This window comes from Nocardia yamanashiensis NBRC 100130, assembly GCF_001613325.1.
In the GTDB taxonomy this organism is placed as follows: Bacteria; Actinomycetota; Actinomycetes; order Mycobacteriales; family Mycobacteriaceae; genus Nocardia; species Nocardia yamanashiensis.
In genome coordinates, this window is the sequence record NZ_BDCD01000007.1 from 57,672 (window position 1) to 171,487 (window position 113,816).

110 protein-coding genes and 1 pseudogene (2 of these 111 cut by a window edge) are annotated in these 113,816 nt (G+C 68.4%); 59 read left to right on the forward strand and 52 right to left on the reverse strand.

Annotated elements, in window-relative coordinates:
- Positions 1–1,594, forward strand: partial view of an SbcC/MukB-like Walker B domain-containing protein gene (locus tag NY1_RS06915; protein ID WP_067709613.1) — the 3' portion only. The gene continues 2,756 nt to the left of window position 1, outside the view; only the last 1,594 of its 4,350 coding nucleotides appear in the window; its start codon lies beyond the left edge, outside the window; the stop codon is at positions 1,592–1,594.
- A 173-nt stretch (positions 1,595–1,767) separates the two neighbouring features.
- Complete coding sequence (locus NY1_RS06920; protein ID WP_067709615.1) at positions 1,768–2,967, forward strand: hypothetical protein; 1,200 nt, start codon at positions 1,768–1,770, stop codon at positions 2,965–2,967.
- A 212-nt stretch (positions 2,968–3,179) separates the two neighbouring features.
- Here the strand turns inward: NY1_RS06920 and NY1_RS06925 are convergent, their stop codons facing one another.
- From NY1_RS06925 to NY1_RS06950, 6 genes are all read right to left on the reverse strand, one after another.
- Entirely contained in the window at positions 3,180–6,188 is a 3,009-nt protein-coding gene (locus NY1_RS06925; protein WP_157762088.1) for a tetratricopeptide repeat protein, read from the reverse strand.
- Positions 6,189–6,241: 53 nt separating this feature from the next.
- Positions 6,242–6,460 (reverse strand): hypothetical protein, encoded by a 219-nt coding sequence (locus tag NY1_RS42665; protein ID WP_157762089.1) that lies wholly within the window; start codon positions 6,458–6,460, stop codon positions 6,242–6,244.
- 283 nt (positions 6,461–6,743) lie between these two features.
- Positions 6,744–8,123: a metallophosphoesterase gene (locus NY1_RS06935; protein WP_067709620.1), complete on the reverse strand. Its 1,380-nt coding sequence runs from the start codon at positions 8,121–8,123 to the stop codon at positions 6,744–6,746.
- A 222-nt stretch (positions 8,124–8,345) separates the two neighbouring features.
- Positions 8,346–8,726 carry a group I truncated hemoglobin gene (locus tag NY1_RS06940; RefSeq protein ID WP_067709621.1) on the reverse strand — a complete coding sequence of 127 codons (381 nt, stop codon included), beginning with the start codon at positions 8,724–8,726 and terminating at the stop codon, positions 8,346–8,348.
- 207 nt (positions 8,727–8,933) lie between these two features.
- On the reverse strand, positions 8,934–9,446 hold the full coding sequence (locus NY1_RS06945) for a M15 family metallopeptidase (protein ID WP_157762090.1): 513 nt from the start codon (positions 9,444–9,446) through the stop codon (positions 8,934–8,936).
- A 17-nt stretch (positions 9,447–9,463) separates the two neighbouring features.
- Positions 9,464–11,140 (reverse strand): fumarate hydratase, encoded by a 1,677-nt coding sequence (locus tag NY1_RS06950; RefSeq protein ID WP_169815313.1) that lies wholly within the window; start codon positions 11,138–11,140, stop codon positions 9,464–9,466.
- A 328-nt stretch (positions 11,141–11,468) separates the two neighbouring features.
- Here NY1_RS06950 and NY1_RS42670 point away from each other — a divergent pair, with 328 nt between their 5' ends.
- The 8 genes and pseudogenes from NY1_RS42670 to NY1_RS06985 all read left to right on the forward strand — a co-directional run bounded on the left by NY1_RS42670 (position 11,469) and on the right by NY1_RS06985 (position 17,633).
- The gene (locus NY1_RS42670; RefSeq protein ID WP_157762091.1) at positions 11,469–11,606 is read left to right on the forward strand and encodes a hypothetical protein; all 138 of its coding nucleotides are present in this window, start codon (positions 11,469–11,471) and stop codon (positions 11,604–11,606) included.
- Between the two features lie 118 nt (positions 11,607–11,724).
- Positions 11,725–12,207, forward strand: a complete 483-nt coding sequence (locus tag NY1_RS06955) for a MarR family winged helix-turn-helix transcriptional regulator (RefSeq protein ID WP_084534725.1) — start codon at positions 11,725–11,727, stop codon at positions 12,205–12,207.
- 157 nt (positions 12,208–12,364) lie between these two features.
- Entirely contained in the window at positions 12,365–13,258 is an 894-nt protein-coding gene (locus tag NY1_RS06960; RefSeq protein WP_067709627.1) for an STAS domain-containing protein, read from the forward strand.
- Between the two features lie 13 nt (positions 13,259–13,271).
- Positions 13,272–13,628: pseudogene (locus NY1_RS06965) on the forward strand (STAS domain-containing protein); the annotation flags it as partial.
- A gap of 88 nt (positions 13,629–13,716) precedes the next feature.
- Positions 13,717–14,130 (forward strand): ATP-binding protein, encoded by a 414-nt coding sequence (locus NY1_RS06970; protein ID WP_084534765.1) that lies wholly within the window; start codon positions 13,717–13,719, stop codon positions 14,128–14,130.
- Positions 14,123–14,761 (forward strand): SpoIIE family protein phosphatase, encoded by a 639-nt coding sequence (locus NY1_RS06975; protein WP_067709629.1) that lies wholly within the window; start codon positions 14,123–14,125, stop codon positions 14,759–14,761. The genes NY1_RS06970 and NY1_RS06975 overlap by 8 nt, the downstream gene beginning before the upstream one ends.
- Complete coding sequence (locus NY1_RS06980; RefSeq protein ID WP_067709630.1) at positions 14,758–17,091, forward strand: SpoIIE family protein phosphatase; 2,334 nt, start codon at positions 14,758–14,760, stop codon at positions 17,089–17,091. Before NY1_RS06975 ends, NY1_RS06980 begins: the two co-directional genes overlap by 4 nt.
- Positions 17,092–17,285: 194 nt before the next feature.
- Positions 17,286–17,633, forward strand: coding sequence for an STAS domain-containing protein (locus tag NY1_RS06985; RefSeq protein ID WP_067710110.1), 348 nt, complete (start codon positions 17,286–17,288; stop codon positions 17,631–17,633).
- 123 nt (positions 17,634–17,756) lie between these two features.
- Here the strand turns inward: NY1_RS06985 and NY1_RS06990 are convergent, their stop codons facing one another.
- Entirely contained in the window at positions 17,757–18,794 is a 1,038-nt protein-coding gene (locus NY1_RS06990) for an LLM class F420-dependent oxidoreductase (protein ID WP_067709632.1), read from the reverse strand.
- 181 nt (positions 18,795–18,975) lie between these two features.
- On the opposite strand from NY1_RS06990, the gene NY1_RS06995 reads away from it, so the two are divergent.
- Positions 18,976–19,626: a cyclodeaminase/cyclohydrolase family protein gene (locus NY1_RS06995; RefSeq protein ID WP_067709634.1), complete on the forward strand. Its 651-nt coding sequence runs from the start codon at positions 18,976–18,978 to the stop codon at positions 19,624–19,626.
- A gap of 215 nt (positions 19,627–19,841) precedes the next feature.
- Entirely contained in the window at positions 19,842–20,591 is a 750-nt protein-coding gene (locus NY1_RS07000) for a L,D-transpeptidase (protein ID WP_067709636.1), read from the forward strand.
- Between the two features lie 58 nt (positions 20,592–20,649).
- On the opposite strand, the gene NY1_RS07005 is transcribed toward NY1_RS07000, so the two are convergent.
- The gene (locus NY1_RS07005) at positions 20,650–21,537 is read right to left on the reverse strand and encodes a bifunctional 5,10-methylenetetrahydrofolate dehydrogenase/5,10-methenyltetrahydrofolate cyclohydrolase (protein ID WP_067709637.1); all 888 of its coding nucleotides are present in this window, start codon (positions 21,535–21,537) and stop codon (positions 20,650–20,652) included.
- Between the two features lie 241 nt (positions 21,538–21,778).
- Between NY1_RS07005 and NY1_RS07010 the strand changes: the two genes are divergently transcribed.
- The 3 genes from NY1_RS07010 (at position 21,779) to NY1_RS07020 (ending at position 24,348) form a co-directional block, all read left to right on the forward strand.
- Positions 21,779–22,606, forward strand: a complete 828-nt coding sequence (locus tag NY1_RS07010) for a YdcF family protein (RefSeq protein ID WP_233434236.1) — start codon at positions 21,779–21,781, stop codon at positions 22,604–22,606.
- 174 nt (positions 22,607–22,780) lie between these two features.
- Positions 22,781–23,638, forward strand: coding sequence for a putative protein N(5)-glutamine methyltransferase (locus tag NY1_RS07015; RefSeq protein ID WP_233434237.1), 858 nt, complete (start codon positions 22,781–22,783; stop codon positions 23,636–23,638).
- Complete coding sequence (locus NY1_RS07020; protein WP_067709639.1) at positions 23,635–24,348, forward strand: HAD family hydrolase; 714 nt, start codon at positions 23,635–23,637, stop codon at positions 24,346–24,348. The genes NY1_RS07015 and NY1_RS07020 overlap by 4 nt, the downstream gene beginning before the upstream one ends.
- Before the next feature lie 166 nt (positions 24,349–24,514).
- Here the strand turns inward: NY1_RS07020 and NY1_RS07025 are convergent, their stop codons facing one another.
- Positions 24,515–25,342 carry an SDR family NAD(P)-dependent oxidoreductase gene (locus NY1_RS07025; protein ID WP_067709640.1) on the reverse strand — a complete coding sequence of 276 codons (828 nt, stop codon included), beginning with the start codon at positions 25,340–25,342 and terminating at the stop codon, positions 24,515–24,517.
- A gap of 33 nt (positions 25,343–25,375) precedes the next feature.
- Positions 25,376–26,947: a succinic semialdehyde dehydrogenase gene (locus NY1_RS07030; protein ID WP_067709642.1), complete on the reverse strand. Its 1,572-nt coding sequence runs from the start codon at positions 26,945–26,947 to the stop codon at positions 25,376–25,378.
- A gap of 148 nt (positions 26,948–27,095) precedes the next feature.
- Between NY1_RS07030 and NY1_RS07035 the strand changes: the two genes are divergently transcribed.
- Positions 27,096–27,788: a TetR/AcrR family transcriptional regulator gene (locus NY1_RS07035; RefSeq protein WP_067709644.1), complete on the forward strand. Its 693-nt coding sequence runs from the start codon at positions 27,096–27,098 to the stop codon at positions 27,786–27,788.
- Here NY1_RS07035 and NY1_RS07040 read toward each other — a convergent pair.
- A complete protein-coding gene (locus NY1_RS07040; protein WP_067709645.1) occupies positions 27,763–28,917 on the reverse strand; it encodes a Cmx/CmrA family chloramphenicol efflux MFS transporter in 1,155 nt (384 codons plus the stop codon). The two genes, NY1_RS07035 and NY1_RS07040, sit on opposite strands and share 26 nt — an antisense overlap.
- 321 nt (positions 28,918–29,238) lie before the next feature.
- Here NY1_RS07040 and NY1_RS07045 point away from each other — a divergent pair, with 321 nt between their 5' ends.
- The 3 genes from NY1_RS07045 (at position 29,239) to NY1_RS07055 (ending at position 31,442) form a co-directional block, all read left to right on the forward strand.
- Positions 29,239–29,925, forward strand: a complete 687-nt coding sequence (locus NY1_RS07045; RefSeq protein WP_067709647.1) for a tRNA-dependent cyclodipeptide synthase — start codon at positions 29,239–29,241, stop codon at positions 29,923–29,925.
- Positions 29,926–30,004: 79 nt separating this feature from the next.
- Entirely contained in the window at positions 30,005–30,838 is an 834-nt protein-coding gene (locus NY1_RS07050; protein WP_067709649.1) for an alpha/beta fold hydrolase, read from the forward strand.
- 4 nt (positions 30,839–30,842) lie between these two features.
- A complete protein-coding gene (locus NY1_RS07055) occupies positions 30,843–31,442 on the forward strand; it encodes a hypothetical protein (protein ID WP_067709651.1) in 600 nt (199 codons plus the stop codon).
- A 9-nt stretch (positions 31,443–31,451) separates the two neighbouring features.
- Here NY1_RS07055 and hutG read toward each other — a convergent pair whose 3' ends face one another.
- The 4 genes from hutG to hutU form a co-directional block, all read right to left on the reverse strand.
- A complete protein-coding gene (gene hutG / locus NY1_RS07060) occupies positions 31,452–32,444 on the reverse strand; it encodes a formimidoylglutamase (RefSeq protein WP_067709653.1) in 993 nt (330 codons plus the stop codon).
- Between the two features lie 107 nt (positions 32,445–32,551).
- On the reverse strand, positions 32,552–33,739 hold the full coding sequence (gene hutI / locus NY1_RS07065) for an imidazolonepropionase (protein WP_067709654.1): 1,188 nt from the start codon (positions 33,737–33,739) through the stop codon (positions 32,552–32,554).
- Between the two features lie 12 nt (positions 33,740–33,751).
- Positions 33,752–35,182: a purine-cytosine permease family protein gene (locus tag NY1_RS07070; protein ID WP_067709656.1), complete on the reverse strand. Its 1,431-nt coding sequence runs from the start codon at positions 35,180–35,182 to the stop codon at positions 33,752–33,754.
- A gap of 37 nt (positions 35,183–35,219) precedes the next feature.
- The gene (hutU, locus tag NY1_RS07075; RefSeq protein WP_067709658.1) at positions 35,220–36,896 is read right to left on the reverse strand and encodes a urocanate hydratase; all 1,677 of its coding nucleotides are present in this window, start codon (positions 36,894–36,896) and stop codon (positions 35,220–35,222) included.
- Positions 36,897–37,091: 195 nt separating this feature from the next.
- Here hutU and hutC point away from each other — a divergent pair, with 195 nt between their 5' ends.
- Positions 37,092–37,847: a histidine utilization transcriptional repressor HutC gene (hutC, locus tag NY1_RS07080; protein WP_067709659.1), complete on the forward strand. Its 756-nt coding sequence runs from the start codon at positions 37,092–37,094 to the stop codon at positions 37,845–37,847.
- Here the strand turns inward: hutC and NY1_RS07085 are convergent.
- Positions 37,812–39,065 carry an MFS transporter gene (locus NY1_RS07085; RefSeq protein ID WP_233434238.1) on the reverse strand — a complete coding sequence of 418 codons (1,254 nt, stop codon included), beginning with the start codon at positions 39,063–39,065 and terminating at the stop codon, positions 37,812–37,814. The two genes, hutC and NY1_RS07085, sit on opposite strands and share 36 nt — an antisense overlap.
- 76 nt (positions 39,066–39,141) lie before the next feature.
- Positions 39,142–40,443 (reverse strand): hypothetical protein, encoded by a 1,302-nt coding sequence (locus tag NY1_RS07090; protein ID WP_067709663.1) that lies wholly within the window; start codon positions 40,441–40,443, stop codon positions 39,142–39,144.
- 224 nt (positions 40,444–40,667) lie between these two features.
- Here NY1_RS07090 and NY1_RS07095 point away from each other — a divergent pair, with 224 nt between their 5' ends.
- The gene (locus tag NY1_RS07095) at positions 40,668–41,399 is read left to right on the forward strand and encodes an NAD(P)H-binding protein (protein ID WP_067709665.1); all 732 of its coding nucleotides are present in this window, start codon (positions 40,668–40,670) and stop codon (positions 41,397–41,399) included.
- A 22-nt stretch (positions 41,400–41,421) separates the two neighbouring features.
- Here the strand turns inward: NY1_RS07095 and NY1_RS07100 are convergent, their stop codons facing one another.
- From NY1_RS07100 to recC, 5 genes are all read right to left on the reverse strand, one after another.
- Positions 41,422–42,876 carry a flavin-containing monooxygenase gene (locus NY1_RS07100; RefSeq protein WP_067709667.1) on the reverse strand — a complete coding sequence of 485 codons (1,455 nt, stop codon included), beginning with the start codon at positions 42,874–42,876 and terminating at the stop codon, positions 41,422–41,424.
- Between the two features lie 45 nt (positions 42,877–42,921).
- Complete coding sequence (locus NY1_RS07105; protein ID WP_067709669.1) at positions 42,922–43,770, reverse strand: alpha/beta fold hydrolase; 849 nt, start codon at positions 43,768–43,770, stop codon at positions 42,922–42,924.
- Between the two features lie 98 nt (positions 43,771–43,868).
- Positions 43,869–45,830, reverse strand: a complete 1,962-nt coding sequence (recD, locus tag NY1_RS07110; protein WP_067709671.1) for an exodeoxyribonuclease V subunit alpha — start codon at positions 45,828–45,830, stop codon at positions 43,869–43,871.
- The gene (locus tag NY1_RS07115; RefSeq protein WP_084534728.1) at positions 45,827–49,543 is read right to left on the reverse strand and encodes a UvrD-helicase domain-containing protein; all 3,717 of its coding nucleotides are present in this window, start codon (positions 49,541–49,543) and stop codon (positions 45,827–45,829) included. The genes recD and NY1_RS07115 overlap by 4 nt, the downstream gene beginning before the upstream one ends.
- Positions 49,544–49,565: 22 nt before the next feature.
- The gene (gene recC, locus NY1_RS07120; protein WP_067709673.1) at positions 49,566–52,919 is read right to left on the reverse strand and encodes an exodeoxyribonuclease V subunit gamma; all 3,354 of its coding nucleotides are present in this window, start codon (positions 52,917–52,919) and stop codon (positions 49,566–49,568) included.
- Positions 52,920–53,099: 180 nt separating this feature from the next.
- Between recC and NY1_RS07125 the strand changes: the two genes are divergently transcribed.
- The 5 genes from NY1_RS07125 (at position 53,100) to NY1_RS07145 (ending at position 57,972) form a co-directional block, all read left to right on the forward strand.
- Positions 53,100–53,306 carry a hypothetical protein gene (locus NY1_RS07125; protein ID WP_067710118.1) on the forward strand — a complete coding sequence of 69 codons (207 nt, stop codon included), beginning with the start codon at positions 53,100–53,102 and terminating at the stop codon, positions 53,304–53,306.
- A gap of 100 nt (positions 53,307–53,406) precedes the next feature.
- Positions 53,407–54,285, forward strand: a complete 879-nt coding sequence (locus tag NY1_RS07130) for a serine hydrolase (protein WP_439955999.1) — start codon at positions 53,407–53,409, stop codon at positions 54,283–54,285.
- A gap of 197 nt (positions 54,286–54,482) precedes the next feature.
- The gene (locus NY1_RS07135; RefSeq protein ID WP_067709676.1) at positions 54,483–55,931 is read left to right on the forward strand and encodes an NAD(P)/FAD-dependent oxidoreductase; all 1,449 of its coding nucleotides are present in this window, start codon (positions 54,483–54,485) and stop codon (positions 55,929–55,931) included.
- A 97-nt stretch (positions 55,932–56,028) separates the two neighbouring features.
- The gene (locus NY1_RS07140; RefSeq protein WP_067709678.1) at positions 56,029–57,009 is read left to right on the forward strand and encodes a hypothetical protein; all 981 of its coding nucleotides are present in this window, start codon (positions 56,029–56,031) and stop codon (positions 57,007–57,009) included.
- A 186-nt stretch (positions 57,010–57,195) separates the two neighbouring features.
- Entirely contained in the window at positions 57,196–57,972 is a 777-nt protein-coding gene (locus NY1_RS07145; RefSeq protein WP_067709680.1) for a hypothetical protein, read from the forward strand.
- Positions 57,973–58,082: 110 nt separating this feature from the next.
- Here the strand turns inward: NY1_RS07145 and NY1_RS07150 are convergent, their stop codons facing one another.
- Together NY1_RS07150 and ureG are read right to left on the reverse strand one after the other, a co-directional pair.
- Positions 58,083–58,733, reverse strand: coding sequence for an urease accessory protein UreD (locus NY1_RS07150; protein WP_067709682.1), 651 nt, complete (start codon positions 58,731–58,733; stop codon positions 58,083–58,085).
- Between the two features lie 41 nt (positions 58,734–58,774).
- Entirely contained in the window at positions 58,775–59,482 is a 708-nt protein-coding gene (gene ureG / locus NY1_RS07155) for an urease accessory protein UreG (protein ID WP_067709684.1), read from the reverse strand.
- 262 nt (positions 59,483–59,744) lie between these two features.
- On the opposite strand from ureG, the gene NY1_RS07160 reads away from it, so the two are divergent.
- Positions 59,745–60,251 carry a hypothetical protein gene (locus NY1_RS07160; protein WP_067709686.1) on the forward strand — a complete coding sequence of 169 codons (507 nt, stop codon included), beginning with the start codon at positions 59,745–59,747 and terminating at the stop codon, positions 60,249–60,251.
- Between the two features lie 6 nt (positions 60,252–60,257).
- On the opposite strand, the gene NY1_RS07165 is transcribed toward NY1_RS07160, so the two are convergent.
- Entirely contained in the window at positions 60,258–61,070 is an 813-nt protein-coding gene (locus NY1_RS07165) for a PCRF domain-containing protein (RefSeq protein ID WP_067709688.1), read from the reverse strand.
- Between the two features lie 39 nt (positions 61,071–61,109).
- Positions 61,110–61,268: a hypothetical protein gene (locus NY1_RS07170; RefSeq protein ID WP_157762092.1), complete on the reverse strand. Its 159-nt coding sequence runs from the start codon at positions 61,266–61,268 to the stop codon at positions 61,110–61,112.
- 68 nt (positions 61,269–61,336) lie between these two features.
- Between NY1_RS07170 and NY1_RS07175 the strand changes: the two genes are divergently transcribed.
- Positions 61,337–61,822 carry a GNAT family N-acetyltransferase gene (locus NY1_RS07175; protein ID WP_067709691.1) on the forward strand — a complete coding sequence of 162 codons (486 nt, stop codon included), beginning with the start codon at positions 61,337–61,339 and terminating at the stop codon, positions 61,820–61,822.
- A 16-nt stretch (positions 61,823–61,838) separates the two neighbouring features.
- Here NY1_RS07175 and NY1_RS07180 read toward each other — a convergent pair whose 3' ends face one another.
- Together NY1_RS07180 and NY1_RS07185 are read right to left on the reverse strand one after the other, a co-directional pair.
- A complete protein-coding gene (locus tag NY1_RS07180) occupies positions 61,839–62,471 on the reverse strand; it encodes an urease accessory protein UreF (RefSeq protein ID WP_067709693.1) in 633 nt (210 codons plus the stop codon).
- A gap of 76 nt (positions 62,472–62,547) precedes the next feature.
- On the reverse strand, positions 62,548–63,435 hold the full coding sequence (locus NY1_RS07185) for an SDR family NAD(P)-dependent oxidoreductase (RefSeq protein WP_233434239.1): 888 nt from the start codon (positions 63,433–63,435) through the stop codon (positions 62,548–62,550).
- Between the two features lie 116 nt (positions 63,436–63,551).
- On the opposite strand from NY1_RS07185, the gene NY1_RS07190 reads away from it, so the two are divergent.
- A complete protein-coding gene (locus NY1_RS07190) occupies positions 63,552–64,376 on the forward strand; it encodes a hypothetical protein (RefSeq protein ID WP_067709695.1) in 825 nt (274 codons plus the stop codon).
- Between the two features lie 3 nt (positions 64,377–64,379).
- Here NY1_RS07190 and NY1_RS07195 read toward each other — a convergent pair whose 3' ends face one another.
- Positions 64,380–65,876 carry an MFS transporter gene (locus NY1_RS07195; protein ID WP_067709697.1) on the reverse strand — a complete coding sequence of 499 codons (1,497 nt, stop codon included), beginning with the start codon at positions 65,874–65,876 and terminating at the stop codon, positions 64,380–64,382.
- A 123-nt stretch (positions 65,877–65,999) separates the two neighbouring features.
- On the opposite strand from NY1_RS07195, the gene NY1_RS07200 reads away from it, so the two are divergent.
- Positions 66,000–66,671 carry a TetR/AcrR family transcriptional regulator gene (locus NY1_RS07200; protein WP_067709699.1) on the forward strand — a complete coding sequence of 224 codons (672 nt, stop codon included), beginning with the start codon at positions 66,000–66,002 and terminating at the stop codon, positions 66,669–66,671.
- Here NY1_RS07200 and NY1_RS07205 read toward each other — a convergent pair.
- The 7 genes from NY1_RS07205 to NY1_RS07235 all read right to left on the reverse strand — a co-directional run bounded on the left by NY1_RS07205 (position 66,668) and on the right by NY1_RS07235 (position 71,126).
- The gene (locus tag NY1_RS07205) at positions 66,668–67,078 is read right to left on the reverse strand and encodes a YchJ family protein (protein WP_157762093.1); all 411 of its coding nucleotides are present in this window, start codon (positions 67,076–67,078) and stop codon (positions 66,668–66,670) included. The genes NY1_RS07200 and NY1_RS07205 overlap by 4 nt on opposite strands.
- 18 nt (positions 67,079–67,096) lie before the next feature.
- Positions 67,097–67,357 (reverse strand): hypothetical protein, encoded by a 261-nt coding sequence (locus tag NY1_RS07210; protein ID WP_157762094.1) that lies wholly within the window; start codon positions 67,355–67,357, stop codon positions 67,097–67,099.
- Positions 67,358–67,478: 121 nt separating this feature from the next.
- The gene (locus NY1_RS07215) at positions 67,479–68,147 is read right to left on the reverse strand and encodes an O-methyltransferase (protein WP_067710122.1); all 669 of its coding nucleotides are present in this window, start codon (positions 68,145–68,147) and stop codon (positions 67,479–67,481) included.
- A gap of 69 nt (positions 68,148–68,216) precedes the next feature.
- On the reverse strand, positions 68,217–69,938 hold the full coding sequence (locus tag NY1_RS07220; RefSeq protein WP_067709704.1) for an urease subunit alpha: 1,722 nt from the start codon (positions 69,936–69,938) through the stop codon (positions 68,217–68,219).
- Positions 69,935–70,243: an urease subunit beta gene (locus NY1_RS07225; protein ID WP_233434240.1), complete on the reverse strand. Its 309-nt coding sequence runs from the start codon at positions 70,241–70,243 to the stop codon at positions 69,935–69,937. The genes NY1_RS07220 and NY1_RS07225 overlap by 4 nt, the downstream gene beginning before the upstream one ends.
- 40 nt (positions 70,244–70,283) lie before the next feature.
- On the reverse strand, positions 70,284–70,586 hold the full coding sequence (locus tag NY1_RS07230) for an urease subunit gamma (protein WP_067709705.1): 303 nt from the start codon (positions 70,584–70,586) through the stop codon (positions 70,284–70,286).
- A 93-nt stretch (positions 70,587–70,679) separates the two neighbouring features.
- Positions 70,680–71,126, reverse strand: coding sequence for a PaaI family thioesterase (locus NY1_RS07235; RefSeq protein ID WP_067709707.1), 447 nt, complete (start codon positions 71,124–71,126; stop codon positions 70,680–70,682).
- A gap of 316 nt (positions 71,127–71,442) precedes the next feature.
- Between NY1_RS07235 and NY1_RS07240 the strand changes: the two genes are divergently transcribed.
- Positions 71,443–72,405 carry a potassium channel family protein gene (locus NY1_RS07240; RefSeq protein WP_067710126.1) on the forward strand — a complete coding sequence of 321 codons (963 nt, stop codon included), beginning with the start codon at positions 71,443–71,445 and terminating at the stop codon, positions 72,403–72,405.
- Here NY1_RS07240 and NY1_RS07245 read toward each other — a convergent pair.
- Complete coding sequence (locus tag NY1_RS07245) at positions 72,374–72,745, reverse strand: hypothetical protein (protein ID WP_067709709.1); 372 nt, start codon at positions 72,743–72,745, stop codon at positions 72,374–72,376. The genes NY1_RS07240 and NY1_RS07245 overlap by 32 nt on opposite strands.
- A 253-nt stretch (positions 72,746–72,998) precedes the next feature.
- Positions 72,999–73,328, reverse strand: a complete 330-nt coding sequence (locus NY1_RS07250) for an ArsR/SmtB family transcription factor (protein WP_067709711.1) — start codon at positions 73,326–73,328, stop codon at positions 72,999–73,001.
- Positions 73,329–73,576: 248 nt separating this feature from the next.
- Here NY1_RS07250 and NY1_RS07255 point away from each other — a divergent pair, with 248 nt between their 5' ends.
- Positions 73,577–74,788 carry a cytochrome P450 gene (locus tag NY1_RS07255; protein WP_067709713.1) on the forward strand — a complete coding sequence of 404 codons (1,212 nt, stop codon included), beginning with the start codon at positions 73,577–73,579 and terminating at the stop codon, positions 74,786–74,788.
- 61 nt (positions 74,789–74,849) lie between these two features.
- Here the strand turns inward: NY1_RS07255 and NY1_RS07260 are convergent, their stop codons facing one another.
- Complete coding sequence (locus tag NY1_RS07260) at positions 74,850–75,554, reverse strand: hypothetical protein (RefSeq protein WP_067709714.1); 705 nt, start codon at positions 75,552–75,554, stop codon at positions 74,850–74,852.
- Between the two features lie 203 nt (positions 75,555–75,757).
- Between NY1_RS07260 and NY1_RS07265 the strand changes: the two genes are divergently transcribed.
- From NY1_RS07265 to NY1_RS41795, 6 genes are all read left to right on the forward strand, one after another.
- A complete protein-coding gene (locus NY1_RS07265; RefSeq protein ID WP_067709716.1) occupies positions 75,758–76,795 on the forward strand; it encodes a FecCD family ABC transporter permease in 1,038 nt (345 codons plus the stop codon).
- A gap of 191 nt (positions 76,796–76,986) precedes the next feature.
- Entirely contained in the window at positions 76,987–78,087 is a 1,101-nt protein-coding gene (locus NY1_RS07270) for a FecCD family ABC transporter permease (RefSeq protein ID WP_067710128.1), read from the forward strand.
- Positions 78,084–78,908, forward strand: coding sequence for an ABC transporter ATP-binding protein (locus NY1_RS07275; RefSeq protein ID WP_067709718.1), 825 nt, complete (start codon positions 78,084–78,086; stop codon positions 78,906–78,908). The genes NY1_RS07270 and NY1_RS07275 overlap by 4 nt, the downstream gene beginning before the upstream one ends.
- Before the next feature lie 168 nt (positions 78,909–79,076).
- A complete protein-coding gene (locus tag NY1_RS07280; protein ID WP_067709720.1) occupies positions 79,077–79,484 on the forward strand; it encodes a BlaI/MecI/CopY family transcriptional regulator in 408 nt (135 codons plus the stop codon).
- Positions 79,485–79,520: 36 nt separating this feature from the next.
- A complete protein-coding gene (locus tag NY1_RS07285) occupies positions 79,521–80,462 on the forward strand; it encodes a M56 family metallopeptidase (protein ID WP_067709722.1) in 942 nt (313 codons plus the stop codon).
- A 49-nt stretch (positions 80,463–80,511) separates the two neighbouring features.
- A complete protein-coding gene (locus tag NY1_RS41795; RefSeq protein ID WP_084534730.1) occupies positions 80,512–82,278 on the forward strand; it encodes a DEAD/DEAH box helicase in 1,767 nt (588 codons plus the stop codon).
- A gap of 354 nt (positions 82,279–82,632) precedes the next feature.
- Here the strand turns inward: NY1_RS41795 and NY1_RS07295 are convergent, their stop codons facing one another.
- Positions 82,633–83,073 (reverse strand): nuclear transport factor 2 family protein, encoded by a 441-nt coding sequence (locus NY1_RS07295; protein WP_067710129.1) that lies wholly within the window; start codon positions 83,071–83,073, stop codon positions 82,633–82,635.
- A gap of 207 nt (positions 83,074–83,280) precedes the next feature.
- On the opposite strand from NY1_RS07295, the gene NY1_RS07300 reads away from it, so the two are divergent.
- From NY1_RS07300 to NY1_RS07325, 6 genes are all read left to right on the forward strand, one after another.
- On the forward strand, positions 83,281–84,717 hold the full coding sequence (locus NY1_RS07300) for a GuaB1 family IMP dehydrogenase-related protein (RefSeq protein ID WP_067709724.1): 1,437 nt from the start codon (positions 83,281–83,283) through the stop codon (positions 84,715–84,717).
- Between the two features lie 386 nt (positions 84,718–85,103).
- The gene (locus tag NY1_RS07305; RefSeq protein WP_067710131.1) at positions 85,104–86,480 is read left to right on the forward strand and encodes a hemolysin family protein; all 1,377 of its coding nucleotides are present in this window, start codon (positions 85,104–85,106) and stop codon (positions 86,478–86,480) included.
- Positions 86,473–87,537 carry a hemolysin family protein gene (locus NY1_RS07310; protein ID WP_067709725.1) on the forward strand — a complete coding sequence of 355 codons (1,065 nt, stop codon included), beginning with the start codon at positions 86,473–86,475 and terminating at the stop codon, positions 87,535–87,537. The genes NY1_RS07305 and NY1_RS07310 overlap by 8 nt, the downstream gene beginning before the upstream one ends.
- The gene (locus NY1_RS07315; protein WP_439956001.1) at positions 87,537–88,403 is read left to right on the forward strand and encodes a 3-methyladenine DNA glycosylase; all 867 of its coding nucleotides are present in this window, start codon (positions 87,537–87,539) and stop codon (positions 88,401–88,403) included. Before NY1_RS07310 ends, NY1_RS07315 begins: the two co-directional genes overlap by 1 nt.
- Positions 88,404–88,441: 38 nt before the next feature.
- Positions 88,442–89,233, forward strand: coding sequence for a DUF6585 family protein (locus NY1_RS07320; protein ID WP_067709727.1), 792 nt, complete (start codon positions 88,442–88,444; stop codon positions 89,231–89,233).
- Between the two features lie 92 nt (positions 89,234–89,325).
- Entirely contained in the window at positions 89,326–89,811 is a 486-nt protein-coding gene (locus tag NY1_RS07325) for a DUF8176 domain-containing protein (protein ID WP_067709729.1), read from the forward strand.
- A gap of 11 nt (positions 89,812–89,822) precedes the next feature.
- On the opposite strand, the gene NY1_RS07330 is transcribed toward NY1_RS07325, so the two are convergent.
- Positions 89,823–90,467, reverse strand: coding sequence for a dihydrofolate reductase family protein (locus NY1_RS07330; protein ID WP_067709730.1), 645 nt, complete (start codon positions 90,465–90,467; stop codon positions 89,823–89,825).
- 169 nt (positions 90,468–90,636) lie between these two features.
- On the opposite strand from NY1_RS07330, the gene NY1_RS07335 reads away from it, so the two are divergent.
- The 5 genes from NY1_RS07335 to NY1_RS07355 all read left to right on the forward strand — a co-directional run bounded on the left by NY1_RS07335 (position 90,637) and on the right by NY1_RS07355 (position 95,343).
- On the forward strand, positions 90,637–91,494 hold the full coding sequence (locus tag NY1_RS07335; protein ID WP_084534731.1) for an SDR family NAD(P)-dependent oxidoreductase: 858 nt from the start codon (positions 90,637–90,639) through the stop codon (positions 91,492–91,494).
- Positions 91,495–91,580: 86 nt separating this feature from the next.
- Complete coding sequence (locus NY1_RS07340; protein ID WP_157762095.1) at positions 91,581–92,153, forward strand: hypothetical protein; 573 nt, start codon at positions 91,581–91,583, stop codon at positions 92,151–92,153.
- Between the two features lie 210 nt (positions 92,154–92,363).
- Entirely contained in the window at positions 92,364–93,902 is a 1,539-nt protein-coding gene (locus tag NY1_RS07345; RefSeq protein WP_174567165.1) for an LVIVD repeat-containing protein, read from the forward strand.
- Positions 93,899–94,549, forward strand: a complete 651-nt coding sequence (locus NY1_RS07350; protein WP_067709737.1) for a DUF305 domain-containing protein — start codon at positions 93,899–93,901, stop codon at positions 94,547–94,549. Before NY1_RS07345 ends, NY1_RS07350 begins: the two co-directional genes overlap by 4 nt.
- An 83-nt stretch (positions 94,550–94,632) precedes the next feature.
- Positions 94,633–95,343 carry a PaaI family thioesterase gene (locus NY1_RS07355; protein ID WP_067709739.1) on the forward strand — a complete coding sequence of 237 codons (711 nt, stop codon included), beginning with the start codon at positions 94,633–94,635 and terminating at the stop codon, positions 95,341–95,343.
- Between the two features lie 49 nt (positions 95,344–95,392).
- Here the strand turns inward: NY1_RS07355 and NY1_RS07360 are convergent, their stop codons facing one another.
- The gene (locus tag NY1_RS07360; RefSeq protein ID WP_067709740.1) at positions 95,393–95,992 is read right to left on the reverse strand and encodes a TetR/AcrR family transcriptional regulator; all 600 of its coding nucleotides are present in this window, start codon (positions 95,990–95,992) and stop codon (positions 95,393–95,395) included.
- Between the two features lie 65 nt (positions 95,993–96,057).
- On the opposite strand from NY1_RS07360, the gene NY1_RS07365 reads away from it, so the two are divergent.
- Positions 96,058–96,951: an oxidoreductase gene (locus NY1_RS07365; protein WP_067709742.1), complete on the forward strand. Its 894-nt coding sequence runs from the start codon at positions 96,058–96,060 to the stop codon at positions 96,949–96,951.
- 16 nt (positions 96,952–96,967) lie between these two features.
- On the opposite strand, the gene NY1_RS07370 is transcribed toward NY1_RS07365, so the two are convergent.
- From NY1_RS07370 to NY1_RS07385, 4 genes are all read right to left on the reverse strand, one after another.
- Complete coding sequence (locus tag NY1_RS07370) at positions 96,968–97,516, reverse strand: DM13 domain-containing protein (RefSeq protein ID WP_067709744.1); 549 nt, start codon at positions 97,514–97,516, stop codon at positions 96,968–96,970.
- A gap of 63 nt (positions 97,517–97,579) precedes the next feature.
- The gene (locus NY1_RS07375) at positions 97,580–98,869 is read right to left on the reverse strand and encodes an acyl-CoA dehydrogenase family protein (RefSeq protein ID WP_067709746.1); all 1,290 of its coding nucleotides are present in this window, start codon (positions 98,867–98,869) and stop codon (positions 97,580–97,582) included.
- Between the two features lie 10 nt (positions 98,870–98,879).
- Positions 98,880–99,509, reverse strand: coding sequence for a TetR/AcrR family transcriptional regulator (locus NY1_RS07380; RefSeq protein WP_067709747.1), 630 nt, complete (start codon positions 99,507–99,509; stop codon positions 98,880–98,882).
- Complete coding sequence (locus NY1_RS07385) at positions 99,506–100,243, reverse strand: SDR family NAD(P)-dependent oxidoreductase (RefSeq protein ID WP_067710135.1); 738 nt, start codon at positions 100,241–100,243, stop codon at positions 99,506–99,508. Before NY1_RS07385 ends, NY1_RS07380 begins: the two co-directional genes overlap by 4 nt.
- A 204-nt stretch (positions 100,244–100,447) precedes the next feature.
- On the opposite strand from NY1_RS07385, the gene NY1_RS07390 reads away from it, so the two are divergent.
- The 3 genes from NY1_RS07390 (at position 100,448) to NY1_RS07400 (ending at position 104,158) form a co-directional block, all read left to right on the forward strand.
- The gene (locus NY1_RS07390; RefSeq protein ID WP_067709749.1) at positions 100,448–102,628 is read left to right on the forward strand and encodes a malate synthase G; all 2,181 of its coding nucleotides are present in this window, start codon (positions 100,448–100,450) and stop codon (positions 102,626–102,628) included.
- Positions 102,629–102,713: 85 nt separating this feature from the next.
- Entirely contained in the window at positions 102,714–103,313 is a 600-nt protein-coding gene (locus tag NY1_RS07395) for a hypothetical protein (protein WP_157762097.1), read from the forward strand.
- A 248-nt stretch (positions 103,314–103,561) separates the two neighbouring features.
- Positions 103,562–104,158, forward strand: a complete 597-nt coding sequence (locus NY1_RS07400; protein WP_157762098.1) for a hypothetical protein — start codon at positions 103,562–103,564, stop codon at positions 104,156–104,158.
- 17 nt (positions 104,159–104,175) lie between these two features.
- On the opposite strand, the gene NY1_RS07405 is transcribed toward NY1_RS07400, so the two are convergent.
- Genes NY1_RS07405 through NY1_RS07415 form a run of 3 tightly spaced genes read right to left on the reverse strand, consistent with a single transcriptional unit; the run spans position 104,176 to position 105,781 of the window.
- The gene (locus NY1_RS07405; protein WP_067709754.1) at positions 104,176–105,138 is read right to left on the reverse strand and encodes an NAD(P)-dependent alcohol dehydrogenase; all 963 of its coding nucleotides are present in this window, start codon (positions 105,136–105,138) and stop codon (positions 104,176–104,178) included.
- Complete coding sequence (locus tag NY1_RS07410; protein WP_067709756.1) at positions 105,135–105,362, reverse strand: helix-turn-helix transcriptional regulator; 228 nt, start codon at positions 105,360–105,362, stop codon at positions 105,135–105,137. The genes NY1_RS07405 and NY1_RS07410 overlap by 4 nt, the downstream gene beginning before the upstream one ends.
- Entirely contained in the window at positions 105,356–105,781 is a 426-nt protein-coding gene (locus NY1_RS07415; protein WP_067709758.1) for a hypothetical protein, read from the reverse strand. The genes NY1_RS07410 and NY1_RS07415 overlap by 7 nt, the downstream gene beginning before the upstream one ends.
- Before the next feature lie 149 nt (positions 105,782–105,930).
- On the opposite strand from NY1_RS07415, the gene NY1_RS07420 reads away from it, so the two are divergent.
- Entirely contained in the window at positions 105,931–107,178 is a 1,248-nt protein-coding gene (locus tag NY1_RS07420; protein ID WP_084534732.1) for a cytochrome P450, read from the forward strand.
- On the opposite strand, the gene NY1_RS07425 is transcribed toward NY1_RS07420, so the two are convergent.
- A complete protein-coding gene (locus NY1_RS07425) occupies positions 107,153–107,839 on the reverse strand; it encodes a DUF8020 domain-containing protein (protein ID WP_067709759.1) in 687 nt (228 codons plus the stop codon). The genes NY1_RS07420 and NY1_RS07425 overlap by 26 nt on opposite strands.
- A 228-nt stretch (positions 107,840–108,067) precedes the next feature.
- On the opposite strand from NY1_RS07425, the gene NY1_RS07430 reads away from it, so the two are divergent.
- The 5 genes from NY1_RS07430 to NY1_RS07450 all read left to right on the forward strand — a co-directional run bounded on the left by NY1_RS07430 (position 108,068) and on the right by NY1_RS07450 (position 111,443).
- On the forward strand, positions 108,068–108,256 hold the full coding sequence (locus NY1_RS07430; protein WP_157762099.1) for a hypothetical protein: 189 nt from the start codon (positions 108,068–108,070) through the stop codon (positions 108,254–108,256).
- Positions 108,257–108,311: 55 nt separating this feature from the next.
- The gene (locus NY1_RS07435) at positions 108,312–108,857 is read left to right on the forward strand and encodes an HNH endonuclease (RefSeq protein WP_067710139.1); all 546 of its coding nucleotides are present in this window, start codon (positions 108,312–108,314) and stop codon (positions 108,855–108,857) included.
- A 66-nt stretch (positions 108,858–108,923) separates the two neighbouring features.
- A complete protein-coding gene (locus NY1_RS07440; protein ID WP_067709763.1) occupies positions 108,924–109,190 on the forward strand; it encodes a WhiB family transcriptional regulator in 267 nt (88 codons plus the stop codon).
- Positions 109,191–109,294: 104 nt separating this feature from the next.
- Positions 109,295–110,968, forward strand: coding sequence for a VWA domain-containing protein (locus tag NY1_RS07445; RefSeq protein WP_067709764.1), 1,674 nt, complete (start codon positions 109,295–109,297; stop codon positions 110,966–110,968).
- A 67-nt stretch (positions 110,969–111,035) separates the two neighbouring features.
- Entirely contained in the window at positions 111,036–111,443 is a 408-nt protein-coding gene (locus tag NY1_RS07450; protein ID WP_067709766.1) for a DUF7144 family membrane protein, read from the forward strand.
- 71 nt (positions 111,444–111,514) lie between these two features.
- On the opposite strand, the gene NY1_RS07455 is transcribed toward NY1_RS07450, so the two are convergent.
- Together NY1_RS07455 and gcvP are read right to left on the reverse strand one after the other, a co-directional pair.
- Positions 111,515–112,720 carry an IS30 family transposase gene (locus NY1_RS07455; RefSeq protein ID WP_439956002.1) on the reverse strand — a complete coding sequence of 402 codons (1,206 nt, stop codon included), beginning with the start codon at positions 112,718–112,720 and terminating at the stop codon, positions 111,515–111,517.
- A gap of 435 nt (positions 112,721–113,155) precedes the next feature.
- A protein-coding gene (gcvP, locus tag NY1_RS07460) for an aminomethyl-transferring glycine dehydrogenase (RefSeq protein ID WP_067709770.1) crosses the window boundary here: on the reverse strand, positions 113,156–113,816 show its final stretch. The gene runs 2,180 nt beyond the window's last position; the window shows 661 of its 2,841 coding nt (coding positions 2,181–2,841); the start codon falls outside the window, past its right edge; it ends in the stop codon at positions 113,156–113,158.

The following is a 113,816-nucleotide window of genomic DNA, read 5'->3' on the forward strand; positions in this document are numbered from 1 at the left end:
TCGGCTCGAGGAGGCCAAGGATCTCGCCGAGGCGTTCGCGGAGGAGGCCGAAGCGGCGCGCTCGGGTTACGAAGAGCAGCAACGGAAGCTGGAGACGCTGCGGGAGGCGCTCGGAGCCGGGGCCGCCGATATCGATCGGGAACTGGAGCTGGCGCGGGAGAAGATCGACGCGGCGCGAGCGGAGCAGAAGGCGGCGCGCAAGGCGGCGCACGAGGCCATCGAGGGGGTCGGTGCCGCCGAGGGCGCGCATCGGGCCGCACACGCGGCGCTGGGGACCGCTTTGACCGAATTGCTGGCGGACGTACGGCATCTCGCGCCGTACGCGCGCCCGGATCTGCTGAGCCTGCTCGGCGCGCCCGCGGACAGCCGGTGGCCGAGCAGCGACGCCGCGTGGTCGACGCCGGAGCAGTTGCTGTACCGGATCGAGAACAGTGATCCGGAGCAGGAGCCGAAGGTGCTCCCCGACGAGGTGGCGGCGCTGTTCGAGAACCTGGCTACCGCAACGGCTTCGGTGCGGGCCGGGGACGCGGCGCGCAAATCGACGCGCAGTGCCGTCACCACCGCTTTGCAGGAATTCGACGCGGCGCTCACCGCGGCCCGCCAGGATTACCGCCTGAATTGGGATGCGGCGGACGGGCTCACCGTGGTGCAGGTGCACGACGATCACGGTTTGTCGTCTTTGGCGGATTTCGCCGAACGCATCAATGCCGCGCGCCGCGATCAGGAACTGCTGCTCACCGACGCCGAACGCCGCATCCTGGAAGACGCCCTGCTCACCGGGCTCGCCCAGCAGATTCACGAACGCACTTCCGACGCACGCGATCTCATCTCCCGAATGGGCGCGGAGATGAAACAGCGGCGCATGTCCTCGGGCAATACGATCGGCGTGCACTGGGTGCTGGCCGACAATCTCCCCGAGGCCGCGCGCGCGGTGTGCAAGCTCCTCGACCGCGACTCCGCCGACCTCACCCCGGACGATTTGTCGGCTATTCGCGCACATTTCGCCGCCGAGATCCGTTCGGCCCGCGCGGCGCATCCGGAACGCTCGTATCCGGAGATTCTGGCTACCACCCTGGATTACCGTACGTGGCGGGTGTTCTCGTTCACCATTGTCACCGCGGACGGCTCCGAGGACCGGCTCACCGTCGCCCGGCACTCCACGCTGTCCGGCGGCGAACAGTCGGTGTCGCTGCACCTGCCGCTCTTCGCCGCCGCGCACGTGATGCTGGATTCGGCCGATCCGCAGGCCCCGCGCCTGCTCGCGCTCGACGAGGCGTTCGCCGGCGTCGATGACAACGGACGAAGCGAACTTCTCGGTCTCTCCGTGCAATTCGACCTGGATCTGTTCATGACCGGCTACGACCTGTGGATCACCTACCCGCACGTACCGGCCTGCGCGCACTACGATCTGGCGCACTCGGCGGCCGAGAACACCGTCAGCGCAACGCTGCTGGTGTGGGATTCCGACGATTTGCTGGCCGAGCACGACGGGTCCGATTTGACGGCTGCTCTGGGTTCGCCGAACCGTCGCCGCCTGCCGCACGGCCTGGAGGGTGCAATGCCCCTGGACACCGAGCTGGTACCCACGTCGTAAACGGGTCGCGCGACGGCACATTCAGCGTGTCGGAGCGCGGCGCGCCGTAAGGATTGGACCATTGGCAAATCAACAGTTTCGCCAATGGCGGTTCATCGACTAAAAATATCTCCCGTGCCACTCCCTACCGGAATCACCTGTCAGCCATCGACGCTCCGCGTGCAGGAGGCCCGATGACGATCGAACAGCCGCGCGAGGACGAGGTCACCCAGCTGGCTCGACGGGTAGAGAAAGCCCGTGGGCGGCTGGCCTACCAATACGATCCCGCTCTCACCGACGCGCTGTCGGAGAACGAGCTCGTCGCGGAGCGCGAGCTAGCCGAGCGCATACGCGAGCAGGAACGTGCTCAACGCTGGAAGCAGGCCGAGGCGGCGGCCGGTGCTGCCGACCGGGCTCGGCAGACCACCGAAGAAATCGAGAAGGCCGACATTCGCGATTTGCTGCTCGCCCGCAAGGCGATCGCCGCCCAGCGGCGTGAATCCAGCCCGCACGCCAAACTGGCGTCGCTGTACAAACACCGGGCCTGGAGCCAGCGCGCGCTCGCCGGTGTGGTCGCGGCCGGCATGCTCTGGTCCGCGGTCAACGTGCAGCACAATATCGCTCCCGGCGGTCCGAGCGATCCCCTCTACTGGTTCAGCTATCTGCTCGAAGGCATGATCTCGGTCTGCCTCGTGATCATCATGATCGGCACCAACAAGGTCGCCGAATGGGGTGTGATCGACAGCCGCCGCCAGGTCGTGGTCGCCGAGATGGCGCTGCTGAGCCTGACCGTCATCCTCAACACGTATCCGTATCTGCGCGACGGCAGCTGGTACGACGTGGCCGTGCACGCCATCGCCCCGGTGATGATCGGCGTCGCGCTGCTCATCCACAATGCCGCGGCCTCGCGCTACGGTCTCGCCATCGTGCGCGCGACCGACCAGATCCGGGACTTACCGGATCCGGGTGAGCAGATCCGGCGCTCGGTGAACACCATGGTGTCCTGGCCCAGCCGCCCCACGCCGCCCCAGGCACCAGTCCCTACGCCGGCCCTGACGGCGGGCACCGGTGACTCCGAAAAGGCCGTCAAGGACGAACCCGCGGTAGTGGACGCCGACGAACCCATCGTCAAGACCACCCCCAAGGAAACCGTCAAACCCGCCGAAAAAGACACTCGCACTTCGGCGACCGGCAAGTCTCGCCCGTCCGCGGACGACGAGAAGTCACCCCTGGCGGATCTGACCGATCCGGGCCCGCCGCTGAATGTCTACGACACCGGCCAGTTCCGGATCGCGGAAACCCTCGAACAGGAACTCGCCGAACTGCAGGCGGCCCGCCGCCGCGCCCGCGCCGCCTCGCGCTCGCGCAACGGTTCCGGCATCCTCGACGACTGATTCCGACGAATCCGGCAGGGCGGCAGTAGCACCCGCGCCGCGGTCTCGGTGCCCCGACAGCACCGAGGCCGCGGCGATCCCCTCCGCCACCGCGGCCTCGTGATCGAAACGTTAGGCCCGGCGCCGGTCTCCCGGTCCGTCAGACGGCGCCGCGACGGGCATCGGTCGTGGTCACGGGCTCGAGCGGGTTTTCCGGACCGGAACCGGAACCCTCATTCCGGGGATTCGGAACGCGGATCGGCAAGCGAGTCGAGAAGGGTCGCGGCCGAATCGGTTTCGGCCATCTCCAGGCGGCGATAGCGCTCGACCGCGCCGCGCAGCGCCGTCACGGCGCCGGCGCGATCCCCCGACGCCGCCCGGCAGCGTCCGATGCCGTCCAGCGCGGCGGCTTCCCAGAGCACGTTGCCGATCACCCGCGCCAGCTCCAGGGCTTCCTCGTGCAGCGCCAGACCAGCTTCCGGATCGCCCGCCAGGCGCCGCACGGCCCCCAGACGATTCAAGGTCTCGGTGACGCCGGAAAAGTGCCTGAGTTCGCGATAGGAGGCGAGTGCGGCCCGCAGCAGTTCCTCGGCGGCCGCCGCGTCCGCCGGCTGCCGCACCCAGCCCAGGTTCGCGAGCGAATCGGCCACGCCCACCCGGTTTCCGGTGATCCGGTAGGTCTCGAGGGCCTCGGTGATCGCGGCGACGGCGCACTCCGCTTCGCCGGCGCGCGCCCGGACCCGGCCCACGATATTGAGGGCCGACGCCACCCCATCCGAATTGTCCAGTTCCCGGTAGATGGCCTGCGCGCGTTCGGCTTCCGCGAGCGCGCCCTCGTGCCGCCCGCGCACGTACTCGCAGTAGGCGAGATGGGCGGAGGTGAACGCCTCCCCGGACCGATTCCCGGCCGCGCGGAACAGGGTCCGGGCTTCCCGCAGCAGTTCGATCCCCGCGAGGTAGTCGCCGTCCAGGTGCTGTGCCCAGGCCAGGGCGCTCACATTGACCGCCGCCGCGCCCGGCTGCCCGAGCGCGCGATTGAGCCGCGCGGCCTCCCGCAGCATGTCGTGGGCGGACCCGCGATCCCCGGTCAGCAGCCGAATCCAGGACAAACCGTTGAGCACCACGGCGATTCCCTCCTGGTCGCCGATCTCCCGCTGCAATGCCAGCGCTTGCTCCAGCGCCTCGGCCGCGCCCGCGTAGTCGCCCTGCAGATGCCGCGCCCAGCCGAGATCGCTCAGCGCCCGGCCTTCCCGATGGCGGTCGCCCAGCGCCCGGTACCGCGCCAGGACGTCGGTGAGCAGCCGCTCCCCCGTGGCGAATTCGCCGTCCAGCAGCCACAGCGCCGCGCGCAGCTGTTCGGCCGCCGCGGTGAGTTCGGGTTCGGCCGTGTGGACGGCGAGCGCGTCCCCGAGCAGTTCGGCGACCACGCCGTAGTCGTCGGCCAGATACGCCACGGCCCCCAGGTCCTTCAGGGCGAACGCCTCGGATCCGCGCGGGTCGATGCTGTCGGCGGCGACCGCCATCCGGCGCTGCACCGCCATCGCGTGCGACCGCCAGTTGCCGTGCAGATACAGTTCGGCGACAAGCGCTTTCGCCATCGCCATCGCCTGGGACAGCGGCCCGGCCACCGCGGCGTGGCGCAGGCAGGCGAGCATGTTCGCCCGCTCCACGCGCAGCCACGAGGACGCCGAGCGGAAGCTGGCGAAGTGCGGCTGCGCGGGGGCCGCGTCCGGCGTCCGCGCCGGCGGGCGCGCGGCTGCCGAGCGCGTCCGGGCGCCCGGGCCGGTGTCGGGATGGCTCGCGGTCCCGGTGTGCCGGGTTTGTGTGGCCGCGTGCGCGGTGTGCAGGTAGTAGGCGAGGACCCGGGCGCCCGCGCCGGCTCGCTCGGCCGGATCCTCGAGCAGGCCCTGCGCGTATTCGCGCAGCAGATCGTGCAGCCGGTAGCGGCCGGGTGCGGTCTCGTCGATCAGATGCTCGACGTACAGCTCCTCCAAGGCTTTCCGCGCCTCGTCCACCGTGGTGTCGTCCAGCGCCGCGACGGCGTACCGGTCGAAATCCGGCCCGGGGTGCGCGCCCAGCCGCCGGAACAGGCGGCGGCGGTCGGCGCTCAGCAGTCCGTAGGAGGTGGTGAAGGCGGCGCGCACGGCCCGCGGACCGGCTTCGAGTTCGGCCAGCCGGTCGTGTGCGCGCCGGAATTCGGCGGCCAGGTCCGCGACGCTCCAGCGCGGGCGATGGGCCAGCCGTCCGGCCAGCAGCACGATCGCCAGCGGCAGATAACCGCACAGGTGCACGATCTCGGCTGCGCCGGAAGTGTTCTCGGAGGTCGCGGGCCGATCGGCCAAGCGGCAGAACAGCTCCACGGCGGCATCGCGCTCGAGGGGGTCCAGGGTGATCGGGGCGGCGCCGTCGAGGGCGAGCAGCCGGCGGCGGCTGGTGATCAGCGTCAGGCAGCCCTCGGCCGCGGGCAGCAGTTCCTCGATCTGTGCGTGATCGCGAGCGTCGTCCAGAACCAGCAGGATCCGCTTGCCGTTGACCCGGTCGCGCCATAGATCACGGCGCGCGGCAAGCGTTTCCGGCAGATTGCGCGGATCCACGCCCACATCGGTGAGCAGCGTGCCGAGCACGTCCGCCGGGTCGGCCGGATCCCGCCCCGGCGTGTGTGCGTTCAGCTCCACGAAATACCGCCCGTCCGGGAACCGGCTCGCCAGCAGATGCGCGGCCCGCGTCACCAGCGCCGTCTTCCCGACCCCCGCCATCCCGTCCACGGTGTGAATGTTCACCACCCGCCGCGCCCCGGCCGCGTCCACGATCCGCCGCAGTTCCGCCTCGCGCCCGACGATGGTCCCCACATCCCGGCGCAGCGCATTGACCACGACCGGCATCCGCCGCAGCGTCGGTTCCCGCTGCGCCGCACTCCACACCCGCTCCCATTCGACCAGGTCCACCAGCTCCGCCCCCGCGCCGTCGGCCCGCATCCGAGTCAGCTCGAACAACGTCAACAGCACCGGAACCAGCGTGTCGAAGCGCGAGGGCACATTCCGCCCACTGCGCCAATCGCTCACCCGCTGAACGGTTCCCGACCCCCGCTCCCCCAGCGGCCGCGCCGCCCGCATCCGTTCCTCCGCGGCCCGCGCCACCCGCTGCAACGTCGGATTCCCCGCCGCCTGGAACAATTCGGTCAACCGTGCCGCGAACACCAACCGAGCCGGCGCCCCCGACTCGGCCTCTACCTCGAACCTCACCCCAAGATCTTCTCCCGAGCGCGCAACCCCGCCCACCCGACCCCGCTGCGACCTCAGTGACCGCCGGGGTGCGCCGTCTCCGCGGGGACGACGACGGCCGGGCGGGGCTGGTCCGGGCTGCCGAAGTGCTGGGCGTAGCCGAGCCAGCCGGTGCCGACGAAGACGGCGAGGAGGACGGCGGTGGGGAGTTCGAGGAGCATCCAGGCGATCGAGTAGGACGGGTCCTGGGGGGCGGGGCGGGCGATGCGAACGGGCGGGCGTTGGTGGCCCATATTGCTGAACCTCGATCGTTGCTGCCTGCCTTGCCTGCCCACCCATGCCTCCATAGCTAGAAATGTGCCACGATCAAGGATGCCGAACTGGCAACACGCGCACAGCGGCGAATGGGCGGACATCGAGATGTCCGGTGCCATCCGGATTTTCGTGTGGTGCGATGTGCGTGGCGGCCGGAGCGTCCGGCGGTGCGGCTGCGGCCGGACCGGGTACAAAGTATGCACAAAGTGCGTGGTTACGGGGGCACAATCATCGGACATTCCGGCGGACACGCCCGAATTGTCAGCAACCGGTCAGGCCGGAGAAGTCGCGCGGTACAACGTGATTGCGGTCGGTGCAGCTGCCGAGGGCGTGGTCGGGGTGCAGGCCGAGGTATTGGTTGCGGGTGCGGGTGCTCCAGCGGCGGGCGGCGGCGGAGCGGGTCTTGTAGAAGTTGATCATGTAGCCCCCCTCGTAGACGCGCAGCAGGGTGTAGCCGCCGGGGTATTCCTTGACCGCGGCGACCTCGAGGAATTCCACGTTCACCTGGGAATCGGCGCGGGTCACCCGGTTTCGATGGGTGTGGCCGCTGTGGTGCAGGAACACGCCGGGCGATGCGCGGTAGATCTCGTGCAGCGCGGCGGCATTGGGGCGGTCCAGTACGAATCCGGGTCCGCCCGGATTGCTCACGGCCGCATGCCTGGTCACCGGGTGATGTCCGAAAACCAGTGTCGGGCGGTCCGGGTCGGCGGCCAGCAGCTCGCGTAGCCGGTCCAGTTGCGCGGCGTCCAGGGTTCCGCCCGAACCCCGCAGGCGGGTGGTGTCCAGGCCGATGAGTCGCATTCCGCCGACGAAGTATTCGACCAGCTGCCGATGCGGGTGGAACACCGCGCCGAAGTGATCGGCCTCGCCCTTGGGCGGCATATCGTGATTTCCCCGGCAGACGAAGTAGTCCCGGCCGTGCACGCCCCAAGTATCGAGATGCGCTCGCACCGCACAGGTCTGCTCCCGCGTCCCGGAATCGGTCAAATCACCTGCCACCACAAGGTGATCCGCGTCCCGGTCCGCTCCGCGTAGCTCGTCCAGCACGGCCTGGAACATGAACTCCGGATAGTGGGCGGTGGCATGCCGCAAGCCCTCCACCAGCCCGGAAACCAGCAGCCCACTGCTGTCTTCACCGAAGTGCAGGTCGTTGGCCAGCGCGAAAGTGCGCAGCAAGCGTCCCGGCGGCGGCGTCAAGGTGCGGAAAACACCGGTGGATTCCGGGGTTCCGGCGCGCCGGGTGACCAGGGTGCGCGCCGACCGTGCCCGGTTCCCGTCCGAGTACGCCTCGAACCGGTACTCCCGCCCCGGCTCCAGCCCATCGATCTCGACCCAGTGGAACGGTGTGCGCTGCGCATCGAAATGCCTGACGCGCAGCACCCCGTCGACCGGCCCCACCCGCACCTCGGTATCGGCCCCTATCGGCCGTAATCGCCCCGCCCGATTTCGCGTCCGGGTGGTCCACGTCAAAATCACCGACCGGTCGGTAATCGTCACGACCTCCAGATCGGACGCCACCACCGCATCCCGCCGTACCCGCCCCGACTCCCCCATCAGCACCGGTCCGGGCACCCGCACCGCCACCGCCGCGGCCCCCGACGCCGCATTGGCCAGCCACATCGTTCGAAGAATCGGGTCCATGGTGGCTCTCCCTCCGCCGTCCGGCCGCCACCGGAACGCTACGGACCCCAGTTGAACGCCCGCCCGCACCGACATGACCGGTCAGCTTCCGGCACCGGACATTTCACCCCGGGTGCGACGGCGACCGATGAACGCGGAGCGGGTTTCCGAGTGCCCCCGGCGCATCCGGAAACCCGCTCGCGAACGCTGGACGATCCCCTCGCACCGCCCAGAGTCGTGCGCTCACACCGCGACGCGGTGCAGCGGTTCGCGCGACACGATGTTCCCCGACAGCGCCGCCACCACGGTCAGGACGCGGGCGCGCATATCGGGGCGGACGCCGGCGGCGTCCAGAGCATCGCCGAGATGTGTTGCGGTGCGCTCGAAATGGTCGCGGGTGATGCCGCGCGTGTGGTGCACGCGGTGCAGCGGCAAACCCGTGTAGGCGATCGGGCCGCCCAGGACGGCGGCGAAGAACTCGACTTGCAGACGCTTCATCCGCGAGATGTCGGTGCGGATGAAGTAGGCCGCCAGGTCGGGCTCGGCCAGCACCCGGCGGTAGAAATCGTCGACCACGGCCGTGAGTGCGGGGTGGCCGCCGATCTGGTCGTAGATACTCGTCATCGTCTCCCTCTCGTGCGGGGTACCGGGTGAGACGATCGAAAGGGTGTGTGTCTCAGCCCGATACGGTGACCACGCTAGGGAGCGCGGAGTTCCGGAGGCAGGAGGATTCCGGGTCCGGACGGCATAACACCAGGTCAGCGGGTCGTGCCGGTTTTCCGGACCGGAAGCGGAGCACGCGGGGCGGCATCCGGACCGGACGCCGGAAGGTCAGCGCGCGCTGGCGTCGGGCAGGCGCGCGGGGCAGGGCACGCCGGGGACGGTGGCCAACTCGAAATGCCACCATTCGTTGTCGAACGTGCGGCACAGCCCCCAGCGGCTGCCGTTGTCCTCGAGCCATTGCGCGCCTTCGCGCGGGCCGACGTCGATGGCCTGACCGGAGACGTGGGTGGACTCCTCCGGCGGCAGCACCCAGCGGCGGGCGGCCTCGGGACTGCCGTAGGTGCGAATCCCGTCCTCCCACAACCACTGTTGCTGACCAGGCGTCCGGTATCCGGAGGTGATGGAGAGCGTGACGCCCTGCGCCGCGGCCTCGGCGGCGGCGCGGTCGTAGGCGGTGGCCAGCAGCGGATCCAGGCCCTCGGTATCGCCGGAAACGGCGGTGGCCGAGGGCAATTCGCCCGCCCGGGCGGCCGGTACGGCCTGCGCCGCGGGCAGTACACCGCCGACCAGACCCGCTCCGGCCAGTACGGCTCCCGCAACTACCCGGCGGTGCACCCGCATTCGTCGCCTCCTACGGCTCAGACTCGTTCCTTGGACCGGGTGCGCACGCGCAACGCGATCGGCTTCTGGGTTTCGGCGAAGAAGTCGTTGCCCTTGTCGTCGACGACGATGAACGCCGGGAAGTCCTCGACCTCGATCTTCCACACCGCTTCCATGCCGAGCTCAGGGTATTCCAGAACCTCGACGGATTTGATGCAGTCCAGCGCCAGTCGCGCGGCGGGGCCGCCGATGGAACCGAGATAGAAGCCGCCGTGCTCCTGGCACGCCTTGGTGACCTGGGCGGACCGATTGCCCTTGGCCAGCATGACGTAGGAGCCGCCCGCGGCCTGGAACTCGTTCACGTAGGAGTCCATGCGGCCGGCGGTGGTCGGGCCGAAGGAACCGGAGGCGTAACCGTCGGGGGTCTTGGCCGGACCCGCGTAGTAGACGGCCATATCGCGCATGTACTCGGGCATGGGCTCGCCCGCGTCGAGGCGTTCCTTGATCTTGGCGTGCGCGATGTCGCGGGCCACCACCAGCGGGCCGCTCAGCGAAAGCCGGGTCTTCACCGGGTATTTCGACAGTTCGGCGCGGATCTCGGACATGGGGCGGTTCAGGTCGATACGGACCACGTCGCCGCCGAGGATCTCGTCGGTCTGCTCCGGCAGGTACTGGGCGGGCTCGCGCTCGAGCTGCTCCAGGAACACGCCCTCGGCGGTGATCTTGGCGCGCGCCTGGCGATCCGCCGAGCAGGACACCGCGATGGCCACCGGCAGCGAGGCGCCGTGCCGCGGCAGGCGGATCACGCGCACGTCGTGGCAGAAGTACTTGCCGCCGAACTGCGCGCCGATGCCGAACTCCTGGGTCAGCTTGAAGACCTGCTCCTCGAGCTCCAGATCGCGGAACCCGTGGGCGGCCATCGACCCCTCGGTGGGCATATTGTCCAGGTAGTGCGCGGAGGCGTACTTGGCCGTCTTCAAAGCGAATTCGGCGCTGGTGCCGCCGATGACCACGGCCAGGTGGTACGGCGGGCAGGCCGCGGTGCCGAGCGAGCGGATCTTCTCGTCCAGGAACTCCAGCAGCCGATCCGGGTTCAGGATCGCCTTGGTCTCCTGGTAGAGGAAGGACTTGTTGGCCGAGCCGCCGCCCTTGGCCATGAACAGGAACTTGTACGCCGGATGGGTGGGATCGCCCGCGTCCGAATACAACTCGACCTGCGCGGGCAGATTGCTCCCGGTGTTCTTCTCGTCCCACATGGTGATGGGCGCCAGCTGCGAGTACCGCAGGTTCAGCTTGGTGTAGGCGTCGAACACGCCGCGCGAAATCCACTCCGCGTCATCGGCTCCGGTGAGCACGCCCTCGGACTTCTTACCCATCACGATGGCGGTGCCGGTGTCCTGGCACATGGGCAGGATCCCGCCCGCGCTGATGTTCACGTTCTTCAGCAGATCCAGCGCCACGAACCGGTCGTTGCCGCTGGACTCCGGATCGTCGATGATCTTCCGCAGCTGCGACAGATGCGCCGGCCGCAGGTAATGGCTGATGTCGTGCATCGCCTCCGCGGTCAGCATCCGCAGCACCTCGGGCTCGACCTGCAGGAAGCTCCGCCCACCCGCCTCGAACGTGCTCACACCCTCGGTGGTGAGCAACCGATACGGGGTGTCGTCGACACCGATCGGCAACAGATCCGAGTACAGGAAATCAGGCGCGCTCACGCGAATCGCACTCCTCGAGCAGGGCTGGGGGCTGTCAGCCAACGGTTCAAGCAGAGTGACTCTATCCACCGCCCCCACCCACCCCGCCCTCACCCCCGCACCGCGTGCCCCCGGTCACACCCGCCCTCCCCCACCCCGCCACCACCGCCCGTCCCAACCCCGTATGCAATTGCATTTGCACACACAAGGTTTGCTGAGAACCACTCCGAGGTAGCCGGAAAGCGTGTCAAACTCGGCGTGTGGCAGTAGTTCACAGCCCGGCAAATCACCCAGCAACCCCCAGCCCAGGCCTGCACTACGACTCGGACGGCGCATCGACGGAGAATCGTTGCGGCACAGGAAGATCGAGCATCCGATCGCTTTGCCCGCGGAATTGCCGCGGTCGCGAGAGCAGACCTCCGCCGCCCTGGCGGCGCGGGCGGCGGCGCCGCGGGAGACGGGTGATCGGCTCAGTGCGCTGCGCTGATTCGCTGGTTGCGAACAGGTACAGGTTGCACCTTCAACCGGGGCGGTGTTACCTGTCAGGATGCGTTTGTCTGCGGCGGGGAGGCTTTAGCATGGCATCAGAGACCGGGAGTGGAATCGTGACCGAGACCCGTTGGCTCGATGATGTCGAGATGCGCGCGTGGCTGGGGTATGTGTTCACGCGGGATCTGATCGCGGCGGCGGTGGGGCGGGACTCGTTGCGGGAGTCCAATCTGACTTATGTGGAGTACACGGTGCTGGCGCGGCTGGCGGATGCGCCGGATCATCGGCGGAGCTTCGCGGAATTGGCGGGGGTGCTGGAGTGGTCGCAGAGCCGGCTTTCGCATCAGATCACCCGGATGGAGAAACGCGGACTGGTTGCCAGGGAGTCGATTCCCGATGACGCGCGGCGGACCGCGGCGGTGCTGACGGCCAAGGGGGCGCAGGTGCTGGACGGGGCGGCGCCGTCACATGTGGACAGTGTGCGGCGTCACATGGTGGACGTGCTCGACCGAGGTCAGCTGGCCGCGCTGGCCGATATCTACGACACGCTGCTGGCCCATCATCGAAGACCGGCGACCGGGAACGATCATTCTTCCTAGCGAGATACTCGCTGTTTGGTTTGGCACACACCGGGTACTGGGTAAGACTAGGCTCGGCACCGGCTTCCGACGGCGGTCGGCACCGAGCGCACGGCCGGCAACCCGGCCACCGTTGTGAGCATCCGACCTGGCCTTAGCGAAAGGGGCAGGAATTTCCATGTCCGACGTGTCCATCGGCCTCTCGCCGGATTCACTGCCGGCGAGTTCCGTCGAGAATCTGCTTCCGCAGCTGGTCGAGCACCTGCGGCAGAACCGCACCGAACTGCGTGAAGAGTGGGCGCGTCGCATTACCGATGCCCAGCTGTTGACCGCCATGACCCCGGAGGAAATCTTCTCCGAGGCCACCTCGGTCTACGACAACTACGTCGAGGTACTCGAGACCGGTAGCGTCGAAGCGCTGCAGGCCTACGCGCGCGACCTGTCCGAGCGCATCATTCCGCGAGGCGTCGAGACGGACGAAGTCGTCGGCATCGTGCTGCTGCTGCGAGATGTGCTGGCGCGCAGCTTGTTCGAGAAGTACCAATCTGACTTCGAATTGCTCAAGCGCGTGCTGGACGCCTACGAGCCCGCCGCCAACCGCATCGCCAACACCGTGGCCGTGTCCTTCGTGCAGGAACGCGAACGCGTCATCCGCCAGCAGCAGGAAGCCATTCGCGAACTCTCCACCCCCGTGCTCCAGGTTCGCGAACAGCTGCTCATCCTCCCCATCATCGGCGTGCTGGACTCGCAACGCGCCCGCCAGCTCACCGAACAGCTGCTACGCGCCATCCGCGCCAATCGCGCCAAGGTCGTCGTCATCGACATCACCGGTGTGCCCGCCATCGACTCCACGGTGGCCAACCACCTGGTGCAGACCGTGGACGCCTCCGGCCTGATGGGCGCCAACGTCATCATCACCGGCCTGTCCTCGGAGATCGCCCTCACCCTGGTCACCATCGGTCTCGACCTGTCCAAGATGAACGCGGTCGGCGACCTGCAGGGTGGTATCGAAGAAGCGGAGCGGCTGCTCGGTTACGAGGTTTCTCGTGTGACCGATCGCGACGGACGGTAACCGGGGCTCCCCCATGCCGGTACCCATTCTGAAGCAGGGCACCTATCTCATCGCGTCGGTGCAGAGCGCACTCACCGACGCCGATACCGAACGCTTGCAGGACGACTTGATGAAGTACGTCAGCAAGTATCGAGCACAGGGCATCATCGTCGATGTCACCGCAATCGACGTAATGGACTCCTTCGCGGCCAGATCGCTGCGTACCATCGCCCACATGACCAAGCTGCGCGGCGCGGAAACGGTCATCGTCGGACTGCAGCCCGAAGTCGCTTTCGCCATGGTGCAATTGGGCTTGACCTTCGAGGGCATGCACACCGCGCTCGACCTCGAGGAAGGGCTCGCCTGGCTGAACACCAAGGTGGCCAGCCGAACTCAGCCGGTGAGCGCGCGGGCGCAACAGCAGGCCAACCGCTCGCAGCAGCAGATGAGCAACCGCTCGCAACAAGACGGTCGTGATCGTGGCCGCTGAAAACGTGGTGATCGCGGTAAAGGTGTCCAATGACATCGTCACCGCTCGGCAAGCGGGACTGGAGCTGGCAAGCAGGCTCGGGTTCTCGCTCTCCGATCGCACCATGATCGCCACCGCTATCTCGGAGGTGGCGCGCAACATCACCAGTTACGCCGGTACCGGGGAGATCCGGCTCACCGTGCAGGACCGCGAAGGCCGCCGGTCCATGGTGGTCCAGGCCTCAGATCAGGGCCCGGGCATTCTCGATATCGACCGCGCCATGGAGGACGGCTATTCCACCGGACGCGGTCTGGGCCTGGGTCTTCCGGGCGCGCGCCGCCTGATGGACGGCATGCTCATCACCTCCGATCCGGGCCACGGCACCCTCGTCGAAATGTGGAAGTGGGTGCCCAGCGGTGCGTGAGGACGGGTTCATCGGCGCGATCGAATGGGCTGTCGCGGGACGCGCACTACCCGGGCAGCGGGTGTCCGGGGACCGATCCGTAGTACTCGATGCCGGCGGCGGCTCGGTGCTTTTCGCGGTGCTGGACGGGCTCGGGCACGGGGCGGCCGCCGCCGACGCCTCCGATCGCGCCGCGCAGGTTCTCGCGGAGAACCGCGCCGAACCCCTGGACGTGCTGATGCTGCTGTGCCATCGCGCCATGTCCGACACCCGCGGCGCGGCGGTCTCCCTCGCGGTGTTCGACACCAGCGACAAGGTGACCTGGCTGGGCGTCGGCAATGTCGAATCCCGCATCGTGGCAGCGGCTCCCGGCAAACCCGCCGTGCGCGCCACCGCCCTGCTGACCGGCGGCATCGTCGGCTATCTGCTGCCGCCGAACCTGCAACCGCAGACGGTGGCGGTGCGGCCGGGCGATCTGCTGCTCATGTCCACCGACGGGATCACCACCGATTACGCGGACGGAATCGATTTGGGGAAGCCGACTTCCGAACTGACCGCCGGGATTCTGGCGCGCCACGCCAAGGACACCGATGACGCGCTGGTGCTGGCCGCGCGGCATCGCGGACACACCGGGCCGAAGAGCCGCACATGAGTACGGTGCTGGCGGCGTTCCGCGAGGCGTACACGAGTGCGCTGCGTTTGCACCTGCGGGCGCCGAATCAGAACACCCTGGCCGAGGGGTATGAACTCGGGCGGCGGGCGCTGGTCGAGGGGGTGAGCATTCTCGACCTGACCGAGCATCACTTCCGGATTCTGGAGCAGGAGGGGCTGCTGCCCGGACCGGACACGACCGACCGGTCGGAAGCCGCACTGGAGTTCCTGCTGCAGACCATGGCCGCACTCGACGTCGCCACCCGCGGCTTCCTCGACGGCACCCGGCGCTACGAGCAGGAGCGTTCGCGCGCAGACGATCTCGCCGGGCGCGATGCCTTCCGCACGGCGCTGGTCGAGTCGTTGCAGGACGGGTTCTTCGTGGTGGACGCGCAGGGCACGCTGATCGAGGTGAACTCGGCGTTCGGCGCGCTCACCGGGTACGGGCCCGACGACGTGCCGTACCCGCTCCCCCATCCCTGGACCATTCCCGAATCGCCGCGCTATCCCGATCTCGGCACCGATGCCGCGCGGTTCGTCATGCCCATCCGCCATCGCGACGGCCGGCAGCTGTGGCTGGCGGTCAGCACCAGTTCGCTGGTGAAACCCGAGAACGGCGAACGGATCTTCGTCGGCACGCTGCGGGACGTCACCGCCGAGCACGACGCCCAGGCGCGCGACCAAGCGGTCTCCCGCCTCGCCACCGCGGTGGGCGCGGCCACCAGCGTGGTCGAGGTGCTCACGGTCGGGCTGGAGGAATTGCGCCGCGCGGTCGGGGCGGAATCGGCCGTGGTGTCGGTGTGGCCCAACCGGCACACCGGGCCGGAACTGTATGTGTCCGAGGATGTTCCGCCGGTCGCCGAGTACGGGCCGCGCAATGCGGCATGGGCGGGCGGCACCCGGGAGGGCGAACCCGGGCACGCCAACGGCACCCGGCCGAGTGTGGACCCACCCGACGGCCGGGAATCGCGGCAGGTCCTCGACGCGCGAGCGCGCGCCCTGCTGGACCGCGCCCGATTGCGCCCGGGCCGCACCCTGTTCGCGATTCCGGAGGGCTCGTCCAGCTCGGAGGGCATCGTCGCGCCCCTGGGCGAAATGGCGGATTCGGCGCTGTGGCTGCGGTTCCCGGCGCCGAGGGTGATCACGCCCGGCGATTGGGCGCTGTTCTCGTTGCTGATCGGGCACCTGAGCCTGGCCGTGCAGCGCGCCCGGAACTTCGATCAGGCCCGCTCCACCTCGCTCACCCTGCAACGCGCCATGCTCGGCCCCATCGAACTGCCGCCGCGCTTCTCGGTGCATTACGAACCGGCCTTGCCACCCTTGGAGATCGGCGGCGACTGGTACGACGTGGTGCGGCTCGAGGACGGCACCATCGGCGTCGTGGTCGGCGATTGCGTCGGCCGTGGCCTGTCGGCCGCCGTCGTCATGGGTCAATTGCGTACCGCCGCACGGGCGCTGCTGCTGCGCGGCGCGGGCCCGGCCCAGTTGCTCGCCGAACTCGACAAGGTGGCGGGCCGTATCCCGGGCGCCATGTGCACCACGGTGTGCGCGGCCATCCTGGACCCGGTGCGCGGACTGGTGCGCTATTCCAGCGCCGGTCACATGCCGCCCGTGCTGGCCGAACCCGGTACGCGCGGAAGGCTTCTGGAGGGCGGGCGCGCCGTCCCGCTCGCCACTTTCGATCCGGCGCGGCGGCCGGAGGCGACCACCGCCATGGCCCCCGGCTCCACGCTGGTGCTGTTCACCGACGGCCTGGTCGAGCAGCGCGGGATCGATATCGACGACCGCTTCACCGAGCTGGCGCACGAATTGACCGATGCCGCCGGGCTGTTGCCGCGCGAAGTCGCCGATGCCGTGCTCTCGCGCCTGCGCCCCACCGGCGGCTACGACGACGACGTGGCCATGGTGGTGTACCGGCAGCCGCCCGCACCGCTGCATCTGGATCTGCCCGCCGCCGCACACGAATTGTCCGGTATCCGTAGGGCGCTCAAGTCCTGGCTGGCCGCGGCGGCCATTCCCGCCGATGTCGCCACCGATCTGATCGCGGCCGCCAACGAAGCGGTCAGCAACAGCATCGAACACGCCTACCGGGACGGCGAACCCGGCCGGGTGGAGCTGATCGCCGAATCGGGTATCGACACCGTCACCCTGGTGGTCACCGACACCGGCAATTGGCGTCCGCTACCCGCCGATCCGGGACACCGGGGGCGCGGGATCGCCATGATGCGCGCGCTCACCGACCAATTGGATATCGATCACACCGGACCGGGCACGCGGGTCCGCATGCTCTTGAAACTCCCGGCGGTCGCTTTCTCCGCCGGGCGCGTCTGACGACACGAAGGCACAAAGGAGACATCGCCGACGTGTCCGTTACGGAAACTACGCGGTAACCGGGCTTTTCGCGCAACCGCCCAGTTTCTCGTCGACCGTAAAGTGGTAGAGGATGCAGCACGAACGGACGGATCATGGCAGATTGTTCTAACGTGACGAACGCAACCGGAGACGGATACCCCATGGGCGACACAATGACCACTGCGGTCTCCGACGCCGGCGACGAAGGCGTCCAGGTGCTCACCGTGACCGGTGAGGTCGATCTGGCCACCGCGCCGGCGCTCGAGAACGCGATCGATTCGATTCTGGGCGGCAAGCCGCGCGGCCTCGTCATCGACCTGTCCGATGTCGGCTTCCTCGCCTCGGCGGGGATGGCGGTGCTGGTAGCGGCGCATCAGCGAGCCGGGTCCACCCGGATCGCGGTGGTCGCCGACGGCCCGGCCACCAGCCGGCAACTCAAGATGACCAGCCTCGATCAGGTGTTCGCGCTGCACACCACCCTGGGTGACGCGCTGACCTCCCTGCGCGGGCAGCAGAACTGAGGTGAGCCCGGGCGTGCGCACCCGGGCAGCCGAAACGAAACGGTCCCGGCCCCAACGTAATTCCTGGGGCCGGGACCGTTCACGTATACCGGGTCGCGCTGGCGGCCGGGACGACGCGGTGGATCAGACCAGGTCGCGCAGCTGCTCGATGAGCTTCACGCGCTCGGCGGGGGTGCCCGCCAGCGGGACCACGTTCAGCACGGTGACCCCGGCCTCGGCGAAAGCGGCGACGCGTTCCTTCACGAAACCGGCAGAACCGATCAGGCAGGTGTCGCGCACCAGATCGTCCGGCACCGCCTTGGCGGCCTCGTCCTTCTTACCGGCCAGGTACAGCTCCTGGATGCGATCGGCTTCCGCGCCGTAGCCGTACTTGGTGGCCAGGGCGTGATAGAAGTTCTTGCCCTTGGCGCCCATGCCGCCGATGTACAGCGCCAGATGCGGTTTCACGAATTCGCGCAGCGGTTCCACATTGTCACCGATGGCCAGCGCCGGACCGGCGTAGATCTCGAGCTTGCCGCGCGCCGGATCACGCTTGGCCAGACCGGCTTTCACCGATTCGCCCCACACCAGATCGGCCTTCTCCGGCAGGTAGAAGATCGGCTGCCAGCCCTCGGCCAGTTCGGCGGCCAGTTCCACGTTCTTCGGGCCGAGCGCGGCCAGCAGCACCGGAATGTCTTCGCGGACAGGGTGATTGATGAGCTTGAGCGGCTTGCCGAGCCCGGTGCCCTGGCCCTCGGGCAGCGGCACGGTGTAGTACTTGCCGTTGTATTCCAGGCGCTCGCGCTTCCACACCTTACGGCAGATCTCCAGGACCTCGCGGGTGCGGCCGATCGGCGCGTCGTAGGGCACGCCGTGGAAGCCCTCGATCACCTGCGGGCCGGAGGCGCCCAGGCCCAGGATGAAGCGCCCGTCGGAGACGTAGTCCAGACCGGCCGCGGTCATGGCGGTCAGCGTGGGCGTGCGGGTGTAGAGCTGCATGATGCCCGAGGCCAGCTGCACCCGCTCGGTCTTGGCCGCCAGGTAGCCGATCGCGCTCGGGGCGTCGAACGAGTACGCCTCCGGCACGAAGACGATATCGAGACCGGCCCGTTCCAGGTCGGCGACCTCGGCGGCCACCTCTTTGAAGCCGTCGGTGTAGTTGATCGACAATCCGATACGCATGACCGGGACATTACTCACCTATTGGCAACCGGACAGCGCCCGGGTCGCACGATTCGCGAGGTTACCGGGTGCGGGCGGCGGGCGGCCGGCGCGGGGCAGCGCGGGCGGCGGGTCGGCGAACCGGTAGCGTGGTCGGCGAAATCGCTCGAATCGCACGCTATCCCAAGGGAGGCCACCCCTCATGACTCAGGACACCGCGCAGGAAATCACCACGTTCGGTGACGCGACACTGCAGGGGTACCTGGATGAGCTGGCCGCGAAGGTGCCCGCGCCCGGCGGCGGCGCGGTGGCCGCCCTGCACGCGGCCCAGGGCGCGGCCCTGGTCGCCATGGTCGCGCGCTACACCACCCGCGCCAAGGACGCCGACAATCGCGAGGTCGTCGACCGCATCATCGCCGCGGCCGATACCGCCCGCGAGCGCGCCCTGGCCCTGGCCGACGCCGACGCCACCGCCTTCACCGCCGTCGGCAACGCCTACAAGCTCCCCAAGGACACCGAGGAGCAGCAGGCCGCCCGCACCGAGGCCATCACCGCCGCCCTGCTCGGCGCGGCCCGCGTCCCCGCCGCCGTGGTCGCCGAGGCCGACGAAATCGTCTCCCTCGCAACCGAACTCCTCCCCATCGGCAACCCGAACGTGGTCACCGACATCGGCGCCGCCGCCGACTGCGCCCGCGCCGCCGCCGCCAGCTCCCAGCTGAACATCGCCATCAACGTCGCCTCCCTCGGCACCGGCTCCGAACCCGAGTTCGCCCCCGTCCTCACCCAGATCGACGAGGTCATCGCCCGCGCCGACGCCCTCCACGCCGACGTGGTAGCCGCCATCACCCGCTGAGCGGTATTCCGTTCGGACCTGCACGCCCGGTTCCCCTGGAGCCGGGCGTGTCGTATTTCCCCCTTCCGACCGGGAGGTTCTTTACCCGACACGCGGCGAACGGCATAAGCCCCACGCCGTTGGGTAGGTCACGAAGCGAGAACATTTCCGGTTGGTACGGATCATCCGGTCATAGGCTGAGGATCCAGAACCACACCCTGGCGGAGGGATGGACCATGCGGAACGCGATTCGCATTCTGATCGTGGGGACCGTGCTCGCGGCGGTGACCGCGTTCGGATCGGGAGCCGCGGGTGCGGTTCTAGTGACATCGGATCTCCCGGCGGTGCAGGCGATTTCGCCGGGGCCGGGGCAGACGGTCGGAATCGCCGCACCGGTGAGCGTGCGATTCTCCGAGCCGGTGACGGACAGGGCTCGTGCCGAGCGCTCCGTCACCGTGAGCTCCGAAACCAGTCTGGCCGGGCACTTCTCCTGGGTAGACGACCGGAATCTGAGGTGGAGTCCGGCCGGCTTCCTGCCCGCCTCCTCACCCATCACGGTGTCGGCGGGTCGCCTGCACACTCAATTCCAAACCAATGGCGGGGTTTCCGCCGACGGTGACATGTCCAACCACACGTTCACCGTGTACATCGGCGGTGCTCCCGTGCGCACCATGCCCGCGTCCTACGGCAAGTCCGGCTGGGAGTCGCCGAGCGGGACTTTCCCGGTGCTGGAACGCTTCCGGTCGGTGACCTTCGATTCGCGCACCATCGGCATCCCGCTGAGTTCGCCCGAGGGATATCTGATTCAGGGCGAGTTCGCCGAACGGCTCACGTGGGGCGGCGTTTTCGTGCACTCCGCGCCGTGGTCGGTTGACTCCCAGGGCAATTCGAACGTCAGCCACGGCTGCGTGAATCTCGCACCCGCCGACGCGGAATGGTTCTACGACAATGTGGGGATCGGCGATCCGGTGACACTGCACTGGTGAGTAGAAGGTCCCGGGAGCCGAGCTCTCGGGACCTTTCCGTGCAGCGGGTGGCGGCGGATCAGCGCTGGGTCTCGGCGGCCTGCACCACGTGACGCATCAGCAGCGCGGTGGTGACGGGGCCGACGCCACCGGGCACCGGGCTCAGCGCGGACGCCTTACCGGTCACGGACGCGGCATTCACATCACCGGTGATATTGCCGTTCTCGTCCTCGTTGGTGCCCACGTCGATGACCACCGCGCCTTCGCGCACATGCTCACCGGTGATCAGCCCGGCCCGCCCGACCGCGGCCACCACCACATCGGCGGCCGAGGTCACCGACGGCAGGTCGGTGGTGCGCGAATGGCACACCGTCACGGTCGCGTTCTCGGCCAGCAGCAGCTGGGCCAGTGGCTTGCCGACGATATTGGAGCGCCCCACCACCGCCACGTGCCGCCCTTCGAGCGGCACCTGATGGAACTTGGCCAGTTCCACCACGGCCTCGGCGGTCGCGGGCGGGAAGCCCGGCAGCCCGGAGGACAGCAGGCCCAGCGACAGCGGGCTCACCCCGTCCACATCCTTGGCGGCCGCGATGGCCGGGCTGACATCGTCCAGGCCGATGCCCTTGGGCAGCGGGGTCTGCAGCATGATGGCGTCCACCGACGCGTCGGCCGACAGGTCGGTCAGCTTGGCGCGGATCTCCTCGACTGTGGCGTCCACGCCGAGATCCACGTTCTCGCAAGCGATTCCATTGCGTTCGGCGGCGCGATTAAGCGACTTCACGTACCAGGCGCTGGCCGGATCGTCATTGGCGATCACCAGCGCCAGCCGCGGGGCGGACCCGGCCTCGGTGAGCGCGGCGGCGCGCGCCTTGGTGTCGGCGTTGATGGCGGCGGCGAGATCCTTGCCGATGAGCGAAGTCGTATCCACGGGGTCACAGCCTATCGGGCCGTCTGCAGCGGCCCGCATTCGACGCGGGGCGGCACGCCTGCGACACGCCTCCGCGCGCGTTCCCGGCCCAGATCGCGCCCAAACCTTCGAAAATCACTTCGGCAAATACCCGACAACCGCGCTGGGCAGTCGTATCGTGTCCCCATTCGGTACCGAGCCAATTGCCAGCAAAGCGAGCAGATAGCCAGCAACAAGCGTGCGTGACCCCTCCGAAAGGTCGACAGCAGTGCAGATCGCCAGGCGTTTACCCACTTTCCTCGTGGCCACCGCGGCCGCCCTGACCCTGTTCGCGCCGGGCACCGCCCACGCCGATCCGGGTCCGCTCTACAACTCGGCACAGGAGAACTTCACCGATGGCGACGAGGCCGCGGGGCTCGCGGACCTGCGTCAGCTGCTCGCCGAATCGCCCGACGACACGCACGCGCTGTCGTTGCAGGCGATCTGGTCGGATTTCACCGGCGACTTCGTCACCCGCGAGGTCGCGCTCAACCGGTTGCAGGGCCTGGATCCGAAGCTGGCCGATGGCACCCGCACCGTGTTCCGCGCCGTGGGCGCCGGCGTCGGCACCCTGCCCAATCCGATTCCGGCCATTGCCGGTCCGCAGACCGGTATCGCCGTGTGCGGATACGGGCTGCTGCCCGACGGGTCCATGCGGCCCGAACTGGTGAACCGCCTGCAGGCGGCCTGGTTGCAGGCCATCGCCTCGCCCATGTCCCCCATCCTGGTGTCCGGCGGCAATCCGCAGAACGGGATCACCGAGGCCGCGGCCATGCAGGGCTGGCTGATCGGGCACGGCATCCCGGCGAGCCGCATCGTGGCCGATCACCGCGCCGGGTCCACGGTCCAGAACGCCCTGTTCGGCACCGCGCTGCTGCGCGAGGCGGGCGCGACCAGCGCGATCGTGGTGACCTCCCCCAATCACATCCGCCGCGCGGTCGCGGACTTCATCGTCGCGGGCATGCCGGTCGTCGGCGCGACCACCTCGCTCGAACAGCTCGTCTCCCAGCTGCCGCCGCCCGCGCGCCAGCACCAGCGCGGCATCTACCTCGATGCCACCCGCACGCTCCGCCTCCCCACCGAACGCTGATCTCCGCAGCGAAGTCCGGCCCGCCACCGCATGTGGCGGGCCGGACTTTTCGTGCGCCCACCCGATGCCGCTGCCCGGCGATGATCCGGATCCCGGCGGGTCCGGACTGTTTCCGCACCGGCGCGTGCCGCCCCGGTGTGCCGGATATCGACACCGGCCGTGCACAATGACTCGGTGAACCCGCCCGAGATCGACACCCGTGACACCGACGCGTTGGTGGCCAGGCTGCGCGCGGCGGGCTGTGTGTTCGCCGAGGACGAGGCGGCGCTGCTGCGCTCGGCGACGACCGATCCGGTGCGGCTCGAAGAGCTTGTCGCACAGCGCATCGCGGGCTTCCCGCTGGAACATCTGCTGGGCTGGGCCGAGTTCCGCGGCCGCCGATATGTGGTGGCGCGCGACGTGTTCGTCCCCCGCCAGCGCACCGGATTCCTCGTCGAGCAGGCAATAACGCTCGGCCGCACCAGGTTTCGGTCGGCGGCCTCCGAGGATGTCGCGGGAGTGCGGCCCGCCGACCGGAGATTGGTCGTGCTCGATATGTGCTGCGGTTGCGGGGCGCTGGGTGCGGCGCTGGCGGCCGAGCTGAGCGCCGAGGGGATCGGGGTCGAGTTGACCGCGGCGGATATCGAACCCGCTGCCGTGGCGTGTGCCCGGCGCAATGTCGAGGCGGTCGGCGGGCGGGTAGTCGAGGGTGATCTTTTCGCTCCGGTGCCGGCGGAGCTGGCGGGGCGGGTCGATGTGCTGCTCGCGAATACGCCGTATGTGCCGTCGGCCGAGATCGCTTGGATGCCGCCGGAAGCGCGTGATCACGAGCCGCGGCGGGCGCTGGACGGCGGGGCGGATGGCCTCGATGTGTTGCGCCGGATCGCCGCGGTCGCGACGCATTGGCTCGCGCCGGGCGGGCATCTGCTGGTCGAGGAGAGCGAGGAGCAGGCTCCGCACGCGGCGGCGGTGATGCGCGAATACGGGCTCGCGACGACCGTCGCGGAGGATGACGAGCTGGGTGCGACCGTGGTGATCGGTACGCGGGCATGACGATTCGCGGGATTCTGTTCGATATCGACGACACGCTCATCGACTATTCGGCCACCGCCCGGATCGGGATCCTGCGGCACCTGGCCGCGGAAGGGCTGCTCGAGCGGTTCGACTCCCCCGATGCCGCCGTCGCGCTGTGGCGGGAGCTGGAAGAGGAAGAGTATCCGCGCTACCTGGCCGGGGAGCTGACTTTCACCGGTCAGCAGCTGGTGCGCACGGAGCGGTTTCTGGCGTATCTCGGTGTGGCCGTGCCGGATCCGGTCGAATGGTTCGCGCGCTACGCCGCCTGCCGGGACACCGCGTGGAGCGCGTTCCCCGATGTCGCGCCCGCCTTGCTCGAGCTGGCGGAGACCAGTGCGCTGGGGATCGTGTCGAATTCCTCGCTCGACTACCAGCTGGGGAAACTGCGCGCCGTCGGCATCGACGCGCATTTCGGTGCGGCCGTGCTGTGCTCCTCGGAATTCGGTGCGGCCAAACCGGATCCGAGCATCTTCCACGCAGGCTGTGAGCTGCTGGGACTGCCACCCGAACACGTCGCCTACGTCGGCGATCGTTTCGATGTGGACGGCATCGGCGCGAGAGACGCGGGCCTGCAAGCGTTCTGGCTGAACCGGGCCGCCGATCACGTCGGTGTGCTCGACGGCGTGACCGTCATTCCTTCACTGGCTCAGCTGCGTTCCGCCTACGCTGCCGGTTCCCGGCCAGCGTGACGGTCACGATGGCCGCCACCACCGGCGCCACCACCACGATCAACAGTCCGATCATCGCTCACACCCTTCTCCGTTGTCGTGATACCTATCGCGAGCAACGAAACAGGCGTTAATGCACGCCGGGCCCGCACGGAGCGTTCTCCGCACGGGCCCGCACCGCGAATCCCTATTTGCGACCGGTGAATTCGTCCATCGAGTGGTAGACGCCGACCGTGTTCAGGTAGAAGTCGCGCACCTTCAACGGCAGCAATCCGGAGATGGCCCGGTTGAGCTTGGAGGTCCACGGCAGCACCACCAGCGGCGAGCCCTTCTTCATCTCGTTCCAGGAGGTGTCGACGACCTCTTCCTGCTCCAGGATCGGGGTGAACCAGAATCCCTTGGCGCCGTCGAACATTCCGGTATTGATGTAGGTCGGGCACACGGTGGTGAACTTGACGTGCTCGTTGCCGGACTGCTCCAGCTCCAGGCGCACCGAATCCGACCAGCCCAGCGCCGCCCACTTCGAGGCCGCGTACACGCTCATGCGCGGGTTGGCGACCAGGCCGGCCGAGGAGGCGATGTTCAGCACCCGGCCCTCGACGCCCTTGTTGGCCACCATCCCGGGCAGGAACTCCAGGGCGATGTACATCGGCGCCAGGGAATTGATGGCCATGGTCTTGTCGATGTCGGCCTTGTTGCTGGTCTCCCAGAAGTAGCCGTTGCCACGCACGATGCCGGCATTGTTGACCAGCACGTCGATGCCGCCGACCGCGTCGCGCACGGTCGCGCCGGCCTCGGCGATGGCATCGCGATCGGACACGTCGACCACATAGTGGTGGATCCGGCTGCCGCCGAGCGCCGCCAGCTCGGCCGCGGTCTCCTTGAGCGCCTCCTCATTGATGTCCCACAGCACCACATCGCTCGCGCGCTCGCGCACCGCCCGCTGCGCGAAGGACTTGCCCAGTCCCATGGCGGCACCGGTGACCAGGACCTTCTTGCCCTCGACCGTCTTCATACCCTGGAGTACCCCTGTCTCGTGTTCAGCAGATCACTTCTGCCGCAACGTCTTCATCACGCCCAGGTAGAGCGTCATCGTCTTGGCCCACAACTGCTCGGACATCCCGGGGAGCGGCGCGATGGGCAGTACCCGCTGCACCGCGATGGTCTGGGTGTCGATGTATTTCAGCAGGCCCTCGGGACCGTGCCGGCGGCCGGTGCCGGAAATGCCGAGCCCGCCCGACGGCGCGGCGACCGAACCCCAGGCGGCGATGAAGCCTTCGTTCACGTTCACCGAGCCGGCGTTCACGCGCGCGGCGATCTCGCGGCCGTGGTCGGTGTCGCGGCTCCACACGCTGGCATTGAGGCCGTAGGCGGTGTCGTTGGCCTGTTCGACGGCCTCGTCATCGGTGCGCACCCGATAGACCGAGACGACCGGTCCGAAGGTTTCCTCGCGGTACACGGTCATACCCTCGCGCACGCCCTCGAGGATGGTGGGCTCGTAGAAGTACGGGCCCAGGTCCGGGCGCGCCTTGCCGCCCGCGAGCACCGTCGCGCCCTTGGCCACGGCATCGTCGACGTGCTTGCTGACCGTGTCGAGCTGGCGCGGGAAGGTGAGCGAGCCGATCTCGTAACCGAAGTCGAGGGTCTTGCCCAGGCCGAGGTTCTTGGTGTGCTGCACGAACTCGGCGACGAACTGGTCATAGACCTTGTCGTGCACGTAGATTCGCTCGATCGATTCGCACAGCTGCCCCGCCGAGGCGAAGCAGGCCCGCACCGCGATCTTGGCGGCCGCGGACACATCGGCGTCGGCCAGCACCAGCAGCGGGTTCTTGCCGCCCAGTTCCAGGGAGTAGCCGATCAGCCGCTCCCCCGCCTGCTGGGCGATGGTGCGGCCGGTGGCGCTGGACCCGGTGTAATCGACGTAGTCGGCGCGCTTGATGGCCTCGGTGCCGACCACCGCACCGCGCCCCAGCACCGCCTGCCACAGCCCCTTGGGCAGGCCCGCGCGCTCGGCGATATCGATGGCCCACAGCAGCGTCAGCGCGGTCTGATTGTCCGGCCGCCCGATCACCGCATTACCGGCGAGCAGGGCGGGCAGCGCGTCCGAAGCGCCCAGTGCCAGCGGGTAATTCCACGGCGAGATGACCGCGACCACGCCCTTGGGCCGGTTGCGCACCTCCACCTGGGTGAGCACCGGCATCACGCCGCGCGGTTTACGGTGCGCCAGAATGCGTTTGCCCTCGGCCGCGTAATACCGGGTATTGACCGCCACGTCCGATACCTCGTCGAAGGCGTGCACCCGCGACTTGCCGGTCTCGAGCTGGATGATGTCGAGGATCGTGTCCTGCTCGGCCAGCACCAGATCGTGAATGCGGCGCAGCAGTGCGGCGCGCTCGGCGACCGGCACCTGCGCCCACTGCCGCTGGGCGGCCCGCGCGGTGGCGAACGCGGTCTCGACATCGGCGACCGAGGACTGCGGCAGGTCGACGATCTTGGCTCCGGTGGCGGGCGCGAACACCTCCACGGCGGGCGCGCCGCCCGCGACGGCATGGCCGAGCAGGCGCTGCACCAGGTCGAAAGGCAGCGCATCGGCAGCGGCGAGCTGCGGGGCAGTCGTCATTGGTCGCCCTCTCAAGGGTTCGGAAACCATTTACTGAACATCGGTGTTACATGAACACCAGTGTTAGATTAATGGGCGTGACGCACCCCATGTCAACCCTCCCGGTGATCCCTGTGAGGGTTCCCAACCCGGCACCCACCGGCCGCCGATGACCAGCGCACCCGTCACCCCGGCCCGGCGCGGCCGACCCCCGCAGACCGAGGCGCAGGCCGATCAGGTCCGCGCCCGCATCGTCCTGGCCACCTCGGAGGTGTTCGCCGAGCACGGCTCGCGCGGCCTGTCGGTGGCCCGCATCATCGAGAAGGCCGGGCTGGCGCGCCCGACCTTCTACCGCTATTTCGCCAATGCCATCGAACCCCTGCACGCGCTGCTCGCCCTGTCCAACGAAGACCTGGTCGGCGGCATCGGCAATGCGGTGGCCGACAGCGAGGAGCCGGTGCAGCTCGGCATCAACATGATCGAGGCCTATCTCTATTGGGCCAACGGTCACGGCCGTATGCTCGGCCCGCTCTTCGCCGAACTGCACGACCCCGGCTCCCCGGTCTCGGCCTATCGCGAGCAGGCGTTCGAGGATCTGCGCGCCCTGATCCGCACCAAATTCGATGCCCTGGGCCGCCCCGCCCCGGTCGATCTGAACCTCGAAACCGCTTTACAGATCTGCGAATTCGCCGTCTTCCGGATCTCGGCCGCCGCGCCGCACGGCGAACCCGATCCGGCCACCGTGGCGGCCGCACGGGTCACCATGATCCGGGGTGTGCTGGCCATGCTCGGCACGCGTGAGGACGTGGAGTACGCCCTCACGGTGCCGGGACTGTTCAGTCCGGAAGGGCAGTCCGGCTAGCCAGGATCACCCCCAGCGCGGCCGTTGCGAGAGCTGCGCTGCCCCAGAACGCTGCGACGGGGCTGCCGGCGTCGTCGACGACCGGTCCGGCGGTGAGCGGGCCGAGTACCGCGCCGACATTGAACGCGGTGGTAGCCAGGGCCCCGGCGAGGCGCGGGGCGACGGGGGCGGCGGTCTGCACGATCGTCGCGATCAGCGTGGAACCGACGCCGAACGCCGCCGCTCCGGACAGGATCGACATGACCAGGACGCCGGTCAGCGAGTGCGCGACGAGTGCGGCCAGCAGCCAAACTCCCACGAGCACAAGCGTTCCGGCGATGGTGATCACTCTGCGGTGGCTGTCGCTGAAGCGGCCGGTGAGGGTGACGCCGGCGAACGATCCGATGCCGAACAAGGCCAGTGCGAGCGGCACCCATCGATGGTCGCCTCCGGACGCGTCGGTGGTGACGGTACCGAGGTAGGTGAATCCGGCGAAGGTGGCGGCATTGACGAGAACGCCTGCCGCGATGGCGATCCGCACCGGCCGCAGGCACACCGCCGACCATTCGTGCCGGATCGAGGGAGCCGCACCGTCCCCGTCGCGATCGTCACCGCCGAGCATCAGCCACACCGGAACCAGCACTGCCGCGCTGAGCACCGCCACGGCCCAGAACGCGGCCCGCCACCCCCACAGCTGCCCGAGCAGGGTGCCCGCGGGCACCCCGGCGATGCAGGCCACCGTCACCCCGGACACCACCACCGAGGTCGCCCGGCCGAGCAGCGCCGGACCGGCCAACCCGGGCAATGCGGCCAGCGCGACGGCCAGGAACCCGGCATTGGCCACAGCCGCGACCACGCGGGTGGCGAGCAACAGCCCGAACCCCTCGGCGAGCGCTCCCACAACATGTGCGGCACAGAACAATCCGAGGAACGCCGTCGCCGAATACCTGATCGGCAGCCGGCCCGCGGTCATCGCCATCACCGGCGCGCCCAGCACCATACCGGCCGCGTACAACGAGGTCAGCAGTCCGGCCGCGCCGAGCGACACCCCGACATCGCCGGGCATCTGCTCCAGCAGCCCCGACACCATGAATTCCGACGTGCCCTGCGCGAATACCGCGACAGCCAGCACGAACACCACAATGGGCATGAGAGTGAACTCCCCGTGAGCAAGGACGGCACGCACCAACGGCCGCCCGAGATGAATTGCGGCACAGAGCGAATCAGGCCCGGGCCGCAAGAATCGGCATCATCCGGCATTGCGCGATGACCGCACGCCACCGGCCGCTGGGCGACCCGTGGGAATCATGCTCGCAACGCCGCCCGGCACGTCAGGCCGAGCGGCTACCTTCTGGATGCCTCCGGAGAATTCACGCCGCCACCTTAACAACCCACCCATCACCCTTCGATCGGCCGCCCGGTCCGGACCCGCGTCCGCTGCCCCCTATCCCCGCCGTGCGACCATTGGGCAATGCCGACGGCGTGCGAGGTCGCAGCCCAGCCGCTCACCGCGAATTGCGCCCGGATCTTCGCGGCTCGCGATCACCTCTTGCTGGGGATAAGCCCGTTCAACAGCTATTTCAGCCGCGAGCGCATTGCCGAGGCGACCGGGTGGGCGGCCGGCGAGTTCGCCGGGCGCCTGCAATTCCATCTGCCGGATACGCCGAGTGAGTTCACTTTGCAGGCACTCGGCATGTCCGAGGAAAAGGCCCGCAAACGCGCGCACGAGAACGGCCTGAAGATGCGAAACCGGATCCGGGACGGGCTCGCTGCGGCCGGTCTGGGCGGTGTCGATGAGCGGGTGATCGGCTGGGATCGCCTCGAAGCCAGCCCGGCATTCCAGGCCCTGCACGGCCAGGTGTGCGCACTCTTCGACTCCCACCGCGGTTTCCGCGAACTATGCCTGGAGACGTCGCGGAATGTGTTGCGGCACCGCCTCCCCGGCAATACCGAACCCACCCTCACCCAATGCCAGCTGGCCGCACGGTATTTCCTGGCCGAGATTCCGCTGCTGCTCGACACCCCCGCCATCGTGAACTGTGAGAGTTCCCTGTACGCCTACCATCGCCGAATCCCGTTCGTGGACACCCTCTTCCACGGCGAACTGCCGCTACAGCCGAGCCCGGCACAGGGCTATCTGCTCCTCACCCTGAACTAGAACTCGTTCCTGATATGGTCGGGCGGTGGGCCGCTGCGATCTCCGCGATGCGCTCGAAAGCCGCTGGGAGGGAACATCTATGCCGTTCGTCGCCACCGATGACGGGGCCGAGATCCACTACCTCGACAGCGGCGGCGACGGGCCCGCAGTGCTCTTGATCCACGGCTATTTCCTCGATGCCACCCAATGGCAGCCCCAACTGGACTCGCTCAGCCCTGATTTCCGTGTCATCGCCATCGATACCCGGGGGCACGGCGAGACCCGCGATCCGGGAACCGAATTCGATTACGCGCGCCTGGCCGCCGACGCCTGGACCGTGACGGACGCGCTCGGCGTCGATCAGGTGGTCCTGGGCGGACTCTTCCACGGCGGCATCGTCGCGCTGTGGGCCGCACTGCAATCCCCCGAGCGGGTCCGCGGCCTGATCCTCATCGGCACCCGCGCCGACGCCTACAACCCCGCCGAATACGCCGGCTACAAATCGATCATCCTCAAACAGTGGGTGCTCGGCGGCCGCCCCCTCGAGGAGGTTTCGCTGCCGATCGCCGCGCAGATGATCGGCGGCGACCCCGAAATCCACCGCGCCCCTTGGCTACAGAAGTCGCATGCCGCCGACCGGCGACGACTGGAACACGCCACCAACGCCCTGCTGGAGCGAAAGGGCATCGAGGACCGCATCCACGAAATCACCGCCCCGGCACTGCTGATGCACGGCTCGCACGACGCCGTCTACAGCGAGTCCTCGATGCGCCGGCTGGCCGGGCAGCTCGGCGGTCCCACCCGGCTGGAGACCATCGATGCCGAGAACGCCACCCACGCGGTCACCTGGACGCATCCGCACCTGACGGACCCGCTCATCCGCGACTTCCTCGCTTCGCTCCGGCCGCCGGACATCCCCGAGCAGGCAGACTGAACCGATGGGGCTGGACTACACCTTTCAGGTTTTCGTGCACCGCGATCGCGCGATTCCGCTACTGCGCACGATCGCCGAGAACATGGCCGCCCGCAACCGGCCCGACCGGACGGTGGTCGAGATAGCGGGACAGCGGATCACCATGCCCTGCACCACGAATTTCCGCTCCGGCACCACGGTCCGGCTGGACCCGGACGCCGGCCGGAACTACCTCGAGCTGGCGCTGGAATTCGAACCCGACGACGAGCTGCGCACCTACCACCGAACCGACGGCGGCAGCAGCCCGTGCGTGATCGGCGTCATCTACCTTCTGGTGCGGGACGCGTCGTGGCTCGCGCCGGACCAGCTGGAATTCGGTTTCACCGCCGCCACCACCGGGATGAGCATCCTGTTCCAGATGTCCGGCTCGGTGCGGAACTGGTTCGCCGACTTGACCATCGACAACGGCGGGCCCCTGTGCCTGCTGGACCAGGAACAAGGCCCGGAACTGGGGTATTCACCCGGCTACTTCGACGTCGTCTCGGCGGGCACGCGCCGGGTGCACAAACACGTGAACGGCTCTCGCCGCGATATCGCCATGCACTTCGGCCTGCTACCGGATTGACGGATATTCCTACACCCGCGGCGCGCTGTGGCGGGTCACCAGACGGTGGATGAGGCGGGCGGCGGTGCGGGCCGTGCGGTTGTCGATATCGAATTCGGGGTTGAGTTCGGCGATGTCGACGGCCGCGAGTTTGCCACTGGCGGTGACCTTGTCGCAGACGCGCTGGATGATTTCGAGGGGGACGCCGTAGGCGGCGGGGGCGCTGACGCCCGGGGCCACGGCGGCGGGGAGGACATCCAGGTCGATGGTGAGGTAGAGGATGTCCACGCGGTCGAGGAGGGCATCGACGAAGACGTCCACGGTGTCGGAATCCGTAGTGCCACAGTGATCGTCGAGGAGGTATCGGACGTCGTAGCGGCGCGCGGTGTCGAAGAGTGCGGCGGTGTTGGCGGGCTGGCTGATGCCGAGGACGCGGTAGACGCAGTCGGTGCCCGCGGCGTGTTCGGCCTCGAGGATCTGGCGGAAGGGTGTGCCGGAGCTCGGGATCGAGTCGGCGCGCAGGTCGAAATGGGCGTCGAGATTGAGGATTCCGAGGCGGGGGCGGTCGCGGCGCAGGGCCGAGGCGGCGACGCCTGAGTAGGTGCCGAAGGCCACTTCGTGTCCGCCGCCGAGCACGATGGGCAGATCGCCGCGGTTCAGGACGGCGGTGACGGCGGCGGCCAGGCGTTGCTGACCGCCTTCCAAGTCGCCGTCGGTGACCGCGATATCGCCCGCGTCGAACAGCGAAAGTGGTTGCGCCAGAGCCATGGAGGACAGCGCGGTGCGCAGGGCGGCCGGTCCACCGGCGGCGCCGAGGCGGCCACGGTTGCGGCGGACGCCCTCGTCGCTGGCGAAACCGATGAGTGCCGAACCGGTTTCGGCCGCGTCGGGGCGGTAGGGGTGGATCGCGCGATGCCAGCGCAGGTGCTCAGGGCCGGGACCGTCGTCGCGGCCGGTCCAGGGTGCGGGCGGGATATCGACCCGCACAATCGGATCCGTATGGTTGCTTGCGGGATCAGCCATGTCGTCCCTCCTCACGATTCTCGGTGGGCTTGCGCTGTGCGGGTACTGCTTCGGCGTTCAGCACTCCGCCGGTCACGCGGCGACTCGCGGCACAGCGAACACGGTCTTCATCGATTGCCTCCCGCGACCAGATCGCCGTCCTTCCACACCTCGCGGATGAGGGGAACGCCGGGGCGGTAGGCGAGGTGAATGTAGGACGGTGCGTCCAGGGCGAACGCGTCGGCACGGGTGCCGATGCTCAAGCGCCCGATGTCGGTGCGGCGCAAGGCCGCCGCACCGCCCGCGGTCGCCGCCCACACCGCTTCGGCGGGCGTCATACGCATTTCGCGAACGGCCAGCGCGATACAGAACGGCAGGCTGGTCGTGTACGAGGTGCCGGGGTTGCAGTCCGCGCCGAGCGCCACGATGACACCGGCGTCCAGCAGCACACGGGCATTCGGGTAGGGGTGGCGGGTGCTGAATTCGGCGCCGGGGAGCAAGGTCGCCACGGTGGAACTGTTCGCGAGCGCGTCGATATCGGCGGCGCTGGTGTAGGTGACATGGTCGACCGACGCCGCCCCGAGCTCGACGGCCAGCCGCACACCGGGACCTTCACCGAGCTGATTGCCGTGCACGCGCGGGACGAGCCCCTGTGCCATACCGGCTTTCAGCACCGTGCGGGACTGATCCTCGTCGAAGGCCCCGCGTTCACAGAACACATCGATCCATTTGGCGTGCGGCGCACAAGCCGGAATCATGTCCTCGACCACCATCGACACGTAATCATCGGCGCGCCCGGCATATTCGGGCGGCGGCACATGCGCGGCCAGCAGCGTGACCTCCTCGCTGACCTCGCCCGCGATGCGCACCCCGCGTAGCTCATCATGGGCGGTCTGGCCGTAGCCGGTCTTGCATTCCATGGTGGTGCTGCCGGACCGCAGCGCCTCCTCGACCAGCCGCCGCGCATTGGCGGCCAGCTGATCGTCGGTAGCCGCGCGGGTCGCCGCGATCGTGGTCCGAATTCCCCCGGCGGAGTACGGAATTCCCTCCATCCGGGCCGCGAACTCCTCGGCCCGCTCCCCGGCGAACACCGGATGCGAATGACTTTCCACGAACCCGGGCAGCAACGCCCTCCCGCCCAGCGACATCGCACGATCCGCGGCGGGCGCGCCCGCGTTGTCGCCGATCCACACCACCTTCCCGTCGGCGAAGGCGATGGCCGCGTCCCGGCGCAGGCCGAGCGGCCCCTCCCCCAGTTCGGGGTCATTGGTGACCAGGGTTCCGATATCGGTGACCAGGGTGACGGGGCCGCCCACGGTGTATTCCTCTCAGACTCGCGCCATGTCGGCGTCCGGCGGATAGATCATGGCTGCGGGCGGATTGGCGGTGCGCCGCGCCAGCGGGTAGTACAAAGCGGCCGTGACCACGATGCCCACGATCCAGGAGATGTCCGCGCCGCCGAGCTTGTCGGTCAGCGGCCCGGTGTAGAACTTGGTCGCCAGGAACGGGATCTGCACCGCCACGCCCACCACGTAGCAGGCCAGCGCGGGCACGTTCCATGCCCCGTACCGGCCCTTCGGGTCGTACAGCGCGGGAATGTCGATGCGCTCCTTGGAGATCAGGTAGTAGTCGATCAGGTTGATCGCGCTCCACGGCGTGAACACCATGAGCAGCGCCAGCACGAAGTTCTTGAAGTTGGCCAGGAAGTCGGCGCTGGCGGCGACCGCGATCAGGGTCGCGGTGGCGGTGAATCCGACGATGTAGAGCGTGCGGGCCAGGCTCGAAATCTTGCTGCGCCCTTCGAAAGCCGTCACCGTGGTCAGGATCGACATGAACCCGCCGTAGGCATTGAGCACATTGACCGTCAGCTTGCCGACCACGATCACCAGGTAGATGAGCACGGCCACCGCCGCCGGCCCGGCCAGATCGCCGATGAAGCCGACCTGGTCCTTCATGAAGCTCTTGCCCGCCACCGCGGCGATGAGCGCGCCGAAGGTCATCGACCACTGCGAGCCGATCACGGTGCCCAGGAAGGTGGACCAGAAGGTGGTGCGGTCGCTGGTCGAGCGCGGCAGATACCGGGAGTAGTCCGCCACGTACGGGCCGAAGGTGAGCTGCCAGCTGGCGCCCAGCGAGATCGCCAGCAGGAAGGTCGAGACCGCGAACGGCTTGGTGCCGAGATGCTCGGCCACGTCGTATTCGGACACCAATCGGATTGCCAGATAGGTGAATCCGACGATGCCGACCACGGTGGCGATGCGCCCGACCACATGGATCAGGTTGTAGCCGGTCACCGCGATGATCGCGGTCAGCGTCCCGAAGATCACCATGCCCAGCACCGGGCTGTCGATGTGCAGCACCTTGGCCACCGCCTGCCCCGCCAGCACCGTGCCGGTGGCCGCGAAGCCCAGATACATCAGGATGGCCAGCAGCAGCGGCACCACCGCGCCCCGCACCCCGAACTGGGCGCGGCTGGAAATCATCTGCGGCAGACCGAGTTTCGGGCCCTGCGCGGAATGCAACGCCATCACCGCGCCACCGGCGACATTGCCGATCAGCAGGCCGATGATCGCCCACAGCGCGTCGGCGCCGAAGATGACCGCCAGCGCGCCATCGACAATGGCGGTGATCTGCATGTTCGCCCCGAACCACAGCGTGAACTGGCTGCGGGGACTGCCGTGGCGTTCGGCGTCGGGAATGACGTCGATGGTGTGCCGTTCGGGGGTGAGAACGACCTCGGCGGGACCGTCTTGCGTCATGGTCTCTGCCTTCTTTCTGACTGCGACCGCGGTGGATCTAGTGCTGCTCGGACATCGGGATGCGGACGCCGCGCTCGGCGGCGGTCGCGATGGCGTGGTCGTAGCCGGCGTCGGCGTGCCGGATGACGCCCATGCCGGGGTCATTGGTGAGAACGGCCTCGATCTTGCGGGCCGCCAGTTCGGTGCCATCGGCGATGCACACCTGGCCGGCGTGGATCGACCGTCCCATACCGACGCCGCCGCCATGGTGAATGGACACCCACGACGCGCCGGAAGCGGTGTTGACCAGGGCGTTCAGCAGCGGCCAGTCGGCGATGGCGTCGGAGCCGTCCTTCATGGATTCGGTTTCGCGGTAGGGGGAGGCGACCGAACCGGAGTCCAGGTGGTCGCGGCCGATGGCGACGGGGGCGGACAGTTCGCCGCTGGCGACCATCTCGTTGAACTTCAGGCCCGCGAGGTGGCGTTCGCCGTAGCCGAGCCAGCAGATGCGCGCGGGCAGGCCCTCGAAGGCGACCTTCTCCCCCGCCATGGTGATCCAGCGGCGCAGGTGCTCGTTCTCGGGGAACAGTTCGAGAATGGCCTTGTCGGTGGCGGCGATATCGGCCGGGTCGCCGGACAGCGCGGCCCAGCGGAACGGGCCCAGGCCCTCCTCGAAGAGCGGGCGGATGTAGGCGGGCACGAAACCGGGGAAGTCGAAAGCGCGGTCGAAGCCACCCTTGCGGGCTTCGTCGCGAATGCTGTTGCCGTAGTCGAAGACTTCCGCGCCCTTGTCCTGGAAGCCGACCATGGCGGCCACATGCTTGGCCATGGAGTCCTGGGCCTGTTCGGTGAACCAGACGGGATCCTTCTCCGACATGGTCTTCATATCCGCGAAGTCCACGCCGATCGGCAGATACGCCAGGGGGTCGTGCGCCGAGGTCTGGTCGGTGACGATGTCGATCGGGGCGTCGGCGGCCAGCAGTGCCGGAAACACCTCCGCCGCATTGCCTTCCACACCGATGGACAGCGGGCGGCGCTCGTCGCGGGCCTCGACCGCGAGCTCCAGGGCGTGCTCGATATTGTCGGCTTTCACGTCCAGGTACTTGTGCGCGATGCGGCGGTCGATGCGCGTGACATCGCAATCCACGCAGATGGCCACGCCCTCGTTCATGGTGACCGCGAGCGGCTGCGCGCCGCCCATGCCGCCCAAACCTGCGGTGAGCGTGATGGTTCCGGCGAGCGTGCCGCCGAAGCGCTTGCGGGCCACCGCGCCGAAGGTTTCGTAGGTGCCCTGCAGAATGCCCTGGGTGCCGATGTAGATCCACGAACCGGCGGTCATCTGCCCGTACATGGTGAGGCCGAGTTCCTCCAGGCGCCGGAACTCCTCCCAATTCGCCCAGTCGCCAACCAGATTCGAGTTGGCCAGCAGTACGCGCGGGGCCCATTCGTTCGTGCGGAAGACGCCGACCGGCTTACCGGACTGCACCAGCATGGTCTCGTCGTTCTTCAACGTCTTCAGCGTCGCGACCATGGCGTCGAACGCCGCCCAGCTGCGCGCCGCCCGCCCGGTCCCGCCGTAGACCACCAGATGATCCGGATGCTCGGCGACCTCCGGATCGAGATTGTTCATGAGCATGCGCAGCGCGCCCTCCTGCTGCCAGCCCAGGGTGGTGAGCTCGCTGCCGCGGGGCGCGCGCACGGTCCTGGCCTCGTGGCCGGGCGAACTGATGTCCATGGTGGTGTCCTCGAATCTCGACTGGTTGCCGCGGCGGTCCCCTGTGACGCCTCCCGCGCCGGGCCCGTGCTGTGTGCTGGGTCGCACCCTGCACCAAGTTGTATAGTCCTGTCTATACAACTGTCAAGCCGGGGGTTTCCGGGCCGGTAGGCTGCGGGATCGAAGCGGATCGGTGGGCGAGGAGCGGGTGCGGGCATGACGACGGGCGACGGCGAACGGGAACTCGCCGCACTGTTCGCGGAATCGGGCGGCGGCACCATGCCCGCCTACGAGCGGGTCAAGCAGCTGGTGACGGCGCAGATCCGGGCCGATCGCTGGGTGGAGGGCGATCTGCTGCCGTCGGAGCATCAGTTCGTTGCGGCGCTGGGGCTTTCGCGGATGACGATCAACCGGGCGTTGCGGGAGTTGACCGCGGACGGTTTGATCGTGCGACAGGCCGGGGTGGGGACGTTCGTGGCCGCCACGAAGAAGCCGTCACCGCTGTTCGAGGTGCGCAATATCGCCGACGAGATCACCCGGCGTGGCCATCGGCATCGCACCGAGGTGGTGCTGATGCGCGCCGAAACCATCGACCCGACCCACACCTTCCTCCGAGAGTCACTGGGCCCGAAAGCATTTCATTCGGTCATCGTGCACTTCGAAGACGACGACCCCATCCAGGTCGAAGACCGCTACGTCAGCCCCACCCAAGCCCCCGGCTACCTCGACCAGGACTTCGCCACCACCACCCCCAACGACTACCTCAGCCGCGTAGCCCCCCTCACCCGCGGCGAACACGTAGTAGAAGCAGTCCTCGGCAGCGCCGAAGAATGCCGCCTACTACGCATAGACCGCACCGAACCCTGCCTCCTCATCCGCCGCCGCACCTGGTCCGAACAGGGCCCGGTAAGCGTCGCCCGCCTGGTCCACCCGGGCTCACGCAACCGCCTCGAAGGGGTCTTCGAACGCTGACCCGGCCTCATCCCGCCCGAATTGCCGCCACGGCAACAGAACCGCACTGCCCAGCAGCACCACGGCCGCGACACCGAGCGCAACCCGCGTGCTAGTCGCACCGGCGAGGACTCCACCGAGGGCGATAAACGCAGGCTGCCAACACTTCGCACTGATCGACCACGCGGTCCCGACCCTGGCCATGTGGTCATCGGCGGTGAGCTTCATACGACAGGCCGCGAAGACCGGATTGAACACCCCCGCACAGAACAACAGCAGCGCATCCGCTGTCACGATCACGATCAGCCCGACCAGATCAGGTCCGGCCAGCAGAATCAATCCCAGCCAGCACGTCCGCAACGTGCCGAAACCCAGCAACACCGCACGCTCCCCGAACCGCGAGACAAACCTTGGCGCACAGAAGGACCCGAGCAGTCCTCCGACACACGGCAGTCCCAACGCCAGTCCGTACTGCCACGGCGAGTAGCCGAGCTCGCGCAGCATGAGCAACGCCACCAGCGGAACGCTGAGACTCAGCGAACCGCCGAAGAGCATGGCATTCCAGAACAACCGCCCCAACACCGGTCGACCGAAGATATAGGACCACCCGCTGCGCATCTCCCTCACCCAGTGATGCTGCGCGCGTTCGTATTCCGGAGGAAGCTCAGTGCCGGCGATGGTGCGTATCCCGAGCGCGGACAACAGATAGCTGATCGCATCGACAATGACGGCGGACGTCGCCCCGACAATCGACACGAGGGCGCCCCCGAGCGGCGGACCGAGCACACCACAGGTCCAATACGTGGATTCGAACCGACTGTTGGCCCGAACCCACTGCGCTTCTGGGACAAGACCTTTCAGATAAGCCCCGCTGGCAGCAGCGAACACGATCCCACACACCGCCTGCACAACGACCACGACGCACAAATGCCCATACGTCAGCACCCTGAACCACCCCGCCACCGCAACACTGACCAGCGCCGCAAAACCCCCGAGCTCGGCGCACACCATGACCGGCCGCTTCCGACGCCCCTCGATGAACGGCCCCATCGGCAATGCGACAACAGCACTGACGATTCCGGCCACAGCAGCCATCATCGACACCTGCATATCCGACGCGCCCACAACCACAATGGCAAGCAGCGGCAACGCCCCCATCCCAACCGCACTGCCGCCCTGGCTGACCGTGAACGAGGCCCACAGTTGGTAGAACTCACGAGGAAGCCGGTGGACGCCCACCACATCTATTGTTCGGATGCGCCCGAATCCCGCCGAACCTCGAGCGTATGGACGGATGGTGTCCCGGGGTGGGCCGCTATTTGTTCGGTAATTCGGGGTCGTGGGTGGGTTGGATGAGGCGGAATCCGGATTCTTCTCGGTGCATGGCGCGACGCTGGAATTGTGCTTCGATGAAGTGGTCACCGAAGGCGCCGGACAGGACCAGGGTTGCGGGGTCGGTCCACCGGTACCGGATTTCGGTGGGCGGGTCGGAAAGGCGTTGGCGGATCAGCAGTTTGCCGTCTTGCTTCTGCAGCGCCCACATGGTGGTGGCGCCGCTGGGGGTCTGGCTGACGAAGCTCTCGTAGTCGGTGCGGTCGGTGATGGCCACGTTGGACCAGGGCTCCGGGTCACGCCCGGAGCTGGTCGCGGGCGTCCCGTCGATGGTGAAGGACACCGCCTGCCAGACGCCGTCGAGGTCCGAGCGCGGCGTATGGATGTCGACCAGGGCGCTGCCGAACAGGACCGCGAGAATGGTCGTATTCGCCACTACGGCAACGGATCCGAGGATGGCCGCGCCGGTCCGGAGCCGTTTGGATCCCGGTGCCGGCCATATCGGCCGCGGCGGCAGGGGCGCGGTGTTGGTGAGTGCCCTGATCAGGTTCGGGAGGTAGGGGACGGCGATGGCGATCGCGGTGGCCAGCAGGGTTCCCGACACGATCTTGACCGGTACGTCGTAGCACAGATTGAGCAGAAACACCTGTGCCATGGCGATGGCGGCGAGCAGGCTGCCCGCGGGAACCGTTCGCCGCCACAGCAGTAGCGCGCCGGCGGTCAGCTCGGCGAGTCCGGTGGCGATCGAATACGGGTCCGATGCGCCCATGAACGTCCACAAAGTGTCCTTCAGCCCCAGATCACCCGTCAGGGAAAGCTGATGCGCCGGCTGAGTCATGTACCCCATCTGAACCGGTATCACTTTCGCCAGCCCGTAGGCGAACAGCTCGACCGCGAGGCCGACACGCGCCACTTCGAACAACGCCCGCAGCGAACGCCGGTAATCGGCGCGGTGCCGGCCGGCCACACTCCACACCGCGGCGGCGGCCGCGCCGGCGATCACACACCCGGCCAGAGCGCACCATTCCCCCAGCGTGTCACCGTTGTTCGTCGGATCCATGCCGACACCGCGGCCGCGCAGCACGAAGCTTCCGACCTGCGCGATGCCCGCCTTCAGCCGTTGGATCAGCGGATTCAGCAGCACGAAGTTGCCATAGACGAAAACAGCCAGCACCAACCCGCCCACCGTCAGCACGCACCTGCTTGCGGCCCGTTGCGGGAACGTCCAAGCGCGTTCGTCGGAGGCGCTGCCAATGACGGTGGAATCGGATCCTCGGTTCGGCATAGTGGGAAATCATCCCCTCGACGGCGCCGCCGGACATCGCCCGAGACTATGGGAGAGAATCACCCTCCCGGCCGATTGCGGAACGGGGCAGCCGCGAGCTCGAATCGATTGCGGAGTAGGTCTTCTCAGGGTATTCACCCAGTGCCGCCGCCGCACAGGCGCTCATCGACGCCCCGATGCGGGGTGACGGCAGCGGGATGCGGCCGGTCGGATTAACTACACGCATGATCGTCGTCACCGCCGCTTCCGGCGCGCTCGGCAGCCTCGTGGTCGAACACCTGCCTCCGGGGCTGGTCCGGCCCGCCGTCCGGTATCCGCGTCACCCCGGGCAGGTGCGCGCCGACTACGACGATCCCGCCGGTATGCGCGAGGCGTTCTCCGGAGCCGAACGACTGCTGTTGATCTCCTCGCCCGAGCTCGACCCCGCGCACCGGCTACGCCATCACCTCGCCGCGCTCGAAGCGGCACAGGACGCGGGAGTGAGGTCGGTGGTCTACACCAGCTTCCTCGGCGCCGACACCGACCCGACAGGCTTGACCGAGGCGCACCATGCCACCGAGCAGGCCATCATCGAAAGCGGGCTTCCGTACACCATCCTTCGAAACCCGCTCTACAGCGAGCCGTTGCTGCCGCCGCCCACGGCTTCGGAGGTGCTGAGCGGAACCGGCGGCAAGGGGCTGAACACCGCCTTCCGCACCGATCTCGCGCAGGCCGCGGCCACGGTACTTCTCGAGGACGGCCACCTGGGTCGCGCATACGACCTGACCGGTCCGTTGTGGACTTTCCCCCAGCTGGCCGCCGCGCTCGGGCTGCCCTACCGGGAACAGACACCGCCGGGTCCGATGGGCTGGTTGCACAGCCTGGTGCGGTCGGGTGAATTCGAAAGGCAGACCAGCGACCTGGAGGATCTGCTCGGCCGCCGGCCGACACCGGTCATACCGCGCACCATCGAGTGACGCGCGGTCAGCGTATGCGGGTTCAGGTGCGTTCGAAGCGCATGGCGGGGTCGGTGAGGCGGCCGTAGCGGAGGGCGGGGAGGTCGCGGAGGTAGTTCATGTGGAGTTTCCAGGGGGCGCGGTTGCCTTGTTTGGGGAGGGTGGCGAGGGCGCGGAGGACGTAGCCGGGTTCGAAGTCCAGGAAGGGGGCGGTGGGGACCGAAGGGTCGCGGATGGGGGTGGCTTTGGTGTAGCCGTGGGTGTCCATGTGGCGGAGGAGGCGGGTTACGTATTCGCAGACCAGGTCGGCTTTGAGGGTCCAGGAGGCGTTGGTGTAGCCGATGATGAAGGCGTAGTTGGGGACGTCGGAGAGCATCATCGCCTTGTAGGCCATGGCTTCCGGGAGGGCTATTTTGCGGCCGTCGACGATCAGGTCTATGCCGCCGAAGGGGATGAGGTTCAAGCCCGTTGCGGTGATGATGATGTCGGCTTGCAGGTCGCGGCCGGAGGTCAGGTGCAGGCCGGTTTCGGTGAAGGTGTCGATGTGGTCGGTGACCATGTCGAGCTTGCCTTGGCGGATGGCGCGGAACAGGTCGCCGTTGGGGACCAGGCACAGGCGCTGGTCCCAGGGGTTGTAGCGCGGGTTGAAGTGGGTGTCGATGTCGTAGCCGGGCGGGAGCCAGCGGGTTTGCAGGCCGTGGATCCAGGAGCGCATGCGCTTCGGATAGCGTTGCGAGACTTGATACATCAGGGTGCTCAGGCCGACGTTCTTGGCGCGGGCCAGGGTGTAGGCGAGCCGGGCGGGCAGGAAGCGGCGGGCGCGGTCGGCGAAGGCGTCGCGGGCGGGCATGGAGATGATGTAGGACGGGGAACGCTGCAGCATGGTGATGTGAGCTCCCTGTGCGGCCAGCGCGGGGCCGAGGGTGACCGCGGTGGCGCCGGAACCGACGATGACGACGCGCTTGCCGGCGACGTCCAGGTCGGACGGCCAGTGCTGGGGGTGCACGATCGGTCCCCGGAAGCGTTCGGTGCCCGCGAAATCCGGGGTGTAGCCCTGGTCGTAGCGGTAGTAGCCGGAGCAGGAGAACAGGAAGTTCGCGGTGACGGCGACCTCTTCGCCGTCGTGTTCGGCGATCACCGTCCAGCGATTGTCCGCCGAGGACCATTCGGCGCGGATCACCTTGTGCCGGTAGCGAATAGCCTTGTCGATGCCGTTGTCGGCGGCGGTGTCGCGCACGTATCGCAGGATCGAATCACCGTCGGCGATGGCCTTGTCGCCCAGCCACGGGCGGAACCGGTAGCCGAGGGTGAACATATCGGAATCGGAGCGAATCCCGGGGTAGCGGAACAGATCCCAGGTGCCGCCGCTGGCTTCGCGCATCTCCAGAATGACGTAGGTCCGCCACGGGAACGCGCGCTGCAGGTGGTAGGCGGCGTCGATCCCGGACAGTCCGGCGCCGACGATGAGCACATCGACGTGCTCGGGCGAGCTGGTCATGCACTCAGGGTATCGACTCAGACAGTGCCGGTGGGGTGGAGCGGACTACGAACGGGAGAAGAAATCGGCGATGGTGGCCGCCACGCGCTCGGGTGCGACCTTGTCTATCCCGAAATGGTCCAGGCCCGGGAACGTGTGGCGTTCGCAGTGCGGAATGGTTTGGGCGAGCAGGGCGTGATCGGGATCGGTGCGAGGATGCCGGTCCTTGTCGCCGTCGAGCAGCAGTACGGCAGCGGTGATTTCGGCGTAGTTCGGGTAGGTGTCGTCCAGGCGGACGATCTCGCGATGCTCGCGCAGGTTTTCGGCGAGCAGTCCGATGACCATGTCTTTCTCGGGCGCTTTCATGAACATGGGCATCATGCGGCGGAACATGAAGCGCGGGATCTTGCGGATCTGTTCCGGACCGAGCGCACGCACGAATTCGATGAAGGCGTCGAAAGGCTTGTTCTGCGAAAGGTATTTCTCATAGGCGGGCATCCAGTCCGCAGGCAGGTCACCTTCGACCGAAATGCCGGGTTCGTAGAGCGCGAGCTTGGTGATCCCCGGATTTCCGCGCGCGGCTTCGAGAGCGACCAGTCCGCCATAGCTGTGACCGACCACCAAGGTAGCGCCCGTTTTGTCCTGTAGCGCGCGCAGATCCGCGCAATCGTCGGCGACGCTGTAGCCCGGCCCTTGCGGCCCACTGACCCCGCGCCCTCGACGTTCCATGGTGTGCACGGTGAACCGCTCCCCCAGCGCCTGCGCGAACCGGCCGTACACGAATGCCCGCGTCAAGGTGCCCGGCAGCACGATCACGGCCGGACCCGACCCGATGCTCAGGTACGCGATCCGCGTCCCGTCCGCCGACACCACGAAATCCTCGGCCTGCTCGACCTCAGGTTCCAGCTCGGACATGCGCGCCCTCCAGCGTTCCGCGCCGGCGCACCCGAATGCCCCGCACACCAACGCCTTTCCCGCCCGAGCCTACGCCGCCGCCCCCGGGCGCGGCACGCCTATTGCGCGCGCAGGCCGCTGGCACGCAGGACGCGGCGGGCGATCCCGGCCCGGATCGCCTCCTCCGTCCCCAGCACCCGCACGTGCTTGCGGGCCCGGGTGATGGCCGTATACAGCAACTCCCGCGTCAGCAGCGTCGATTCGGGACCGGGCAGTACGACCGACACATTGTCGTACTGGCTGCCCTGACTGCGGTGAATGGTCATGGCGTACACGGTGGTGACGCCGGGGAACTGCGTCGGATGCACCAGGTACGGCTCGGTGCCGCGTTGCAATGCCGCGCGCAGGCTGCCGTCAGGGGCGCGGACGATGACGCCGGTATCGCCGTTGTAGATGCGCGCCTCGTGATCGTTGGCGGTGACCAGCAGCGGCTGCCCGGGATACCAATGCCCCGCACCGGGATCGGAGCTGATGCCGGCGGCGGTGACCCAGCCGGCGGCCAGCCGGTCCCAGCGATCCACGCCGTAGACACCCTGCCGGTGCGCGCACAGCAGGCGGTGCGATTCGAGCGCGGTCAGGGCGGCGATGGCGTCGCCCGCGAGCGCGGCATCGGTGGCGGCCTGCGAGGCGCGCAGGACGTTGGCGCGCACCTCGGTGATGTCGTCGGGGTGGTGCAGGGCCAGTTCGTTCCCGCCCGCCAGCAGCAGTTCCAGCGCCGTGTCGGCGTCACCGGCGCGGACCGCGACGGCGAGATCGGCGATGCGTCCGCCGAAGCGCCGCCCGCGCGTGAGCCGGACGATGCCGCCGCGCAACCGTTCTCGCTCACGGGGTGACAAGGCGTCGGCCGACGGGCCACCGGCGGAACCCGACACCACACGCGTGTCACCCGAACCGGTAGTGGTGTGCTGAATTCCCGTGTCCAGCCCCGCAACCTCCGGTCCACCACCCGCGAGGATCTCGTCGAGCACCGGATTGTCCTGTCCGGGAACGGGTCCCGCGACGAGGTCAGCGAGCACCGCGCCCGCGTCGACGGATGCCAGCTGATCCGGGTCGCCGACCAGCACCAGGCGCGCGTCCGGGCGTACGGCCGGGAGCAATCGGCTCATCATGGTCAGCGAGACCATGGAGGTTTCGTCCACCACGATGACGTCGTAGGGCAGCCGGTTGAACTCGTTGTGCTTGAAGCGGCCCGCGCCGCCCCGCTGCCAGCCCAGCAGCCGGTGCAGGGTCGCGGCGGTCAACTCGGGCAAGCCGATATCACCGGCCTGTTCACGGACGGATTCCTGAAGGCGCGCAGCGGCTTTGCCGGTCGGCGCGGCCAGGGCGATGCGCAGGGCGGGTGCGTTCGGCAGGGCCTGCTGATGGGCGACGAGCAACGCCAGCACCCGGGCGATGGTGTGCGTCTTGCCGGTACCCGGTCCGCCAGCGATCACGGTGGTCCAGCGGGTGGTGGCCAAGGCGGCGGCCAGTCGCTGCCGGTCGAATTCCCCGGAACCGGGTTGCGGCGGGAACAGCCGATCCAGTTCGCGGCGAATCAGTCCCGCGTCCACCATCGGTCGCGAGGCCGCGCGTTCGATCAAGGCGGCCCGGATCGTCTCCTCCTGCCGGAAGTATCGATCCAGGTACAGCAGGGGACTCGCCTCCGACCCGGCGGCGGGTTCGACCAGCCGCAACGGCCGCAGCGGGCCCGCCGGGCTCCCGCAGACCAGGGGGCTCACCCGCAGCGCCGCGATCACCGCGTCCACATCCGGCCACGGCAAGGTCGAGGGATCGATGGTCGATTCCTCGGTGCCCTCGGCGTCCACACCGATCTCGTGCATGCGCCGCACTTCCAGGCACACCGAACCGGAGCGCACCGCGCGCACCGCCAGCGCGGTCGCGAACAGCACCAGTTCCGACTGTTCCCGGCCGAGGCGTCCCAATCGCAGGGCCACGTGCAGATCGGCGGCGGACAGCACCCCGGCGGCGTTGAACACCTGCAATGGCCCGGTTCCACGCTGCGCCAGCTGAATCGAGGTCATGCGGTCACCTCACCGGCGAGCAGCAGGGAGAGCTCGACGACCATCTGCGGCGGCGGCATCCAGTCGAAAACGCCCGCGCCGTCCGGGGTTCGGGGACCGACCATACCCCGGACGAAGAGATAGCGGATGCCGCCGAGATGCACGACCGGGTCGTAGGTGGGCAACCGCCAGCGCAGGAAGCGATGCAGGGCAACCGAATACAGGATCGCCTGGAGCGGGTAGTGCGAGCGCATCATCTCCGCGGCCATGCGTTCGCGGGTGTAGTGCGCGACGGTGAGATCCCCGGTACCGAGACGGTTGGTCTTGTAGTCGACCACGACGAAAGACGGTTCCCCGGAAGCGGATCGGACGCGCAGGACGGCGTCGATACTGCCGGTGAGGTAGCCCCGCAGCGGAGTGGCGTCCAGGTGCGCCAGTTGGTCGGCGTACGGGGCGAAGATGTCGTCGGCGGGCAGATGACGGCGCAACAGGTCACCGATATCGGGCACGGTGACCCGGGTGGTCACCGCATCGTCGCCGCCGGTGAGCGGCAGCTCGAAATCGAGTTCGCTCAAACGATCCCGGGTCGGAATGCCCGCGAGCGTACCGATATTGCGGTCCGATCCGGTGCCGAAATCGATGGGCGTGTGCATGACGGCCAGCAGCGCGGCGGACAGCACGTCGGGGTCGGCATCGAACATCTGCTCGGTGACGGCGTGCTCGGTGCGGGCGCGGATTTCGGCGGCCAGGTCGGCGGCGTCCGTATCCACGTATTCGAGCACCTCGTGCACGAGCGTGCCGAACTCCGCGCCGTAGGGCAGCGTGTTCATCAACGACGGTGCGGCGCCGGCGAATTCGTCGACGGCATCGGCGAGCACCGTGGGCGTCGCGGGTTCGTCGGCGATTCCGCGCCCGTCCGGGACGTCACCGGCGGGCATGGCGTCGTGGGCGCCGGCGGTGAGCGCCGAGTAGGAGGTGCGCCGCCAGTCCTGGTCCAGGGTGCGGTCGAAGGTGGCGGCGGCGAGGTCTTCGGTGGCGGTGGCGGTGTGATCGCGGCGCAGGCGGGCCGGGACGGCCTGGCTGACCGGTTCGACGGCGATCACGCCCGGCTCCGCCCCGGCCGCCCATTCCGAGAAGCGGGACAGCACAACGGAATCGGCGGGCACCGGGGCCTTGTCGGCGACGGCGGGGCTGCCGGGTTCACGGCCCAGCAGCATGCGATGCAGCGGCGAGGTCTGGGTGTCGAACGCCGGAGCCCACCAGGCGACCACCTGCGCGCCCGCGCGGGTCAGCGCCACATACAGCAGGCGCAGTTCTTCGGCGGCCTCCTCGGCTTCGGCGTACAGGCGGCGATTGTTGTATCCGGCGGCGTCGGGGCCGCCGACATCGAGCACCCGGCGGCCCTGCTCGTCGTGGAAGAGCAGGGTGGGCGGGTTGCGCATCTTGGCGGCGTCCCAGGCGAAAGGCAGGTAGACGATCGGGAATTCCAGGCCCTTGCTCGCGTGCACGGTGGCGATCTGCACGGAGGCGGCGTCGCGGTCCAGGCGGCGGCTGCGCCCGGCGACACTGCCGGACGCGGGGTCGCGGACGCGGTCGGCGAGCCAGCGGGTCAGCGCGGTCAGGCCGAGACCCTCGTGCATGGCGGCTTCGTCGAGCAGCTGCGCGAGATGACGCAGATCGGTGAGCTGGCGTTCACCGCCGTCGAGCGCGAGCAGGCGAGGAGCCAATCGGGTTTCGGCACTGAGCTTTTCGAAGACGGCCGCGAAACCGATACGGGTGAACAGCCGCGCCGATTCGCGCAGCTGGGCGCTGAGCCGCCCGACCAGATCGGCGCCGCCGGCGTCGATTTCGGTGGCGGACAAGCCGAGCAGTGCGGTGCCGGCCGCGAGACGAACCCGGTCGGCGCGGTGCGGCTGCTCCAGCGCGTGCAGCACCCACAGCCATTCGACGGCGGCGGGCGTACCGAACACGCTCGCGCCGCCGGCCAGCACCGACGGCACCCCGGCCCGTTCGAGTTCCTTGCGCACCAGATCGGAGTGATTGTGATTGCGTACCAGCACCGCGATATCGCCCGGCCCGATCGGCCTTTCGGCGGCGGTGCCGGCATCGATGCGCATACCGGATTCGAGCAGCCGCACGATATCGGCCGCCACGTCCACCGCGATGCGTTCGCGCTGCCGCCCGACCGTCGGATACCCGGAACGGTTCAACGCCCCCGCACCGGTGCGCGGAAAACACCGCAGCCGCAACGGCACAACCTGCTCCGGCGCGCCCGCCAGCCGCGAGAACGGCCGGGTGGCGGCGACCTTGTGCACGGTGATTTCCTTGTGCCCCAGCGCCGCTCCGCCTTGCAGGTGGTGCAGCGCGGACAGGAGCCCGGCGTCACTGCGCCGGTTGGTGGTCAGTTCGAGGCGATCGTCCGCGTGCGCCACCGCGTCCAGGTAGCTCAGCACTTCCGCGCCCCGGAAAGCGTAGATGGCCTGCTTCGGATCCCCCACCAGCACCAGGGTCGAATGCCCGTGGAAGGCCCGCCGCAAGATATCCCACTGCAGCGGATCGGTGTCCTGGAATTCGTCGACCAGCGCCACCCGGAAGCGCTCCCGGATCCGCCCGCACGCCCGCGGCCCGTGTTCGGGATCGGCCAGCACATCGTGCAGCAGCACCAGCAGATCGTCGTAGTCGCGCAATCCCGAAAGCCGTTTGCGCCGAGCCGTTTCCGCGCGCGCCGCCGCCGCGAAGGCCACCCGCTCCCCCGCCGGATCGTCCTCGAGTTCCCCTTCCGGCACCAGGATCGCGTGCCCGTCGCCCACGGCCGCGCGGGCCAGCCGCTGTGCGTCGGCGGGCCCGAACGGCGCTTGCCCGCGTGCGTACCGGCTCAGGTAGAGGTCGTCCGCGACCGTGGAGACCACGTCCTCGATGCTTTCCACCAGCCGCACCCCGGGGTCGTGCTCGCCGGCCAGCCCCAGCTCGTCCAGCATCCGCTGACAGAAGCTGTGCGTGGTCGCGATGGTCCCGGAATCGAAATCCGACAGCGCCGCCAGCAATCGTTCCCGTCGCGCCGCCACTTCCGACGGCGTGGCCTGCGCCAGATGCCGCACCAGCTCATCACCTTCGGCCCGCGCCCGCTCCGGCTCGGCCAGCGCCGCGGCGACGCCGACGAACCGATCCCGCGTCCGTTCCCGAAGCTCTTGCGTGGCAGCGCGACTGAACGTCACCAGCAGCAGCGCGGAGATATCCACCCCCTGCTCGGCGACGAACCGCACCGCCAAGCCCACGATGGCGTACGTCTTCCCCGTCCCCGCACTGGCCTCCAGCACGGTCGTACCCACCGGCAACGCACCGGTCAGCACGAACCGCCCTTCGGCCTCCGCACCCGGCTCCACGTCCCGCACTACCTCCGCCACACCGCCGAGCGCACCACCGAACAAATCCGTCTCCCCCTCCGAGCCCTCGCCACCGTCCGGCAACGGTTCAGCCGCACCGGACGCATCACCCCGTCCATCATCGTCGCCGGCGACGGCGGAATCCGACGCGGCGGCGATCTGCTCCGATTCGACCGGAATGTCCGCCGGCTCGCCGGCCGCCGCGGGATCGGCGGCGAACAGGTCGGCGTACTCCGGTTCCGGACGACGGTGGCGGCCTTCGCCCCCGGCGCTGTCACCCCGCCGGCGCGCGCGGGTGGCGGCCGGGCGGTCGATGTCCAGGTCGGTGCGGGAGAAGAGGTCGTCGGTCATCCGCGGCTTTCGGAGGGTGGGTTCACGGTTGGCCTTGATTCTCGTTGGTGAGCAAGGGATTCCAGAGGCGGCGCGCCAGTTCGCCGAAGCGGGTGGTCTCGGCGTCGGAGTGCAGCAGCGTGGTTTCGGGGTCGCCGGTGAGGTGATGGAAGCGCGGGGCGGGACCGTGGATGTAGCGCAGGTAGCGGTCGGTGTGTTCGCCGAAACGGCCGGGACCGTCCTTGCCGCCGTCGAATTCCTGCTCCGCGGCTTGCAGGGCTTCTTCGTAGGTGGCGCCGGCGAGGCGGCGTTCGGCGTAGACCGAGGAGGCCGCGGGGGCGATGGGTAGGGGTTCGGTGAGGCCGAGGTCGCGCAGGTCCACCAGATCGCGCAGCAGGGTGCGGGCGGTGGCGGCATTGGGGGCGGTGAGGGTGGATTGCCAGGCGGGGCGCGACATCTTGCCGCGGCCGATGGTGATGGCGCGCCAGCTCTGGTGCGAGCCCGCGGCGGCGAGGGCGAGCAGCCGCACCCAGGCGGCCATGCGGTGTTTGGGCGCCAGGCGCGAATAGGTGGTGCGGAGCAGGGCGTCGTCGTGGACGTCGGGGACGGTGCCGGTGAGGCGGCGGCCGTCGCCGAGATCGACCGCGATATCGATGGTGCGGGCCGGGATCTCGTGCAGCGGCTGCGCGACCCGGACCAGGCGGTCGACGGTGGATTCGACTTCGTCGAGCACCGCGCCGCCGAGCGCGAACGGCGGCAGCGTGCCGCGCCGCCATTCGGCGGCGCGCAGGATGTTCGGGTCGACGCCGGTGAGGCGGGCGGACAGCATGCGTTCGCCCATACTCCATTTGGTGAGGCCGTCGAGTTCGATGGGCAGGCGGTCGCCGATCTCCTCTTCTTCCTCCGGGACGCGAATCCCCAAGCGCTGCCACAGGAATGCGCGCACTGGATGTTCGGCGAAGGCGACCAGATCGGCCAGTTCCACATCGCCGGGTTCGGGAACCACCAGCGGTGCGGCCAGGAAGGCGGGGCGGTTGACCGGCGGGCGGCCCGCGGCGCGAGCGCCCGCGAGGGCGACGGTGTCGAAGCTGAAGGGGGCGTCGGCGCGGAAGTTGCGGCGATCGAAGGGCTGCAAGGGGTGTCGCGTGACGACCTGATCCATGGCGGGCGCGCCGACGTGGGCGCGGACGGTGTCGAGTACCTCGGCCAGGGGGATGGCGGGCGGGCGGTGCGCACCGGTGACCGGGTCGGATCCGGTGTGCAGCAACACGAGTCGCTCCCCGGCGGCCATGATGGCATCGAGGAGCAGCTGCCGGTCCTCGCTGCGCGGATCCCGGTCGCCGGGGCAGCGATGGCGGGCCAGTACATCGTCGCCGTCGACGCCGCCCGAGCGCGGGAACACCTCGTCGTCGAGTCCGAGCAGCACCACCACGCGATGCGGGACCGACCGCATCGGCACCATGGTGCACACGGTCAGCTCGCCGGTGCGGAAGTTGGCGCGCGAGGCCCGGCCGGAGAGCCGGGCGCGCAGCAGGGCGCTGATATCGCTGAGCCGCAAGGGGGTTCGTCCCGCGAATTCCAGGGCGGCGGCCAGTTCGCGCCGGGCCTGCACGCCCATCCAGGTCTGCGTGTAGGACACATCGGTCAGCAGGTCGAGGGCCCGCCCCAGCACGGCGGCCCAGTCCTCCGCCGGGCGCGCGGTGCCCGCCGGTTCCTCCAGGGTCGGGCCGCGCAGATCCCGCAGGCATACCGCGAGCCGGTCCACGAACTCCGCGAACCGGCCGGCCAGATCGATGTCGTTGGAGTCCACATCGTCCAGGGGCAGCACCAGATCCAGCCAGTCCTCGGTGGACTCCCCGGCCGCCACGCCCAGCAGGATCCGGTCCACGGCCGCATTCAGGGTGTTCTGCGCGAAGTCCCCGAGCCCGAACGCCTGCCGCTGCCGCTGCCCGATCCCCCAGCGCGCCCCGGTCTCGGCGGCCCAGTCGCGCAATCGCTCGATATCGTCGTCGTCGAAGCCGCAGCGCAGCCGGACCGGTTCCGCCGCGGCCAGATCCAGCACTTCGGTGACGGTGACCCGACCGTCGGCCAGTTCCAGCAGCGTGCCGATCACCCCGAGCACCGGGTTCACCGCGCGTTGCGCGCGATCGGCCAGCCGCACCCGCAGCCCGTGCGCCGGATGCCCGGGTTCCGCGCCCTCCAGGGACCACTGCCCGAAGGCGGCGCGCACCAGCGGGGCGTAGCTCTCCACGTCCGGGCACATGACAATCACGTCGCGCGGTTGCAGCGTGTGGTCGGCGGCGAAAATGCCGAGCAGGCTATCGCGCAGCACTTCCACCTGCCGGGCCGCGCCGTGACAGGAGTGCACGGTCACGCTGCCGTCGGCGAGCGCGGGTTCGGGCATGAGCGACCAGCGGTCCTGCCGGATGGCGGCCTGCAATTCGCTCAGCAGCGTGCGCGGCGCGGCGGTCTCCGGCCGCGGGTGATAGGTGTCGATGTGATCGTATCCGGCGAGCCGCTCCTGCAACTCGCGCACGTCCCGCCCCAGCGCCGCCAGCAGCGGATGCCGTACCCGCACACCGGAATTCGGCGTGATCTCGGCATCGGCCAGCTTGGTCCACAGCGCGGGCGAGGGATGCACCAGCCACAGATGCACCTGCCGCCCCACCGACAATGCCGACAACACTTCCAACTGGTCGGTAGTCAACCGCGTCACGCCGAACAGCGAAATCCGTTCCGGCAGCGACACACTCGCCGGCTCCGCCCGCAGCCGCGCACACGCCGCCGCCAGCCGCTCCGCCGGCCCGGGCACCCCCACCGCCGCCCGCAGCCGCCGCCACAATTCAGGCTGCCAGCGCAGGTCTGCGGGCAACAGACCACCCGCACTCCGCGCACCCGCACCGTCGCTGTCGATACCGGCCGCCCAGTCCAGGATCATGACGGGGCGTTGCGCCGCATAGGTATCGAACAGGCCCGCGATCCGCGCCGCGGTGGCGTAGCGCCGGCCCACCCGATAGCCGTTCGCGTCACCGTGTCCGAGGTGGCGGGCGAGCACGCCCGCCCAGGGTTCGTTCAGCACTTCGTCGAGGACCGGGAGCAGGGCCCATACCAACCGGTCGGGCGCCCATGGGTCCTGGTCCGGGTCGATCCCGGTCGCCTCGGCCAGGACCGCGCCGACCAATCCCGCCGGGTCGGCGAAGTCGATATTCGCCGAAATCCCGTCGGCGAACGACCCGCTACCGAGGACCGTGGCCAGCCGCTGATTCAGCCAGCGCTCGATCCCCTTGGCCGGCACCGCGACCACTTCGGGAGTGAACGGGTCGCCGAGCGGATCGGCGAGCAGCTCGGCCAGCGCGTCGGCGAGCGTGTCCGCACGCTCGGCCCGATGAATGTGCACGAGCTGTGTTTATACAGTCGGCGAACGACATGCAAACACCCGGCATCGCGGCTCGCCGGGTGACACCCGCCACACGCCTCGCATTTGCTAGGGCGCGTCACTCTGAAATTCGACTGTGGTATGCGACAGTGCCTTTCGGGTGGAGGCCGGAAAGTGGTAGTGAAAGGCTGGTTCGCGTCGATGTCTGCGTCGGTGATTCCCCTGGTTCCCAGAACCGGATTCACGGTCCGCCGAGTCGGTGATCGCTGGGAGCTCGTCAACTCGCGTCACTACGGGCGCGGCGTCGTACTGGCGGCATGGCCGCGCGATCATCACACCGAGGCATTCGAGCACTGCTATCGGCTCAACGGCCGCAGCATCGAAGAACTACGCGCAGCGTTCCGCTAGTTCGCCGAAAGCCCGTGCGCGAGCGTCAATTCGATAACACACGGGGCGACTGAGCTCAAGACGTGCAAAGCGCCCTTTGTGATGGCTATTGTGTCTCTTCGTGCGTTCTCCGATGGCCCGGCGCGTGGCCACCTCGACCTGTGTCCTCGCCGCAGCGGTATTGATTCCGGCTGCCCCGGTATTCGCCCCGAACGCGGAAGCCCTTCCGGTGGCCACTCAGGGCTGCCTGCCGGGCTTCGATTGCGATATGTCCAATCGCATCAACGCCGCCGACGCCTATCTGAGCTCGCGCCCCGGCGTCACCGGATATGTACTGCGCGATCGGGTCAGTGGCGGCATTTACCGGAATGGCAACGCGGACACCATGTTCTGGACCGCGTCCACCATCAAACTGGCGATCGCGGAGGATCTGCTGAACCGCGCCCGGATCGGGGCCATCAATCTCGACGGCGGGGACCGGGCGCTGCTCGAGTCCATGCTGGCAACCTCCAACGACCACGCCGCCGACGTGCTGTGGAACAAGTACGCGGGCGTGGATCGCATGTCGTTCAACAACGCCTTCCGCGCCAATGGCATGTCCGGGCTGGTCCCGCTGCCGCCCACCACCACCATCGAACAGACGAAGCTGTTCCCCGACTGGGGTTTCCAGCAGTGCAGCCCGGCCGACCTGGATCGGCTGATGGACAACGTGCTCACCCGCATGCACCCCGACGACCGCGCCTACCTGGTCGATCGCATGCGCCGGGTGGACACCAACCAGCACTGGGGCGTGTGGGGCGCGGGCGCGTCGATGAACCCCGGCCTGAAGAACGGCTGGTCCAACGAGGTCGGCGGCTGGGTGGTCAATTCGGTCGGCTTCGCGGGCCCGAACGAGCGCTATACCCTGGCCGTCATGACCGAGCAGGGCAACGAGGGCGGGTACATCGAAGGTTCCGAAACCACCACGCAGCTCGCGAAACTCCTGCTCGCGGGACGCTGAACAGGTCTCGTTCCAGACACGACCGGACGCGGCGGTCACGACAATCCCCCTGAGCTACCGCTCGTATTGTATTTTCGGGGTAAGTGTCGTGATCGTCCGTTTCCCGATTGGTCCTGATTGGTCCTCGTGCCTCACGCCGTACTACCGTTGAGCGTGAAGTGTCGTAGTTTCACCGTCTGGCTAGGAGCAGGGACTAGATGAACGCCGATAATTCCGTCGCACAGCGCCATCGGGTGGTGGTGATCGGGTCCGGGTTCGGTGGCCTCTTCGCCTGCAAGCACCTGCGCAAGGCCGACGTGGACATCACCCTCATCTCCAAGACCTCCACGCACCTGTTCCAGCCGCTGCTGTACCAGGTCGCGACCGGCATCCTGTCCGTCGGCGAGATCGCCCCCGCCACCCGCATCGTGCTGCGCAAGCAGGAAAACGTGCGGGTCATCATGGGCGAGGTCGACGATATCGACCTCGAGGGCGGCACCGTCACCTCGCGACTGCTCAACTCCGACACCGTCACCCCCTTCGACTCGCTCATCGTCGCCACCGGCGCCCAGCAGTCCTACTTCGGCAACGACCACTTCGCCACCTACGCGCCCGGTATGAAGACCATCGACGACGCGCTCGAACTACGCGCGCGCATCCTGGGCTCCTTCGAAGAGGCCGAACTGGCCACCGACCAGGAGACGCGCGACCGCTTCATGACCTTCGTGGTCGTGGGCGCGGGCCCCACCGGCGTCGAATTGGCCGGGCAGATCGCCGAACTCGCCGACCGCACCCTGGACGGCACCTTCCGCAATATCGACACCCGCGACGCGCGCGTCATCCTGGTCGAGGGCGCGGGCGCGGTGCTCGCGCCGATGGGCCCCAAGCTCGGCGGCAAGGCGGCCAAGCGGCTGGAGAAGATGGGCGTGGAGATCCAGCTCAACGCCATGGTCACCAATGTGGACGCGCGTGGGGTGACCATCAAGGAGAAGGACGGCTCCGAGCGGCGCATCGAATCCGCCTGCAAGGTGTGGTCGGCCGGCGTGCAGGCCAGCGAACTGGGCAAGATCCTGGCCGAGAAGTCCAAGGGCACCGAGATCGACCGGGCCGGGCGGGTCGTGGTCGAACCGGACCTGACCATCAAGGGCTACCCGAACGTCTTCGTGGTCGGCGACCTGATGTCGGTGCCGGGCGTGCCCGGGCAGGCGCAGGGCGCGATCCAGGGCGGCACCTACGCGGCCAAGAACATCAAGGCCGAGGTGCGCGGGGATCAGAAGCCCGAGGAGCGCAAGCCTTTCAAGTACTTCGACAAGGGTTCGATGGCCACCGTGTCGCGGTTCAACGCGGTGTGCCAGGTCGGCAAGCTCGAGTTCAGCGGGTTCTTCGCCTGGCTGGCGTGGCTGGGCCTGCACCTGTGGTACCTGGTCGGCTTCCGCAGCCGGTTCGTCACCGTGCTCGAATGGTTCGTCTCGTTCCTGGGCCGTCACCGCGGGCAGATGGCCGCCACCGAGCAGTGGGTGTTCGCGCGCCTGGCCCTGGAGGCGCTCGACGATCCGGACGAGGCGCGCGAGCTGCACAAGCAGATCGGCGGCGAATCCGCCACGGGCAACGGCAAATCCGTGGCGAACAGTCCGACCGGTCAGCCCGCGGAGAAATCCGCGAGCTGACACGCCGACCTCACCGGGCGGAGAGTCCCGACCAATCCGGCGCACCGACCGGATCCGAATGTCGAACATCCATCGACATTCGTGAGAAAGGTCATCCATGGGCAAACGCCAACCGGTTGATCAGATTTCGCCGCGCAAGCGGCGTATAGGTTCCCTCGCCATCGCGGGCGCGCTGCCGCTGGTCGCGGCCTTCGGCAATACCGGAAACGCTGCGGCGGAAACGGTTTCGCCGGACGAGACCCAGCCCGCCATGGTGGAGAACCAGGTTCCGCAGGCCGGCGCGCAGCCGGGTGTCACCCTCGACACCCCGTTCGGGCAGGTCACCGTGCCGGTGCCGCAGGCACTCGCCGACGGTGCGCAGAACTATCTGGAGAACACCACCCCCACCGCGCTCGGCGTGGAGGGCAAGGCCCGCGAGGCCATGGCCGCCGAACCCGGCACCATGACCGATCCGGCCGCCGCGCCCGTACTGCGGGTGGGCCGCAATTCCTCCACCGGCGTGCGGGACATCCCCAACGCGCCGCTGGCCCCGGTCGATACGCAGAACCTGCGCTCGCCCGACCCGCTGCGGGCCGCCGAGGTGGCGCCCATCGCGGCGCCGGAGGGCAAGCTGCGCTTCGGTGACACCCAGGTCGACATCCCGACCTGGCTCACGGCCGAACAGGCCGCACAGGTCAATGCCGTGGCCGCGGCCGCGGAAGCCGAACTGGCCCAGACCCTCGACTCGGCGGGCTTCGAGCCCAGCCGCTCGGACCGCATCGCGGCCCAGACCGTCGGCACCGCCGCCGTCGGCGCGGCCGTGGGCGTGGGCGTGGCCGCACCGGTCGAGGTCGCCGGGATGGTCATGGGCGGCTTCGTGGGCGCCATGGTCGGCACGCCGTTCGCGCCCGCCGGCTGGGTCTTCGGCCCGGCCATCGGGGCCACCGCGGGCGCGTCGCTGATCGCGATCCCGGCCGCCACCGTGGGCGCGACCATCGGCGCCGCCGTGGGCGCGGCCAACGGGTTCATGGCTCCGGCTACCGAAGGCGCTCCGGTGACGGAGGCCGCTCCGGCCGCAGACGAGACCGTCGCTTCCTGACGCACGGCGAGTTACCCAGGGCCGGAACCTCTTACCAGAGGTTCCGGCCCTTCGCGTACGGATTACCCAGCAGTTGGCTAACTTTCGGCAAAAACAAACCTTTCGGGTCTTCCGGGCAGGCACCAATCCAGGTGACCGACGGGTCCGAATGTCGGGCGTCGATGTTCCCCGGAAGAAAGGTCGTGCATGGCCGCAGGTAAGCACCGAGCCCTCAACCCGCATCGCAACAAGGTCGGCAATGTGGTGGCGGCGGGAGCGGTTCCGCTAGTCATGGCGATCGTCGGAACCGGAGCCGCCAACGCCGCGCCGGCTGCGCCGCAAGCGGTCACGGCTCACGACGACGCACCCCAGCAGTGGCCGGCGGCCGACGCGCCGAATGTCATGCCGTACGAGGGCCTGCAGATCCCCAACGACACCAAGAGCTCCATCCAGTGGTCGCGTGCGATCCCGGACAAGAGCTACCTGGCGCCCGTCGGAGTACTGCATCCGCCGGTCCCGGTGGCGCCCGTGCCACCCATCGCCCCGCCCCCGGGCAAGTTCCGCTTCGGCGACGTGCAGGTCGACGCGCCGAACTGGATCGACTCCGAGCAGGCGATCCAGATCAACGACAATGCCGCCCAGACGGAGGCGAACCTCGCCACCTTCCTGGACTCGATCGGCATGGAGCGCAGCCGTTCCGACCGCATCGCCGGACAGACCGTCGGCACCGCGGCCATGGGTGCGCTGGCCGGAGCGAGTTCGGCGGTGCCGTTCGCGCTCACCTCCGCCACCGTCGGCGCGGCCGTCGGTCTGGTGGTCGGCCTGCCGTTGTTCCCCGTGGGCCTGGTCGCCGGTCCGGCGCTCGGCGCCGCGGCGGGCGCGGCCATGATCGCGGTGCCCGCGGCCATCGCCGGTGCGGCGGTCGGCGGTGTGGTCGGTGCGGTGAACGCGTTCAACGCGCCACCGCGAGTCGTCGCCAACTGAATTCGGTCCGACGACCGTCGTTCATTGCAGCGGATAGACGCGCGGCGGGAACCGGGGGTGAGGTCCGGTTCCCGCCGCGTGGCGGTTTTCGGCTGTCGCCGTCGTGTACGTCAGACGCGCAGCAGGCTCGCGGTGCGGGTGTAGAGCGAACCGCCCGCCGCTAGGGGCAGCAGGGCGGCGTCCAGGCCCGCGGTTTCGGCCGGGCGATCGTCCGGATAGGTGAGCACGCTCTCCAGGGCACGCGGGGCCGACAACGCGTCATCGGTCGCGGCATCCGCACCCAGATCCAGGCGATGCCGCAGCAACGGGATGTCACCGAGATCGGCTTCGAGAGCGCCGGACCAGTAGCCGTGATCCTCACCGGTGCGGCCGATCTGGACCCGCTCGCGCAACCTCAAGCGCGCGCCCTCGGCCAGCCGAACCGAGGTCAGGGTCTCGTGCTCGGCCCCGCCCGCGACCACCGTGGGCTCCGGATCGAAATCCAGGACGCCGCCCGCCGCCACCTCGAAATGCCAGCGCGCCAGGGACTTGCGGGTCTCCCGGCCCGGCAGCGCGATGGTCGCGGCCACCGAACGCACCCGCAAGGTCGCGCCCGGACCGACGGTCACGAAGATATCCAGCACATCGCCGCCCAGCGGGGTCGCGGCCGTGCCGATGAAATGCACGGTGTCCACGCCGGTGCGCCGCGCCGACAGGCCGCCCACCGCTTCGATATGCGGCAGAGCTCCGGCCGACGCGGCGATCCGCAGCTCAGTGCGCACCGCATGCCTCGATGCAGTCGATGCAAGGACGCACCGGATGCTCAGTGCGAATGCGCAACGCCCGCATCCTGTTCGGCGGCCAGCCGCAGCTGCTCGCGCACCCACTCCAGCACCGGCGTGGCGGCCGGGTCCTCGGTCAGCGAGGTGAACACGAACGGGCGGCCCTCGCGGACCTTCGTCGAATCGCGGTCCATCACACCCAGATCCGCGCCCACCATCGGGGCCAGATCGGTCTTGTTGATGACCAGCAGGTCCGACCAGGTGACGCCCGGGCCGCCCTTGCGCGGGACCTTGTCGCCGCCGGCCACGTCGACCACGAAGATCTGGGCGTCGATCAGGCCCGAGGAGAAGGTGGCGGTCAGATTGTCGCCGCCGGACTCCACCAGGATCAGATCCAGCGGCGGGTTGGCCTCGATCAGATCGTCGATGGCGTCCAGGTTCGCGGTGATGTCGTCGCGGATCGCGGTGTGCGGGCAGCCGCCGGTCTGCACCGCGGTGATGCGCTCGTCCGGCAGCACCGCATTGCGGCGCAGGAAGTCCGCGTCCTCGGTCGTGTAGATGTCGTTGGTCAGCACCGCCAGCGAAAGCTCGTCCCGCAGTTGCCGGCACAGAGCCGCCACCAGCGCCGTCTTCCCGGATCCGACCGGCCCGCCGACCCCGATCCGCACCGGCTCCCCGGCCGTGCGCTCCCGCTTCGGGCGGTCGTGGTGATGGTCGTGCGGTTCTCCGTCGATGAAATGAGGTGGCATGGCACCCATCCTGGCGGACGCACGTAAACCACGTGTTACCCACCCCGCCGACCAGCGCCGACCCATAGCACGGGGTGTGTGCGACACCGCAGACCAGGCATCATGGCAGCCCCTCGGGGACATCGCTAACGTAGAAAACGGGACGATTCACACCGCTCACCCATAGCTCGATCCGGGCCGGGCCGCTCCCCTCGTCACCCACGGCTGCGTGACGCACGTTCGAAAGGCAATGCACGACAAAGCGTTTGGAGCTCGATTGCTTATGACAACCTCACACCCCGCCCCCACCGCCGTCTTCCACCCGCAGCCCACCGCCCCCGCCGGAGCCCCCGCCACCCCCAGCAACTGGCATCAGGGCTCGCTGTGGTGGGACGCCAAATCGGTGCTGGTGACCCGTCCCATCGCCGAGAACTCCCTGGCCACCACCCCGCACCTGGTGGTGCCCGCCGAGTACGGCCGCCTCGCCTTCGTGCTGTCCTCGCACGGCGCCGAAGCCCAGCAGCTCGCCTACAACGGCCGCGTCCTGATCCAGGCCGGCGATTGGCGCGGCCGCCCCGCCCTCGGCTCCCGCCAGCACTACGGCACCGCCCGCATCGTCAACAACCCCTACCTGGCGGCCCAGATCCGCGACGGCCTGCGCATCAAATACGGCGCCCGCACCGCCTTCGCCCGCATGGCCCATCGCCTCGCGCACGGCGCGGTCCCCTACGGCGATCTGGTGGCGCTGGTGGAACTGCACCCGCACCGCCCGCTCATGATCGCGCCCTGATTCGGGTCATTCGCGCGCGAGCTCGGCGACGATCGCCGCCAAAGCGCCGGGTTCGAGCGGGCCGGAAATCGTGATCGCCCGCCGATGGTCGACCATGTGCCCGGCGATCAGGTCATAGGTTCGAACGACATCCGCCCGGCTGATCGTCGGCCACCGTACGAAATCGCTCGCGGTGGCACGACCGTCGGCGACGGCTTTGATGCGAGCCGCCAGCACCCGCATCGCCAGCGCCTTGCCCGATAGCCCGGAGCTATACGTCTCGGTATACGCGGTGATGCCGGTCGGCACATGGGTGAGGTAGACGTAATTGTTCGGTCCACCCCAGCAGTTGTAGCGGCGGCACCAGGTATCGACCCGGATTTCGGACTCGGGCAGCAATATTCGGTTCACGCGGGCGGGTTCGGGGTAAGCGAGGACCTCCGCGACCGCCTCCACCGGCGGACCGCATGCCCGGTCGAGCGGGAACCGCCGCACGCGATGCAGACCGGTCTCGACCGCGAACGCCGGCCAGGTCCCACCCCGCCCGGTGATCAGCAAGGTCGCCGGGCGATCGGCGCTCCATATTTCCGACGGTGCGGCGGCGACCACCTCGACTCGCCACCCCCGTTCCCGCGCGTAGTCCCGGTACATGCGAGCCAGGTCGTCGGCGAACGCCGCGGAGACCGGATCCTCCCGCACCGCCCGGATATCGAGCAGCGTGTTGTCGCGTGCGCACGGATCGCGCGGCCGCAGCAGTTCGCCCAGCTCTGCGGCGAGTTCACCCACCCGCTCCCGCAAGGCCGGGACTTCCACCTCGAACGACCGCTCCTCCGCAGCCAATTCCAGACCCGCGGCCAGATCTTCCTCCGCCCGCCGCAGTCAGGTGTAAACGCCCATGGCCGGCCCCAACTCCCCCAACCGCTCACACACCCGCCGCAACTCCCCCGAGTCCGCCCTCAGCGCGGGATCGGCCACCCGAGCCTCCAATGCCCGATACTCCGCAAGGAACTCCCCGACAACCGATTCGTTCACATACATGAGACCCCCTCCCTCCACCCCGAACCTCCCACGCCCCAACCACATCCGTCAATCACAAAAGGCCCCCATTGATCGACCTCCAACTCCTCACCCCCGACGACTGGCCCCTCTGGCGCACCCTCCGCCACCAAGCCCTCACCGAATCCGCCGCCGCCTTCAGCTCCACCCTCGCCGACTGGTCCGGCCCCGGCGACACCGAACCCCGCTGGCGAGCCCGCCTCACCGAAGTCCCCTTCAATGTGGTGCTCCGCCTCGATGGTTCGTCCGCGGGAATGGTGAGCGGCGACCTCGCCGACGAAGGAACAGCCGAACTGATGTCCCTGTGGATCGCTCCGTTCGCACGCGGCCACGGCGTGGGCGATGCGGCCATCCGCGCTGTCGTGCAATGGGCTGGCCCGCGCGCGGTCGGACTCTCGGTGCGCTCCGCGAACAGTCCGGCCATCAAGCTCTATCGGCGGCACGGATTCGTCGATGCCGGACCATCTCCCGACGATCCCGCCGAACGCCGGATGCACCTTCCGGCTACGCGGATCGTGGATTACGTGCTGCCCTAGCGCGCGATCGCTCCGGTCAGGAAGCGAAGAGGGGCATGTCTCGGGTGAGGTGGCGTTCGGCTAGGACGTCTTGGAGGGGGTCGGAGAGGGCGGCGAGGGATTTCGTGGCTTCGCGGGCGGTGGCGTCGCAGAGGTCGGAGAGGCGGATGGTGCAGGTGGCGACGGCGGCGGGGTCCAGGGCGAGGAGGCGTTGGGCGGCGGTCGCGGCGCCGGTCATGGTGGTGTAGACGACTACGGCGGCGATTTCTTCGGGGGCGGAGCCGGAGACGGCGCCTACTACGCCGAAGACGGTGGAGAGGTGGGGGCGGGGGGCGAGGGCGCGCCAGTCGGATTGGGGCCAGACCTGTTTGGCGAGGCGGAGCAGGCCGCGGCCTTGGGCTCGGGAGGCGGTGCGGGCCGATGGGGAGGGGGTGCGGGCGTCGGCTTCCAGGTCGGCTCGGGCGGGGTCGAGGGTGCCGGCGGTGATGGCGGCGGCCAGGGAGGCGGCGACGAGGCCCGAGGTGCGGATGCGGCGGCGCAGGTAGAGCTCGACCGATGCGACGTCACGCAATACGCCGGAGGTTATCGCTTCTTCCACGCCGCCGGAGTGGACGTGGCCGCCGATGGGGAGGCGGGAGTCGGCGAGGGTGAGCAGGGTGGCCAGGCTCATGGGCGCGCATCCGGGTAGAGCATCGGTCGATCGTAATACCGGGTGGCGGGCGTGGTCCGGGCGGTTGCGCCGTAAGTCAGCGGCGGAAGCTGCGCTCCATGAAGCGTTGCGCCGCGCCACGGCGGAGTTCGCTCCAGGCTTGGATCGGCCCGGCCCACCAGGGGGAGATTTCGAGAGGCCGGGAGACGACGGCGTGGCAGAGCAGATCGGCGGCTTCGTCGGCGGTGAGGCCGGGGACGCCGGAGAAGTCGCTGGGGGCGCTCATGCGGGTGTGCACGAGAGGCAGATAGACCGAGGTGGTGGTGATACCGTCGGCGGCGATCTCGGTGGCCACGGTGCGAAGCCAGACGTCGAAGGCGGATTTGGAGGCGCCGTACGCGGCCCAGCGGGGAGCCGGCGGCATGCGCAGACCCCAGGTGGACACGTTCACGATGTGGCCTTCGCGGCGGTCGCACATGCTGGGTAGCAGGGTCAGGAGCAGCCGGACGGGGCCGAGGTAGTTGACGTCGATGGTGCGGGTGAAATCGTGGAAGCGGTCGTAGGATTCGCGCAGGGGGCGGCGAATCGACTTGCCCGCGTTATTGATCACGACGTCGATGTGGTCGTGTTCGGTGAGCAGGGTGCGGCCGAGTTCCTCGACGGCGGTCATATCGCTGATGTCGGCCTGATACACGTGGGCGATGCCGTCGGCGGCGCGGATATCGGCGGCCACCTGTTCCAGATCCTCACGGGTGCGGGCCACCAGCAGCACGGTCGCGCCGGCCGCGCCGAGCTTCTTGGCCGTGGCCTTGCCGATGCCGTGCGAGGCCCCGGTGATCAGGATGACGCGCCCGGAAACGGCCTCGCGCAAGGATTTCTCGCGCGGTCGGGAGGTCGGATAGAACAGCCTGGTCGCCACCCGCTCGGCCAGTGGTCTGCCATTGGATTCCGGATTCGGGCCGCCATGGGCCGAATTCTCAGTCACGCTGACGACTGTATCGCCCGAGTCGTTCCCCGTTCACGAACTGAGTGGAAATACGCTGGGTGCGAAGCCCTTTCTCGATCAGGATGGATCCCGGTGCACGGGGAAGGGATACGAACATGGTGACACCGAATCCGGATCAGGCTACGCCGGAGCGGGTTTCGATAGCGGGCTGGATCGGCCGGGCGATCGCGATGGTGATCTTCGTGCCGCCGCGCCTGGTGTGGGAGGGGTTGAAGCTGCTCGGCCGCATGGTGCGGGCGGCGCTGCGGTACTTCGTCGAGAAGTTGCTGACGCCGGCGGCGAAACTGTGCTGGTACTGGGTGATTCGGCCGGTCTGGGCGTTCGTGAAGAACTATTTGTGGGGCTTGCTCATTCAGCAATTGCTGTGGGGCGCGGTGCTCACGCCACTGGGTGCGTTCCTGCTCGATTTCCTGCTGCGGCCGTTGCAGAAAGCGGTCGAGGAATGGGTGTGGCGGCGTCTGCTGCTCCCCGCGCTGCGCGGACTGGCCTGGGTGGTCGTGCAGATCGCGAAAGGCCTGGCATTCCTGGGCTATTGGCTGATCGTGGTGCCGATGGTGTGGTTGTGGCGCAAGGTATTGCGGCCCGCCCTCGAGGCCCTGGCCGTCGCCTTCGAATTCCTGGGCCGCTGGGTCATCGCCTGGCCGCTGCGCATGCTGTGGCACCGGGTGCTGCGCCCGCTCCTGCTGGCCCTGATCGCCATCGTGGTCTTCGGCTGGCAGGTGGCCACCACCGTGGTGAACTTCCTGGTGGTGACCCCGTGCCGCTGGCTCTACCGCACCGTCCTGCACCCGTTGCTACGCCTGCTGGCCGTGGTCTGGGCGGCCTGCGTGACCCGGCCGATTCGCTGGGTGCACCAGCGGATCGTCACGCCCTTGAACAAATGGGCCGCCGAGATCATGGCCTCGGTATTCGGCAACTGACCTTCAGTGCACCAGCTGGGCGGACGCCTCGGCGGGCTCGGTCTTGCCGGTCCGCGCGACCGCCGCGACGATCGCCATGGCCGCCAGCAGCACCGCGCCCGCGGTGGTCGCCACGTGCATGCCGTCGACGAACGAGGCCCGCGCCGCATCGATCAGCGCGGTGTTCCCACCGGCGTGCGCGATGGTCTCCCCGAGCGTGGACCCGAAATCCCCGCCGTTGCGGAACACCAGCGCCGCAAGGGAACCCAGCAGCGCCAGCCCCAGACCGTTGCCGAGCTCGAAACTGGTTTCGGAGATCCCGACCGCCGACCCGGCCCGCTCCGCCGGCACCGACGACACCGCGACCTCGGACACCAGCGTGAACGCCGTACCGAGCCCCGCGCCCGCGACCACGGAACCGGCGATGTACCAGCCGATTCCACCGTCCACGCCGACACCGAGCAGCAGCAGATTACCGACCGCGGCCATACCCAGCGCCAGCACGAACGCGCCCCGGGTGCCCAGCAGCCGGCCGATCCGCGCCCCGCTCATGGAGGTCACGAACACCACCACCGCCATCGGAATGCCCAGCAGCGCCGCCTGCAAAGCGTCCCGCCCGGTCACCGATTGCAGATACGTACTGGTCAGGAAGCTCATCCCGGCCAGCGCCAGCATGCCCACGGTGCTGGAACCGATTGCCACCGAGAACAATCCGCGCTTGAACAAACTCAGATCCAGCAGCGGTTCGTCCAGCACCCGCTGCCGCCGCACGAACAGCACCAGCAGCAGCACACCGATCAGCCCGATCCCGATCACCGGCAGATCGAATCCCTCGGCCGCGAAATGCTTGACCGCGTACACGATCGGCAGGATGCCGCCGATGGACAGCACCACGCTCAGCAGATCCAGCGGCCCGCGCCCCGCCGCCTTGTGCTCGGGCAGCAGGATCGGCCCGAAGACCAGCAGCACCAGCAGGACCGGCGTATTGATCAGGAACACCGAACCCCACCAGAAGTGGTGCAGCAGCACGCCGCCGATGATCGGCCCGACCGCCGACCCGCCCGCGAAGAACGCCGTCCAGATGCCGATGGCGGTCGCCCGCGCCCGCGCCTCGGGGAACATGGTGGAGATCAAGGCCAGGCTGGAGGGCAGCAGCGTCGCGCCGCCCACGCCCATCAGCGCCCGCGCCGCGATCAGCACCGCCGCGTTCGGCGCGAAGGCCGCGAGGATCGAGGCCAGCCCGAACACCGTCGCACCGGCGAGCAGAATATTGCGCCGCCCGATCCGGTCACCCACATTGCCCATGGTGATGAGCAGCCCGGCGATCATGAAGCCGTAGATGTCGAGGATCCACAACTGCTCGGTGGCGGACGGATCCAGGCTCCCGGTGAGCGTCGGCATGGCCAGATACAGCACCGACATGTCCATCGACACCAGCAGCACGGGCAGCAGCAGGACCGCCAGACCGAGCCAGGCGCGACGCGAGGTGGTGGTGTCTGGGCGTACGAGGGTGCTCGGCATCACTTATCCTTCCGGGCGAGCTTCGAAATGTGGAGGCCGCCCGATCCGAGCGACGCGTACGACGTACGCAACAGCGGGGTACAGTGTACGCATTCCCGGTACCGGAAGGAAACGAGTTATCCGATGAGCGAGGCCAAGCTCACCCGGGCCGCCATTGTCGATACCGCCATCTCGCTGGCCGACGAGGCCGGTCTCGACGCGCTGTCCATGCGCCGGATCGCCGATCGCCTCGGCGTCGGAGCCATGTCGCTGTATCGGCACGTGCCCAACAAGGACTCCCTGCTGGCCGCCATGACCGACGAGGTGTCGCGGCGCAATCCGTACCCGCCCGCCGAGGGGCAGGACTGGACCTGGCGGGACCGGGTGCGCATCGCCGCCGAGGTGGATTGGCGCCTCTATCAGGAACATCCGTGGGTGCTGTTCACCTTCGCGGTGCCGCGCTACAACTTCGGTGAACACAGTCTGATCGTGCTGGCCTGGCTGGTGGAGGGCTTCCACGAACTCGGCGTCGACACCCGCGAGGGCACCCGGATGGCGCTTTCGGTGTGGAGTTACATTGCGGGCGTGGCACTTCAGCAGGTGAGCGCGCTGCTGCTGCCCAAACGCGATACCGATGCCGACGAGGAACGTTCCGGGCTGACCGCGCTGCTGGACGGTGTGCCGCGCTGGCCCACGCCGCCGGCGCTGACGGCATTGCACGGCACCGGCGGCTCGGATCTGCTGGATCCGGAGAGCCTGCTGGATTCCGGGCTGCGCGCGATGTGCGACGGATTCGAGTCGGCGGCGCGCGGTTAGCCGGTGATATCGCCGTCCAGGTACACCCACGCGCCCTGATCGCGGCGGAAGCGGCTGTTCTCGTGCAGGTCGCCGGGTGCACCGTGGGCGCGGTAGTGGGCGCGGAATTCGACGGTGCCCTCGGTGTGGAACGGCCCGCCACCGGTGGAGCCGAGGATCTCGAGGCGATCCCAGCGCAGTCCGGGATCGAAATCGACGTCGGCGGGCCGGGTTTCGGGATCCCAGCTGCGCAGTAGATACGCCTCGTCGTGCACGGCGAAGGCGCTGAAGCGCGACCGCATCAACTGTTCGGCGGTGCTCGCCTTCACCTCACCGCGATGCAGCCGACCGCAGCAGTCCGCATAGGCGGCGGGCAGCCCGCACGGGCAGTTCGCGGGCTCCGGGCGGGCATTGCGGCGCTTCGACATGCCGCCCATTCAACAGGGTCAGGAGGATGCCGCGGGCACGGCGGTGGCCGTGGCGCTGACGATCGGCGGCACCTGGACTTCGCCGATGCGCGCCGAGGCCGGATGATCGGCCTGCCACATGATGGCCACCAGCACGCCGACCACGGCCGCCAAGGTGGCCACCGGGGCGGCCATCATCGCGAATCCACCCAGCCCGTGGCGTTCCCCGGAGTCGGGTCCGGGCTCCTGCGGCGCCATGAATGCGGGCGGAGGGAAGGTCGGCCCATACGGATCGCTCATGGCTAGAACCGTATTGACAAGCCCTCCAGCAAACAACTCGCAAACATTTGATGGTGCTCACATTCGGTGATCGGAGCCGGAAACGCCCAGGTCACCGAATGCGGGTGAGCTGCACCACCGTTCAGTCCTCGTCGAGCACCACGGCGTAGGCGAACCCGTCCCAGCCCTTGCTGCCGACGGTCTGCAGCACGGTCGCGTCCAATCGCGGTTCGGCGGCGAACAATTCGATCACCTCGCGGCTCGCCCGGACGGCGGCGTCCGTGGAGCCGGCGTCGGCGATCCCGCCCTGCCGCACCACATTGTCGACGATGATCACCGACCCCGGCCGGGTCAGCTTCAACGCCCAGCGCACGTAGTTGGAGTTGTTGACCTTGTCGGCATCGATGAACACCAGGTCGAACGGCTCCGGCCGCTCCGCTTCCAGCACGGGCAGGCTGTCCAGGGCGGCCCCGACGCGGATCTCCACCCGCTCCCCCACGCCGGCCCGGTCCAGGTTCTCGCGCGCGACCCGGGCGTGCTTGTCCTCGAATTCGAGCGTGACGACCTGCCCGGACTTCCCGGCGGCGCGCGCCAGCCAGGTGGTGCTGTAGCCGCCCAGCGTGCCGATCTCCAGAATCCGCTGCGCGCGAATCGATTTGGCGAGCAGGTACAGGAACTTGCCCTGCGGCGGCGACACGTCGATGGCGGGCAATCCGGCCTCGGCGTTCGCCCGCAGGGTCGGCTCGTCCGCCTCCCCCACGAGGGTGTCCACCAGGTAGCTGTCGACTGCGGCCCAATCGGATGACGTCATGACCGCAGTCTGCCCCGCCGCCCGGCGCGGTTCCAGCATTAAGCGCACCGGGAGAGAATTCGCACAGCGTCAGAAGAGGAAATACCGCTGCGCCATGGGCAATTCGCGTGCCGGCTCCTCCGCCCACACCTCGCCGTCGATACGCACCGTGAAAGTGTCGGGGTCGACCTCGATGCGGGGCATGGCCTCGTTCCGGGGCAGATCGGCCTTGCCGCGCTTGCGGACGTTCGCGACCGGCACCAGCTTGCGGTTCACGCGCAGGCGCGAGGCCAGACCGTCCTCGATGGCGGCCTCGGACACGAAATGCAGGGAGGTCCCGGCCGCCACGACCGGGGACGCGCCGAACATGGGGCGCGGCAGCACCGGCTGCGGGGTCGGGATGGAGGCGTTGGCGTCGCCCATGGCGGCCCAGGCGATGGCGCCGCCCTTGATCACCGCGTGCGGGCGGACACCGAAGAACGCGGGCTCCCACAGCACCAGATCGGCCAGCTTGCCGACCTCGACCGAACCGATCTCACCGTCGAGACCGTGCGTAACCGCCGGGCAGATGGTGTATTTCGCGACATAGCGCTGCACGCGATTGTTGTCTGCCGCGCCGTCGCCGGGCAGGGCGCCGCGGCGGCGCTTCATGACGTGCGCGGTCTGCCAGGTGCGCATGACCACTTCGCCGATGCGGCCCATGGCCTGCGCGTCACTGCCGATCATGGAGATGGCCCCGAGGTCGTGCAGCAGGTCCTCGGCGGCGATGGTCGAGGGCCGGATGCGGCTCTCGGCGAAGGCCAGATCCTCCGGGATCGACGGGCTCAGGTGATGGCACACCATGAGCATGTCCAAGTGCTCGTCGAGGGTGTTGACGGTGTGCGGCCGAGTCGGATTGGTGGAACTGGGCATCACGTTCGCGTACGAGGCGACGGTGATGATGTCGGGCGCGTGCCCGCCGCCGGCGCCCTCGGTGTGATACGAGTGGATGGCCCGCCCGCGGATCGCCGCGAGGGTGTCCTCCACGAACCCGGCCTCGTTCAAGGTGTCCGAGTGCAGGGCCACCTGCACGCCGGAGGCGTCGGCCACGGTGAGGCAGGCGTCGATGGCCGCCGGGGTGGTGCCCCAGTCCTCGTGCAGTTTGAAACCGCCCGCGCCGCCGCGCAATTGCTCCCACATGGCCTCGGCGCGCACCGTATTGCCCTTGCCGAGCAGCAGGATGTTCACCGGCCAGGAGTCGGTGGCCTCGAGCATGCGGCCCAGATGCCACGCGCCGGGCGTGACGGTGGTGGCCTTGGAACCCTCCGCGGGCCCGGTGCCGCCGCCGACCAGGGTGGTGATGCCGCCCGCCATGGCCTCGTCCAGGATCTGCGGGCAGATGAAGTGCACGTGGCAGTCGATGGCGCCCGCGGTGACGATGCGGCCGTTGCCCGCGATGATCTCGGTCGAGGGGCCGACCACCAGGTCCGGGTGCACCCCGGTCATGGTGTCGGGGTTGCCGGCCTTGCCGATGGCGCAGATGCGGCCGTCGCGAATGCCGATGTCGGCCTTGATGATTCCCCAGTAGTCGACGATCACCACACCGGTGATGACGGTGTCGGGAGTGCCCTCGGCCCGGGTGGCGCGCGCCTGACCCATGGATTCGCGCAGCACCTTGCCGCCGCCGAACACCGCCTCCTCACCGGCGAGTCCCGGTCCGCCGCTGCGGTCCTCGGTGATCTCGATGAGCAGATCGGTGTCGGCCAGCCGGATCCGGTCGCCGGTGGTGGGCCCGAAGAGCTCGGCGTATCGGGCGCGGGAGAGTTCCATCAGGCATCCAGCTTTCCGGGTGGCGTGAGGCTGATTCCGTGCACTTCGCGAGTGCCGCCCAGCGGGACCAGGGAAACCCGCTGTCCCAGACCGGGTTCGAAGCGCACCGCGGTACCGGCGGGAATGTCGAGGCGGCGGCCGTGCGCGGCCTCGCGGTCGAAGCGCAGCGCCGAATTCGCCTGCGGGAAATGTACGTGCGAACCGACCTGGACCGGCCGGTCGCCGGTATTGACCACATCCAGTTCGATGCGGTCCGCGCCCGGATTGAGCTCGATAGTGCCTTCGGCACAGAGGTATTCGCCAGGCACAAGCGGAGCCTGCGAAGCTTGCTTTGGATTCAGCACGACGTCATCCGATCGGGTGGTGGACGGTGACGAGCTTGGTGCCGTCCGGGAAGGTGGCCTCCACCTGCACGTCGTGGATCATCTCGGGTACGCCGTCCATGACGTCCTCGCGCCGCAGCACGGTGCGCCCGCTGGCCATCAACTCGGCGACGGTGCGCCCGTCCCGCGCACCTTCCAGCACATGATCGGTGATCATCGCGATCGCCTCCGGGTGGTTCAGCTTCAACCCCCGGGCCTGCCGCCGCCGGGCCAGCTCGGCCGCATAACTCAGCAGCAGGCGTTCCTGCTCGTGCGGCGTCAGACGCATTCGGGCTCCTCACCGAGGTCGCGGGGCGGGTCGTCGGTCATTCTGGCACGCCCCGCGTTACCTCCATGTTTCGTCGCGGCCCGCGCGCCGAAATCAGCTCTGAGCAGCCAGATTCTGCAACCGGACCTGCCCGCGCGCCACCGTGCGGCCCTGCTCGTCGGTGATCACCACGACCCACAGCTGCTGCGAGCGGCCGCGATGAATCGGCGTCGCCTCCCCGCGCAGCACGCCCTCGCGCACCGACCGCAGGAAGTCGGTGTTGTTGTTGACGCCCACCACGGTCCCGCGATTGCCGAACCAGCAGCTACCCGCCACGCTCGCCAGGGTCTCGATGACGGTGCAGTACACCCCGCCGTTCACGATCCCCGCCGGCTGGAACAACTGCGGCGTGACGACCCATTCACCGGCCACCTTGTCCGGCCCCATCTCGGTGAACTTCAACCCGATGAGATCGGTGAAAGTGCCCTCGCTGAACTGGTTCATCAGCTCGGGTGTCACGTCGGCCATCGACTTGATCGACGAGAAATCTTGATCTGCCATGAGATCCACACTGGCACGCGCCCACGGCGCAAACGCGCCGGACCCCCTGCAACACGCGAGCCCCGCCCCCGATCCCGCCCGTACTATTGCAAGTTAGGTAAGCCTGACCTATACTAAATTCGGCGCTTGGATCGAGCGAGGCCCGGAGGGCTGCCGCGGCCTCGATCTCCTGCCGGGCGGTGGGTTCCCTGACTCAGTGGAACCCACCGCCTTTCACTATTCGCGCTCGGTTCGCGCCGGGCACAATCGATGAGACAATCACGGCGTGAACCCGATTCGCCGACTCAGCCGGGTTCTCGTGGCGTTCTTGCTCGTGATGGCGGTCGGGACCGAGGGGTATCGCCTGCTCGGGTTCGGGTATCTGGACGCGCTCTATCAGACCGTCACCACGATCACCACGGTCGGATTCCGCGAAGTACATCCGCTGAACGCGACCGGGCAGGTGTTCACCATGGCGCTCATCCTGTTCGGCGCCGGGACCGTCTTCTACATGTTCGGCGTCCTGCTCGAGGCGCTGATCGACGGCCACGTCCATCAACATTGGGAGCGACGCCGGATGAACAACCGGATACAGCGCATGCGCGGGCACGTCATCGTGTGCGGCTGGGGACGGGTCGGCCGTTCGACCGCGCAGTACCTGGCCGGGCTCGGCAAGGAGATCGTGGTCGTCGATCGCGACCCGCAACGGCTGGCCGAGCTCGAATTCCCCGGTGTGCTGGGCGATGTCACCGATGACAGCGTGCTGGAGGCCGCCGGGATCCAGCACGCCGACGCGCTGATCGCCGCGCTCGACGGCGATGCCGACAATGTCTATGTGACCCTGTCGAGCCGCGCCATCCGCGCCGATCTGGTGATCATCGCCAGGGCACGGACCGAAGGCTCGAAATCGAAACTGCTACGGGCGGGCGCGAATCGGGCGGTCAATCCGCAATTGATCGGCGGCCGGCGGATGGCGGCCTTCGCACTGCAACCCAATGTCGCGGAATTCCTCGATGTCGTCATGCACGACGAGACACTGGAATTCCGTATCGAGGAGATCGGCATCGGGTCCGGTTCGGCGGCGCCGGACCGCACCGTCGCCGATGCGGAGCTGCGGCGGACCACCGGTGCGCTGGTACTGGCCCTGCGCACCGTCGACGGGCGCTTCATCGCGAATCCCAACGGGGACATCCGGTTACAGGCCGGCATGGTCCTGATCGCGCTCGGCACGCCGCCGCAGCTCGAGGCCCTGCGCGCCGCCGTGGCCGTCACACCTCGAAGTTCTCCTCGGCATCCTTGAGGCGGTGCCGGGCCAAGGCGAGATTGCCCCGGGCCCGGTCCAGCGCCAGGTACAGGAACAGGCCCCGGGCGCCGCGCCCGCGCAGCGGCCGCACCAGATGGTATTGAGTCCCGAGGGTGATCAGCACGTCGTCGATGGTCTCGCCGAGGCCGAGCTGTTCGATGGTGCGCATCTTGGCGCGCACCACCTCGGTATTGCCCGCGGCGGCGATATCCAGATCCAGGGATCGCGAACCGCCGAGCGTGCCGAGCGCCATGCCACTGTCGTAGTCCACGACGGCGGCGCCCAGCGCTCCGTCGAGAAGCATCAGTTCCTTCAGTACGACATCCATATTCGCCATGGGGGTTGTCCTCTCACTTGCCGTTCGGCTCGATGCCGCGAGGACGCTACCGAGCGGGCATACCCGGCCCTCCTGGATTGCTGAAGAATTCTGGAAGGTATGCAATTTTCAATTTCTGCAATCAGTGAATAGCGTTGAACGCTTCGGCTGTCACCAGCGGCAACGGTGTGGCGAGCCGCAGCCGGCGCTGTCAAGCCGGATGAACGAAAGTGCAACGCGCAGAGCGAAATCGAACTGACCGGTAATAGCCGAACTAGGCGGTGTGCTCGAGCGCCTCGGCCTGCCCCGCCACCACGCCGGTGAGAATCGCCCGGGCAGCCGCCAGCAGCGACGCCACATCGGGGGTGGTGAGTTCGTAGACGACCGAAAGTCCCTCACGCCGTGAGGTAACGAGCCCGGCCCGGCGCAGAATCGACAGCTGTTGCGAAAGATTCGCCGGTTCCACCCCGACCTCGGCGAGCATCTCCGAGACGGCATGCTCGCGCTGGCTGAGCAATTCGAGAATCCGAATCCGCACCGGGTGCCCCAGCGTCTTGAAGAAATCCGCCTTCATTTGGTAGAGCGGCCGTTGCGTTCCCGGCATGCGTGCCACTCCCTTCCGCGGACAGCCATCTCAGGCAATAGACGCTACCCCACCGGTCGCCACCACCTCGGTGAACGAGCGAACAGACCAGCGGGTAGCGCCCGGGCCGACCGCGCGCGGGAACCCGGCGGTTTCACTCGCGCCCCGGGGCATCGTTGGTAACGTGGCCGATGCCGGCTGAATCTCTTGTGTGACAGCGGTTTCCATCCCGCAAGCCGATGCCGGCCTGCCCCGCGAAAGGCCCGCCGATGCCGACGGAACAGACCCACCCGCCCGCCGTCTGCCCGATACCGACCGGTACGGCTGAGCGGTTGGAGATCGAACCCGAACTCGTCCGCCTGCGCGACGGCGACGGGCTGGCGCGAGTGTCCATGCTGTTCGGCGGCGATGCCTGGCTGGCGGCGCGGCACGCGGATGTGAAGGTGTCGCTGGCGGACCCGCGGTTCAGCCGGGCGGCCGCGCTCGGCACCGATATCCCGCGCTCGATTCCCTTGCCGCCGACCGACACCAGCCTGGTGCTGATGGACGGCGCCGAGCACGCGCGGCTGCGGCGGCTGGCGGCCGGGGCCTTCACCAACCGGCGGATGGAGCGGCTGCGGCCCCGGGTACAGGAGGTGGTCGACGGGCTGCTGGATCGGATGATCGAGCGCGGACCCGGCGGCGATCTGGTGCGTGATCTCGCGGTGCCGCTGCCGATCACGATGATCTGCGAGCTGCTGGGTGTGCCGTACGAGGATCGGGAGCGCTTCGGGGCGTGGACCGATGCGGCGCTCGCGCTGTCGGCCTACACGCCTGAGCAGATCGTCCACGCGCGGGAGGCGCTCAAGGATTATCTGGTGGGGTTGGTGGCGCGATGCCGGGAGCAGCCCACCGACGATGTGCTGGGCGCGCTGGTGCAGGCGCGCGACGAACAGGACGCGCTCAGCGAGGACGAGCTGGTGCAGTTCGGGGTGACGTTGCTGATGGCGGGGTTCGAGACCACCGTCAATCAGATCGGTAATTTCGTCTACACCCTGCTGACCCACCCGCGCCAACTCGAGCTGCTCCGTGCGGATCCGGCGCTGCTCCCCCGCGCCATCGAGGAACTGCTGCGTTTCACCCCGGCCGCGATCAGCCCGCTGCTGAGCCGAATCGTGGTCGAGGACATCGAATTAGGTGGCACTTCACTGTGTGCCGGTGATGCCGTGGTCGCCCACAATCCCGCCGCGAACCGGGATCCGGCGGTCTTCGACAATCCCGACGAACTCGACCTGACCCGCCTCGAAAACCCCCACCTGGCTTTCGGATACGGCCCGCACCACTGCCTCGGCGCCCATCTGGCCCGCATCGAACTCCAGGTCGCCATCGGCACGCTCTTCCAGCGCCTCCCCACCTTGGCGTTCGCCGTCCCCGTCGAGGAGATCCCGTTCCGGCAGGGGCGGATGTTCCGCGGCCTGGAGCGCCTGCCGGTCACCTGGTAGCGCACCCGATATGCGGACCGGGCAAGACGACCCGGCCCGCACAGCGGTCCATCCGGCTCGCTTACCTGAGGCAGGCCCGGCGCACCGGCAGGCCGCGATCGGCCAGGGCGGCCAGCATGTCCTGACCACGCTTGGCGCCCTGCGCCGAGGAGGTATTGGCCAGGGCCGGAACATAAGTCGCGGCGCCGACCACCGACTCCGCGACCAGCGACCAGAACCGGCGCGCGCCCAGGCCCGCGCAGCGACCCAGCGCTTCCTGGATCAGCACCAGGGCGGGTTCGCAGCGGGCGGCGAGCCAGACGTAGAGCGCGGCCTCGCACGGCAGGGCGACCACGCCGGGTTCGCCGGTGAGCAGGTCGCCGTCGATCACGCGAATCGTGGTGTCCGCCAGGCCGGCCCAATCGATGCCGCCGTCGTTGTCGGTGTGCAGCCAGAGGTTCTCCAGGCCCGGATCCCAGGCGCGGCCCTCGGAGACGACCATGGCCAGCACCCGGCCGACGACGGCGTGGATGAGCGCGGTGGCGACCACTTCGGCGGCGATATCGGCATTGCTCATCTCGGCGGCGTGCCGCCGGTACATCAACTCGATGCGTCCCTCACGTACGCCGTCGGCCAGCCGCCACCACCGGCGCTTGCCCTGTTCGGACATGGCCGCGACGGCATACACGCGGGGGTGCTCGGGTTGCAGTGCGCGCAGCCGGGTGCAGGCGCGGGCGAACGAGATCCTGGAATCGCGCGGCGGGCAAACGGTCACGGGTTCGGGCACACGAACCTCCTCAATCTGTGGCTATCCGGCCGAATCGGTAGATAAGGTTAGGCTTACTTATCTTTCTGGGCAATGTGCGAAGAACAACCTGTAGTGATTCGGTGCCGTACCGGCCGGGGGCTCAGTGTGAAGATTTCCGGGCTTCCGGAAGCTAGGTTAGGCTTACCAGACCTATTGGTTCAGGTCAGGAGTAGTTCGTCGCCGTGCCAGCCGCCCTCACCCCCAGACGGCGACGTCTGATCGGACTCCTCGTATTGCTCGTGCTCCTGCTGGCCGCGGTCGCCGCCAGCATCGCGCTGGGGTCCCGGGCCATCCCGCTGAGCGGCGTGTACGACGCATTGACCTGCCCGGACGGGTGGCCGCTGACCTGTGCGGCGGACGGATCCACCGCGCAGATCGTGCGTGAATTGCGGCTGCCGCGAACCGGACTGGCGCTGGTGTGCGGGCTCGCGCTCGGCATGGCCGGGGCGCTCATCCAGGGGTATACGCGAAACCCGTTGGCGGATGCGGGCCTACTGGGCATCAATGCCGGGGCGGCGTTCCTGGCGGCGCTGAGCATCCATCTGCTCGCGCTCACCACGCCCGCGCAATACATCTGGTTCGCGTTCGCGGGCGCACTACTGGCGGGCGTCGCCGTCTTCGGCGTCTCGTCCGTCGGCGGCGGGAAGGCGAGCCCGCTCAGCCTGGTCCTCGCGGGCGCGGCGATCACCGCGTTCCTGCAGGCCATGACCAATATCGTGGTGCTGCTGGACGGTACCGCGCTCAATACTTACCGCTATTGGGTGGTCGGCGACGTGGCCGGGCACGACTCCTCGGTCTTCCAGCAGGTCCTGCCGTTCCTGATCATCGGCCTGCTGCTGGCGCTGGCCGCCGGGCCCGGACTGAACCTGCTGGGCCTCGGCGACGACGTGGCGCGCGGACTCGGCGTGAACATCGCCCGCAATCGCGCCCTGGGCCTGGCCGCCATCGTGCTGCTGGCCGGGGCCGCCACCGCCGCCGTCGGCCCGATCGCCTTCCTGGGCTTGATCGTTCCCCACCTGGCCCGCGCCTGGACCGGCCCCGACTACCGCTGGCTGCTCCCCTACTCCGGCTTGGTCGGCGCGATCACCCTGCTGGTCGCCGACACGCTCGGCCGCCTGATCGCCCGCCCCGGAGAACTGCAAGCCGGCGTCACCCTCGCCGCCATCGGCGCCCCCTTCTTCATCCTGCTGGTCCGCCGCCGGAAGCTGGTGAGCCTGTGAGCGATTCGAACACCCGCACCGAGGCCCACGCGCAAGATCCGCAGGAGAAACGCACCGCGGCCGATGAACCGGACCGCGGCATTCCCGACGCGACGGGCGGATACGAGACCTCCGCCGGGCCACTCTCCCAGACTCCTGGTGGGCCGGACGGAAACACCGACTCCGGCTCAGCGGACTTGAAATCCGCCACGCTGGCCAACGGCAAAGGCGGGCACAACGCTTCGCTGACCAATCGACGGGCAGTACGAATCGGCGGGCTTTCCGCCGTGCTGCGGGTGCGGGTGCTGGCGCTCTCGCTCGTCCTCGCGGGGCTGCTCGTGGCGTTGTTCGCGCTCGATATCGCGATGGGCGACTTCAATATTCCGATCGCGAAGGTGCTGGATGTGCTGGGCGGCGGGGGGACTCGGGCACAGCGGTTCGTGATCATGGATTCGCGGTTGCCGCGGGCGCTGACCGCCATCGTGGCGGGGGCGGCGCTCGGGCTGGCGGGGGCGGTGGCGCAGTCGATTCTGCATAATCCCCTGGCAAGTCCGGACATGCTCGGCATCACGTCCGGAGCCAGCTGCGGGGCGGTGGCGGTGATCGTCGGCGCGGGCGGGGCGGTGACGGGAACGGTTGCGTCGGTGGGTGTTCCGCTGGCGGCGCTGACCGGCGGGCTGGTGACCGCGGTGCTCATCTATGTGCTCGCGTGGCGTCGGTCGGTGAGCGGCGATAGTGGAGTGATGGGATTCCGGTTGGTGCTCATCGGCATCGGCGTCAATGCGGCGCTGCTGTCGGTGGTGAGCTGGCTGCTCACCCGGGCCACGCTCACCGATGCGGCGCACGCGCAGCAGTGGCTGACCGGTTCGCTCAACAATGCCGACTGGTCCACGTTGGTGCCCGCGACGATCGGCCTCGCGGTCGCGCTCCTGGTGATCGCCGGGTCCGCTCGCGCCTTGGCGGCCATGCGATTCGGCGCCGACACCACCCGCGTGCTCGGCGTACGCATCCAGACCCAGCAGGCGATCCTGCTCGGCGCCGCCGTAACCTGCACCGCCCTCGCCACCGCCGCCGTCGGCCCGCTCGGCTTCGTCGGCTTGGCCGCCCCGCAGATCGCGCGCCGCCTGCTGCGCACCCCTGGCGAACCGATCCTCGCCTCCGCCCTCACCGGCGCGATCGCCGTGGTGGGCGCGGATCTGGCCGCCCGCACCGTCTTTCCCGTCGACCTGCCCGTGGGCGTGGTGACCGCCGCGCTCGGCGGGCCGTTCCTGCTCTATCTGCTCGTTCGCGCCAATCGGAAGGCCACGCTATGACGATCTCCGCGGAGCACCCGGCCGGCATCCACCGCCTCGCCGCCGAGAACGTCACGCTCGGCTACGGCGACCGCGTCATCGTCGACGGCCTGTCGATCGACATCGAACCCGGCTTGATCACCACCGTCATCGGCCCCAACGGCTGCGGCAAATCCACCCTGCTGCGTTCCCTCGGCCGCCTGCTGCGCCCCCGCGACGGCCGAATCGTCCTGGACGGCAAGGCGATCAGCACCCTCAAGACCCGCGACATCGCCCGCATCGTCGGCATGCTCCCCCAAACCCCCGTCGCCCCCGAAGGTCTCACCGTCGCCGACCTCGTCGCCCGCGGCCGCCACCCCCACCAATCCTGGCTCCGCCAATGGTCTTCCGACGACGAATCCGAAGTCCTGCGCGCCCTCGAACAAACCGGCATCGCCGACCTGGCCGACCGCACCCTCGACGAACTCTCCGGCGGCCAGCGCCAGCGCGCCTGGATCTCCATGGCCCTCGCCCAGGGCACCGACATCCTCCTCCTGGACGAGCCCACCACCTACCTCGACCTGGCCCACTCCCTCGAAGTCCTCGATCTGGTCGACCGCCTGCACGACGACTTCGGCCGCACCGTGGTCATGGTCCTGCACGACCTCAACCTGGCCATCCGCTACAGCGACCGCCTCATCGTCATGAACTCCGGCCGCATCGTCGCCCAAGGCACCCCCGCCGACATCATCGACGCCGACCTCCTCCAGGAAGTCTTCAACCTCAAAGCCGAAGTCCAGGACTGCCCCGTCTCCGGCCGCCCCATGATCGTCCCCATCGGCACCCGCCACGTTCTCCCGTAGCGAAACGTCAGGCGGGGCGCGCGCGGGGTGACGTGACCGCAGAACGAGGGGGTTCGGGGGCGAAGCCCCTGAGAGTCACGCGAGTTGTAACCAATCACACAGTAGCTAACCCCCGGTTACGACGACCTGTAGTACGCATTTCTGTCGGAGTCTCCGTAAGCTTATGGAATGGCAGGTCTTGGTGAACTCGAGAAAGCGGTCATGGACCAGTTGTGGTCGGCCGACGAACCTCAAACCGTCCGGCAGGTCCATGAAGCCCTCGCTGAGCGTCGCGAACTCGCGTACACCACGGTGATGACCGTTCTGCAGCGACTGGCGAAGAAGAACCTGGTGGTCCAGCAGCGCGACGACCGCGCACACCGCTACGCACCCGTGCACACCCGCGACGAACTCGTCGCCTCCCTCATGGTGGACGCGCTCCAGCAAGCCGACGAAGTCGGCAGCCGCCGCGCCGCGCTCGTGCACTTCGTCGAACAGGTGGGAGCCGATGAGGCTGCCGCATTGCGGGACGCACTCGCTAAGCTCGAAGCCACCGAGGCAGCGCGCAAGAAGTCCGGAGACTCCAAGCAGCCGTAGCCTCGCCCTGGCCGACACAACGCAGTGAGCTGAGGTATGGACGCAACAGCGCTGGTATTCGCCGGTCTCGCCTTGCTTTTGGCGGGACCGGTCCCGGCGCTGCTCAGCCGAGCCAAGTGGCCGTACCGCAGTCCGCGGGCGGCGCTGGTGCTCTGGCAGGCGGTGGCGCTGGCCGCGGTGCTGTCGGCGTTCGGTTCCGGGCTGGCCATCGCGAGCCGGCTGCTGGTGCCCGGCGAGGACGGGCGGCCCACCACCTCCCCCACCCGTGAGATCGATGCGCTCGGTCTGCCGCTGTGGCTGGCCTATGTCACCGTTTTCGCGCTCACCCTGCTCATCGGCGGGCGGTTGATCTGGTCTGTCGTGCGCGTGGGCATCCACACCCGTCGCCGCCGCGCCCGCCATCGCATGCTGGTCGACCTGCTCGATCAATCCGGTGTGCACCGCCAGGCCGCCGATATCCGCGTGCTCGCCGCCACCGAACCCATCGCCTATTGCCTGCCCGGCTTGCGCCAGCGCGTGGTGCTGAGCCAGGGCACCGTCACCAGCCTGTCCGATGCGGAGCTCACCGCCATCGTCAGCCATGAACGCTCGCATCTGCGCGCGCGGCACGATCTCGTGCTGGAGGCGTTCACCGCCGCCCACGAGGCGTTCCCGCGGGTGGTGCGGTCGAAGTCGGCGCTGGATTCGGTGAAGCTGCTGATCGAGCTGCTCGCCGACGATTCCGCGGTCAAGGTGACCGGGCCGACGCCGCTCGCGCGCGCCCTGGTGGCCTGCTCCAATTCGCCTGCCCCGCAAGGAGCCATGGCTGTCGGCGGACCGACCACGCTGATTCGTATTCAGCGGCTGGCGGGCCCGATCGGCGATTACAAGATCGCCACGGTCGCCTATCTCGCCTCCGCCGCGATCCTCATCGTGCCCACCATGGCCGTCGCCATTCCCTGGCTGCAAGAACTGAGCCGATTGCTCAGCCGTGCCTGATCCCCGCGGCCCAGCCCGCGCATCCGCCCCCGGCGGATCGGAATCCACCATGCCTGCCCCCGGCGTGCCCACCCCCAGCGAGGAATCCACCATCTCCGCATCTGCGCAGTCCGCCGGCCGTTCGACCGTCACCCGCGCGGGCGACCTCCGCTTCGCCGACCTCGGCCTGCCGCCGGTGCTGGTGCACGCGCTGCGCCGCGACGGCATCGACCGGCCGTTCCCCATCCAGGCCGCCGCGATCCCGGACATCATCGCGGGCCGGGATGTGCTGGGCCGCGCGGCAACCGGATCGGGCAAGACCCTCGCATTCGGGTTGCCCCTGCTGGTGCGGCTTTTCGGCGCGCCGAGCACCCCGCGCCACCCGCGCGGGCTGATCCTCGCCCCCACCCGCGAACTCGCGATCCAGATCGAAACCGCCCTCGACGAGCCCGCGCTCTCCCTGGGCCTGCGCCTGGCCACGGCGGTCGGCGGCCTGCCGATCAAGAAGCAGGAAGAACGCCTGGCCCGCGGCGTGGACATCGTGATCGCCACCCCCGGCCGGCTCACCGACCTGCTCGGCCGGAAAGCCGTGCGGCTCTCTGCGATTCAGGTCGTCACCGTCGACGAAGCCGACCACATGGCCGAACTCGGCTTCATGCCGCAACTCACCGCCCTGCTGAACAAGGTGCCCGCGGAATCGCAGAAGCTGCTGTTCTCGGCGACCCTGGACGAGACCATCGACGGTTTGGTGCAGAAGTACCTGCGCGATCCCGTCGAGCACGCGGTGAGCACGCCGGCTGGTGGAGACGCGAGCACAGGCCGCGCCGGCTCGACCGCTGGCGATACCTCGAACCTGGTCGCTGTCGATGTGGCTGACTCCAGTGCGGGCGCAGCAACTGGCGCAAGCTCGGTCACCAGCGACTCCGCGAGCACGGCCACCAGCAACACCGCGAACTCGGCCACCGGCGACACCGCGAACTCAGCTGCCACTGCCACCGCATCCGCAGGCGCGGCTGGCGCGAATTCCGACGCGACCACATCCGCGGGCGCGGCCAGCGCAAGCACCGTGAATTCGGGCGCGACTACCACCGCGTCTGCGGACGCGGCCAGCGAAAGCGGCGCGAATTCGGCTGCGGATCGGCCGGTTTCGGGCGCGACTCCCTCGGCCGTGCCCGATATCTCCCATTACGCCCTGCACATCCGTCGCACCGACAAGCGCGCGGTGGTCACCGAAATCGCTGCGCGCCAAGGCCGCACGCTGCTGTTCGTCCGCACCCAGCACGGCGCCGACAAACTGGCCCGGCGGCTACGCGAGGCCGGCATCGGCGCGGTCGCCCTGCACGGCGGCAAGCTCCAGAACCAGCGCTCGCGCACCCTCGCGGCCTTCGCCGACGGCACCGCCCCGGTCCTGGTCGCGACCGACGTCGCCGCCCGCGGCCTGCACATCGACGACGTCTCACTGGTCGTGCACGTGGACCCGCCCGAAGACCCCAAGGACTACCTGCACCGCACAGGCCGCACCGCCCGCGCCGGGGCATCCGGCACCGTGGTCACCATCGTCACCCCCGACGATCGCGACGCGGCCGAGCAACTGGCACGCCGAGCGGGCGTCACGGTCACCGTCATCGAAGTTCGGTCCGGTGACCGGCAACTGGCCGAACTCACCGGCGCCCGCCGCCCCTCAGGACGCGCGGTCGCAGATCCTGCCGCCGGACCGGCCGCCCAGGCGAAGGAGATCGCCAGGGATCCACGCTGGGCCCCCAAGCGCGCTAAAGGCGAGAGCCGCCCGCACAACAAGAAGCGCAAACCCGGCGCGGCCAAACGCTCGGCGCGCTGAGTCCAGCCCGATAAGGCGACGTCGGCAGACCCGTTCCACGTCGCCCCGTCGCCACGCCAGGGTCCGGCCCGGCCGGCGGTCGTAATGGCCCGGCGGTCGTAACGGCCCGGCAGTGGTAGCGGCCCGGCAGTGGTAGCGGCCCGGCAGTGGTAGCGAGCAGACGGTCGCGCGGGCCACCATCGTTGGTCGTCTTCGTCATCGACCGACTTGCCTACCGCCGGTTGCCCAGTGCCGCAGCCGGTTTCACAGGACGCGGGCGGGTATCACCAGGCCAACTCGGGGACGCGCGCGGGATTCGGCCGACACGCCGACCGGATCCACGCGCGAATCCGTGGTTGCAATTCTGTGGCTAACTCAGGTGAGGTCGGCGTTGCCGTCGATCAGTTTGAGTTGGTACTCGAAACGGTCGATGCGCCAGCCCTTCTCGGTGCGCTGGAAGCCGAGGGCGTAGCTGCCTACGAACCAGCGGGTCTTGCCTTGGGTGGCGTCGTTCTTCAAGTGCACGGCAATGGCATCCGCGTGCGCCTGGGCGGTGCCGCCGGTGATCTCGATCAGGTGGTTTCCGGCCTGGTGGTGCACGGCGTCCAGGGCGCCGAGCCCTTCGGCCCAGTCGTTGGTGATATCGATGCCGGGGCGGGTTCCGACCGGTCCGCCGAAACCGTTGTCGAAGTAAACCTGCTCGGCGAGCACGCTTTCCGCGAGATCACCCCAGCGCGCCTGATCGCAGTAGACGAAGAGCTTGGTGATCAGATCGCCGATGTCGAGCCGGTCGGCGAGTGCCGCAATGTCAGTCACGACGGCGAACCTAGGGCACACCGACACCGCCGACAACCGCAAATACGGCCCGCTACCGACCGGCATCCGCACCGCGTCCGGGCCGATGGCTATACTGGACAGCTGCATGTGTGACATCAGGTGTCGATGGGCTCGTCCCATCCGCCTGCCTCCGTAGCATGGCCACCACGAAAACCCCACGTCAATCCCATGAGGCGGCTAACCAACGTGCAGTTCCTTCCCGGGCAGCATCCCCCGTACGACCTGACCTACGACGACGTCTTCCTCGTCCCCAACCGGACGGATGTGGCGTCGCGTTTCGATGTCGACCTGTCCACCTCGGACGGCACCGGCACCACCATCCCGCTCGTCGTCGCGAACATGACCGCTGTCGCCGGTCGCCGCATGGCCGAGACCGTGGCGCGCCGCGGTGGCCTGGTGGTGCTCCCGCAGGACCTTCCGTTGAAGGCCGCGGCGGAGACCATCGCCTTCGTCAAGAGCCGGTCGCTGACCGCCGACACCCCGGTCACCCTCGATCCCGACCAGTCGGTGTCTGACGCGCTGGCGCTCATCCACAAGCGCGCGCACGGCGCGGTCGTCGTGGTCGAGAACGGCAAGCCGGTCGGCGTGGTCACCGAATCGTCCTGCGCGGACGTCGACCGCTTCGCGCGGCTGAGCACGGTCGCCGACACCGATTTCGTCACCGCCCCGGCCGACACCTCGCCGCGTGACATCTTCGATCTGCTCGAGGCCAAGCACCAGAACATCGCCGTGCTGGTGAACGCCGACGACACCCTCGCGGGCGTGATGACCCGCACCGGCGCCATCCGCGCGGGCATCTACCAACCCGCCGTCGACGCGCGCGGCCAGCTGCGCATCGCCACCGCGGTCGGCATCAACGGCGACGTCCCGGCCAAGGCCAAGGCGCTCGTCGACGCCGGCGCCGACGTACTGGTCATGGACACCGCGCACGGCCATCAGCAGAAGATGCTGGAAGCCCTCGCCTCGGTCGCCGCCCTGGATCTGGGCGTGCCGCTGGTCGCGGGCAATGTGGTCTCGGCCGCGGGCACCCGCGACCTGATCGAGGCCGGCGCGGACATCATCAAGGTCGGTGTGGGCCCCGGCGCCATGTGCACCACCCGCATGATGACCGGCGTGGGCCGCCCGCAGTTCTCCGCGGTCGCCGAATGCTCCGCCGCCGCAGCCGAATTCGGCAAGCACGTGTGGGCCGACGGCGGCGTGCGGCACCCGCGTGACGTGGCGCTGGCGCTGGCCGCCGGCGCCGCCAACGTGATGATCGGTTCCTGGTTCGCGGGCACCTACGAGTCGCCCGGCGACCTGCGCGCCGACCGCGACGGCAATCGCTACAAGGAATCCTTCGGCATGGCGTCCAAGCGCGCCGTGGCCGCCCGCACCGCCCAGGACTCCACCTTCGATCGCGCCCGCAAGGCGCTGTTCGAGGAGGGCATCTCGTCCTCGCGTATGCGCCTGGATCCCGAGCGCCCGGGCGTCGAGGACCTGATCGACCACATCACCTCCGGTGTGCGCAGCTCCTGCACCTACGCCGGCGCCCGCACAATCGCCGAGTTCCACGAGCGCGCCGTGCTGGGCGTGCAGTCGGCCGCCGGCTTCGCCGAAGGCCGCCCGCTGCCGTCCGGCTGGTGAGCCGCTAGCTCAGCAAAACCCGGCGGGTCCCGCAGCGACCCGCCGGGTTTTCCTACTCCGCCATCCACCTACACCGGCATCGACGGCGTGTCGTTCGAGACCCGGCGGCGAGCGTGGCGCGTGACGCGCGTCGCGAAATCGGGCGGACCCGTCGTGCGCGACCGCGCGGCCCTTGCCGGTACCATGGGCGCATGCCGGACCGCGACACCGCGTGTCGCCAGGTCCGGCCGGTGCTTATATATCGCGTCGTTGTCACCCTGCGAAAGGAACCAGTTGTCACCCGCGTCCAAGGGCGCTTCCCAGGAGGGCTCCTCTACCGAGCCGGGTGACAAACCCGGCGTCCCCATCTCCTTCCCAGCTTCAGCGACAGCCGGGTGGTGCTGACCGTGTCGGCCCTGCTCACCATTGCTTCGCTGCTCGGCTTCATCGCATTGACCGCCGGTACCGCGTTGTTCGTGGCCGCGGAATTCTCGCTCACCGCCTTGGAACGCTCCACCGTGGAGGCGCACGCCCGTGAGGGCGACCGCCGCGCCCGGCAGGTGCGGCAGGCGCATCGCACGCTCTCCTTCCAGCTTTCCGGCGCGCAGCTGGGCATCACCATCACCACGCTGATCACCGGCTATATCGCCGAGCCGGTGCTGGCCCGGCTGCTGGAGCCGATCTTCAACGCGTTCGGGGTGAGTTCCGGTACCTCGCACGGCATTTCGCTGGCGCTGGCGCTGATCCTGGCCACCTCGCTGTCGATGATCTACGGCGAGCTGGTGCCCAAGAACATCGCGATCGCGGCGCCGCTGTCCACCGCGCGCCTCACCGCCGGGCCGATGATCTGGTTCTCCACCATGTTCCGGTGGATGATCAATTTCCTGAACGGGACCGCCAACTGGGCGGTGCGGCGACTGGGCGTGGAGCCCGCCGAGGAGCTGCGTTCGGCGCGCTCCCCGCAGGAACTCGGTTCGCTGGTGCGGACTTCCGCGCTGCACGGCGTGCTGGATCAGCGCACCGCGCAGGTGGTGGATCGGTCGCTGCAGTTCGGTGAGCGCAGCGCGGAGGAGCTCATGACCCCGCGTGTGAAGATCACGTCCCTGGACCGCGATTGCACCATCGCCGATCTCATCGACGCGGCCCGCGATACCGGGTACTCCCGCTTCCCGGTGATCGACGGCGATCTGGACAACACGCTCGGCGTCGTGCACATCAAGCAGGCGTTCCTGCATCCGGTGAAGGCGCGGCGCACGGTCAAGCTGGAGTCCATCGCGCAGCCGGTGCCGATCGTGCCCGCCAGCCTGGACGGTGACGAAGTCCTGGAACGGGTGCGCGCCGACGGGATGCAGGTGGCGCTGGTCGTGGACGAGTACGGCGGCACCGCGGGCATCGTCACCATGGAGGATCTGATCGAGGAGATCCTCGGTGACGTGCGCGACGAGCACGACGAGGAAGAGGCCGATGTCCGCCGGACCCCGGTGGGCTGGAACTGTTCCGGGCTCATGCGCGTCGACGAGGTTTCGCGCACCACCGGGTACGACGCGCCGGAAGGCGAATACGAGACCCTCGGCGGGCTGGTGCTGGAGCGGCTCGGCCGCATTCCGGTGACGGGTGACGAAGTGCTGTTGCCGCATCCGGGCAACGGGCACTACTCCGAACCGCATACCCGCGGCGGCTGGATCGCCAAGGTGGAGCGGATGGACGGCCGACGCATCGACCGGGTGCTGCTGCGCCCGGTGGACGCCGACGCCCTGGCGATCTGGGAGCACAGCCATGGGTGATTGGGGCGCCGTCCTACTTACGCTGTTCCTGCTCTTGGGCAACGCGTTCTTCGTGGGCGCGGAGTTCGCGCTCATCTCCGCGCGCCGCGACCGGCTGGAAGCTCTTGCCGCACAAGGTAAACGGTCCGCCAATACGGTGATCGAAGCGGCCCAGAACCTGTCGATGATGCTGGCGGCCGCGCAGCTGGGCATCACCATCTGCTCGATTCTGCTGGGCCGTGTCGGCGAACCGGCCGTCGCGCATCTGATCGAGGCGCCGCTGGAGCTGATCGGCATCCCCGATCAGCTGCTGCATCCGATCGCGTTCGCGCTGGCCTTGACCATCGTGGTGATCCTGCACATCCTGCTCGGCGAGATGATCCCCAAGAACATCGCGCTGGCCGGGCCGGAACGTTCGGCGCTGCTGCTGGTTCCGGCGCATCTGATGTGGCTGCGGCTGGCTCGTCCGCTCATCTACGTCTACAACCTGGCGGCCAACCTCACGCTGCGCATGCTGCGGATCGAACCGAAGGACGAACTGGATTCCACGGTGTCGTCGGTGGAGCTCGCCGAGATGTTCGGCGAATCGCGCTCGGAGGGTCTGCTGGACGAGGAGGAGCACCGCCGCCTCACCCAGGCGCTCGGCTCCAGCGATCTCATCGTGGCCGATGTCATGGTGCCCCTGGCCAAAACGCGTTCGGTCCCGTTGCGCGGCGACGGCACCACCCTCGGCGATATCGAAACCGCCGTCGCCGAAACCGGTTTCTCCCGCTACCCCGTCCGCGCCACCGACGGCTCCCTGGTCGGCTACCTGCACGTCAAGGACGTCCTCGACCTGGTGGCCGATGACGAAGCGGGCCCCGGCACCCCCATCCCGCGCACCGATATCCGCCCCCTGCCGACGGTCAGCATGGGCACCACCCTCTTCGAGGCCCTGGCCCGCCTGCGCCGCACCAACTCTCACCTCGGCCGCGTGGTCGACAGCCGCGGCAATACCGTCGGCATCGTCGCCCTCGAGGATCTGGTGGAGGAATTCGTCGGCACCGTCCGCGACGCCACCCACCGCATCGCGGAGTAATCGTGAACGTGGTCGATCTCCAAGTGCTGTCCGGGTCCGAGTGGCGGGCCCGGGCGAGCGCGCACCGCGACCGCGTCGACGCCCTCGTCGGCCCGTATCTGCGGGCGCGGGCCGACGGCACCAAACACCCGGTGATCGACTTCCTGTTCACCTATTACGGTCACAAACCCGCCCAGCTCAAACGCTGGCACCCCGGTTTCGGCGTCGCCCTCGCCGAAGCCGGGGACTACGCGGGATTCCGTGGCTACCACGAGGTTTCCGGCGTCCACACCGCCGACCCGGCCTTCCTGGCCAAACGCCGCGACACCATCGAATTCGTCGCCGGCCTGCTGGCCGCCACCGCCGCCCGCCCCGCCCAACTCTCCTGTTTCGGCCTGCACGAGTGGGCCATGGTGTACCGCACGGACGACGTCCGCCACCAGCAGGTCCCCCTCCGCCTCGGCAGCGCCGGCACCGACGCCGTCGTCGAATCGATGCAACTCCGCTGTACCCACTTCGACGCTTTCCGCTTCTTCACCCCCGCCGCCGTCCCCCTCAACATCGAACCCCTGACCCGCGAAAACCAGGTCCACCGCGAACAACCCGGCTGCCTCCATGCCAACATGGACCTCTACAAATGGGGCTTCAAACTCACCCCCCTCATCGACTCCGACCTCCTCTTCACCTGCTTCGAACTCGCCTGCGCCGCCCGCGAACTCGACATGAAGGCCAGCCCCTACGACCTTCAGGATTTCGGCTACCAGCCCATCCGCATCGAGACCCCCGCCGGCCGCGCCGAATACGTCCGAGCGCAGGCAGCCATAGCCGAACGCGCCGAAACCCTCCGCGCCCGCCTGCATTCCGCCTGCCTCGCCTTGATCGGCTAGAGTCCCCCAGGCAGCAGCAAGCCTTTCCGGGGGGATCCATGAACTTCGTCGTGCTCGGCGCATTCCTATTCGTCGCATTGGCCATCGGCCTGTGGATCCAGTCCCGCAACGACCGGTCCGCGACACCCGGCGCCTACCGCCCGGCAGACGGCACCGTCCCTGGCACCGCGAATCCCTTCGCAGACAAACGCTTCTACGTCGCCGATTACCAGGCCGCAACCGCCGATTCCGGCGAGTCCTTCACCCTCGTGCACGGCTTCCGCGCCAAAACAGCCGTCTTGGTGCACCTGACGGCCGATCCCAACGGTTTGAGCGTCCGTATCGGCGCGGGTCCCACGAAAACCTACCCCCTACGAGAAGTGCTGTCGGTCCACCAGAAGACCACGCACGTCTCACTCAACGGCTATCCCGCTGAAACCAAGTTCGTCCACACCATTACTTTCGCGGACGGCCTTTCCCTCACCGCCAGAGGCGAATTCAAAGACCCGGCCCGAGTCCCCAAACACGCCGACTCCCCGAACAAGCCGGAACTCCGATACGTCGCCTTCATCGCCGACCTGGAACGCCGCACCGCGGAACTCGCCTACCCCGCAGCAGTCGCGAGCCTGCGGCAAGGCAACGACATCACCTTCGGCGAACTCACCCTCGGTAAAGCAGGCGTCACCAGCCAGGGCCGCGTCATCCCGTGGTCCGCGATCACGGACTGCACCGCCGCCAACGGCCGGCTCACCATCGAGTCCACTCGAGGCCAACGAATCCACGCTCTCCTCGAACAACTCCCGAACCTCACCCTCCTCCTCGCCCTCCTCGCCAACCGCGCCGACTACTGAATCCGTCGCCTATTCGATGGACGCCGCGCGGGGACGGTTCGTAGGATTCGGGTCGGAATTCGTTCTCGCACAATAGGTAAGGAGACGCGTTGATGCGTGGGGTGGGAATCGCGGCGATGGCTGGGACGGTCGCGGCGGCTGCGATGGTCGGGGTGGCGGGGAATTCGGTTGCCGAGGGGGCGGATGGGCCGGCGGCGGACGGGTGTGTCGCCGAGCGGAGTGCGGTGGTGATTTCCGGGACCGAACCGGGTGGCACGAGCAGTGGGCCGGATGCGATCTTTGCGTTCGAGTACGCCTATTACGTGTTGCGGTCGGGGGTGGCCGCGCGGGCGGTGGTGGCGGCGGATTCGGTGAATGTCGCTCCTGCCGAATGGATTCAGGATGGGATCGATCAGCATCCGAGTGGGAGTCGCTACTGTGTGCGGATCGCGCCGATCCGGAGTGGTGGCGGGTCCGAGGTGTGGGATGTGACTGTGACGCAGCAGTATCCGGATGGGCGCGTGACCGAGTACGCGCAGGAGATCACCACGCGGCGCGGGGAGACGGGGCACCTGATCACTCAGGTCGACAGCAAGTAACAGGGCGGCTGCTACTTTCGCCAGAGGAAGTGGTGTACGACTCCGCTCGGGCTGGGGATCTGTTCCAGGTGGAAGCGGTCGGTGACCTCTTCGGGGCCGGTCCACAGGCGTTCGCCGTGGCCGAATTCGACCGGGGCGACGGCGAAATGCATGGTGTCGATGAGGTCGGCTTCGAGGAAGGCGCGGACGGTGGCCACGCCGCCGCCGATGCGCACATCCTTGCCGTCGGCGGCTGACAGGGCCTGCGCGAGCGCCTCCTTGGGTGTGGCGTTCAGGAAATGGAATGTGGTGGCGCCCCGGGTGATCGAGGGGCGGACGTGGTGGGTGAGCACGAACACCGGTGTGCCGAAAGGTGGTTCGGCGCCCCACCAGCCTTCCCATTCGTAGTTCTCCCACGGCCCGCGCTGCGGCCCGAACTTGTTGCGCCCCATGATCTCCGCGCCGATATTGCGATGCCATTCCCGGGTGCAGTAGTCGTCGAGTCCGTAACTGCCGCCGGGTTCGGTGCGGGTGGGCGCGTGCGCGGTAGCACCGGACCAGGAGAACAGCGCGGTGGCGTCGAGGTCCCCGAACGGCCGCTCGAAACTCTGATTCGCGCCGGCTCCGTAACCGTCGCTGGACAGATTGAAGTTGTGAACCCGGACCAGCTGCGTCATCGACTACCCCTTCTGGTTGCACTTTGCAATCGCTTTCGACCGTACTGAGACTGCCGCGGAAGTGCAACCGGTTGTTGTCCGCGAGTCCCGAATCCGCTAGCCGATCGGTAGCGGACCCCTGGGTAATGTTCTGGACGACAACAGGTCTCACAGGAAGGGGTTCGGCTCGGTGAGCAGGACTTGGTTCATTACGGGCGGGAATCGCGGGATGGGGCGGGCATTCGTGCTGGCCGCGCTGGAGACCGGGGATCGGGTGGTGGCGACGGCGCGGCAGCCGGAGACCATGGCGGACTTGGCCGATGAGCGGTTGCTGGTGTTGCCGCTGGATGTTCGCGATCGGGAGGCCGTGATCGCCGCGGTGGACAAGGCGTTCGCGGCGATGGGGACGATCGACGTGATCGTCAACAATGCCGGATACGGCCTGGTCGGCGCGATCGAGGAACTGAGCGAGGCGCAGATCCGGGATCAGATGGACACGAACTTCTATGGCGCACTGTGGGTTTCCCAGGCCGCGGTACCGCACCTGCGGGCGCAGGGTTCCGGGCACATCGTGCAGATCTCGACCGTGGGCGCGGTGGGGAGCCTGCCGTTGTTCGGAATGTACAACGCGAGCAAGTGGGCCCTGGAAGGCTTCAGCGCATCCCTGGCGGATGAGCTGCGGCCGTTCGGCATTCACGTGACCATGGCGCAACTGGGCGGATTCGACACCGATTGGGCCAAGTCGAGCATGCGTTTCGGGACGGCCCTGCCCGCCTACGACGAGCAGCGGACGGCGATCCTCGGCATGCCGGGGTATCCGACGGCGGAGGATCTCGCGGCGGCAGCGGCCGGTGACGCCGAGACGCCGCCGGAGTGGGTCGAGCCGAAGCCGGAGGTCGGTGCGGCGGAGCTGATCGCACTGGTGAACCTGCCGAACCCGCCGGTGCGCAAGGTGATCGGTCCGGGCGCGGCCCAGATGGTGACCATGGCCCTCGATCAGCGCCGCCAGGACTATCTCACCGATCCGGAATTCACCTGGCCGTCCTGACCGCTGCGCCCGCCCGGCGTCCGGGCTCCGATCGTGCCATCATCGGCGGCGGGTCGGAGTCGCGACTCGGGGAGGCAGGCCGGTTCATGGAGGATCGATACGGGCCACGGCCCAGGCGCGTGGACGAAATGCTCACGCCGCGCGCATGGCGGCTCACCTCCGTGGCCGTCATCGTGGCGACGGCAATACTCTGTCTCGCCTGCTGGTGGGGTCAGATGTCGCGCGCCTCGGTCGATTTCATGGTCGGCACCCTGCTGCTGCTCGTTCTCACCGCGATCGCCTGGTCGATCACCAGCGCGGTCGGAGCGCTGCTCTTTCACCGGTGGCGGCTCACGCTGATCGCCCCGGCGGTGGCGGCGGTGGGTATCGCCGGGGCGTTCAGCAGCCTTCCGGACCGGGCGGGGTGGGCGCTGTCCAAGGGCTCGATGGAACGGGCGGCGACCGAATGCTCCCGGGAATCCAGCGGCGAGAGGCTGGGCGTGTATCGCATCGACCGCATGGTGCGACGCGATGGCGGATGCCTGCTGTACGAGGAGTTCTCGCTGGTGTCGGATTCCGGGTTCGGGTATTTCCCCGCCGGTGCGCCGCCCGAGCGAGCGGGGAATGTCGTCTACACGCCCTTCGAAGGCCCCTGGTATCGGTTTCAGGAGAACTTCTGACCGACCCGCGCGGGCACCGGACACACAGCGGCGTCCGCCAACCTTCCCAGACACCCTACCGGCCGGTCAGTTCTTGAGTTAGCGTTCCGAGGTGTAACCGCGACCACGCCGACTGCCCGCATGTGGGCGCGGTCACGGCCTGACAGTTCGAACGGAACAGGGGGTACCGCAGTGCGGCGGTTCTCGGCGATACGACGGTCCAAGCCCGCGATGGCATTGACCACGGCCCTGCTGGCGGCAGCCGTACTGCCGATCGGCGGCGCCTCGGCGGATCTGCAATCCGATCTCACCGACGCGGTGCAGGAATTCTTCGAGGTGGGACGGACTTCCGTGCCCCGGGCCGCATGCGCGGGCGACGCGCTGCCGGAAAGCGGTATGCAGGGCGATGTTCCGGCCGACGATCGCAACAGCGGGCGCAGCACCCTCGGATACCGGTGCAATATCTCGTATGTCGGCGGCTATGTCGGGCGCGGAGCCGGTATCACCTCGACCACCTTCGAGCACTGCTCGTACACGGGCACCCTGTTCCCGGGCAGCGTGCTGGGACCGTCGCAGGGCGTGACGGTCCTCGATGTGACGGATCCGGCGAACCCGGTACCCACCGCCACTCTCACCGAGCCCGCCATGCTGGCCGGAACCTGGGAATCGCTGAAGGTCAATACCGAGCGAAAACTACTGGTGGGCACCGGTGTTCCGGTCGGCGAGGGCGCGGGCTACCTGTCGGTCTACGACATCTCCGATTGCGCGCATCCGCGGCTGCTGAACACCGGTGCGGGCACGAACCTGCTGATGCCGCTGCCCATCACCACGCACGAGGGCGGCTTCTCCCCCGACGGCCGCACGTATTGGGCCTCGGGCATCGCACCCGGTTTCGTGAGCGCGGTCGATCTCGCCGATCCCGCCAACCCGCACGTCATCTGGCAGGGCCTGACCGGCATCGAAGCGCACGGCTTCGGCATCAGCCCGGACGGCAATCGCATGTACCTGTCGGCGCTGGGCGGTTTCACCGTCCTGGATATCAGCGCCGTGCAGCGCCGCGACCCGAATCCGCAAGTGCCGCATCTGGGCCGGACCTTCTGGATCGACGGGTTCGCCACCCAGCACAGCATCCCGGTCACCTATGCCGGCAAGCCGTACCTGTTCACCGCGGACGAGGGCGGCGCGGGCGGGGTGAAGCTGGTCGACATCGCCGACGAGACCCGGCCCAAGGTGGTCAACAAGATCAAGCTGGAGATCAACCTCCTGGAGAACCAGGATTCGGCGCTGGCCTCGTCCATGGGCGGTTCGGTGTTCTCCTACGACGCCCACTACTGCGCCGCCGACCGCCCCAACGATCCGACCGCACTGGCCTGCGGCTGGGAGGAATCGGGGATCCGGGTGTTCGACGTGCGGGATCCGTTCGACGTCAAGGAGATCGCCTACTTCAATCCCCCGGCGCTCAAGGGCCGCAATCTGGAACTGTGGAACTCCCCGCACGCGCTGGCCTCGCTGATCGGCATCCCGGGCCTGGAGTTCACCTCGGTGGCACGGGCGATCCTGGAGGGCAAATTCGATCCCTCGCAGGCGCTTTCCTCGCGCAGCGGCATGGTGGCGCTGGGCGATCTGTCCAGCGATTGGTGTTTCGCGCCGCCGGAATGGCACGGCAACCAGCTCTGGACCACCTGCAACGACAACGGATTCATGGTCCTGGAGCTGTCCGGCGACGTCTACACCCCGCCGGCCGATCAACGCTCCGTGGTGGGTTCGTGACCCGGGCGCGCTGGGCTCGTGCGGCGGGCCTGGCCACGCTCGCCGCGCTGCTGATGCTCGCCGGGTTCGTGCTGCGCCCGGCCCTGGTGCCCGAGAGTCACAGCGCGCCTCCGGTTCTCACGCCGACCGAGATCGGCTTCGCGGAGGATATGACGGCGCACCACGAGCAGGCGCTGCTCATGACGCAGCGCCTGGACGCCGGTGTGGATCCGGCGATCCGGCGGCTGGCCCAGCAGATCGCCGACACCCAGCGCTTGGAGATCGGCACCATGCTGGGCTGGCTGCGGCTGGCCAATGCCTCCCCCACCAACCCGCATCCGATGAACTGGATGCACGCCGCGAGCACCACCCACGACCACGCGTCGATGACCACGGGCGCCGCCGAATCCACCCGCATGCCCGGCATGGCCACCCTCGCCGAACTCGACGCGCTGTCGGCGGCGCGGGGCGCGGACGCGGAAACCCAGTTCCTGCAGCTCATGCAGCGCCATCATCGCGGCGGCGTCGCCATGGCGCAGGCGGTGGACAAGCTGGTCGAATCGGGCGCGGTGAAGGAGGCGGCGCGCGGGATGATCAGCGGGCAATCCCAGGAAGCGGGCATCATGACCCTGCTGCTGGCCCAGCGCGGTGTGCAACCGCTGTCCTGAAGTGGGATATCCCACCGGCCCGGATCCGCCCCGCTGGGTATCGTCGATTGATCGGACCGTGTGGGGAGAGGTTGACGCACAGCATGATCGCGACGGAATCGCTGACCATTCCGGATCACATCCACGGCTACCCGCGGGTGGCCTTCGGTGGTTATGTGGCCGGGGTGCTCGCCGCCCGCACCGGCGCCGAGGCGGCGCGCGTCGACTTCCGGCGCGCGGTCCCGGTCGAAACCCCCTTACTGCTGTCGGGTTCCACGCTCACCGCCGAGGACGGCACGCTCCTCACCGAGGCGGCCCCCGCCGTCCTCGATATCACCGCCCCGCCGCTGCCGTCCTGGTCGGATGCCAAGCGCGCCACCGAAACCGCGCTCTCCTCCCCCGACCGCCGGGTCACCGACTGCTATGGCTGCGGCGTGCAATGCGCGCCCGGCCGCGGCCTGCGCCTGTTCCCGTGGCGGGTCCCGCACAGCGATCTCATGGCCGCCGCCTGGACCCCCGACGCCGGCCTGGCCGACGAGAACGGCGAACTCCCGCCCGGCGTCGTGTGGTCGGCGCTGGACTGCCCCGGCGGCATCGCGGCCTGGGCCTTCCAGGGCATGGGCCTCGGCGCGTTCACCGCCGCGCTGACGGCATCGCAATACCGCCCGGTCCTGGCCGGAGCCGAGCACATCGCACACGCCTGGCCGATTCGCCACGAGGGCCGCAAATACACCGTGGGCGTGGCGCTTTCGACCGCCGACGGCGAACTGTGCGCCCTCGCCGAAGCGCTGTGGGTCGAACCACGCACCGCCTGAACACAATCCAGCGCGGCGTTCAGCGGCGCCCGAGAACGCCCACCCGTCATTACTGATCGCGCGGTTGCAATCCCTGCGTCAGCCGGGTGACCGTCTCGTCGAGTAGTTCGTCGATCCCCTCGGGCGGGATCAGTCCCGCCGTGGCGAAGCTGGCGAGGCCCTGGAGCGCGACCGCGACGGTCCAGCCGATGCGCATCGGATCGCCCGCGACGATTTCGCCGCGCTCCTGGGCTTCGGCGGTCAGCCGCACCGGGACCGCGAAGGCTTCCGCCACCGCTGCCGCCATGGCCTCGCCGCCGGTGGGGCTGTGTTTGCGCGCGAACATCAGGGTCAGCAGGGCCGAATTGTCCACGGCGAAGCGGAGATACACGCGCGCCAGCTCGCGGAAGCGATCTTCGAAGGGCTGCTCCCCGGCGACCGCGCTCCGGAACGCTTCGCCGATCCGCTGGAAACCGTTCAGCGCCAACGCATCCAGCAGGGCCTGTTTGTCGGGAAAATGGCGGCTGGGCGCATTGTGGGTGACCCCGACCTCGCGCGCGAGTTTCCGCAGCGAGAGTTGCTCGACGCCCTGTTCGCGCAATGCCTGCTCGGCGCGTTCGAGGAGTTGTCCACGCAGGTCTCCGTGGTGGTAGGGGCGGTCGGCACACATAGTGCGATCAGCCTAGCAGCATGTGGGCATTGACCACTTTGTGGGCAGTGTCTACATTGGGGAGCATGACGAATTCCCGATGGACAGCACGAGATCTTCCCCGCATGGACGGCCGGACCGTCATCGTGACCGGCGCGAACAGCGGCCTCGGCCTGGTCACCACCCGCGAATTGGCCCGGGCCGGCGCGCACGTGGTGCTCGCGGTGCGGGATGTCCGGCGAGGCGAGGCGGCCGCGCGCGAGGTCGAGGGCAGTACCGAGGTGCGTGAGCTCGACCTGGCGGATCTGGCCTCGATCCGCGCCTTCGCCGAGGGCTGGACCGAGCCGGTCGCCGCGCTGGTCAACAACGCGGGCATCATGATGGTTCCGCACGGGCACACCGCTGATGGTTTCGAGCGCCAGTTCGGCACCAACCATCTCGGGCATTTCGCCCTGACCAATCTGCTGCTGCCACGGATCACCGATCGGGTGGTCACGGTGTCGTCGCAGGCGCATCGGCGCGGGAGCATCGACCTGAACGACCTGAACTGGAAAGCGCGGCCGTACAACACGGTTGCCGCCTACGGTCAGTCCAAGCTGGCCAACCTGCTGTTCACCCTGGAGCTGAGCCGCCGCCTCGAGGCCGCCGGTTCCACGGTGCGCGCCACGGCCGCCCATCCCGGCTGGTCGGCCACGAACCTGCAGAGCCACACCGAGAATCGTGTCGCGGACCTGGCCATGCGGATCGGCAATCTGGTCCTGGCGCAGCGGCCCGAGGCGGGCACGCTGCCGACGCTGTACGCGCTCAGCCAGGACATCCCGTCCGACAGCTATGTCGGTCCGGATGGGTTCTACGAATACCGTGGCCATCCCAAGCTGGTGGGCCGTTCCGCCGCCGCGTCCGACGCCACGACCGCCCGGAAACTGTGGGAGGCTTCCGAGGAACTGACCGGCATCCGGTTCCCGCTGCCCGCGAACTGATTTCGCCAGGCCGACCCTAGGCGGCGCGCAGTTCCGCCGCCCCGAACGACACATTGAATCGATCGCACCAGATCGAAAGACTGTGCAGCGCCGTCAGATCGGCATCGACGGGAATGTCGTAGTTCTGATTCCCCTTGTTGCCCTTGAGCTTCCCCAGATCCAGGTGCTGCCCGTCGTCGAAGACGCCCCACCCGTCCTTGCCCGCGAGCACCGCGGCGTCGCTCAGCCACACGTGCAACGCCGGACCGTCCGAGGTGTCGAGGTTCTCGAGCCGCAGCACCCGGGTACGGTCGGCGAGTTCCAGCACCGACACCGTTCCGGTCGTCTCGTGCTCATGCGAGATCAGGGTTCCCGTGTAGAGCGTGCGCGGGTAGCTGACCGCCGGCGCACCCGCGGGCGCGGCCGCCGTCGTGACCGCGACGGTCGGCAGCGCTTCGTCAACGGTGGTGCTGGTGAACAACCGCCACGGCTGGAACAGCGCCAGCCCGATGACCACGGCGACGACCGCCAGCCCGGTCAGCGTCCACACGACCGGCTTGGGTGCGATCCTTCGGAGGAGAGCCATGCTCGAATATTCGCAGCTCCGAACCCCTCCGGCCAGGGGATCGCACCCATGGTCAGGCTTTCGTCAGAGGTTGCCGACGGTGTGTTCGAGCCGCTCGGCCACCAGTTCGCGCGCCTTCTCCCGCAGGAAGGGACGGAATCCGCTGGGGTACACCGGGTCGCCGGGCGCGTAGGTCTTGAGCACCTCCTTGGCGAGGGTGATCTTGTGGACCTCGGTGGGCCCATCCGCGATGGCCATGACCTGCGCGTAGTTCATCATGTCCACGAACGGCAGATCGGTGCTGACGCCGATGGCGCCGTGCAGGTGCATGGCGCGCTGGGCGATATCGTGCATGACCTTCGGCATGGCCACCTTGATGGCGGCGATATCGTGGCGCACCTTGCGGTAGTCCTGTTCCTTGTCGATGCGCCAGGCGGTGCGCAGCACGAGGAGCCGGAACTGCTCCATCTCGATCCAGGCTTCAGCGATCTTCTCCTGGGTCATCTGCTTTCCGCCGAGCACGCCCTTGCCCATGGTGCGGGAGACCGCGCGCTCGCACATCATGTCGAATGCCTTGCGCACCATGGCGACCGTGCGCATGGCGTGGTGCACGCGACCGCCGCCGAGCCGGGTCTGGGCGACGATGAACCCGAGCCCCTCCGCGCCGAGCAAGGCATCGGCGGGGACGCGGACATCGGTGAAGCGCAGGTGCCCTTCGTTTTCGCTGAAGCCGGGGACGGTGAAGTTCCGGACGATTTCCAGGCCGGGCGCGTCGGCGGGCACGATGAACATCGACAGCCGCTTGTGCGGTTCGGCGTCCGGATCGGTCACGACCATGACGATGTGGAAGCTGGCGAACTCGGCCGCCGAGTTGAACCACTTCTCGCCGTTGATGACCCAGTCGTCGCCGTCGCGCACGGCCCGGGTCTGGAACGCGGTCGGATCGGAGCCGCCGGTCGGCTCGGTCATGACGTAGCAGGAGCCGATCTCACCGTCGAGCAAGGGCTGCAGGTATTTCGCCTTCTGCTCCGGCGTGCCGAAGTGGGCGAGGATCTCGGCATTGCCGGAATCCGGCGCCTGACAGCCGAAGACGAGCGGCGCCCACTTGGAGGTGCCGATGACCTCGTTCAGCAGTGCCAGCTTGACCTGCCCGTAGCCGGGGCCGCCCAGTTCGGGGCCGAGGTGGCAGGCCCACAGCCCCTGCTCTTTCACCTTCTCCTGCAACGGCTTCATGAGCGCCCGGATCTCCGGGTTCTTGCGGTCGTAGGGTTCCGGGTAGAGCAGGTCCAGGGGTTCCACCTCGGTGCGGACGAACTCCGCGACCCAGTCCAGCTTCTTCTGGTATTCCGGATCGGTTTCGAAATCCCAAGCCATGGTCAGCCTTTCACTTGTTCGGGGTCGTCGCGACGCCGTCGAGGATGGTGGTGATGAGAATGTCGGCGATCTGTTCGGGGGTGTGCTCGCCGCCGGGGCGATACCAGCGGCTGACCATGTTCAGCATGGCCACGATGCTGTTGGTGACGACGTGATCGCCGGTGCGCAGCACGCCGGCGGCGACGCCCGCGTCGAAGACGCGCTGCCAGGTCCGCTGAATGCCGTCGCGCAGCACCTGCAGATCGGCTTCGCGTTCGGCGGTGAGTGCCCCGGCGTCGCGCAGCGCGATGGTGACCTCGTGCTGATGCTCGAGAATCAGCCGGACGTGATCGCGAATCAGGGTGCGCAGCTTGGCCATCGGCTCGGCGTCGCTGTCGGCGACCGCGGTGGCGGCATCGAACATGAGCTGCGTGTAGCCGCGCCGGATCTGGAAGAGCAGTTCTTCCTTGGAGCCGATATGGTAGTACAGCGCGCCGCGCTGGATGCCCGCCCGGTCGCCGATGTCCGCGACGCTGGTGGCGTGAAACCCCTTCTCGGCGAACAGTTCCATGGCCGCGCGCACGATGCGTTCGCGGGTCTCCCCGGGATTCACCTCCGAGGCGGGCGGACGGCCGCGCCGGCGCACGGGTTGCGCGGTCACCGCCAGCCGCCGTCGAGGGCGAGGGTGGAGCCGGTGCAGAACGCGGAGGCGTCGGAGGCGAAGAACAGTGCGGCCCCGACGATGTCGGCGGGCTGCCCGATGCGCCGCAGCGCATTGCCGTTCGCGAGGAACTGCCGCATCTCCTCCGGCCAGGCCTTGGCGATATCGGTGTCGAAGGCCCCGCAGCGAATGGTGTTGACCCGCACCGCCGGCCCGTAGGTCTGCGCGAGCCCGCCGCTCAGCGTTTCCAGCGCCGCCTTGGCCGCCGCGTAGGGCACGGCGAGGGGTTCGGGCCGCACGGCTTCGATGGAGGAGATATTGATGATCGATCCGCCGCCGGCCGCCGCCATCCGGGCCCCGATGAGCGCCGAGAGCCGGAACGGCCCCTTCAGGTTGGTGGCGACGATCTTGTCGAACATGGACTCGGTGACCTGGTCCAGGCTCGGGTACAGCAGCGACATCCCGGCATTGTTGACCAGCACGTCGACCCGCCCGAATTCCGCGTAGGCGGCCTCGGCCAGCTGATCGCACTGCTCCCAGACCCCCACATTGCAGGCCACCGGCAGTGCGCGCCGCCCGAACTTCTCCCGCACTTCAGCGGCCAGTTCCGCGCAGCTGTCCAGCTTGCGGCTGGCGATGACCACGTCCGCGCCGGAGGCCGCGAAGGCCAGGACCATTTCGCGCCCGAGCCCGCGACTGCCGCCGGTGACCACAACGACCTTGCCGGACAACACATCTGCCATGACTGGCTCCTCGCCACCGCTCCGCACACTTAATGTTCCATGCAGTACATTAAATGTACCGCCCGGAACATTCAAGGGTTCGATCCCGAATGGCCTGGGTCACTCGAGCCGGGTGCCGTGACAGCCCACCTGGTACCCGCGAGTAACATGACAGGCGTACTTTTTCCACCCGGCTTCTCGAAATGAGGCATGTAGATGACAGAGCGGATCCAGGTCGGCGGGCTTCAGGTTGCCAAGGTGCTTCACGATTTCGTGGAGAACGAGGCCCTTCCCGGCACCGGCGTAGATTCCGCCGCGTTCTGGTCGGGTGCCGAGGCTGTTATCAACGACCTCGCCCCCCGCAACCGCGCACTGCTGGCGGAACGCGACGACATCCAGGCCAAGATCGACGAGTGGCACCGTGCCAACCCCGGCACCGGCTACGACAAGGCTGCCTACAAGCAGTTCCTGTCCGAGATCGGCTACCTGCGCCCCGAACCGGCCGATTTCCAGATCGGTACCGAGAACGTGGACGCCGAAATCGCCACCCAGGCCGGCCCGCAGCTGGTCGTGCCGGTCATGAACGCCCGCTTCGCGATCAATGCCGCGAACGCCCGCTGGGGTTCGCTGTACGACGCGCTGTACGGCACCGACGCCATCTCCGAGGCGGGCGGCGCCGAGAAGGGCAAGGGCTACAACAAGGTCCGCGGTGACAAGGTCATCGAATGGGCGCGCAACTTCCTCGACGACGCGGTGCCGCTGATCACCGGCTCGCACGTCGGCTCCACCAAGTACTCGATCGAGGACGGCGAGCTCGTGGTCGGGCTCGAGGACGGCACCGAGATCGGCCTGGCCGACAACGACGCGCTCGTCGGTTACCTGGGCGATCCGGCGAACCCGACCTCGATCCTGCTCAAGCACAACGGTCTTCACATCGAGATCCAGATCGACCCGTCCTCCCCCATCGGCTCCACCGACACCGCCGGCGTCAAGGACCTGGTGCTCGAGTCCGCGGTCACCACCATCATGGACTTCGAGGACTCGGTCGCGGCCGTGGACGCCGAGGACAAGGTGCTCTGCTACCACAACTGGCTGGGCCTGATGAAGGGCGATCTGGCCGAAGAGGTCTCCAAGGGCGGCAAGACCTTCACCCGCACCATGAACCCGGACCGCGTCTACACCGCGCTCGACGGTTCCGACCTGGTGCTGCACGGCCGTTCGCTGCTGTTCGTGCGCAATGTGGGTCACCTGATGACCTCCGACGCCATCATCGACGCCGAGGGCAACGAGGTGCCCGAAGGCATCATGGACGGCCTGATCACCGTCCTGATCGCCAAGCACGCGCTCAACGGCGACACCAAGCTCAAGAACACCCGCACCGGCTCCATCTACATCGTGAAGCCGAAGATGCACGGCCCCGACGAGGTCGCCTTCACCAACGAGCTGTTCGGCCGCATCGAGCAGGCGCTCGACCTGCCGGTCAACACGCTCAAGGTCGGCATCATGGACGAGGAGCGCCGCACCACCGTCAACCTGAAGGCGTCCATCCACGCCGCCAAGGACCGCGTGGTGTTCATCAACACCGGCTTCCTCGACCGCACCGGCGACGAGATCCACACCTCCATGGAGGCCGGGCCCATGGTCCGCAAGGCCGAGATGAAGTCGCAGCAGTGGATCAAGTCCTACGAGGACTTCAATGTCGACACCGGCATCGCCACCGGCCTGCCCGGCAAGGCGCAGATCGGCAAGGGCATGTGGGCCATGCCCGACCTGATGGCCGAGATGCTGGTCCAGAAGATCGGCCACCCCAAGGCCGGCGCCAACACCGCCTGGGTGCCCTCGCCCACCGCCGCCACCCTGCACGCCACCCACTACCACCTGGTGGACGTGTTCAAGCGGCAGGCCGAGATCGCCAAGGCCGGTCCCCGCGCCACCGTCGACGAGATCCTCGAGATCCCGCTGGCCCAGGACACCGACTGGACCGCCGAGGAGAAGCAGCAGGAGCTGGACAACAACTCCCAGGGCATCCTCGGCTACGTGGTGCGCTGGATCGACCAGGGCGTCGGCTGCTCCAAGGTGCCCGACATCAAGGACATCGGCCTGATGGAAGACCGTGCCACCCTGCGCATCTCGTCGCAGCTGGTCGCCAACTGGCTGCGCCACGGCGTCGTCACCGAGGACGAGGTCATCGCCTCGCTGCAGCGCATGGCCCCGGTGGTGGACCGCCAGAACGCCGGAGACGCGAGCTACTTCGCGATGGCTCCGAACTTCGACGCCTCCATCGCCTTCCAGGCCGCCAAGGAGCTGGTGCTCGAGGGCACCAAGCAGCCCAACGGTTACACCGAGCCGATCCTGCACCGCCGCCGCCGCGAGGCCAAGGCGCTCAAGTGCCTGTGAGGCACGCCGGATAGGTTGCGCTACACGGGAATCCCCGGTCGATATGCATTCGACCGGGGATTCCCCTTTCGGCAGGATGACACGCGTGAGTTATTACCCCGCGCCCACGGCGCCACCGGTCCGGCGGATACCCAAGGTCTGGCTGACGTTCCTGATCGCGACCACCGGACTGTTCGGGCTGTGCTGTCTCGGGGTGCTGTGGGGGTTCGCGGCCAAGGGCGGCAATGACTTCGACGTGCTGCTGTACGGCGGCGGCGGGATCGTGGTGCTCGGCATCGCGTGGCTGGCGCTGGCGATCACCGGGATCGCGGCCTATCGGCGGTTCGTGCTCGCGACCATCGTGCCCGCGATGCTGGTCATGACGGCGGCCCTGGTGATCATGGGCATACCGGGGAAGGTCGGGTGGGCGCTCACCAAACCGGCCCTGGAACGTGCCGCGGCGACCTGTACGAAAACCGATCACGCGGGACGAATCGGGTTGTACACCTTCAACTACGTGCGCCCCGAGGGCGACGGCGGCTGCTCGTTCACCCTGGACGGTGCGCTGCTGGGCCCCGACGGCTACGCCCTGTTCCCGGGCACGCCGCCGCAGAGCGCCAAAGCTGGAGCCGGCGCGGGCACGAACTACAGCCACTACGACGGCAACTGGTTCACCTTCGACAACTTCGTCCAATCCTGGGCCTGACCCGAACCTCCTCGATTACTCTGCCGGGCGTTACACACCCCGCAAGTGAGGATTTTTTCATGGGTTCTACCGCCCTCGATGTCGTCAACCTGATCGTCGCGCGCGTCAATGCCGCCTGGTCCTGGGCATCCACCGGATCGTCCGGCTCGATACCGCTCTGATCGGCACGCCGGACAGGTTGCCGGACAACGGAATCCCCGGTCGAATAAGCACTCGACCGGGGATTCCCGTATCGGCAGGATGACGGGGTGAGCTATCGTCCGCCGCCTTATGCCGCCCCGGCTCGACGCCCGGCGCCGCCGGGCTGGATTGCGGCGATGGCCGTCACCAGCGGGTTCATCGTGCTGTGCTGCCTGTGGTTGTTGTGGGCGTTCAGCTCGAACGACAATCGGGCAGGCGCGTTCTTCCTGGGTAGTTTCGGGGCGGTTGTGCTGGGCGTGGGCTGGGTGGTGCTGGCCGTGATCGGCATCGACAGATACCGCGCGTTCATGCTCGCGGCAATCGTGCCCGGGGTGGTGGTGACGACGCTGATCCTGTTGCTCTCGGGTCTCGCGGGCAAGATCGGGTGGGCGTTCAGCAAGCCGGCGATGGACCGGGCTGCCGTGGACTGCACCGTCACCGCCGATGCCGGGCGGATCGGGCTGTTCGATATCGGGGCTGTGCACCCGGTCGGTGACGGCGGCTGCTCGTTCGCGTTGAAGAACCAGGGATTCGGCCATGACGGCTACGCGTATTTCCCGCGGGCGGCTCCGACGAATCCCGGTCGTGGCGAACCGGGTACCCGATACAAGCGCTACGACGGCAACTGGTTCACCTACGACGACACCTTCGAAAGCTGGGTTTGAAACCAGGTTCCGAACTGTCAGGAGACCGCGATGGCGATCTTGCCCTGCGGCCGGCCCGTGACCAGATGGTCGATGGCCTTGGCCGCGTCGGCCAGGGGATAGGTACGGTCGATGACCGGTAGCACCGCGCCCGCCTCCGCGACTTCGGCCAGCAGGGCGAGGATTTCGGGATCGGCCAGCGACAGCAGGGCGCGTAGATGCTGGCGGACAAAAGGATTCAGGAGTACTGCGCGTAGGGAGCGGTCGGTGCCGCCCATCCAGCGGCCGCCGTTCTCGCCGCCGCCCAGCACCAGGGTGCCGGTGGGGGTCAGCAGGGCGCGGACCTCGGACAGGGGGCGGTTGCCTGCCATATCGAGGACGAGATCGTAAGTGCCGGTGAGGGGTTCGCGGGTGTAGTCGATAACGGTGTCCGCGCCTAGATTCCGCACGAACTCCACTTTGGCGGTGCTGCAGACGCCGGTGACGTGCGCGCCGTAGTGCTTCGCCAGTTGCACGGCGAGGTGGCCGACGCCGCCGCCCGCGCCGATGATCAGCACCCGCTGGCCGGCCTGGATTCGCCCGCTGTCGCGCAGTCCCGCCACCGCCGTCATGCCGGAGGTCGGCAGGGTCGCCGCCTGTTCGAAGCTGACGTTCTCCGGTTTCGCGTGCAAGTTCTTCTCTGCCGCACAGGCGAATTCGGCGAAAGAGCCGGGGACCGTGCCGAATACGGCATCGCCCGGCTGGAATCGGGTCACGCCGTCGCCTACCGCCTCGACGATGCCTGCCGCGTCCCAGCCGCGAATCTTGAAGCGCGGCTTGCGAATACCGAGTGCCAGCCGTCCGACCAGCGGCAGACCGGTCATGAGATGCCAGACGCTGGGGTCCATCCCGGCGACTCGTACCCGCACCAGCACTTCGCCCTTGCCCGGTGCCGGCGTCGGCACCTCGGTATAGGACAGTGCGGCGGTGGTTCCGTACGCGGACTGCACGATAGCCTTCATTGCACTTCTTCTTCCGGATACTCGAATACGTCATCCAGCGGCACACGGAACACCCGCGCGATCTGGAACGCCATCTCCAGCGACGGCGAATACTTGCCCTGTTCGATGGCGTTCACGGTCTGCCGGGTGACCCCGAGCCGATCGGCCAGCTCGGCCTGCGTCATCTCGCCGTGCGAGAACCGCAGCGCCCGAATGTTATTGGTGACATTCGTCGGTTTCACCACGGCCAGAACCCGCGCTGGTATGCGGCGATCTTCGTCATCGCGGCGAATACGGCGGAGAGCGTGAAGCCCAGGTACAGCACGTTCGCGATCCAGAAACTGTCCTGATCGGCCAGGGCCAGCGCGAGCGCGCCCAGCGCCCCGATCACCACGAACGCGTTCCCGACCCGCTCGCCTTCCTTGTCGATCTGCCGGTCCCGCTGATCCCGGCGATCGCCGTCCCGCGACGCGAGCGACACCACGATGGCGCCCACGATCGACACCGCGATGGAGACCCCCACCGCCCACAACATCGGCGCGACGTAGGCGACCTCGGTCAGCGCCGAATCTCGCGCCCGCACAAGCACTATCGCGATGTAGACGGCATAGGACACCATCGCCACGATCCCGAGAATCCAGGTTCGCTTCTCCTCGTAGGACATGCCGTCAGAGTAAAGAAAACCAGACATGAAGTAAATAATCTTTTACATCCAGCGGGTTTCGGACATACCGCTACGCCGGTCTTGTGCCCGCGTAATCGCAGGTCGACCCTGTTAGTACTACAGCGCGGCCGATCGGGGGGATCGTCATCGTGTCCACAGTCATCGCTCCCAGATTCGATCTCGACGATCCGGGATTCGTCCTGGATCCGTATCCGTACTACGCGTGGTTGCGGGAGACCGCGCCGGTGCATCCATCGACGACGCCGGGGATCTGGATCGTCAGCCGGTACGACGATGTGGCGGCGGTATTGCGGGATCCGCGGCTGTTCTCGTCGCGGCGCGACGGGGCGGCGGTGGCGTCGGACGAGCTGGGCACGGGGGTGTCCCGCCTGCTGTCCGCGGTCATCCGGCGGCATATGCCGCGCACGGTCGTCACCACCGATCCGCCCGATCACGCCGTGCTGCGGCGGAAGGTGGGACGGGTCTTCACACCGCGGCGCATAGCGGAGTGGGAGAAGCGGATTCGCGCCGATGCCGAGGAGCTCGTGGACCGGATGATCGTCGCGGGCCGCGACGGGACGCCGGTGGATCTCGTCGCCGGACTCGCACGTCCACTGCCGACCATGGTGTTCACCGAGCTCATGGATATTCCGCCGGAGCGGCGCGATGATTTCCGGCGCTGGTCGGATCGGCTGATCGGCGGGCTTCGAGAGTCCGACGGGACGCTGCGGGTACTCAGCGGCGGCGGCGCCGTCGCGGCCTATACGGCGCGCCTGGTGCGGCAGCGACGGCAACGACCGGGCGAGGACCCGATCAGCATTCTGCTCACCGCCGATGAGACCGACCCGCCGCGCACCGTCGACCTGATCATCTTCTGCGTGCTGCTGCTGGTGGACGGCAATACGCCCACCGCCGATCTGATGGCCAATACCGTCCTCGCGCTGCTGGACAACGGCCTGTGGCATCGGCTCGCGGACGATCCGCAATTGGCGAGCGCCGCCATCGAGGAGACCCTGCGCTACGACAACCCCGCGCAAGCGCTGCTACGCACCGTCACCACCGACACCAGCTTGCACGGCGTATCGCTGCCGGCGGGGTCCCGGGTGCTCTCGCTGCTCGGCTCCGCCAACCGCGACCCTCGGCACTGGGCGGACCCGGACGAATTCCGCCTGGACCGGAATGCCAAGGACCACTTGGGTTTCGGCAACGGCATCCACTATTGCGTCGGGAACAACCTGGCACGGCTGGAAGCGCGTATCGCACTCGAGGTGCTGGCCGAACGCGTCCCGCGGCTGACCCGCGCCGGTGAGCCGGTGCGCGTCCCCAATCCCCTGATTCGCGGGCAACGGGGACCGCGCACCCTCCCGGTGTCTACTTCCCCTGGAACGGGGCGTTGATAGTGGTGAAGTACTGCGCCGCAGCCAGAATCGCCACCGGCGCGGTAATGAACAGCTGACCGGCCAGAGTACCCAGGAACCCGACGACGCCGATCCCGGCGATGCACCCGGCGATCGCGCCCGGCAACGCCCCGAACATCGCGGACAGCGCACCCGTCAGCACCGCCCCGGTCGCCCCGCCGAGCAGACAGCCGACACCCGCGCCGGTGATCCCGCCGACCAGGGTGCCGATGGTCGCACCGGTACTGATGGTGGTGGCCATGCGATTCCAGGCGGCCTGCTCACGCTCGTAGTCGGTCTTCCAGGGCGCTTGGTTCTCATACGGCAGGGCAATGGGCCGGTACGCGGCGTGCGCCAGCTCGAACCGCGGGGTCAAGGTGGCGGTCCGGCCGGAGATATCGGCGGCGATCGGAAAGACGAAATCGTCCACCCGGAACGACAATTCGGCGCCCGCGAGCACCGTCCCGTCGGCCGCCTCGATCCGGAACACACCGTCGTGCACCCGCAGGGCCCCGGCATCGGTGCGGATGACCATCGACCTCTCGGTATCGGTCGCGGTGTAATGGACCGCGTCCGAGGCGGCCCCGGCCGTGCCGGTGGCCGCCGCGATGCCGCCCAGCGCGGCGGCGAGCAGTACGGACGTCGCTGCAAGGTTCCTCATCGTGCTTCTCTCTCGTCGTGGCTCCGCAGCGGAGCCCCGGGAATCGACGCAGCAACCCTGGCCCGCCGGCCGCCCGCCGCCGACGAGCAGTGAAGAGTCGATTCGACCGATCGACACGGACTATCGCCCTGTGGCGTGCGTCAACCCGGGAACAATCCGGCGTGGTGGCTCGTTGTCATCTAGTCCCCGAAAAAAATGACCCGACAACGGCATGTCCGTTGTGTCACCATGAGTTTCGACGATGATCAACCGACCGTATCGGTCGTGACCAGCAGGAAGGAGGAGACGGCAGTGAATCCGGTGAACCCAGTACAGCATCCGATGTCGATGGGACGGCGCGCACTTCTCGCCAGCGGTATCGAGCGCGGCGAACGCGACTGCGACCGGTTCGACGACCGTCTCCAGGCGCTCGCGTAAGCCGCGCACCTTCTGTTCCTTTCTGCTTCTCTTCTCACGAAACATGGTGAATCCCATGCAGTTCCGTCATGCCGAAGACCCGGAGATACACAACGACAACTGGATGAACCTCGGGGTGCTGGTGCTCAACGCCTCCTACGAGGCGCTGACCGAGATCCGGGCCGAACGCGCGGTGGTGCTGCTGCTCAGCGGCGGGGCCGAGCCGGTCACCGATCGGCAGCCGTACTTCCCGATCCGTTCCAAGCGGCTCGAGCTGGCGCTGCCGGAAACCATCCGGCTCACCCGCTACGTATACCTCGAGCACCGGATCCTGACGCACGACGACAACAGTCGCGCCACCCTCGCCGCGGTGCTGCGGCGTGATCGATACCGCTGTGGGTATTGCAGCGGCTGGGCGCGCACCGTGGACCACATTCGGCCGCGTTCGCGGGGTGGGCCGAATACCTGGGCCAACCTGATCGCGGCCTGCGGGCCGTGCAATACCACCAAGGCGGACCGGACTCCCGAAGAGGCCGGGATGCGCCTGCTGTGGGAGCCCAAGGCGCCCAACGACAGAGAGAAGAAGCAGCGGCAGATCTGGAAGGAACTCGCCGCGTCCTGAACGGGGGGCAGACCCCCACAACCCTCCCATCACCTGCGTGATCGGACACGAAAGGAGTTAGATCCGATGACGAACACTGCACTGCGGGAGCCGACCCTGGCGGATCTGCTCCCCATCTCCGACTCGAAGGACTACTGGCAGCACGCCGCGTGCAAGGGCGACCCGAACCACGAGGCGTGGTTCCCGTACCCCTCGCAGGATTTCGACTACGCGCGAAACATCTGCGCGGGCTGCCCGATTCGCCGCGAATGTGGGGAATTTGCGACGCGCACCAGCCAGTCCGGCGTGTGGGGCGGGCACGAGTACGACCGCGGCAAGCTGATCCGCGACTGAACAGAGCCGGCCGGTGCTGTCCGAGAGTTCGGACATCCCGGTCGGCTTTCGCGTTACTCCCTGGTACAGGTGGGTCGCACCGCCTCCCCATAAACTTGTCGATCGTGGGTACTCATCGCGCCGCGGGCGGGTCACGAGGTGTCAGCAAAGGACCGGTTATCGCGATTGCCGCGGTCATAGTCCTAGCGCTCGCCGTCGTCGGCTGGGCCTGGCTGCAAGAACGTTCGAAAGACCGCGACAGCGCGGCCGCCGCGGCCTGCGTCGAAGGCACCGCCACTCTGAACGTCACCGTCGATCCCGATATCGCCGGGCCGGTGAAATCCGCCGCCGACCGCTTCAACGACACCAAACCGCACGTGCGCGATCACTGCGCCCAGGTCGTGGTGAACGCCCAGCCAACCGCCGCCATGATCACCGCCTTCACCGCGAACAAATGGGATCCGGCCCTGGGCGCCCAGCCCGGCCTCTGGATTCCGGAATCCTCGCGCTCGATCGAGCTCATGCGGGTGCCCGGTCTCATCGCCGGCACCCCGGCCCCGATCGCCTCCAGCCCGATCGCCCTGGCCGTCCCGGACGATCTGCGCCGCGCCCTCGAGGCCGCCCAGGTGCATTGGGCCGATCTGCCGAAATTCCAGCAGGGTTCGCTCGCCGACATCGGCCTGGCCCCCTGGGGCAAACTCCGTCTGGCCCTGCCCGCCGGCGATGCCACGCTCGCGGTGGCGAGCGCGGTCGGCTCGGGCGTCTCGGGCACCGACCCGCTGGACGAGAACGCCGCCAAATCCGGCCAGGTCATCTCCGCGATCTCGAATCTCGCGGCGGGCGCGCCCGCGGTCAAGGACGCCGCCACCGCCCTGACCGATCTGGCCACCGCCGCCGACCAAGCCACCGCCCCGGTGCACGCGGTCCCCGACACCGAGCAGCAGATCCGTTCCCGCAACGGCCTGACCGCCTTCCGTCCCGCCGGCAACGGCCCGGTCGCCGATTTCCCGGCCGCCCAGCTCACCGGCTCCTGGGTCGACGCCACCCAGAACCTGGTCGCGGGCCTGTTCGCCGACTTCCTGCGCGCCCCGGAACAGTCGAAGTTGTTCACCGACAGCGGTTTCGGCGCCGCTCCCCCGGCCGCCGCCACCGTCCCGGGCAAGGCCGCGCTCACCCAGGTGCAGCAGGTGCTGAGCAATCCGGTGCTGGGCGTGAATTCCACGGTGCTGCTGGATATCTCGTCGTCGATGGGCACCCAGGACGGCATCATGACCCGCCTCGCCAATTCCCTCGCGGCCCTGCAATCGACCATGACGGTGATGCCGGCCGACTTCGGCATGGGCGTGTGGACGTACGCCAAGAACGTGGACGGCGCCAACCCGTACCGTGTGCTCGCCCCGACCGCGCCGCTCACCACCGACCAGCGCAATACCCTCGGCCAAGCGCTGTCCACGGTCACCCCGTCGCCGTCCAAGACCGACCGCACCTATCCGACACTCGAGGCCGCATACCAGGCAGCGGTCGCCGGTTACGCCTCGGCGCGCACCAATTCGGTACTGCTCATCACCGACGGACCGGACGACGATTCCACCATCACCGGCGATCAGCTGCTCGCCGATATCGCCGCCGCGGGTGACCCGGCGCGCCCGGTGAAGGTGAACGTCATCGTGATCGGCAGCGGCGGCACCCAAACCCTGCAAACCCTGGCCCAGCGCACCGGCGGCACCTTCACCAAGGTCTCCACCACGGACGATCTGGCCTACGGCACCGCGGTCAACAAGGCGTTGACCACGCCCTGACAACGGCTCGGCGACACGATCATTACGGTGTCACCGCGAGTCAGCAAACTCGTGGCATATTCGGCGAATGGCACATTCAGGACCCGAATCCTCCGTCAAGCAAGGGTTCGCCGCCGGTACGTCGATCGCGGCGGCGATCATCCTGACCGTGATCGGCGTGCTGTCGATCCTGCAGGGCATCTCGGCCGTCGCCGCGGATGACCTGCTGGTCGTCGGATACGACTACATCTACAAGTTCAACACCACCACCTGGGGCTGGATCCATATCGTCCTCGGCGTGATCGAACTGATCGTGGCCTTCGGCCTGTTCACCGGCTCCACCTGGGGCCGCACCGCGGCGATGGTGCTGGCCGCCATCTCCATCATCGAGAACTTCCTCTCGATTCCCTACTACCCGGCCTGGTCCCTGCTCATCATCGCCCTCGACATCGTGGTGATCTGGGCCATCGCCACCTGGAAGCCCAGCAACGCCTGACAAGGCCTGCGGCACAACGGAAAGCGCCCCACCGGTTGGCAGATTCAGGGAGTCGTTGCAACGCTGACTGGTTAGGCGGCTAGTAGATCACGCAGACGCTCGGCTGGGGTATCCCAGTCGAGCGTTTTGCGTGGTCGGTCGTTGAGTTGCTGGGCGACGTGTTCGAGGTCTTCGGGGGTGTGGAGGCTGAGGTCGGTGCCTTTGGGGAAGTATTGGCGCAGAAGGCCGTTGGTGTTTTCGTTGGAGCCGCGCTGCCATGGACTGGCTGGATCGCAGAAGTAGACGGGCATGCCGGTGGCCATGCTGAACTGTTTGTGCCGTGCTATCTCGCTGCCTTGGTCCCAGGTCAGAGACCCGCGCAAGTGCGCGGGAAGGGACGAGATCGCGGCAACGAGGCCGTCGCGGACGGCCTCGGCGTGGTGGCCCTCGGGGAGATGGATCAGCATCGTGTAGCGGGTCGAGCGTTCGACCAGGGTGCCGATCGCTGTCTTGTTCGCGGTGCCCATGATCAGATCGCCTTCCCAGTGCCCGGGGACGGCGCGGTCGTCGATCTCGGCGGGGCGGTCGCTGATCAGGATCATGGTGTCGGTGAAGCGTGAGGTGCGGTGATCGGGGCCGCGTCGGGTCGCGCGGCGGGTGCGTCCCGAGCGCAGCGCCTGGGCGATCTCGCGTTTGAGACCGCCGCGAGCCTGCAAATACAGGGCCTGATAGATGGTTTCGTGGCTCACCCGCATGCTTTCGTCGTCGGGGAAATCCTTGCGTAGCCGGTGCGAGATCTGCTCCGGAGACCGCCGCCGGGCCAGTCCTCGCGCCACTTCCGCGCGCAGCGCGTGGTGGGTCACCAGTTTCGCTGGTTTGGGTCGCCGCCGGGATCTCGCCGCGGTCTGATTCGCGCGATAGGGCAGATAGCTGCCCTCGACAGTGTGTGCTGTGACTTCCCGCGACACTGTCGACTTGTGCTTGCCGATCCGAGTGGCGATCACTGTCAACGAGTGCCCGGCCAACAAGCCGTCGGCGATGTCGAGTCGATCCTGCAGCGACAGGTAGCGTTCCCCCGCTGCTGCCGGTCCGGTGTAGTGCGCAACTCGTCGACCGGTGTCTTCGATCTTTCTCACCGCAGTGTTGTAGCGAGCCCCGTTGCGGTAGTCCACCACGGTGCCGTCCGGGCGGATCCGGGTATAGGCGGTGCGGCGGATTCCCGCTTTCCAATCCTTGCCGGTGCGTTCGTTGACCCCGACCTCGGCCGCTGCGCGAATATTCGACCAACCCTGCGCGATCAACTCCAGATATCGCGCCCTGGCCTCAGGTTTCCCGCGCACAGCCTCCGACCGGAACAGGCCCTCGGCGACCAAGATCCGCCGCGCCACCGAGAACGCCACGTTCGCCGATTTCGCGGCCTGATTCACCGAACCCGTCGCCGCGAACACCGACGTGATCAACACCGGATCCGCCGAACGCCTCGGCCCACGACGCTCGCCCATCGGCCGGCCCAGCTCCCGCAACAACCCATAACCGCGAGTCCGCGAAAGACCCAGTAACCGAGAAGCTTCCGCGACCCCGACACCGGCATCCACCAACGCCATCAACTTCTCGCCGACGTCGGCCCTATCCCCAACAAACGACACGGTCGCCGCAACCTCCCGCTAGAGAGCGTTGCGACGACCGTTAGAACCCGTGGTTGCGAGAACCGGTGGGGCGCTTGCGGTATCGGATCAGTCCTGGTAGGTGTCCATCGGCGGGCAGGAGCAGACCAGGTTGCGGTCGCCGTAGGCGCCGTCGATGCGGCGCACGGACGGCCACACCTTGGCGCGGCCGCTCGCCAGACCCTGCGGGTAGACGGCGGTTTCGCGGCTGTAGGGGTGGTTCCAGTCGCCGACCAGGCACTGGGCGGTGTGCGGGGCGCCGCGCAGCGGGTTGTCCTCCACCGGCCACACGCCCGCCTCGACCTGATCGATCTCACCCTTGATGGCGATCATGGCGTCGATGAAAGCGTCCAGCTCTTCCAGGTTCTCGCTCTCGGTGGGCTCCACCATGAGCGTGCCGGCGACCGGGAAGCTCATGGTCGGGGCGTGGAAACCGTAGTCCGCCAGGCGCTTGGCCACATCGTCGACGGTGACGCCGGTGCGCTTGGTGATCTCGCGCAGGTCCAGGATGCACTCGTGGGCGACCATGCCGTTGTCGCCGGTGTAGAGCACCGGGAAGTGCGGATCCAGCTTGCGCGCAATGTAATTGGCGGACGCGATGGCGGTCAGGGTGGCGCGGCGCAGGCCGTCGGCGCCCATCATGCGAATGTAGGACCAGGTGATCGGCAGGATCGACGCCGAGCCGTACTTGGCCGCCGACACCGCATGCGAACCGGACTCCAGCGGATCG

What these genes read in the sequence shown, in the direction of transcription:
- NY1_RS07025 (WP_067709640.1), bottom strand. Translation starts at nt 25,342, where the DNA reads ATGAAGACGGTCGAGGGCAAGAAGGTCCTGGTCACCGGTGCCGCCATG.
- NY1_RS07235 (WP_067709707.1), bottom strand. Translation starts at nt 71,126, where the DNA reads ATGGCAGATCAAGATTTCTCGTCGATCAAGTCGATGGCCGACGTGACA.
- NY1_RS07005 (WP_067709637.1), bottom strand. Translation starts at nt 21,537, where the DNA reads ATGCGGGCCGCTGCAGACGGCCCGATAGGCTGTGACCCCGTGGATACG.
- NY1_RS07320 (WP_067709727.1), top strand. Translation starts at nt 88,442, where the DNA reads ATGAACTTCGTCGTGCTCGGCGCATTCCTATTCGTCGCATTGGCCATC.
- NY1_RS07140 (WP_067709678.1), top strand. Translation starts at nt 56,029, where the DNA reads ATGGGCAAACGCCAACCGGTTGATCAGATTTCGCCGCGCAAGCGGCGT.
- NY1_RS07240 (WP_067710126.1), top strand. Translation starts at nt 71,443, where the DNA reads ATGGCGGTCGGGACCGAGGGGTATCGCCTGCTCGGGTTCGGGTATCTG.
- NY1_RS07000 (WP_067709636.1), top strand. Translation starts at nt 19,842, where the DNA reads ATGCGGAACGCGATTCGCATTCTGATCGTGGGGACCGTGCTCGCGGCG.
- ureG (WP_067709684.1), bottom strand. Translation starts at nt 59,482, where the DNA reads ATGCCACCTCATTTCATCGACGGAGAACCGCACGACCATCACCACGAC.
- NY1_RS07390 (WP_067709749.1), top strand. Translation starts at nt 100,448, where the DNA reads ATGACAGAGCGGATCCAGGTCGGCGGGCTTCAGGTTGCCAAGGTGCTT.
- hutU (WP_067709658.1), bottom strand. Translation starts at nt 36,896, where the DNA reads ATGGACATCAGTTCGCCCGGCCACGAGGCCAGGACCGTGCGCGCGCCC.
- NY1_RS07330 (WP_067709730.1), bottom strand. Translation starts at nt 90,467, where the DNA reads ATGACGCAGCTGGTCCGGGTTCACAACTTCAATCTGTCCAGCGACGGT.
- NY1_RS42665 (WP_157762089.1), bottom strand. Translation starts at nt 6,460, where the DNA reads ATGGGCCACCAACGCCCGCCCGTTCGCATCGCCCGCCCCGCCCCCCAG.
- NY1_RS07190 (WP_067709695.1), top strand. Translation starts at nt 63,552, where the DNA reads ATGGTGACACCGAATCCGGATCAGGCTACGCCGGAGCGGGTTTCGATA.
- NY1_RS06985 (WP_067710110.1), top strand. Translation starts at nt 17,286, where the DNA reads ATGACCACTGCGGTCTCCGACGCCGGCGACGAAGGCGTCCAGGTGCTC.
- NY1_RS07195 (WP_067709697.1), bottom strand. Translation starts at nt 65,876, where the DNA reads ATGCCGAGCACCCTCGTACGCCCAGACACCACCACCTCGCGTCGCGCC.
- NY1_RS07035 (WP_067709644.1), top strand. Translation starts at nt 27,096, where the DNA reads ATGACCAGCGCACCCGTCACCCCGGCCCGGCGCGGCCGACCCCCGCAG.
- NY1_RS06990 (WP_067709632.1), bottom strand. Translation starts at nt 18,794, where the DNA reads ATGCGTATCGGATTGTCGATCAACTACACCGACGGCTTCAAAGAGGTG.
- NY1_RS06980 (WP_067709630.1), top strand. Translation starts at nt 14,758, where the DNA reads ATGAGTACGGTGCTGGCGGCGTTCCGCGAGGCGTACACGAGTGCGCTG.
- NY1_RS07255 (WP_067709713.1), top strand. Translation starts at nt 73,577, where the DNA reads ATGCCGACGGAACAGACCCACCCGCCCGCCGTCTGCCCGATACCGACC.
- NY1_RS06920 (WP_067709615.1), top strand. Translation starts at nt 1,768, where the DNA reads ATGACGATCGAACAGCCGCGCGAGGACGAGGTCACCCAGCTGGCTCGA.
- NY1_RS07215 (WP_067710122.1), bottom strand. Translation starts at nt 68,147, where the DNA reads ATGACGTCATCCGATTGGGCCGCAGTCGACAGCTACCTGGTGGACACC.
- NY1_RS07280 (WP_067709720.1), top strand. Translation starts at nt 79,077, where the DNA reads ATGGCAGGTCTTGGTGAACTCGAGAAAGCGGTCATGGACCAGTTGTGG.
- NY1_RS07020 (WP_067709639.1), top strand. Translation starts at nt 23,635, where the DNA reads ATGACGATTCGCGGGATTCTGTTCGATATCGACGACACGCTCATCGAC.
- NY1_RS07055 (WP_067709651.1), top strand. Translation starts at nt 30,843, where the DNA reads ATGGGGCTGGACTACACCTTTCAGGTTTTCGTGCACCGCGATCGCGCG.
- NY1_RS07375 (WP_067709746.1), bottom strand. Translation starts at nt 98,869, where the DNA reads ATGGCTTGGGATTTCGAAACCGATCCGGAATACCAGAAGAAGCTGGAC.
- NY1_RS07200 (WP_067709699.1), top strand. Translation starts at nt 66,000, where the DNA reads ATGAGCGAGGCCAAGCTCACCCGGGCCGCCATTGTCGATACCGCCATC.
- NY1_RS07030 (WP_067709642.1), bottom strand. Translation starts at nt 26,947, where the DNA reads ATGACGACTGCCCCGCAGCTCGCCGCTGCCGATGCGCTGCCTTTCGAC.
- NY1_RS07095 (WP_067709665.1), top strand. Translation starts at nt 40,668, where the DNA reads ATGATCGTCGTCACCGCCGCTTCCGGCGCGCTCGGCAGCCTCGTGGTC.
- NY1_RS07100 (WP_067709667.1), bottom strand. Translation starts at nt 42,876, where the DNA reads ATGACCAGCTCGCCCGAGCACGTCGATGTGCTCATCGTCGGCGCCGGA.
- hutC (WP_067709659.1), top strand. Translation starts at nt 37,092, where the DNA reads ATGACGACGGGCGACGGCGAACGGGAACTCGCCGCACTGTTCGCGGAA.
- NY1_RS07365 (WP_067709742.1), top strand. Translation starts at nt 96,058, where the DNA reads ATGACGAATTCCCGATGGACAGCACGAGATCTTCCCCGCATGGACGGC.
- NY1_RS07135 (WP_067709676.1), top strand. Translation starts at nt 54,483, where the DNA reads ATGAACGCCGATAATTCCGTCGCACAGCGCCATCGGGTGGTGGTGATC.
- NY1_RS07090 (WP_067709663.1), bottom strand. Translation starts at nt 40,443, where the DNA reads ATGCCGAACCGAGGATCCGATTCCACCGTCATTGGCAGCGCCTCCGAC.
- NY1_RS06945 (WP_157762090.1), bottom strand. Translation starts at nt 9,446, where the DNA reads ATGCGGGTGCACCGCCGGGTAGTTGCGGGAGCCGTACTGGCCGGAGCG.
- NY1_RS07105 (WP_067709669.1), bottom strand. Translation starts at nt 43,770, where the DNA reads ATGTCCGAGCTGGAACCTGAGGTCGAGCAGGCCGAGGATTTCGTGGTG.
- NY1_RS07145 (WP_067709680.1), top strand. Translation starts at nt 57,196, where the DNA reads ATGGCCGCAGGTAAGCACCGAGCCCTCAACCCGCATCGCAACAAGGTC.
- recD (WP_067709671.1), bottom strand. Translation starts at nt 45,830, where the DNA reads ATGACCTCGATTCAGCTGGCGCAGCGTGGAACCGGGCCATTGCAGGTG.
- NY1_RS07245 (WP_067709709.1), bottom strand. Translation starts at nt 72,745, where the DNA reads ATGGCGAATATGGATGTCGTACTGAAGGAACTGATGCTTCTCGACGGA.
- NY1_RS07405 (WP_067709754.1), bottom strand. Translation starts at nt 105,138, where the DNA reads ATGAAGGCTATCGTGCAGTCCGCGTACGGAACCACCGCCGCACTGTCC.
- NY1_RS07170 (WP_157762092.1), bottom strand. Translation starts at nt 61,268, where the DNA reads ATGTATGTGAACGAATCGGTTGTCGGGGAGTTCCTTGCGGAGTATCGG.
- NY1_RS07435 (WP_067710139.1), top strand. Translation starts at nt 108,312, where the DNA reads ATGCAGTTCCGTCATGCCGAAGACCCGGAGATACACAACGACAACTGG.
- NY1_RS06940 (WP_067709621.1), bottom strand. Translation starts at nt 8,726, where the DNA reads ATGACGAGTATCTACGACCAGATCGGCGGCCACCCCGCACTCACGGCC.
- NY1_RS07040 (WP_067709645.1), bottom strand. Translation starts at nt 28,917, where the DNA reads ATGCCCATTGTGGTGTTCGTGCTGGCTGTCGCGGTATTCGCGCAGGGC.
- NY1_RS07115 (WP_084534728.1), bottom strand. Translation starts at nt 49,543, where the DNA reads ATGACCGACGACCTCTTCTCCCGCACCGACCTGGACATCGACCGCCCG.
- NY1_RS07345 (WP_174567165.1), top strand. Translation starts at nt 92,364, where the DNA reads ATGGCATTGACCACGGCCCTGCTGGCGGCAGCCGTACTGCCGATCGGC.
- NY1_RS06960 (WP_067709627.1), top strand. Translation starts at nt 12,365, where the DNA reads ATGTCCGACGTGTCCATCGGCCTCTCGCCGGATTCACTGCCGGCGAGT.
- NY1_RS07355 (WP_067709739.1), top strand. Translation starts at nt 94,633, where the DNA reads ATGATCGCGACGGAATCGCTGACCATTCCGGATCACATCCACGGCTAC.
- NY1_RS07360 (WP_067709740.1), bottom strand. Translation starts at nt 95,992, where the DNA reads ATGTGTGCCGACCGCCCCTACCACCACGGAGACCTGCGTGGACAACTC.
- NY1_RS07450 (WP_067709766.1), top strand. Translation starts at nt 111,036, where the DNA reads ATGGCACATTCAGGACCCGAATCCTCCGTCAAGCAAGGGTTCGCCGCC.
- NY1_RS07205 (WP_157762093.1), bottom strand. Translation starts at nt 67,078, where the DNA reads ATGTCGAAGCGCCGCAATGCCCGCCCGGAGCCCGCGAACTGCCCGTGC.
- NY1_RS07070 (WP_067709656.1), bottom strand. Translation starts at nt 35,182, where the DNA reads ATGACGCAAGACGGTCCCGCCGAGGTCGTTCTCACCCCCGAACGGCAC.
- NY1_RS07285 (WP_067709722.1), top strand. Translation starts at nt 79,521, where the DNA reads ATGGACGCAACAGCGCTGGTATTCGCCGGTCTCGCCTTGCTTTTGGCG.
- NY1_RS07275 (WP_067709718.1), top strand. Translation starts at nt 78,084, where the DNA reads ATGACGATCTCCGCGGAGCACCCGGCCGGCATCCACCGCCTCGCCGCC.
- NY1_RS07050 (WP_067709649.1), top strand. Translation starts at nt 30,005, where the DNA reads ATGCCGTTCGTCGCCACCGATGACGGGGCCGAGATCCACTACCTCGAC.
- NY1_RS07425 (WP_067709759.1), bottom strand. Translation starts at nt 107,839, where the DNA reads ATGAGGAACCTTGCAGCGACGTCCGTACTGCTCGCCGCCGCGCTGGGC.
- NY1_RS07310 (WP_067709725.1), top strand. Translation starts at nt 86,473, where the DNA reads ATGGGTGATTGGGGCGCCGTCCTACTTACGCTGTTCCTGCTCTTGGGC.
- NY1_RS06995 (WP_067709634.1), top strand. Translation starts at nt 18,976, where the DNA reads ATGACTCAGGACACCGCGCAGGAAATCACCACGTTCGGTGACGCGACA.
- NY1_RS07250 (WP_067709711.1), bottom strand. Translation starts at nt 73,328, where the DNA reads ATGCCGGGAACGCAACGGCCGCTCTACCAAATGAAGGCGGATTTCTTC.
- NY1_RS07230 (WP_067709705.1), bottom strand. Translation starts at nt 70,586, where the DNA reads ATGCGTCTGACGCCGCACGAGCAGGAACGCCTGCTGCTGAGTTATGCG.
- NY1_RS41795 (WP_084534730.1), top strand. Translation starts at nt 80,512, where the DNA reads ATGCCTGCCCCCGGCGTGCCCACCCCCAGCGAGGAATCCACCATCTCC.
- NY1_RS07340 (WP_157762095.1), top strand. Translation starts at nt 91,581, where the DNA reads ATGGAGGATCGATACGGGCCACGGCCCAGGCGCGTGGACGAAATGCTC.
- NY1_RS07325 (WP_067709729.1), top strand. Translation starts at nt 89,326, where the DNA reads ATGCGTGGGGTGGGAATCGCGGCGATGGCTGGGACGGTCGCGGCGGCT.
- NY1_RS07045 (WP_067709647.1), top strand. Translation starts at nt 29,239, where the DNA reads ATGCCGACGGCGTGCGAGGTCGCAGCCCAGCCGCTCACCGCGAATTGC.
- NY1_RS06935 (WP_067709620.1), bottom strand. Translation starts at nt 8,123, where the DNA reads ATGGACCCGATTCTTCGAACGATGTGGCTGGCCAATGCGGCGTCGGGG.
- NY1_RS07415 (WP_067709758.1), bottom strand. Translation starts at nt 105,781, where the DNA reads ATGTCCTACGAGGAGAAGCGAACCTGGATTCTCGGGATCGTGGCGATG.
- NY1_RS07370 (WP_067709744.1), bottom strand. Translation starts at nt 97,516, where the DNA reads ATGGCTCTCCTCCGAAGGATCGCACCCAAGCCGGTCGTGTGGACGCTG.
- NY1_RS07440 (WP_067709763.1), top strand. Translation starts at nt 108,924, where the DNA reads ATGACGAACACTGCACTGCGGGAGCCGACCCTGGCGGATCTGCTCCCC.
- NY1_RS07180 (WP_067709693.1), bottom strand. Translation starts at nt 62,471, where the DNA reads ATGAGCCTGGCCACCCTGCTCACCCTCGCCGACTCCCGCCTCCCCATC.
- NY1_RS07160 (WP_067709686.1), top strand. Translation starts at nt 59,745, where the DNA reads ATGACAACCTCACACCCCGCCCCCACCGCCGTCTTCCACCCGCAGCCC.
- NY1_RS07210 (WP_157762094.1), bottom strand. Translation starts at nt 67,357, where the DNA reads ATGAGCGATCCGTATGGGCCGACCTTCCCTCCGCCCGCATTCATGGCG.
- NY1_RS07430 (WP_157762099.1), top strand. Translation starts at nt 108,068, where the DNA reads ATGAGTTTCGACGATGATCAACCGACCGTATCGGTCGTGACCAGCAGG.
- hutG (WP_067709653.1), bottom strand. Translation starts at nt 32,444, where the DNA reads ATGGCTGATCCCGCAAGCAACCATACGGATCCGATTGTGCGGGTCGAT.
- NY1_RS07125 (WP_067710118.1), top strand. Translation starts at nt 53,100, where the DNA reads ATGTCTGCGTCGGTGATTCCCCTGGTTCCCAGAACCGGATTCACGGTC.